Source organism: Novosphingobium sp. SG720, assembly GCF_012275365.1.
In the GTDB taxonomy this organism is placed as follows: Bacteria; Pseudomonadota; Alphaproteobacteria; order Sphingomonadales; family Sphingomonadaceae; genus Novosphingobium; species Novosphingobium rhizosphaerae.
On sequence record NZ_JAAZQN010000001.1, the window covers coordinates 1,702,420 to 1,817,762 of the forward strand.

General features: G+C 66.0%; 96 protein-coding genes (2 of these 96 only partly in view). 61 read left to right on the forward strand and 35 right to left on the reverse strand.

Annotated elements, in window-relative coordinates:
* Positions 1 to 10, forward strand: partial view of an N-carbamoylputrescine amidase gene (aguB, locus tag FHW94_RS07680; protein ID WP_168555063.1) — the final stretch only. 854 nt of this gene lie to the left of the window's left edge; only the last 10 of its 864 coding nucleotides appear in the window; its start codon lies off the left edge, out of view; the stop codon is at positions 8 to 10.
* On the opposite strand, the gene FHW94_RS07685 is transcribed toward aguB, so the two are convergent.
* A complete protein-coding gene (locus tag FHW94_RS07685; protein ID WP_168555064.1) occupies positions 7 to 477 on the reverse strand; it encodes an Lrp/AsnC family transcriptional regulator in 471 nt (156 codons plus the stop codon). The genes aguB and FHW94_RS07685 overlap by 4 nt on opposite strands.
* A 176-nt stretch (positions 478 to 653) precedes the next feature.
* On the opposite strand from FHW94_RS07685, the gene phhA reads away from it, so the two are divergent.
* The 5 genes from phhA (at position 654) to FHW94_RS07710 (ending at position 7,774) form a co-directional block, all read left to right on the forward strand.
* Complete coding sequence (gene phhA, locus FHW94_RS07690; protein WP_168555065.1) at positions 654 to 1,541, forward strand: phenylalanine 4-monooxygenase; 888 nt, start codon at positions 654 to 656, stop codon at positions 1,539 to 1,541.
* 9 nt (positions 1,542 to 1,550) lie between these two features.
* The gene (locus tag FHW94_RS07695; protein ID WP_168555066.1) at positions 1,551 to 1,853 is read left to right on the forward strand and encodes a 4a-hydroxytetrahydrobiopterin dehydratase; all 303 of its coding nucleotides are present in this window, start codon (positions 1,551 to 1,553) and stop codon (positions 1,851 to 1,853) included.
* Positions 1,854 to 2,130: 277 nt separating this feature from the next.
* Positions 2,131 to 5,151 carry a TonB-dependent receptor gene (locus FHW94_RS07700; protein WP_168555067.1) on the forward strand — a complete coding sequence of 1,007 codons (3,021 nt, stop codon included), beginning with the start codon at positions 2,131 to 2,133 and terminating at the stop codon, positions 5,149 to 5,151.
* A gap of 105 nt (positions 5,152 to 5,256) precedes the next feature.
* Entirely contained in the window at positions 5,257 to 6,807 is a 1,551-nt protein-coding gene (locus tag FHW94_RS07705; protein ID WP_246865921.1) for a tryptophan halogenase family protein, read from the forward strand.
* Between the two features lie 46 nt (positions 6,808 to 6,853).
* Entirely contained in the window at positions 6,854 to 7,774 is a 921-nt protein-coding gene (locus FHW94_RS07710) for an ROK family protein (RefSeq protein WP_168555068.1), read from the forward strand.
* A 32-nt stretch (positions 7,775 to 7,806) separates the two neighbouring features.
* Here the strand turns inward: FHW94_RS07710 and FHW94_RS07715 are convergent, their stop codons facing one another.
* Positions 7,807 to 8,997, reverse strand: a complete 1,191-nt coding sequence (locus tag FHW94_RS07715) for an ROK family transcriptional regulator (RefSeq protein WP_210425473.1) — start codon at positions 8,995 to 8,997, stop codon at positions 7,807 to 7,809.
* A 226-nt stretch (positions 8,998 to 9,223) separates the two neighbouring features.
* Between FHW94_RS07715 and FHW94_RS07720 the strand changes: the two genes are divergently transcribed.
* Positions 9,224 to 11,827, forward strand: coding sequence for a glycoside hydrolase family 3 protein (locus FHW94_RS07720; protein ID WP_246865922.1), 2,604 nt, complete (start codon positions 9,224 to 9,226; stop codon positions 11,825 to 11,827).
* Between the two features lie 46 nt (positions 11,828 to 11,873).
* On the opposite strand, the gene FHW94_RS07725 is transcribed toward FHW94_RS07720, so the two are convergent.
* On the reverse strand, positions 11,874 to 13,232 hold the full coding sequence (locus FHW94_RS07725) for a sugar porter family MFS transporter (RefSeq protein ID WP_349237457.1): 1,359 nt from the start codon (positions 13,230 to 13,232) through the stop codon (positions 11,874 to 11,876).
* 161 nt (positions 13,233 to 13,393) lie between these two features.
* Here FHW94_RS07725 and FHW94_RS07730 point away from each other — a divergent pair, with 161 nt between their 5' ends.
* From FHW94_RS07730 to FHW94_RS07740, 3 genes are read left to right on the forward strand one after another with little or no spacing between them, the layout of a single operon-like run.
* Positions 13,394 to 16,825, forward strand: coding sequence for a LamG-like jellyroll fold domain-containing protein (locus tag FHW94_RS07730; protein ID WP_168555070.1), 3,432 nt, complete (start codon positions 13,394 to 13,396; stop codon positions 16,823 to 16,825).
* Positions 16,822 to 18,285 carry a carboxylesterase family protein gene (locus FHW94_RS07735; protein ID WP_168555071.1) on the forward strand — a complete coding sequence of 488 codons (1,464 nt, stop codon included), beginning with the start codon at positions 16,822 to 16,824 and terminating at the stop codon, positions 18,283 to 18,285. The genes FHW94_RS07730 and FHW94_RS07735 overlap by 4 nt, the downstream gene beginning before the upstream one ends.
* Positions 18,282 to 19,043: a GDSL-type esterase/lipase family protein gene (locus FHW94_RS07740; RefSeq protein WP_349237458.1), complete on the forward strand. Its 762-nt coding sequence runs from the start codon at positions 18,282 to 18,284 to the stop codon at positions 19,041 to 19,043. Before FHW94_RS07735 ends, FHW94_RS07740 begins: the two co-directional genes overlap by 4 nt.
* Here the strand turns inward: FHW94_RS07740 and FHW94_RS07745 are convergent.
* Complete coding sequence (locus FHW94_RS07745; RefSeq protein ID WP_168555072.1) at positions 19,036 to 20,127, reverse strand: putative zinc-binding metallopeptidase; 1,092 nt, start codon at positions 20,125 to 20,127, stop codon at positions 19,036 to 19,038. The two genes, FHW94_RS07740 and FHW94_RS07745, sit on opposite strands and share 8 nt — an antisense overlap.
* Before the next feature lie 161 nt (positions 20,128 to 20,288).
* On the opposite strand from FHW94_RS07745, the gene FHW94_RS07750 reads away from it, so the two are divergent.
* The gene (locus tag FHW94_RS07750) at positions 20,289 to 20,549 is read left to right on the forward strand and encodes a hypothetical protein (RefSeq protein WP_168555073.1); all 261 of its coding nucleotides are present in this window, start codon (positions 20,289 to 20,291) and stop codon (positions 20,547 to 20,549) included.
* Between the two features lie 44 nt (positions 20,550 to 20,593).
* Here FHW94_RS07750 and FHW94_RS07755 read toward each other — a convergent pair whose 3' ends face one another.
* A complete protein-coding gene (locus FHW94_RS07755; protein WP_168555074.1) occupies positions 20,594 to 21,037 on the reverse strand; it encodes a hypothetical protein in 444 nt (147 codons plus the stop codon).
* A 283-nt stretch (positions 21,038 to 21,320) separates the two neighbouring features.
* Here FHW94_RS07755 and FHW94_RS07760 point away from each other — a divergent pair, with 283 nt between their 5' ends.
* The gene (locus tag FHW94_RS07760; RefSeq protein ID WP_210425474.1) at positions 21,321 to 22,193 is read left to right on the forward strand and encodes a hypothetical protein; all 873 of its coding nucleotides are present in this window, start codon (positions 21,321 to 21,323) and stop codon (positions 22,191 to 22,193) included.
* A 643-nt stretch (positions 22,194 to 22,836) separates the two neighbouring features.
* Here the strand turns inward: FHW94_RS07760 and FHW94_RS07765 are convergent.
* Genes FHW94_RS07765 through FHW94_RS07775 form a run of 3 tightly spaced genes read right to left on the reverse strand, consistent with a single transcriptional unit; the run spans position 22,837 to position 27,108 of the window.
* A complete protein-coding gene (locus tag FHW94_RS07765) occupies positions 22,837 to 25,095 on the reverse strand; it encodes a CHASE2 domain-containing protein (protein ID WP_349237459.1) in 2,259 nt (752 codons plus the stop codon).
* The gene (locus tag FHW94_RS07770) at positions 25,092 to 26,441 is read right to left on the reverse strand and encodes a FecR domain-containing protein (protein ID WP_246865923.1); all 1,350 of its coding nucleotides are present in this window, start codon (positions 26,439 to 26,441) and stop codon (positions 25,092 to 25,094) included. Before FHW94_RS07770 ends, FHW94_RS07765 begins: the two co-directional genes overlap by 4 nt.
* The gene (locus FHW94_RS07775) at positions 26,422 to 27,108 is read right to left on the reverse strand and encodes a response regulator transcription factor (RefSeq protein ID WP_168555076.1); all 687 of its coding nucleotides are present in this window, start codon (positions 27,106 to 27,108) and stop codon (positions 26,422 to 26,424) included. Before FHW94_RS07775 ends, FHW94_RS07770 begins: the two co-directional genes overlap by 20 nt.
* A 239-nt stretch (positions 27,109 to 27,347) precedes the next feature.
* On the opposite strand from FHW94_RS07775, the gene FHW94_RS07780 reads away from it, so the two are divergent.
* The gene (locus tag FHW94_RS07780) at positions 27,348 to 28,844 is read left to right on the forward strand and encodes a PAS domain-containing protein (RefSeq protein WP_168555077.1); all 1,497 of its coding nucleotides are present in this window, start codon (positions 27,348 to 27,350) and stop codon (positions 28,842 to 28,844) included.
* Between the two features lie 47 nt (positions 28,845 to 28,891).
* On the opposite strand, the gene FHW94_RS07785 is transcribed toward FHW94_RS07780, so the two are convergent.
* Positions 28,892 to 29,581 (reverse strand): TetR/AcrR family transcriptional regulator, encoded by a 690-nt coding sequence (locus FHW94_RS07785; RefSeq protein ID WP_248291630.1) that lies wholly within the window; start codon positions 29,579 to 29,581, stop codon positions 28,892 to 28,894.
* A 107-nt stretch (positions 29,582 to 29,688) separates the two neighbouring features.
* On the opposite strand from FHW94_RS07785, the gene FHW94_RS07790 reads away from it, so the two are divergent.
* The 6 genes from FHW94_RS07790 to FHW94_RS07815 all read left to right on the forward strand — a co-directional run bounded on the left by FHW94_RS07790 (position 29,689) and on the right by FHW94_RS07815 (position 37,741).
* Positions 29,689 to 30,867: an efflux RND transporter periplasmic adaptor subunit gene (locus FHW94_RS07790; protein ID WP_168555078.1), complete on the forward strand. Its 1,179-nt coding sequence runs from the start codon at positions 29,689 to 29,691 to the stop codon at positions 30,865 to 30,867.
* Positions 30,868 to 30,874: 7 nt separating this feature from the next.
* A complete protein-coding gene (locus tag FHW94_RS07795) occupies positions 30,875 to 34,045 on the forward strand; it encodes an efflux RND transporter permease subunit (RefSeq protein WP_168555079.1) in 3,171 nt (1,056 codons plus the stop codon).
* Positions 34,046 to 34,050: 5 nt separating this feature from the next.
* Complete coding sequence (locus tag FHW94_RS07800) at positions 34,051 to 35,484, forward strand: efflux transporter outer membrane subunit (protein ID WP_168555080.1); 1,434 nt, start codon at positions 34,051 to 34,053, stop codon at positions 35,482 to 35,484.
* Between the two features lie 68 nt (positions 35,485 to 35,552).
* Entirely contained in the window at positions 35,553 to 35,831 is a 279-nt protein-coding gene (locus FHW94_RS07805; protein WP_168555081.1) for a hypothetical protein, read from the forward strand.
* Positions 35,832 to 36,444: 613 nt separating this feature from the next.
* On the forward strand, positions 36,445 to 36,996 hold the full coding sequence (locus tag FHW94_RS07810; RefSeq protein ID WP_168555082.1) for a DUF2141 domain-containing protein: 552 nt from the start codon (positions 36,445 to 36,447) through the stop codon (positions 36,994 to 36,996).
* Between the two features lie 28 nt (positions 36,997 to 37,024).
* A complete protein-coding gene (locus FHW94_RS07815; protein ID WP_210425475.1) occupies positions 37,025 to 37,741 on the forward strand; it encodes a DUF3313 domain-containing protein in 717 nt (238 codons plus the stop codon).
* A 10-nt stretch (positions 37,742 to 37,751) separates the two neighbouring features.
* On the opposite strand, the gene FHW94_RS07820 is transcribed toward FHW94_RS07815, so the two are convergent.
* Positions 37,752 to 38,840, reverse strand: coding sequence for a Gfo/Idh/MocA family oxidoreductase (locus FHW94_RS07820; RefSeq protein WP_168555083.1), 1,089 nt, complete (start codon positions 38,838 to 38,840; stop codon positions 37,752 to 37,754).
* Positions 38,841 to 38,870: 30 nt separating this feature from the next.
* On the opposite strand from FHW94_RS07820, the gene FHW94_RS07825 reads away from it, so the two are divergent.
* The 4 genes from FHW94_RS07825 (at position 38,871) to FHW94_RS07840 (ending at position 44,512) form a co-directional block, all read left to right on the forward strand.
* On the forward strand, positions 38,871 to 39,779 hold the full coding sequence (locus FHW94_RS07825; protein ID WP_168555084.1) for an aldo/keto reductase: 909 nt from the start codon (positions 38,871 to 38,873) through the stop codon (positions 39,777 to 39,779).
* Entirely contained in the window at positions 39,776 to 40,837 is a 1,062-nt protein-coding gene (locus FHW94_RS07830) for an LLM class flavin-dependent oxidoreductase (protein WP_349237460.1), read from the forward strand. The genes FHW94_RS07825 and FHW94_RS07830 overlap by 4 nt, the downstream gene beginning before the upstream one ends.
* An 80-nt stretch (positions 40,838 to 40,917) precedes the next feature.
* Complete coding sequence (locus FHW94_RS07835) at positions 40,918 to 42,162, forward strand: MFS transporter (RefSeq protein WP_168555086.1); 1,245 nt, start codon at positions 40,918 to 40,920, stop codon at positions 42,160 to 42,162.
* A 64-nt stretch (positions 42,163 to 42,226) separates the two neighbouring features.
* Positions 42,227 to 44,512, forward strand: a complete 2,286-nt coding sequence (locus tag FHW94_RS07840) for a TonB-dependent receptor (protein WP_168555087.1) — start codon at positions 42,227 to 42,229, stop codon at positions 44,510 to 44,512.
* A 78-nt stretch (positions 44,513 to 44,590) separates the two neighbouring features.
* On the opposite strand, the gene FHW94_RS07845 is transcribed toward FHW94_RS07840, so the two are convergent.
* The 3 genes from FHW94_RS07845 to FHW94_RS07855 all read right to left on the reverse strand — a co-directional run bounded on the left by FHW94_RS07845 (position 44,591) and on the right by FHW94_RS07855 (position 46,169).
* A complete protein-coding gene (locus tag FHW94_RS07845) occupies positions 44,591 to 44,932 on the reverse strand; it encodes a DUF2322 family protein (protein ID WP_168555088.1) in 342 nt (113 codons plus the stop codon).
* A 71-nt stretch (positions 44,933 to 45,003) separates the two neighbouring features.
* Positions 45,004 to 45,708 carry an anti-sigma factor gene (locus tag FHW94_RS07850; RefSeq protein ID WP_168555089.1) on the reverse strand — a complete coding sequence of 235 codons (705 nt, stop codon included), beginning with the start codon at positions 45,706 to 45,708 and terminating at the stop codon, positions 45,004 to 45,006.
* Positions 45,705 to 46,169, reverse strand: a complete 465-nt coding sequence (locus FHW94_RS07855) for an RNA polymerase sigma factor (protein ID WP_168555090.1) — start codon at positions 46,167 to 46,169, stop codon at positions 45,705 to 45,707. The genes FHW94_RS07850 and FHW94_RS07855 overlap by 4 nt, the downstream gene beginning before the upstream one ends.
* Positions 46,170 to 46,275: 106 nt before the next feature.
* Here FHW94_RS07855 and FHW94_RS07860 point away from each other — a divergent pair, with 106 nt between their 5' ends.
* Together FHW94_RS07860 and FHW94_RS07865 are read left to right on the forward strand one after the other, a co-directional pair.
* Positions 46,276 to 47,526 carry a S8 family serine peptidase gene (locus tag FHW94_RS07860; RefSeq protein ID WP_246865924.1) on the forward strand — a complete coding sequence of 417 codons (1,251 nt, stop codon included), beginning with the start codon at positions 46,276 to 46,278 and terminating at the stop codon, positions 47,524 to 47,526.
* A 108-nt stretch (positions 47,527 to 47,634) separates the two neighbouring features.
* Positions 47,635 to 48,363: a hypothetical protein gene (locus FHW94_RS07865; RefSeq protein WP_168553770.1), complete on the forward strand. Its 729-nt coding sequence runs from the start codon at positions 47,635 to 47,637 to the stop codon at positions 48,361 to 48,363.
* Positions 48,364 to 48,435: 72 nt separating this feature from the next.
* Here the strand turns inward: FHW94_RS07865 and FHW94_RS07870 are convergent, their stop codons facing one another.
* Positions 48,436 to 49,341, reverse strand: a complete 906-nt coding sequence (locus FHW94_RS07870; RefSeq protein WP_168555558.1) for a LysR family transcriptional regulator — start codon at positions 49,339 to 49,341, stop codon at positions 48,436 to 48,438.
* Between the two features lie 140 nt (positions 49,342 to 49,481).
* On the opposite strand from FHW94_RS07870, the gene FHW94_RS07875 reads away from it, so the two are divergent.
* Positions 49,482 to 50,624, forward strand: a complete 1,143-nt coding sequence (locus FHW94_RS07875) for an MFS transporter (RefSeq protein ID WP_168555091.1) — start codon at positions 49,482 to 49,484, stop codon at positions 50,622 to 50,624.
* A 7-nt stretch (positions 50,625 to 50,631) separates the two neighbouring features.
* Here the strand turns inward: FHW94_RS07875 and chrA are convergent, their stop codons facing one another.
* Complete coding sequence (gene chrA / locus FHW94_RS07880) at positions 50,632 to 51,981, reverse strand: chromate efflux transporter (protein ID WP_168555092.1); 1,350 nt, start codon at positions 51,979 to 51,981, stop codon at positions 50,632 to 50,634.
* Positions 51,982 to 52,438: 457 nt separating this feature from the next.
* Between chrA and FHW94_RS07885 the strand changes: the two genes are divergently transcribed.
* Both FHW94_RS07885 and FHW94_RS07890 read left to right on the forward strand, forming a co-directional pair.
* A complete protein-coding gene (locus FHW94_RS07885) occupies positions 52,439 to 53,914 on the forward strand; it encodes an ATP-binding protein (protein ID WP_168555093.1) in 1,476 nt (491 codons plus the stop codon).
* Positions 53,914 to 54,831 (forward strand): response regulator, encoded by a 918-nt coding sequence (locus tag FHW94_RS07890; protein WP_168555094.1) that lies wholly within the window; start codon positions 53,914 to 53,916, stop codon positions 54,829 to 54,831. Before FHW94_RS07885 ends, FHW94_RS07890 begins: the two co-directional genes overlap by 1 nt.
* Positions 54,832 to 54,868: 37 nt before the next feature.
* Here FHW94_RS07890 and FHW94_RS07895 read toward each other — a convergent pair whose 3' ends face one another.
* Positions 54,869 to 55,393 (reverse strand): Rid family hydrolase, encoded by a 525-nt coding sequence (locus FHW94_RS07895; protein WP_168555095.1) that lies wholly within the window; start codon positions 55,391 to 55,393, stop codon positions 54,869 to 54,871.
* A gap of 271 nt (positions 55,394 to 55,664) precedes the next feature.
* Between FHW94_RS07895 and FHW94_RS07900 the strand changes: the two genes are divergently transcribed.
* The 4 genes from FHW94_RS07900 to FHW94_RS07915 all read left to right on the forward strand — a co-directional run bounded on the left by FHW94_RS07900 (position 55,665) and on the right by FHW94_RS07915 (position 62,445).
* Positions 55,665 to 58,196, forward strand: coding sequence for a TonB-dependent receptor (locus FHW94_RS07900; RefSeq protein ID WP_168555096.1), 2,532 nt, complete (start codon positions 55,665 to 55,667; stop codon positions 58,194 to 58,196).
* A 138-nt stretch (positions 58,197 to 58,334) separates the two neighbouring features.
* A complete protein-coding gene (locus tag FHW94_RS07905; protein WP_168555097.1) occupies positions 58,335 to 60,299 on the forward strand; it encodes a tetratricopeptide repeat-containing sulfotransferase family protein in 1,965 nt (654 codons plus the stop codon).
* Between the two features lie 47 nt (positions 60,300 to 60,346).
* Entirely contained in the window at positions 60,347 to 60,802 is a 456-nt protein-coding gene (locus tag FHW94_RS07910; RefSeq protein WP_168555098.1) for a cytochrome c, read from the forward strand.
* 53 nt (positions 60,803 to 60,855) lie between these two features.
* Entirely contained in the window at positions 60,856 to 62,445 is a 1,590-nt protein-coding gene (locus tag FHW94_RS07915) for a flavin monoamine oxidase family protein (protein ID WP_168555099.1), read from the forward strand.
* Between the two features lie 56 nt (positions 62,446 to 62,501).
* On the opposite strand, the gene FHW94_RS07920 is transcribed toward FHW94_RS07915, so the two are convergent.
* The 3 genes from FHW94_RS07920 to FHW94_RS07930 form a co-directional block, all read right to left on the reverse strand.
* Positions 62,502 to 63,059, reverse strand: a complete 558-nt coding sequence (locus FHW94_RS07920) for a GNAT family N-acetyltransferase (protein WP_168555100.1) — start codon at positions 63,057 to 63,059, stop codon at positions 62,502 to 62,504.
* Positions 63,060 to 63,152: 93 nt separating this feature from the next.
* Positions 63,153 to 65,684, reverse strand: a complete 2,532-nt coding sequence (ligD, locus tag FHW94_RS07925) for a DNA ligase D (protein ID WP_168555101.1) — start codon at positions 65,682 to 65,684, stop codon at positions 63,153 to 63,155.
* Between the two features lie 3 nt (positions 65,685 to 65,687).
* Positions 65,688 to 66,572: a Ku protein gene (locus tag FHW94_RS07930; protein ID WP_168555102.1), complete on the reverse strand. Its 885-nt coding sequence runs from the start codon at positions 66,570 to 66,572 to the stop codon at positions 65,688 to 65,690.
* A 198-nt stretch (positions 66,573 to 66,770) separates the two neighbouring features.
* On the opposite strand from FHW94_RS07930, the gene FHW94_RS07935 reads away from it, so the two are divergent.
* The gene (locus FHW94_RS07935) at positions 66,771 to 67,247 is read left to right on the forward strand and encodes a TlpA disulfide reductase family protein (protein ID WP_168555559.1); all 477 of its coding nucleotides are present in this window, start codon (positions 66,771 to 66,773) and stop codon (positions 67,245 to 67,247) included.
* Between the two features lie 30 nt (positions 67,248 to 67,277).
* Here FHW94_RS07935 and FHW94_RS07940 read toward each other — a convergent pair whose 3' ends face one another.
* Positions 67,278 to 68,609: a dicarboxylate/amino acid:cation symporter gene (locus tag FHW94_RS07940; protein ID WP_168555103.1), complete on the reverse strand. Its 1,332-nt coding sequence runs from the start codon at positions 68,607 to 68,609 to the stop codon at positions 67,278 to 67,280.
* 394 nt (positions 68,610 to 69,003) lie between these two features.
* On the opposite strand from FHW94_RS07940, the gene FHW94_RS07945 reads away from it, so the two are divergent.
* From FHW94_RS07945 to FHW94_RS07985, 9 genes are all read left to right on the forward strand, one after another.
* Complete coding sequence (locus FHW94_RS07945; RefSeq protein ID WP_168555104.1) at positions 69,004 to 70,239, forward strand: MFS transporter; 1,236 nt, start codon at positions 69,004 to 69,006, stop codon at positions 70,237 to 70,239.
* Positions 70,232 to 70,945 carry an SDR family oxidoreductase gene (locus FHW94_RS07950; RefSeq protein WP_168555105.1) on the forward strand — a complete coding sequence of 238 codons (714 nt, stop codon included), beginning with the start codon at positions 70,232 to 70,234 and terminating at the stop codon, positions 70,943 to 70,945. Before FHW94_RS07945 ends, FHW94_RS07950 begins: the two co-directional genes overlap by 8 nt.
* Positions 70,946 to 71,027: 82 nt before the next feature.
* Positions 71,028 to 71,441 carry an EF-hand domain-containing protein gene (locus tag FHW94_RS07955; protein WP_246866026.1) on the forward strand — a complete coding sequence of 138 codons (414 nt, stop codon included), beginning with the start codon at positions 71,028 to 71,030 and terminating at the stop codon, positions 71,439 to 71,441.
* Between the two features lie 36 nt (positions 71,442 to 71,477).
* Positions 71,478 to 72,041 carry an RNA polymerase sigma factor gene (locus FHW94_RS07960; RefSeq protein WP_168555107.1) on the forward strand — a complete coding sequence of 188 codons (564 nt, stop codon included), beginning with the start codon at positions 71,478 to 71,480 and terminating at the stop codon, positions 72,039 to 72,041.
* A complete protein-coding gene (locus FHW94_RS07965; RefSeq protein WP_168555108.1) occupies positions 72,034 to 72,435 on the forward strand; it encodes a hypothetical protein in 402 nt (133 codons plus the stop codon). The genes FHW94_RS07960 and FHW94_RS07965 overlap by 8 nt, the downstream gene beginning before the upstream one ends.
* Complete coding sequence (locus FHW94_RS07970) at positions 72,432 to 72,875, forward strand: periplasmic heavy metal sensor (protein ID WP_168555109.1); 444 nt, start codon at positions 72,432 to 72,434, stop codon at positions 72,873 to 72,875. Before FHW94_RS07965 ends, FHW94_RS07970 begins: the two co-directional genes overlap by 4 nt.
* Before the next feature lie 74 nt (positions 72,876 to 72,949).
* On the forward strand, positions 72,950 to 74,368 hold the full coding sequence (locus FHW94_RS07975) for a DUF1800 domain-containing protein (protein ID WP_168555110.1): 1,419 nt from the start codon (positions 72,950 to 72,952) through the stop codon (positions 74,366 to 74,368).
* 2 nt (positions 74,369 to 74,370) lie between these two features.
* Entirely contained in the window at positions 74,371 to 75,534 is a 1,164-nt protein-coding gene (locus tag FHW94_RS07980) for a DUF1501 domain-containing protein (protein ID WP_168555111.1), read from the forward strand.
* 305 nt (positions 75,535 to 75,839) lie between these two features.
* Entirely contained in the window at positions 75,840 to 76,106 is a 267-nt protein-coding gene (locus FHW94_RS07985) for a hypothetical protein (RefSeq protein ID WP_168555112.1), read from the forward strand.
* A gap of 46 nt (positions 76,107 to 76,152) precedes the next feature.
* Here FHW94_RS07985 and FHW94_RS07990 read toward each other — a convergent pair whose 3' ends face one another.
* Positions 76,153 to 76,530, reverse strand: a complete 378-nt coding sequence (locus FHW94_RS07990; protein ID WP_168555113.1) for a response regulator — start codon at positions 76,528 to 76,530, stop codon at positions 76,153 to 76,155.
* A 381-nt stretch (positions 76,531 to 76,911) separates the two neighbouring features.
* Between FHW94_RS07990 and FHW94_RS07995 the strand changes: the two genes are divergently transcribed.
* From FHW94_RS07995 to FHW94_RS08010, 4 genes are all read left to right on the forward strand, one after another.
* Positions 76,912 to 81,276, forward strand: coding sequence for a chemotaxis protein CheB (locus tag FHW94_RS07995; protein ID WP_168555114.1), 4,365 nt, complete (start codon positions 76,912 to 76,914; stop codon positions 81,274 to 81,276).
* 316 nt (positions 81,277 to 81,592) lie between these two features.
* Positions 81,593 to 82,117, forward strand: coding sequence for a lipid-binding SYLF domain-containing protein (locus FHW94_RS08000; protein WP_168555115.1), 525 nt, complete (start codon positions 81,593 to 81,595; stop codon positions 82,115 to 82,117).
* A gap of 76 nt (positions 82,118 to 82,193) precedes the next feature.
* Positions 82,194 to 83,312, forward strand: a complete 1,119-nt coding sequence (locus tag FHW94_RS08005; protein WP_168555116.1) for an OmpA family protein — start codon at positions 82,194 to 82,196, stop codon at positions 83,310 to 83,312.
* A gap of 92 nt (positions 83,313 to 83,404) precedes the next feature.
* A complete protein-coding gene (locus tag FHW94_RS08010; protein ID WP_168555117.1) occupies positions 83,405 to 84,217 on the forward strand; it encodes a transglutaminase family protein in 813 nt (270 codons plus the stop codon).
* A gap of 28 nt (positions 84,218 to 84,245) precedes the next feature.
* Here the strand turns inward: FHW94_RS08010 and FHW94_RS08015 are convergent, their stop codons facing one another.
* Positions 84,246 to 85,169, reverse strand: coding sequence for a PHB depolymerase family esterase (locus tag FHW94_RS08015; protein WP_210425476.1), 924 nt, complete (start codon positions 85,167 to 85,169; stop codon positions 84,246 to 84,248).
* On the opposite strand from FHW94_RS08015, the gene FHW94_RS23010 reads away from it, so the two are divergent.
* From FHW94_RS23010 to FHW94_RS08040, 6 genes are all read left to right on the forward strand, one after another.
* Positions 85,146 to 85,505 (forward strand): hypothetical protein, encoded by a 360-nt coding sequence (locus FHW94_RS23010; RefSeq protein WP_210425477.1) that lies wholly within the window; start codon positions 85,146 to 85,148, stop codon positions 85,503 to 85,505. The two genes, FHW94_RS08015 and FHW94_RS23010, sit on opposite strands and share 24 nt — an antisense overlap.
* A gap of 286 nt (positions 85,506 to 85,791) precedes the next feature.
* Positions 85,792 to 86,490: a VIT family protein gene (locus FHW94_RS08020; protein ID WP_168555119.1), complete on the forward strand. Its 699-nt coding sequence runs from the start codon at positions 85,792 to 85,794 to the stop codon at positions 86,488 to 86,490.
* 180 nt (positions 86,491 to 86,670) lie between these two features.
* Positions 86,671 to 87,258, forward strand: coding sequence for a TetR/AcrR family transcriptional regulator C-terminal domain-containing protein (locus FHW94_RS08025; RefSeq protein WP_168555120.1), 588 nt, complete (start codon positions 86,671 to 86,673; stop codon positions 87,256 to 87,258).
* A 57-nt stretch (positions 87,259 to 87,315) separates the two neighbouring features.
* On the forward strand, positions 87,316 to 88,341 hold the full coding sequence (locus tag FHW94_RS08030; protein ID WP_168555121.1) for an aromatic ring-hydroxylating dioxygenase subunit alpha: 1,026 nt from the start codon (positions 87,316 to 87,318) through the stop codon (positions 88,339 to 88,341).
* Positions 88,342 to 88,407: 66 nt separating this feature from the next.
* Positions 88,408 to 89,355, forward strand: coding sequence for a bifunctional helix-turn-helix transcriptional regulator/GNAT family N-acetyltransferase (locus FHW94_RS08035; RefSeq protein ID WP_168555122.1), 948 nt, complete (start codon positions 88,408 to 88,410; stop codon positions 89,353 to 89,355).
* Between the two features lie 5 nt (positions 89,356 to 89,360).
* Complete coding sequence (locus FHW94_RS08040) at positions 89,361 to 89,810, forward strand: GFA family protein (RefSeq protein WP_210425478.1); 450 nt, start codon at positions 89,361 to 89,363, stop codon at positions 89,808 to 89,810.
* A gap of 73 nt (positions 89,811 to 89,883) precedes the next feature.
* Here the strand turns inward: FHW94_RS08040 and FHW94_RS08045 are convergent, their stop codons facing one another.
* The 4 genes from FHW94_RS08045 to FHW94_RS08060 all read right to left on the reverse strand — a co-directional run bounded on the left by FHW94_RS08045 (position 89,884) and on the right by FHW94_RS08060 (position 96,473).
* Positions 89,884 to 92,286 (reverse strand): arylsulfatase, encoded by a 2,403-nt coding sequence (locus FHW94_RS08045; protein ID WP_168555123.1) that lies wholly within the window; start codon positions 92,284 to 92,286, stop codon positions 89,884 to 89,886.
* A 107-nt stretch (positions 92,287 to 92,393) separates the two neighbouring features.
* Complete coding sequence (locus tag FHW94_RS08050; RefSeq protein WP_210425479.1) at positions 92,394 to 93,641, reverse strand: anaerobic sulfatase maturase; 1,248 nt, start codon at positions 93,639 to 93,641, stop codon at positions 92,394 to 92,396.
* A gap of 53 nt (positions 93,642 to 93,694) precedes the next feature.
* Positions 93,695 to 95,179 carry a hypothetical protein gene (locus FHW94_RS08055; protein WP_168555124.1) on the reverse strand — a complete coding sequence of 495 codons (1,485 nt, stop codon included), beginning with the start codon at positions 95,177 to 95,179 and terminating at the stop codon, positions 93,695 to 93,697.
* Between the two features lie 31 nt (positions 95,180 to 95,210).
* Positions 95,211 to 96,473 carry an outer membrane protein transport protein gene (locus FHW94_RS08060; protein WP_168555125.1) on the reverse strand — a complete coding sequence of 421 codons (1,263 nt, stop codon included), beginning with the start codon at positions 96,471 to 96,473 and terminating at the stop codon, positions 95,211 to 95,213.
* Positions 96,474 to 96,719: 246 nt separating this feature from the next.
* Between FHW94_RS08060 and FHW94_RS08065 the strand changes: the two genes are divergently transcribed.
* From FHW94_RS08065 to FHW94_RS08080, 4 genes are all read left to right on the forward strand, one after another.
* On the forward strand, positions 96,720 to 98,045 hold the full coding sequence (locus FHW94_RS08065) for an LLM class flavin-dependent oxidoreductase (RefSeq protein ID WP_168555126.1): 1,326 nt from the start codon (positions 96,720 to 96,722) through the stop codon (positions 98,043 to 98,045).
* A gap of 17 nt (positions 98,046 to 98,062) precedes the next feature.
* Positions 98,063 to 98,485, forward strand: a complete 423-nt coding sequence (locus FHW94_RS08070; protein ID WP_210425480.1) for a YeeE/YedE thiosulfate transporter family protein — start codon at positions 98,063 to 98,065, stop codon at positions 98,483 to 98,485.
* The gene (locus FHW94_RS08075; RefSeq protein ID WP_168555127.1) at positions 98,482 to 98,913 is read left to right on the forward strand and encodes a DUF6691 family protein; all 432 of its coding nucleotides are present in this window, start codon (positions 98,482 to 98,484) and stop codon (positions 98,911 to 98,913) included. Before FHW94_RS08070 ends, FHW94_RS08075 begins: the two co-directional genes overlap by 4 nt.
* Before the next feature lie 94 nt (positions 98,914 to 99,007).
* Positions 99,008 to 99,199, forward strand: a complete 192-nt coding sequence (locus tag FHW94_RS08080) for a hypothetical protein (RefSeq protein WP_168553771.1) — start codon at positions 99,008 to 99,010, stop codon at positions 99,197 to 99,199.
* 10 nt (positions 99,200 to 99,209) lie between these two features.
* Here FHW94_RS08080 and FHW94_RS08085 read toward each other — a convergent pair whose 3' ends face one another.
* From FHW94_RS08085 to FHW94_RS08100, 4 genes are all read right to left on the reverse strand, one after another.
* Positions 99,210 to 100,424 (reverse strand): membrane dipeptidase, encoded by a 1,215-nt coding sequence (locus tag FHW94_RS08085; RefSeq protein ID WP_168555128.1) that lies wholly within the window; start codon positions 100,422 to 100,424, stop codon positions 99,210 to 99,212.
* Positions 100,425 to 100,556: 132 nt separating this feature from the next.
* The gene (locus tag FHW94_RS08090) at positions 100,557 to 100,949 is read right to left on the reverse strand and encodes a PRC-barrel domain-containing protein (protein ID WP_168555129.1); all 393 of its coding nucleotides are present in this window, start codon (positions 100,947 to 100,949) and stop codon (positions 100,557 to 100,559) included.
* Positions 100,950 to 101,018: 69 nt separating this feature from the next.
* A complete protein-coding gene (locus FHW94_RS08095; RefSeq protein WP_168555130.1) occupies positions 101,019 to 101,465 on the reverse strand; it encodes a PA2169 family four-helix-bundle protein in 447 nt (148 codons plus the stop codon).
* A 78-nt stretch (positions 101,466 to 101,543) separates the two neighbouring features.
* A complete protein-coding gene (locus tag FHW94_RS08100; protein WP_168555131.1) occupies positions 101,544 to 102,152 on the reverse strand; it encodes a DUF4142 domain-containing protein in 609 nt (202 codons plus the stop codon).
* 312 nt (positions 102,153 to 102,464) lie between these two features.
* Between FHW94_RS08100 and FHW94_RS08105 the strand changes: the two genes are divergently transcribed.
* The gene (locus FHW94_RS08105) at positions 102,465 to 102,722 is read left to right on the forward strand and encodes a GlsB/YeaQ/YmgE family stress response membrane protein (protein WP_168555563.1); all 258 of its coding nucleotides are present in this window, start codon (positions 102,465 to 102,467) and stop codon (positions 102,720 to 102,722) included.
* Positions 102,723 to 102,802: 80 nt separating this feature from the next.
* Here the strand turns inward: FHW94_RS08105 and FHW94_RS08110 are convergent, their stop codons facing one another.
* A complete protein-coding gene (locus FHW94_RS08110; RefSeq protein WP_168555132.1) occupies positions 102,803 to 104,908 on the reverse strand; it encodes a TonB-dependent siderophore receptor in 2,106 nt (701 codons plus the stop codon).
* Between the two features lie 132 nt (positions 104,909 to 105,040).
* Here FHW94_RS08110 and FHW94_RS08115 point away from each other — a divergent pair, with 132 nt between their 5' ends.
* Complete coding sequence (locus FHW94_RS08115; RefSeq protein WP_168555133.1) at positions 105,041 to 107,416, forward strand: sulfite reductase flavoprotein subunit alpha; 2,376 nt, start codon at positions 105,041 to 105,043, stop codon at positions 107,414 to 107,416.
* Between the two features lie 60 nt (positions 107,417 to 107,476).
* Here the strand turns inward: FHW94_RS08115 and FHW94_RS08120 are convergent, their stop codons facing one another.
* Both FHW94_RS08120 and glpD read right to left on the reverse strand, forming a co-directional pair.
* On the reverse strand, positions 107,477 to 108,244 hold the full coding sequence (locus tag FHW94_RS08120; protein WP_246865925.1) for a DeoR/GlpR family DNA-binding transcription regulator: 768 nt from the start codon (positions 108,242 to 108,244) through the stop codon (positions 107,477 to 107,479).
* A gap of 51 nt (positions 108,245 to 108,295) precedes the next feature.
* Entirely contained in the window at positions 108,296 to 109,828 is a 1,533-nt protein-coding gene (gene glpD / locus FHW94_RS08125) for a glycerol-3-phosphate dehydrogenase (protein WP_168555135.1), read from the reverse strand.
* 368 nt (positions 109,829 to 110,196) lie between these two features.
* Between glpD and FHW94_RS08130 the strand changes: the two genes are divergently transcribed.
* The 3 genes from FHW94_RS08130 (at position 110,197) to FHW94_RS08140 (ending at position 113,938) form a co-directional block, all read left to right on the forward strand.
* Positions 110,197 to 110,985 (forward strand): MIP/aquaporin family protein, encoded by a 789-nt coding sequence (locus FHW94_RS08130; RefSeq protein WP_168555136.1) that lies wholly within the window; start codon positions 110,197 to 110,199, stop codon positions 110,983 to 110,985.
* Positions 110,986 to 111,034: 49 nt separating this feature from the next.
* Positions 111,035 to 112,543, forward strand: a complete 1,509-nt coding sequence (gene glpK, locus FHW94_RS08135) for a glycerol kinase GlpK (RefSeq protein ID WP_168555137.1) — start codon at positions 111,035 to 111,037, stop codon at positions 112,541 to 112,543.
* Positions 112,544 to 112,741: 198 nt separating this feature from the next.
* Positions 112,742 to 113,938 (forward strand): MFS transporter, encoded by a 1,197-nt coding sequence (locus tag FHW94_RS08140; protein WP_168555138.1) that lies wholly within the window; start codon positions 112,742 to 112,744, stop codon positions 113,936 to 113,938.
* 48 nt (positions 113,939 to 113,986) lie between these two features.
* Here the strand turns inward: FHW94_RS08140 and FHW94_RS08145 are convergent, their stop codons facing one another.
* Complete coding sequence (locus FHW94_RS08145) at positions 113,987 to 114,520, reverse strand: nuclear transport factor 2 family protein (RefSeq protein ID WP_168555139.1); 534 nt, start codon at positions 114,518 to 114,520, stop codon at positions 113,987 to 113,989.
* 10 nt (positions 114,521 to 114,530) lie between these two features.
* On the reverse strand, positions 114,531 to 115,343 hold the 3' portion of the coding sequence (locus FHW94_RS08150; RefSeq protein ID WP_168555140.1) for an SDR family oxidoreductase. It continues 12 nt past the right edge of the window; only the last 813 of its 825 coding nucleotides appear in the window; its start codon lies beyond the right edge, outside the window; its stop codon occupies positions 114,531 to 114,533.

A 115,343-nucleotide genomic window follows, 5' to 3' on the forward strand; every position in this document is an offset into this window, starting at 1 on the left:
CGGCGGCTAGACTGGCAACTGCGTGGTGGCCTTGATCCGCTTGAGCGCGAAATGCGAGGCGGAGGTGGCCACCGCCGGATGGCGCAGCAGGGCGTGCATCAGGAAATGCTCGTATTGCGCCATGTCGTGCACCACGATGCGCAACTGGTAGTCCCACTCGCCCGACATCGAGAGGCATTCCAGCACCTCGTCCCGGTCCATCACGAACTGCTCGAAACTGCCGCGCGCCTGGGCATCATGGGATTTCATCCGCACCTGGCACACGGCGTCGAGCGACAGGCCCACGGCAGCAGGGTCGAGCAGCCGCACCGCCGGCCCGAGGACGCCTGCATCCTCCAGCGCCTTGATCCGTCGCCAGCAGGACGCCGGCGACGTGCCGACCACTTCGGCCAAAGCCGCGTGGCTGAGATCGGCCTGGCGTTGCAACGCCTGAAGCAGGCGGCGGTCGAGACTGTCGAGTGCGAGCGGGGCGGTCATGCCGGATCTTCAACATCATGTACGGGTCGAATCATGCGGCACATTTTGCACCGCAGCGAACTTTCCGATAGAAACCTATCATAAACACCAGCTTATCGAAATAGATGCTTCATTGCCTCGTAATCGCAGCGGGAATATGAAAGGACATTGCAGGCACGCTGCGTCACACTGCTGCGATGGCCAGCGATCTTCCCACCACGCCGCCGCCTGGCGCCGCCGCAGATTGGACCGTTCCGCAGGATTGGGCGAGCTACACCGCCGCCGACCATGCCACGTGGGACACCCTGTTTGCGCGGCAGGTGCAGATGTTGCACGATCGTGCCGCACCCGAATTCCTTGCCGGCGTGGACATGCTGCGGTTGTCGCGGCCCGGCATTCCCGATTTTGCCGAACTTTCCGACAGGCTTCATCGCGCCACCGGCTGGCAAGTGGTCGCCGTGCCCGGCCTGGTGCCCGATGCGGTGTTCTTCGATCACCTGGCCAACCGGCGGTTCGTGGCGGGGCGATTCATCCGGCGCCCCGACCAGTTGGACTATCTTTCCGAACCCGACGTGTTTCATGACGTGTTCGGCCATGTCCCGCTGCTCGCCGATCCGGTTTTTGCAGATTACATGCAGGCTTACGGCGAAGGCGGCCTGCGCGCGCAGGGGATGGACGCGCTCACCAACCTCGCGCGGCTGTACTGGTATACCGTGGAGTTCGGCCTGGTGCACACGCCCCAAGGCTTGCGCATCTATGGCGCGGGCATCGTATCGTCCCATGGCGAAAGCCTGTTCGCGCTGGACGATCCCTCGCCCAATCGCCTCGGCTTCGACCTGGCGCGCTTGCTGCGCACCGACTATCGCATCGATGCCTATCAGCAGAGCTATTTCGTGATCGACAGCTTTGCCCAATTGCTCGACCAGACGCGCAACACCGACTTCGCCCCGCTCTATGCCGCTGCGGCCGGTGCGCCGGTGCTTGCCCCCGAGACAGTGATCCCGCAGGATCGCGTGTGGCACCGTGGCACCCAAGCCTACGCCCGGCAAAACCGCACGACGGCCCAGCCGCAACCTGCCGTTTGAGGAATCTGCATGCCCCCCGCCCGAACCATCGCCGCGCTGACCGAGCCCGAACTGGCGCAGGCCCTGGCGCTCCTGCCGCAATGGCGGCATGACCCTGCGCGCGCCGCGCTGCATCGGCAGATCGTCCTTACTGATTTTCCGGCCGCCATGGCGTTCATGGTGCAAGCGGGCTTTGCCGCAGAGCGGATGGACCATCACCCTGAGTGGTCCAATGTGTACAACCGTATCGACATCTGGCTGACCACGCACGACGCTGGCGGCATCAGTTCGCGCGATGTGGCGCTGGCGCAGGTGATCGACAGCCTGGCCTGACAATCTGCCCCAGGACCAAAGACCGCGCCCTCCGGAGTGATCCGGAGGGCTTTTTTTTGCCTGTGCACGGATGCCTGCAACGAATCGAGATTTCGTTGATCGGCGTCGAACGCACCGCGTTATCGCGCCCTATACCTTTGATTCACAATATGAAATTTCGCTTCATTTCAGAAATGTTCAGAAAGCGTTTGACGCAAACCGCATGAGCGGGCAAATAGATAAAACAAAATTGTTTAATCGTAAGCAAAGCCTACGATCTTCAGGAGAGGAAACTTCGATGCGATCCTTTGCGTCTCGTTCCCGCGTGCTGTGTCACGCGGCATCGGTTATCGCGCTCGCCGCGCCAGCGCTGGCATCGGCACAGTCGACCGATACCGCTGCCACCGCTGACAGCGCTGCCGCCACGCCCGAGGAAGCGATCATCGTCACCGGCATTCGCGCCTCGATCGCCCGCGCGATCGACGTGAAGCGCAACAGCGCCAGCGTGGTGGACGCGATTTCCGCGCAGGACATCGGCAAGCTTCCCGACGTGACGATCTCGGACTCGCTGCAGCGCATTCCGGGCGTGCAGATCCGCCGCGACGCGGGCGAAGGTGCCGGCGTCAACGTGCGCGGCCTGCCCCAGGTCCAGACCCTGCTCAACGGCGAAGCCTATCTGGGCGCCAACTCGATCACCACCACCCAGCCCAATTTCACCGACATCCCCTCGCAGCTGTTTTCAGGCGCGAACGTGATCAAGTCGCCCACGGGCTCGCTGATCGCGTCGGGCATCAGCGGCACGATCGATCTGCTCACGCGCCGCCCGTTCGATTTCAAGCAAGGCCTTTCGGGCGCCGCTGCTGTCGAAGGCTCCTATGGCGACAAGGCCAAGAAGTGGAATCCCTCGGTCAACGGCCTGCTCGCCTGGCGCGGCGATGACGTCGGCTTCCTGGTTTCGGCATCGTACTCCAAGGTTGACCTCTCGAACTCCTATTCGGGCATCCAGCGCGACTACGGCGGCCGCCTCGCCAATGAATCGATCGGCGACGCCACGAGCTATGGCGGCTTCCGCTTCGACGATCCCACGCGCGGTACGTCGATCCTGTCGGGCGGCAACGTCACCGGCGTGGACGTGAACGGCGATGGCGACGCCAACGACACCTATTTCTCGCCCCAGGCGCACACGGGCTGGAACCGCATCACCTCGCGCGAACGCTTTGGCCTCAACGGTTCGTTCCAGGCACACCTGAACGACAAGCTCGACCTGGTCGCCGACGGGTTCTACACCAAGCAGACCCAGTACGATCGCACCGCCGGCTTCCAGTTCCAGGCGGTGAACTGGCAGGCGGCCGATTTCGTGCCGGGCCATTCGCGCGATACTGGCGTGAAGATCAATGGCTACAACTTCAACGTTGTAGACCAGTACAACTACACGCTGCAGAACTTCGACAGCTATTCCGAAACTGGCCGCACCAAGTCGGACTCGATCAACCTCAACCTGGAACTGCGCTATAACAGCGGGCCGTTCAAGGCGACGTTGCGCGGCCTTTACGGCAAGGCGCACAAGAACTTTGACGACAGCTATTTCCAGTTGAGCCTGTCGAACGGCAAGCAGTGGTTCAACGGCGTGGGCCACTATCCGGCGGCGCTGGGCGGTGATCGCACGTTCAACCCGCTGGGCTATACCTATAACACCCTGCCGGCCACGATCGACTATCGCGGCGACATGCCCAACTTCAACCTGCCGAGCGCGCTGGCGAGCAACCTGTCCAACCAGGCGGCCTATGGCTTCAAGACCACGTCTTCGGAAAACAACTACCGCTCCAATTCCGACCTCAAGGTCGCGCGCTTCGACGCCAGCTATGAGTTCTCGCCCGATATCTCGTTCGATTTCGGCGCGCGCTATGGCGAACGCGGGGCGGAAGCCTATTACTTCGATCGCGCGGCCCCGCTTTACGGCGGCCAGGGTGCGTCCGACGCGAACGGCTGCTATGTGAAGTGGAAGGCGTTCGACGTCCAGATGAACAACAGTGGCTGTTCGGCGGGCGATGCCAACGGGTTCTACACCGCTGGTCTGACGCGCCTGGGCAATGACGCGACGATTTCCAAGTACCTCAAGAAGTACAACGTGCCCGTGGGCGGCGTCGGCTCGTTCTACGCGCTCGATCCGCACGCGATGGACGATGCCCTCTCGTTCCAGAACAGCTTCTATCCCGGCAACAAGGAATTCGTCATTCCGGGCCGGTCGTACTCGATCAACCTGCACCAGAAGTCTGCCTATGGGCAGCTCAACTGGAACACCGAGATCGGTGGCATGGCGCTGCGCGGCAACGCCGGCCTGCGCGTGATCAACACCACGTTCAACGTGCGCCAGAACATCTCGGGCCCGGGCCAGCCCTATGGCCTCCCGGCCAGCGACGTGGGTGACATCTATACCCACCGCTCGTTCACCGACTGGCTGCCGGCGCTCAACGCCTCGCTCGACGTGACCGAAAAGTTCCGCGTGCGCGCCGCGTTCTCCAAGAACATGACCCTGCTCGATCTGGCGCAGTGGGGCGGTGGTCTCGACCTGAACTATGCGATCGACACCACGTTCAACCCGCCGATCTTCCGCGTTTCGGGTGGCAATTCCAACGGCAACCCCGCACTCGATCCGTGGCGGTCGACCAACTACGAACTCTCGTTCGAATATTACCTGAACCGCACCAGCCTGGTGAGCTTCGGGCTCTATCGCATGGACATCAAGAGCTTCGTCAAGACTGACACCGTGAAACGGACAGACCTGCCCGATCTCGATGGCGTGGTGCGCAGCACCGTGTTCATCAACTCGCAGGTCCAGGGCACCGGCGGCTATCTCCAGGGCCTGGAAGCGGGCGCCAAGATTGGCTTCGACTTCCTGCCCGGCGCGCTGAGCGGCTTTGGCGTGGACCTGAACTATACGCTGTCGGACTCCAACGCCGGCGGCACCGACCTGACCGGCAAGAAGCTGCCGTTCCAGGACAATTCCAAGCACCAGGTCAACGCCGCACTGTGGTTCGAAAAGTATGGTCTCCAGGCCCGCGTCGCCTGGAACTATCGATCGGCCCGCGTCGAACAGACCAACTTTGCCGGTGTCACCGGGCTTACGCTGATGCAGGCGCCGACCAACTATGTCGACGCATCGGTCTCGTATGACTTCAGCAAGCGCCTGACGATCTATGCGCAAGGGTCGAACCTGACCGGCGAACACGAGCGGTACTACCTCTCGTTCCCCGACCAGAAGGCCTTCAACAACATCTATGAACGCCGCTTCCTGATCGGGGCGCGGACCAAGTTCTAATCTGCTTGTCACACGAGGCTTCATAACCGAACCTCCCGACTGACCCGCCGTCCACTTCCTCCCCGGACGGCGGGTCTTTTCGCTTCAAGCCCGTAAGGTGTTGCCATGATCGACATGCCAGCCGCGCAACAAGCCCAGCCAATTCGCCAGATCGTGATCGCGGGCGGCGGCACGGCCGGGTGGATGGCGGCGTGCTATTTCGCCGGGCGTCTGGCGCGCCAGGGCGTGGGCATCACCGTGGTGGAATCGAGCGCGATCGGCACGGTGGGCGTGGGTGAAGCCACGGTGCCGGGCATACGCGACTATTTCCGCGCGATCGGCGTTTCGGAAATCGACGTGCTGCGCGCCACCGGTGGCACGGTCAAACTAGGCATCGAATTCCAGGATTGGGCGCACCCCGGCCACCGCTTCTTCCATCCGTTCGGCTTGTACGGCATGCCTTCGCGCGGTGTTCCGTTCCATCAATACTGGCTCAAGCTGCACCATGCCGGCCAGGGCCATGACCTTGGCGAATACAGCCTGTGCACCCAGATGGCGGCGCGCGGCGCGTTCATGCTGCCGCCCGAAAAGCCGGTCAACGATCTGGCGGTGTTCGACTGGGCGGTGCATTTCGATGCCAGCCGTTTTGCCGCGATGCTGCGCGCCCGCGCCGTGGCCCAAGGCGTTCGGCATATCGACGACGTGATCGTTGACGTGGCGCTCGACGGCGAGAGCGGCCATATCGCCCATCTGGTCACGCAGGATCATGGCACGATCGACGGCGACCTGTTCATCGATTGCACCGGCTTTCGCTCTTTGCTGCTGGGCAAGGCGCTGGGCGTTGAATGGAATGATTGGACGCACCTGCTGCCGTGCGACCGCGCCGTGGCCATTCCCTGTGCGGCCGATACATCGCGCGATTGGCCCTATACCGTCAGCACCGCGCGCGAGGCCGGCTGGCAATGGCGCATTCCGCTGCAGCACCGCGTGGGCAACGGCTATGTCTATTCCAGCGCCATGCTTTCCGACGACGAGGCAACCGCCAAGCTGCTGTCCCGCCTGGAGGGCGAGACGCTGGCCGAGCCCAACCTGATCCGCTTTGGCGCCGGGCACCGCGCGCGTTTCTGGGCGGGCAATTGCGTGGCGATGGGGCTGGCGGCGGGCTTTCTCGAGCCGCTGGAATCGACCAGCATCACCCTGATCCAGACCGCGATCGAGCGGCTGGCCGATTTCTTTCCCGATGCCCATTTCGATCCGGCGCTCGCCGACGAATTCAACCGTGCGACGCGGCTGGAATATGCCCGCATCCGCGATTTCCTGATCCTGCATTACCTGGGCAACCGGCGCCTGGGCGAACCGTTCTGGGACCGCCTGCGCGATGCCGAGGTGCCCGAAATGCTTGCCCACAAGCTGCGCCTGTTCCGCGCGCGCGGGCGGCTGGTGCGCTATGAATGGGAAAGCTTTCTCGATCCCAGTTGGCTGTCGATGTACGCCGGCTTCGATTGGCTGCCCGCCACGCACGATCCGATGGCCGATCACTTTACCGACGAAGAAATTGCGCAAGCGCTGCGCCGCATGCGCGAAACCGTGGCTTCGGCTGCGGCCAGCGCAAGGCCCCATCGCGATTTCATCGCACATATTGCCGCAGGAGAGCCTGTCAGCCCGATTGCGGCCTGACATGGCCCACCGGCGCCCTCCATCTTGTAAAAAGGACGTTTGAGACATGGTTGAAGTGCGCCTTGCCGGAATCGAATTGGGCGGCACCAAGTGCATCGCCAGCCTGGCCAGCGCCGATGGTACTATTCTCGAGCAAGAGACCCTGCCCACCCTGGCACCGGAACAGACCCTGCCACCGCTTGCCGCCCTGCTGGCCAAGTGGCGCAGCGCCGGGCCGCTGGCGGCAATCGGCGTGGCTTCGTTCGGGCCGGTCGAACTTGATCCCGCAGCGCCCAACCACGGGCATGTCACCAGCACGTCAAAACCGGGTTGGCGCGACACCGACGTGCTGGGCGCACTGCGCGCCGGGCACGATGGCCCCTGGGGTTTCGATACCGATGTAAACGCGGCCGCCGTGGCCGAAGGCCGCTGGGGCGCCGCGCAAGGGCTGGCCGACTATGCCTATGTCACCGTGGGCACCGGGGTGGGCGTGGGGCTGATCGTCAACGGCCTGCCCACGCGCGGCCTGGCGCATTGCGAACTGGGCCACATTCGCGTGGCACGGCGCAGCGGCGATGCCTGGCCGGGCGCATGCCCCTATCACGGCGATTGCGTGGAAGGGCTGGCATCGGGCCCGGCGATCAAGGCCCGGCTGGGCGAGCGCGCGATCCACGCCATCGCATCCGATGATCCGGTGTGGGACGAAGTGGCCCACCCCCTGGCGCAAATGTGCCACACGATGCTGTTGACCACGGCGCCGCGTCGCATCCTGTTCGGTGGTGGCGTGATCCAGGGACAGCCGCAATTGATCGGCATGATCCATGCGGCCCTGCGCGAAAGCGTGGCAGGATACATGACGGTGCCGGAAGCTGCAGATTTCTGCTGCGCACCGGGCCTGGGCGACAAGGCCGGGCCACTTGGCCCTGTGGCACTGGCGCTGGCAGCGCTCGACCATCATGCCCAGGCAGGAGCGCGGGTGGCAGCGTGACTCTGCCGGCAGGTATCGCCCGGGCCGGCGCGTCAATCCGCCGCGTCGGCCGTCCACAGCACCCGCGCGGCGGGCAGCAGGAAATGGCTGAACGGCAGGATCGCCGCGCCGACCGCCGGAGCATCTTCGGCCAGAAGCGCGCGTTGCACCGGAGACAGCACGGGAACATGCCGTCCGCGCTGTTGCAGCAAATGGTTGAGCCGATCGGCCAAGGCATCGACCCATCGCGCCGGCAGGCGGCCACCCACGAAAACCGCGGCCGGATTGATCAGGCAATTCACCGCGATCAGCGGATCGCACAGTTCTTCGGCGGCGCTTTCCACCCAGGCGGTCATCGGCACATCGAGCCGCGGATCGTCAGGATTGCCGCGCAGGTCGCTTACCGCAAGGCCGGCGGCATCAAGCGCCCGGCGGACGCCGGAAAGCGAGACGGTATCCTGCACCTGGTGCGGGGCCTGGCCTTCTGCCCGCGCCAGCAGGAAACCGATTTCACCGCTACGCCCGTTGGCACCGCGGAAATAGGCCCCATCCACGACCAGGCCACCGCCCAGGCCCGACGACACCAGGATGTAGAAGAAGCTGGAACAGGTTTGCCCATGGCCGAGTTGCTGTTCGCCCATGGCAGCGGCCGCCGCATCGTTTTCCACGAAGATCGGCAGATCGAACGGCCCCTGGAAAACCGCAGCGAGGTCAGTCGTTTCCCAGCAGGCGAAATCGGCGGGGCGGCCGGGCAGATCGACCAGGCCGAAATCGTCGGGCTTGGCCACGCCGACGCCCACCAGGCGCTTTGGATCGACGCCAGCCTCATCCAGCAAGCGGTGGATCGATCCACAATAGAGCGCGCGCACATCGGCGGGCATGGGAAAGGCGATATCCTGCGTCACGCCGGCAACCACGGCCCCGGTGAAATCCACCAGAACGAGCGTGATATGATCACGATCGATATTGACGCCGATGGCATAGCAAGCGGTGCGGTTGATAACCAGGCGCGTGGCCGGCTGTCCGCGACCGCCGCGCCGCTGGCCAGCGTCTTCGATCAGGCCGTCTGCCATCAGGCGCTTGGTGATGTTGGCGATGGCCGGGGGCGTCAGCCCGGTGATCCGCGCCAGATCGATGCGCGTGAGCGGGCCGTTGACGCGGATGGCGTGCAGCGTGACGCGCTGGTTGTGATCGGCAGCCCGTTCGAGATTGGTGCCGGACAAGCGGATTTGATCGCCCGCCATTACGCCCGGCCCTGCCGCAAGGCTGCCATCCGGGGCGGTTTCAACCTGATCATCGTGCCTCGATCCCATTTCCGTCTAATGCCACGCGCCGCCCGCGACACAACGTAGAAACGTACGCCCACGTGCCAAAATCGCGCCAGCTGGTCTTATTCTGGTCATTACTGGCATAGCCCGGCGCAGAAAACCAAAAAATTATTTCAACTTTCTTTAATTAAGGATGCCTAGAATGGTCCGTTCCCTGCTCCAACCCGGTCGGCACCTGCCCAACCGCCAGCGGCCGCTTCGCGCGAACCGTATCGGCACGCACACCGCCGTGGCCGCCCTCGCCCTGGCTCTCATGGTCGGCACCGGCACACCTGCCGCCGCGCAGGCGGCGCCTGCTGCCCCAACCGACGCGGCGGCCAAGGCGCATCCCGATCTCTGGCCGCGCGCGCAATGGCCCTGGCGCGCCGACCCAGCCATGGAACGCCGCATCGCTGCCCTGGTCAAGCGGATGACCTTGGAAGAAAAAGTCGGGCAGATCCTCCAGGCCGACCTTTCGACCGTCACGCCCGAAGACGTGCACCGTTATCATCTGGGCTCGGTGCTCAACGGCGGAAATGCCGGGCCGGGCGGCAACGATTATGCCCCGGCGCCGGAATGGCTCAAGCTGGCCGACGCATTCTACGATGCCTCGGTTGACAAGCGTGACGGCGGCGTGGCCATCCCCGTGATGTGGGGCACCGATGCCGTGCACGGGCACAGCAACATCGTGGGCGCCACGCTGTTTCCGCACAATTCCGCACTGGGTGCCACGCATGACCCGGCGCTGTTGCAGAAGATCGCCGCCGTGACGGCCGCCGAAGTGCGCGTGACGGGCATCGACTGGACCTTTGCCCCCACGATCACCGTGCCGCAGGATACCCGCTGGGGCCGCGCCTATGAAGGCTATTCCGAAGATCCGGCACTGGTGGCCAGCTATGCCCGGCCTTTCATCGAAGGGCTTCAGGGCAAGCCCAATTCCGGGCCAGTGCTGGCCGGGCCGCACGTGATTGCCACCGCCAAGCACTTCCTGGCCGATGGCGGCACGTTCGAGGGGCGCGACCAGGGCGATGCGGTGATCGACGAAGCCACGCTGATCAAGGTGCACGCCACGCCCTATGTCAGCGCGATCGATGCCGGTGTCCTGTCGGTCATGGCCAGCTTTTCAAGCTGGCACGGCGTGAAGATGACCGGCAACAAGAGCCTGCTGACCGATGTGCTGAAAAAGCGGATGGGCTTTGCCGGGCTGGTGGTGAGCGACTGGAACGCGCACGGCCAGGTGGCTGGTTGCAGCAACGCCTCTTGCCCGCAGGCGGTGAACGCCGGGATCGACCTGTTGATGGCGCCCGACAGTTGGAAGGCGCTGTATCACAGCCTGATCGCCCAGGTGCGGGACGGCATCGTGCCGACGGCTAGGCTGGACGAAGCGGTGGGTGCGGTGCTGCGCGTAAAAATGCGCGCCGGCCTGTTCGAGGCGGGGCGCCCCTCTTCCCGTCCGCTGGCCGGGCAGTTCGATCTACTGGGCAGCGCCGCCCACCGCGCGGTTGCGCGCCAGGCCGTGCAGGAATCGCTGGTCCTGCTCAAGAACCAGGGCGGCCTGCTGCCGCTTTCGCCCAAGTCCCGCATCTTGGTGGCCGGAGACGGCGCCGACGACATTGCCCGTCAATCGGGCGGATGGACGCTGTCCTGGCAAGGCACCGGGCTTGATCCCAAGCTGTTTCCCGGCGCCACCACGCTTTGGCAAGGAATCGATGCAGCGGTGCGCACGGCCGGTGGCACGGCCACGCTTTCGCCCGATGGCAGCTTTGCCGGGCCAAAGCCGGATGCGGCGATCGTGATCTTTGGCGAAACGCCCTATGCCGAATTCCAGGGCGACGTGCGCAGCCTGCAACTGAAGCCGGACCAGCGTGCCCCGTTGGAAACCATGCGCAAGTTGAAGGCGGCCGGCGTGCCGGTGGTGGCCGTGATGCTGACCGGGCGGCCGCTCTATGCCAATCCGTTCCTCAACACGGCCGATGCCTTTGTGGTGGCGTGGTTGCCCGGCTCGGAAGGCGCGGGCCTCGCCGATGGACTGCTGCGCAAGGCCGATGGCAGCGTGGCTCACGATTTCACGGGGCGCCTGCCGTTCCGCTGGCCGATGACGGCGGTGCCCGGCGGCCCCACGCTCTATCCCCTCGGCCATGGCCTTTCGCTCAAGACGCCGGTGGCAGCATGGGCGCCGCTGCCCGAACAATCGGGCGTGGACGACAGCGCGGGCAGCACCACCGAATATTTCCAGAAAGGCGTGCCGACGCCGGGCTGGTCGTTGGAAATCCAGAACCCGGCCAGCGGCGGGATCACCCGGATCACCAGCGTGCCGGCCAACGTGGCCGATAGCGGTGTGGCGATCACCGCCACCGATTACCAGGTGCAGGAAGGCGCGCGCACTTTTGCCTTTTCCGGCACCAAGGGTGAGGCCGCCCTGGCCTTGACCACCCACGCGCCGGCCGATCTTTCGCGCGAGACCAATGGCGAAATGATGCTGGTGGCCACGATCCGCGTGGACACCAAGCCGACCGCACCGGTGACCCTGGCCATGCGCAGCGGCGCACAGACCGCGCGCCTGCCACTGGGCACGCTGGACATGCTGCCGCACGGCAGCTGGACCACGCTGGGCGTGCCGCTGCAATGCTTGCGCAAGGCCGGCGCCAGCGTCGGCGCGGTGGATGCGCCGCTGATCCTGTCCACGCCCGGCGCCATGACGGTGAGCCTGGCGCGGGTGAAGCTGGGCATGGACGCGCAAGTGCGTCTGGATTGCGCCACGCATTGACGCCAATGGCGGGCGGGACCAGCCGAGGCCCCGCCCGCCCCATCAATCAGTGTGAGAGACGCGTGGCGAGCTCTTCCAAATCGACCCCGCGCGTTTCGGGGAAGAACCGCCAGACCACCACGGCCTGCACCGCCATCGCGACCGCGAAGACCACGAAGGGCAGGCTTTGCGTGAACTGGGCCACCACCGGAAAGGCAAAGCTGATCGCGGCGTTGAGCACCCAGTGCGTGGTGCTGCCAAGCGCCTGGCCGCGTGCCCGCACCGGGGTGGGAAAGATTTCCGACAGATAGACCCAGATGACCGCGCCTTGCGAAAAGGCAAAGGCCGCGATGAACAGCACCAGCAGCGGCAGAAGGAACTGCGCCCCGCTGCCCGTGGCATAGATCGCGGCAACGCCGGCCAGGGCCACCGTGGTGCCGACCGCGCCGGTGAGCAGCAACGGGCGGCGGCCGATGCGATCGATCACGGTCATGGCCACCATCGTGGCGATCAGGTTGGTCAACCCGATGGCAACCGCCTGAAGATCGGCGGAAACCCCGGTGAAGCCGGCAGCGGCGAAAATGTCGTTCAGGTAATAGAGGATGGCGTTGATGCCCGACAACTGGTTGAACGCAGCAATCGCCAAGGCCAGAAGGATCGGCCTGCGGTGGCGCCGCCATTCCAGGCGAGCGTGGCCCTGATCGGCCGAATCTAGCGCCAGCGCTTCAAGCCCCAACTCTTCAAGCCCAAGCCGCTTGGCTGCCGCTTGTGCGGCCTGCGCCCGGCCCTTGGTGGCCAGCCAGCGCGGGCTTTCGGGAATGCCCGGCATCATGGCCACGAAGAATAGCGCCGGAAGCGCGGCAATGCCCAGCTTGGCGCGCCAGGCCAGGTCGGCCGGAAGGGACAGCGCCAGCAGCCAGTTGCTGCAATAGGCGAGCAGGATGCCGGCGACGATATTGAACTGGAACATGGCGACCAGGCGCCCGCGCCGCGCCGCCGCGCTGACTTCGGAAATATAGACCGGCGCCAGCACCGATGATCCGCCGATGGCGAGGCCACCCAGGAAGCGGAACGCCACGAACACGCCCATGCCCCCTGCCAGGGCCGAACCGATCGCCGAGATCAGATAGGCGATGCCAATCCAGATCAGCACGCGGCGGCTGCCCAGGCTATCGCCCAACCGCCCCGCGACGCTGGCCCCCACCAGCGTGCCCCACAGCGCCGAGGAGACGGCGAAGCCCAAGCCCGTTGCCGAAAGTGCGAAATGGTGGCGCAAGGCCTCAGTCACCCCGGAGATCACCGCGGTATCGAAACCGAACAACAAACCGGCAAGGCTGGCGGCCACCGCCGCCTTGAGCGCGGCACCGCGCATGGGCTGGAGCGTCGCTCCCCCTGCGCCAGCACCGCCCTGGACATTTGCGTGCATTGCTCTCTCCCAATGAATAATTCAATTTGACTTATTAATTCGGTTTGCGTCAAAAAGGAACCGTCGATGATGGGATGGCAGGCCGCACGATGCCGCATGCCATACACCGGCGGGCACGCCCGGCCAAGCGGGCGGCTTGCGGATTTGGAGAGGGATTTTCGATGCGTTTTGCCACAAGCCTGCTTGCTGCCACCATCCTGGGCGGAGCAATGGCCCCCGCTGCCATGGCCGCGCCGGTTGCCAACGGCGGCCCGTGGAACGCCGCCGTGCTTCAGGGCGGCATCGGCATTGCCCGTGATGTGCCCGTCGATGCACCGCTGCTGGCCCCGCGCGCGCCGACCGGCTTTGCCGCCTGGGTGCGGCCGCAGGCGAGCCAAGCCGGCAGCGTGGTCTTGCTGGCGTTGGGCGATCCGGCGGGTGCGTGCCGCTGCTTGCTGCTGGTCGATGGCAAGCCGGCGCTGCGCGTTGGCGGCGCCGTGCTGAGCGCGCCGCGCGCGCTGGCGGCGGGCCGCTATGCCCATGTCGCGGCCAGTTGGAACGGCAGCGAGGCGGTGCTCTATGTCGATGGGCAGGAAGTGGCGCGTGGCGCGTTGGCCGATGCCGGCGTCCTGGCGCCCCGCCTGGCACTGGCGCCTGCCCTGCCCGGCAGCCCTCATTTCGGCGGCGATCTGGTCGACGCGCGGATCGAGGATGGCGTCCTGACGGCCCCTGCCGTGCAAGCACTGGTCGCGGCGCGCCCGGATTTCGATCTGGTGCAGATGTGGCATGTGGGCGTGGGTTGGGAATTCCAGAAGACCGCCAACACCGGCTATTGGCGCCAGCAAGACCCATGGACCCTGCCGCAGGGCAAGGGCGGCTTCTCCGCGCCCGTGGCCAAGCCGGCGCCCGCGCTACCTGCCGCGCAACCCGTGGCACCGGGCCTGTGGCGCATCAACGGCTGGCAACTGGCCGGCGCGCCCGATGTGCCGGGCGCCGATGGCGCTGCGCTGTCGCGCCCCGGCAGCCCCAAGGGCACCTGGCGCGCTGCCACCGTGCCGGGCACGGTGCTGACCACACTGGTCGATCGCGGGGTCTATCCCGATCCCTATTACGGCCTCAACAACATGCGCATTCCCGAAAGCCTGGCGCGGCAGGACTGGTGGTATCGCACCAGCTTCACCGTGCCGGCCGAGGCGGCGGGCAAGCGGCTGACGCTGAAATTCAACGGCATCAACTATGCCGCGCAGATCTGGGTGAATGGCCAGCAGGTGGGCCAGACCAAGGGCGCCTTTGCCCGTGGCGCGTTCACCCTGGTGCCGGTGGCCGGCGAAAACGTGATCGCGGTGCGCGTGTCACCGCCGCCGCACCCCGGCATTCCGCACGAACAGTCGATCAAGGCGGGCGTCGGCGAAAACGGCGGGCAACTGGCGATCGACGGCCCCACCTTCGTCGCCACCGAAGGTTGGGACTGGATTCCCGGCATCCGCGACCGCGACACCGGCCTGTGGCAGGACGTGCAGTTGGAAGCCCATGGCGATGTGCGCCTGCTCGACAGCCAGGTGGTGACCGACCTGCCGCTGCCGCGCACCGACAGCGCCGACGTGCTGATCACCGTGCCGCTGCGCAACGATGCCGATGCCCCGCGAACGGTGACGGTGCGCGCCGCGTTCGATGACGTGCGCGTGGAGCGCACCGTGACCCTGGCACCGGGCGAAGGCGAAGTGCGCTTCACCCCCGCCGATTTCCCGCAATTGCGGGTGAAGAACCCTAAGCTGTGGTGGCCCAACGGCTATGGCGAGCAAGCGCTGCACCCATTGCACATCACCGCCGCGGTGGATGGCGCCGTGTCTGACCGGGCGGAAACCCGCTTCGGCATTCGCGAAGTTTCCTACGATCTTTCGCTGATGGACCATGCCGGCGTGCTGCGCCGGGTGAACGTGCAGACCACCGACGGGCGTTTGGCCGGGCAGAAACTGATCGATGTGCGGCATGAGGCGATTCTGGAAACCCCGCGCGGCTGGGTGGAATCGCTGACCGCAGCGGGCGAGACGTCGCCCGCCGTGCAGGCGCTCGGCGCGGCCGATACCCTGCCCGAGCCGCACCTGACGATCCGCGTCAACGGCGTGAAGATCGCCGCGCGCGGCGGCAGCTGGGGCATGGACGATGCGATGAAGCGCGTCTCGCGCGAGCGGCTGGAACCCGCGTTCCGCCTGCACAAGGACGCCCATCTCAACATCGTCCGCAACTGGATGGGCAACAATTCCGAGCCGGAATTCTATGACCTGGCCGACGAATACGGCATGATGGTGCTCAACGATTTCTGGCAATCGACCCAGAATTTCCAGGTGGAACCGCAAGACCCGCAACTGTTCCTGGCCAATGCCGCTGACGTGGTGAAGCGCTATCGCAACCACCCCTCCATCATCATCTGGTTCGGTCGCAACGAAGGCGTGCCCTACCCCGCGCTCAACGAAGGGCTGGACGACCTGCTGTTCAAGCTGGACGGCACGCGCTGGTTCACCGGCAGTTCCAACACGGTGAACCTGCAAGGCTCCGGCCCCTACAACTATCGCCAGCCCGAAGGCTATTTCACCGACCTGGCCACCGGCTTCTCGGTGGAAACCGGCACGCCCAGCCTCGCCACGGCGGCGGCCATCGCGCAATATGTGCCTGAAGCCGATCGCTGGCCGCTGAGCGACACGCTGGCCTATCATGACTGGCATTTCTCGGGGAATGGCGACACCAAGACGTTCATGGAGAGCCTCAATCGCCGGTTCGGTGCCGCGACCAGCTTTACCGATTTCGAGCGCAAGGCGCAGATGATGAACCTGGAAACCCACCAGGCGATGATCGAAGGGTTCCTGGGCCATTTGTGGACCAAGAACAGCGGGCGCCTGTTCTGGATGACCCATCCGGCCTGGACGTCGAACGCCTGGCAGATCTACAGCTCTGACTTTGACACGCACGCCGCCTATTACGGCGCGCAGCGCGCCGCGCGGCCGCTGCATGCCCAGCTCAACCTGCCCGACAATGCGCTGGTGCTGGTCAACACCACGCGCGATGATGTGCGCGGGCTGACAGTCACCAGCACGGTGACCGACCTTGCCGGGAAGGTGCTGTTCTCTCGTCGTGACCGCGCCGATGCGCTGGCCAATCGCGATACCCCGCTCAAGGCCCTGCCGCTCGATGCGATCTTTGCCAAGGTGCCGATGGTCCTCGTCACCCTCAAGGTTGCCGACAAGGCGGGCAAGACGCTGACCGACACGGTCTATTGGCGCGGCAAGGATGAAGATGCCTATCGCGCGCTCAATGCCATGGCGCCTGCGCCGCTGGCGGTGAAAACCACGGCGGCACGCAGTGTGGGGGCTGAGCAGGAAGTGGCCGTGACGCTCACGAACAGCGGCACCACGCCGGCGCTCAACGCGCGCGCCACGCTGGTGGACGCGGCGGGCAAGCGCGTGCTGCCGGCCTATTACAGCGACAACTATGTGGCGGTGATGCCTGGCGAAAGCCGCACGATCACGGTGCGCTGGCCGGCAAGCGCGGGCACGCCCGCAGCGGTGACGCTGGAAGGCTGGAACGTGCCGGCTGCCAGCAGCGGCCTGGCGCAGTGAAGGGGCGGTGTTGGCTGGCAGCGCTGGCGCTGGCCGGCGCGCCGGCACTGGCGGCCCCGCCGCCGGTGGCGCAGAGCCAAAGCGGCCCGCTCGTCGGCACGGCCGATGCCGATGGCGTGCTGCGCTTTCGCGCCGTGCCCTATGCCGCGCCGCCGCTGGCAGCCTTGCGCTGGCAACCGCCGCAGCCCCCCGCCCGGTGGACAAGCCCACGCGACGCCACCCGAGAGGGCGCGTCTTGCCTACAGAACGACTATGGCTGGAACCACGCCGATTATGTGCGCGGCAGCGAGGATTGCCTGACGCTTGACATTGCCACGCCATCGCTGGCTGGAAAGCGCCCGGTGATGGTGTGGATCCACGGCGGCAGCAACCGCGCCGGATCGGCCGGCGGCACGGTCTTGAGCGATCCGCCGCACCAGGGCGCGGTACTGGTGGCGATCCAGTATCGTCTGGGTATCTTCGGTTTCCTGCCGCATCGCGCGCTGGCGGCGGAGCAAGGCGGCAAGGCGGGCAACTATGGCCTGATGGACCAGATTGCCGCGCTGCGCTGGATCAAGGCCAATGTGGCCCGCTTTGGCGGCGATCCCGACCGGATCATGATCTTTGGCGAAAGCGCCGGGGCCGAAGACGTCGGCTACCTGCTGGCCAGCCCGCAGACGCGGGGCCTGTTTGCCGCTGCCGCGCTGCAAAGCGGCACGCCCGGCTTCGGCCTGCCGCCGCGCCCGCTGGATGAAGCGCTGCGCCTGGGCGACCAGCTCGATGCCGTGCTGGGCACCGACGGTAGCGCAGCGCCGTTGCGCGCAGCATCGGCCCACGCCCTGCTCGAGGCGGACAAGGCGCTGCACGACGGCGTGCTGGAAAGCGACGATTTCCTCTGGCTGCGCACCACGATCGACGGCGTTGTGCTGCCCGCCGCGCCCGAAGCGCTGCTGGCCAAGGCATCGCCACGGCCAGTGATCGTGGGATCGAACCGCGCCGAATTCGGCCTGCTTGGCGGGCGACCGCACCGCGATGGCAACGTGGCCCTGGCGTTCGGGCCGAACGAAGCGCAGGCGCGTGCGTTCTATCGCCTGGATGAGGGCGATCCGCCGGAAGACCCGCGCCTGGGCAGCCGTGACTTGCGCATTGCCACCGATATCCTGTTCCGTTGTCCGTCGGGGCGCATGGCCGATCTGCTCGCCGCGCATGGCTGGCCGGTGTGGCGCTATGAGCTGGACCTGGCTCCGGGCGGCGCGCGCAGCTTCCACGGATCGGACATCGGCTATGTTCTGGGCAAGGCCCCCCTGCCCGATGGCAGTTCGTTGCAGGCGCACTGGCTGTCGCTGGCCGCCACGGGGGCGCCGCTGTCCACCTGGCCCGGCTATGCCCCCGCGCGCACCCATCTTGCGATCAGCCCGCAAGGCGTCACCACCGGCCAGGCGCTGGCCGACATTCCCTGCCGTTGGAGCCGCTACCTGTGACCACGCCTGCCAATCGCCGCCATGTTCTGGGCCTGATCGCAACCGCTCCGCTGGGCGTGGCGGCCGCATCGCAAACGGCCAAGGCGGCTGATCTTGCCGCAGCGCCCGCTGCCCTGAGCGATGAAGAACGCCGCCGCCTGACCGATTTTCCCTGGCTGGCGCGCTATGCCGCCGACAATGCCCGCGTGATCGCCTCGGGTACGCGCGTGAACCTGGTGTTCATGGGCGACAGCATCACCCAAGGGTGGCCCGACAAACGCCCGGCGTTCTTTGCGCAAGGGAGCCGCGTGGGGCGTGGCATCGGCGGGCAAACCACCCCGCAGATGGTACTGCGCATGATGGCCGACGTGATCGCCTTGCGCCCCCGTGCCGTCCACATCATGGCCGGCACCAACGACATCGCCGGCAACACAGGCCCGATGACCGCGCAACAGACGCATGACAACCTGGCGGCCATGGCCACGCTGGCTCAGGCCAACGGCATTGCCGTGCTGCTCGGCTCCGTGCCACCGGCCGCCAACTATCCCTGGCGGCCGGGGCTCGACACGGTGACGCCGATCGCGGCTGTCAACCAATGGCTTGCCGCCTATGCGGCGCAACACGGGCACACGTTCGTGGATTACCACACCGCGTTGCAGGATGGCACCGGCGGCATGCGGCCGGGCCTGGCCTACGACGGGGTGCACCCCACCGAAGCCGGCTATGCCACGATGGAGCAGGTGCTGGAGCCGATCCTGGCGGCCAAGGGCCTCAGTTGACGCGGCCTGGGTCGGTCCGCGCGGCCTGCACCGTTTCCTGAATGAAACCCAGCTTGGCCACGATCACCTCGGACAAGTGGAACGGGTAGAGATCGGACTGCCCCATCGCGCGGTTCAACGCGTTCATGGCAAAGGACACCGGTGCCATTTCCGTGGCGAGCGCGGCTGCATCGGCGCGATAGGGATCGAACTCCACCGCCACCTGGCCATCGCCGTCGTGCCCGCCAAAGGCCGTGAGCGACAGGTCGAAACCGCGCGCCGTGGCCAGCACGTCCACGATGTGGAGGTAGTGCGCGAAGGTTTCGGCAAAATCCTCCCACGGGTGGCTGGTGGCATAGACGCTGACGAAATCCTCGGTCCAGGGCTGCGCACCGCCGTTGTAATGCGCGGCCAGGGCGGCGGCATAATCGATGCGCTCGTCCCCGAACAGCGCGCGGAACCGCGCCAGACGGTCGGGATCGATCGCCACCAGGCGTGACCAGAAGTGATGGCCCACCTCGTGCCGGAAATGGCCCAGCAGCGTGCGATAGGGCTCACCCATGTCGAGCCGCACCCGCTCGCGATGGGCGTCGTCAGCTTCGGCCACGTCCAGCGTGATCAGGCCTTCGTCGTGCCCGGTGATGATCTTCTTTTCACCGCCCCCAACCGCGTCGGGATCGTACAGAAAATCGAACGCCAGGCCCTGGACGCTGTCGGTCTCCTCCGCCTTGGTTTCCAGCGGCAGACCCAGGCGGATCAAGGTGTGGAACAGGCGCCGCTTGGCTTCCTCCACCCGCGCCCAAAGCGGCGGCACCGCCGGATCGGCCAGATCGGGGATGGTGCGATTGTGGCGGCAGGCCCGGCACATCCCGTCGTCCACATCGGGCGTGGTCAGCCAGTTGCAGATGCCGAAATCGTTGTTGTTGGCGCAGACCACCAGGTCCGCAGCATCGCCATGGCGATCGCGCCAGGTGGTGCCATTGTCGGCAAGATAGCGAAACCGATCGATGGCCGGATCATAGCCCAGCGTTGCCGTGCAATCGGGGCAGACCCGAACTTCGAAATGATTGAGGCGCAGGCAATTGGGGCAGGCAAAGGGACGCATCGGGACGGCTCCGGCTGGGAAAGGCGGCAGGGTGGGCGGCCAAGGCAGTTGGCGTGGGTGACTACGCCGCGTGCGCTATCCTGTTCCTATCCAGATAGTACCATTGCCGGGGCGTTGCGCGGTTGCAGCACCGATCGCGATTGGGCACAAGCCCGTACGCCATGAAGAAAAAGCGCCGCTACCTTACCGCCACCATGCCCGATGGCTATGTCAAGACCATCGGGCCGACGACCGATACCTTTACCCATTACTGGCGCATCGTGGCCCAACTGGAAAACGGCAAGACCGAGGTGTTCTGGGGCCACACCCGCTCTTTGGCGGAGGCGCGGCGCAAGGAAGCCCCCGCGCGCGAGGCTGCGCGCATGCGCGGCTGGCAAAGCCACGTCTTTGAGATTGCCGAACTCGTCGAAACGCCGGGCTGAATGCATGCCAGGGGCAACAACCGCTGACCCTGGCATGCCAATTGTTACTTGAGGACGGCTTCTCGCAGGAGCGTGGTGGAGAGGATCGTGCGGATCGACGCGCGCGAGGCCTGGCCCTGGTTTGCCTGGGCGATCGAACCGAAGATTTTCTTTTGCAGGGCATAACCATCGGCCACGGAGCGATCGAAGGCCGCCATGTTGGCATATTCCACCGCCAGGATCACGTCGCCCTCGCCTTTGCGCGGCGCGCCGACCAGCAGGACCTTGTAGCTCTTGATCACCCCCGCTTTCTTGAGGGCTTCTTCCTGGGCTTTCCATTCGGTATCGAGCCACTGCAGGTAATCGTCGAAATGGCCATCGGTGGTGGCAATTTCGGAATATTCCCACACAGTTCCGTTTTCGAACACGGGCGCCTCGGGATCGGTGGCGGCAAGTGCAGGCGTGGTGGACAAGGCCAATCCGGCGGCGGCGACGAGAACAGTGCGCATCGAAAATCCCCCCATCAAAGCATGTGACAATATCCGCGCCGATCACAAGGCATGTTGCGATCAAGGCCATCGTCGACAACTGCGGACCTGCAGAAAATTGACCGAGGGATTGGCCGTTCACAACTGAAAAAATTTGATCTGCGCGCTGTGACAATGTAATCGTTTCACCTGGGGACGAAGGCCGGGCGACCGGCCAACGATCCGATCCCGATGCCGGCGCGCTCCACCGGCGCATGATTGGCATCGGGCATCGGTTGTGATGGGGGGACAGGCCATCGACACCATGAACTGGCCGCCGGCCTGGCGGGCCGTGCTGGCGCATCCGGCGTTCGACAGCGCCGGTCGGCAACTGGTTGGCAACATGCTGCTCGTTTGCGAGGAAGACGAGCGGATGGGCGCGGTGTGCAAGGACGCCGGCCGCTATCTTTGCGCGATGTATGCGATGCATCTCGATCCGCGCGGGGGCATCACGCAATCCGCGCTCAAGGCCATTTGCGCCGCATCGGGCTTTCTCAGCGCGGGGCGCGCACGGTCTTTGCTCGCGTTCCTGCAACATCTCGATTTCCTGCGCGCCGCCACGCCGGGCGCCCGGCCTATGCGCTATCACCCCACGCCGCGGTTCCTGGCTGCGTGGCGGCGCCATCTGGAACTGGCGCTGCGCGCGGCCGCCTTGCTGGCGCCGGAACTCGATGGCCTGGCAACCCAGTTGACCGACGACACGCTTTTCCGCCGTTTTCTCGACGTGCAGATCACCCGGCTGCACCAGGCCGCGCTCGGCCCAGATCCGGCGCCGTTGGTGCGCGGCTTGTTCCTGCATCCGTATGCCGGCTCGCAACTGCTGTGGGCGCTATCGGGGCATGGGCAGGGCGACGCCCCGTTTCCCCCGCGCGAGCCGGTGCCGATCGTCTTGAGCCACCTCGCCAAGCGCTTTGGCGTCACCCATGTTCACTTGCGCGGTCTTTTGCGCCAAGCCCATGCGCAGGGCATGATGGTCCGGATCGACCGTGGCCGGGTGGAGTGGTCCGCGCCGGGACGCGCCATGGTTCGCGCGCATTTCGCCGCGCAACTGGCCGAATTGATCGACGCGGGTCGCGCGGTTCTACCACCCGCGCCCGGCACCACCACCGCCAGTCATTTGCTGGAACCCACCGGCTAGGGCGACAACCAAGCCGCCAAGACCAATCGCAACCTGTTTGGATGTTGTTGTGGGGCGTTAGCTCCGAAATTGACATTCCTTTACAGGCCAAGGCGCGGGCGATGTGCGAAGGGGAAGCATATTCGCTTCGGGACTTGGCTCGTGACCACAAACGCCCACCATCAGCACTGGCAGCACCCGCATTGGCGCATGGCGCCTGACATGCCTCTCGGTCGTGACCGTGGCTATAAGATGGCGTTTATCGTGTGCATCAACAGCGCGCTGTGGGTCGCGATGCTCGCAACGGCCTGGTTCCTCACCCACGGTTGAAGCGCCAGCGCGGAAGCAGCGCCCCCCTCTGTGAGCTCACCCTAACTTTTGCGCCATCTTGTCGCGCATGCGCCGTGGGTGCGGGATTCAGCGCCCGTACAAGCGGCTGGCAGTGGCCGTTAGGCCTAACCCCTCCACCGGGGGATGCCTGATCGGGCGGGGTGCCTGATCGGCACGTGATCCACACCCTTGGACCGTCCGTGCATGCCCTTGGCCGAACACCCCAAGCGCAGACAAAGCATGGTACTTGCGTCCAGCGCCTGGGTCGCGGCGCATGGGCCCTCGTGCGATGCGCTCCTCACTGCGCTGCGCCAGAACCTGCAACGCTTGCGCTTCAACCCTTGATCGGCAACGCCAATGTGAATGTCGTGCCCCGCCCCGGCGCGGTTTCGCAGGCAATGGTGCCGTGATGGCGGACCATCACCGTGTGCACGAAACTGAGGCCCAGGCCCGCGCCGCTGGTCTTGGGGCCGAGCCCGACCGGGCCACGCAGGAAGCGCTCGAACATTCGCGCACGCAGGTCTTCATCCATGCCGCAGCCCTGGTCTGCGATCGAACATAGGGCCCAGTGGCCGCCATCGGCGCGATCCTCGCGCGTGAGGGTGCACGTGATGCGCGTGCCCTCCGGGCTGTATTTGATGGCATTGCCGATGACGTTGACCAGCGCGCGGGTGAGCAGTGACCGTTCGCCCAGCACCAGCATCGGCTCTTCACCCTGCGTGACGATCTCTATCGCCTTGGCATTGGACTGCGGCCAAAGATCGTCGATCGCGTCGATGAGCATGTCGCCCAGGTCAACCTCTTCCAGCGCGTATTCCAGGTATTCAGCGCGGGCCAGTTGGACGAAGCCATCCGCCAGGCGCAGGGTCCGCTCGGCATAATGGCGAATGGCACCCGCTTCCACCGGATTGATCCGGTCGGGCGCGGCCGTTTCGAGCACCGCCAGGATCGACGCCTGCGGCGAGCGCATGTCGTGCGTGAGCAATTGCACCACATCGTCGCGCTGGCGTTGGGCGGCCTTTGCCTCGCTGATATCGACAAAACGGATGATCCAGCCGGCGCGCTGGCCATCGGCCTGGGTCTGCGGAGCGATGCCCACCAGATAGAAATGCGCCTGGTCACGCTGTACTTCGTGCGTGGCTGGCGCGCTCGCTTCTGGTGGGAACGGCACCGCCACGCCGCTGCCAGCCAGGCGCACCGCCGCAAGCAGATCGCTTGCCTGGGTAACGCCCGCCTCGATCCTGCGGTCGAAGCTGGCAAACAGCCGATGTGCCGCGGCGTTGGCCAACACGATGCGGCCGGGCAGATCGGCCACCAGCGTGGCATCGGGCAACTGGTCCAGCCGGTCGGCCACGAAATGGCGCATCTCGCGGTTGCGGGCGATGGCGGCGTGAAGCAAGGCAATGGTATCGGCCATCCCGCGCCGTCCCGGCCGCGACAGCACCACGCGCGGCAACAGCGATGGCTCTTCATTCAGGCGCTGCAACTGCGCGCGCATGAACTGCTCGATCACCGCCAGTTGCCGCCAGCCCCACAGCGGATAGGCCACCGCCAACCCCGCGAGCGCCGCACCCGGTGGCAGCCATAGGCGCAGCACCAGCAAGCACAGCGCGGAAACCGCCACCACCGCTGCGCCGCTCAGCCCCACGACCACCAGCGCCGGTGCCCGGCCCAAGGGGCCCAGGCCGATCATCAAGGCCCACAGCGGGACAAGCCCCAGCGCAAGCAAGGCAATCGGCCCGGCCGGCCGGATCATCGCGCGATTGATCAGGCCCTGCAACAGGTGCGCCTCGATCTCCAAGCCCGACATCACCCGCCCGGTGGGCGTGGGATAGCGGCTGCCCAATCCGGTGGCGGTGGCGCCCACCACCACCACGCGATCGCGCAACAGTTCGGGCGGCACTTCACCAGCCAGGACGGCGGCGGCCGAAACTTCGGACCAACGCCCACCACCTGCACCAAACGGGATCAACCGCGCGCCCACAGGGATCTGCGCCGCCGCGTCCGGCTGCGCGCGGCGCAGCGCGGCCTGGGCCGCCAGCGCCATGAGATGTTGCGGCTGCCGTGTTCGCGACGCCACGGTGGCCGTGCGCACCACGCCATCGGCATCGGGATCGACCGAGGCATAGCCAATGCCCGTCGCCGCCTGGCGCACCGCCTCGATCGGCAGCACCGGTTCGGCCATGGTGCCGGCGGCACCATGGGGCGGCGGCAACATCGGCAGGAAGATCGGCCCGGCAGCAGCGATCGCCTCGCCCAACCGGGCATCCACGGCGGGATCGCCGGGCTCGGTAAACAGCACGTCATAGGCAATCGCGCGCGGATTTCCGGCCTTGATCCGATCGATCAGCGCGGCGTGGATCGTGCGGTTCCACGGCCAGCCCCCCATGCGCGCGATGCTCTCGTCATCGATTTCCACCAGCAGCACCGATTGGCCCGATGCGGGCCCGCCCAGCTGCAACAGGTGATCATAGATCGCATTGTCGAACCGCAGCATCGTGCGGTCGAGCGTGAGCACCAGCACCAGCACACTTGCCGCCACCAGGATCAGCCACCACTGCGTCCGCAGTTTCAGCTGATGGCCCAGGCTCACCAGGAAGCCTCGATCCGCACGTCCTGGTAATCGCTCCAATGCGACACCGTGGTGCCGCCCACCACTTCATCGATCCGCACCCGCCAGCGATAGCGCCCCGCGGGCAGCGCCAGGCCCACCAGCATATGGCTGGAAAGGCCGGGGCGATCGATTTCGGGGCGATCTTCGCGGCCGGGCTTGGCCAGCTGGAAGTGGAACGTTGCCTGGCTGTCGTAAGCCGGGTCCCAATGGAACACATATTGCCGCACCGGGCCGTTCCAGCTTTCTTCCACCGATAGGCGCAGGCTGTTTTCCAGGCGTCGGTCGAACTGCGCGATGGCAGGCTTGCCTTCCAGGCCGTGCTCGTCGATCGCGGTGGCGCGCACGAAATAATGGCCATCCGGCTGGGCGGCGAGCTGCGCCGTGGTTTCGGCCCCCACCGTCTCGTCCAGCACTTTGACGAACTCGGCATCGGCAGCCAACTGCACGTGGTAGCCCCGCGCGCCGGGCTGGGCTTGCCAGGCAAAGCGCAGCTGCGGGCCGGCCTGCGGGCTGCCGGCATCGATCCATTGCGGCGCGGGCAGCAGTGCCACCGGCTCGTCAAGATCGCTGGCAGATCCAAAGCCCGCTGGCAGCACCTGCGCCGCACGCCCGCTGGGATCGAAGCCCACTTTCCCTTCCAACACCTCGCTGGTGGCGCGGCGGCTTTGCGCGTCATAGCTCATGCGGAAGTGCGTGCCGCGCACTGACGTGACCGCGCCGGGTGTGGCGAACTGGAACGTGCTGGCCGGATCGGTCATCGGGGTGACGGCAGCGCTGGCGTGGCCACGCTCGATCGCGAAGAGGCGTTCGACATGCGCATCGAGCACCACTTTGCGCAAGCGGCGCACGCGCACGGCCGATTGCGACGGCAGGGCAATGCTGGTGGCATCGGGCAGCGTCACTGTCACGAAAGACTTCTGCCCGGTTTCCAACAGCATGCCTTCGGCCACCGGCATGCCGTTGGCCGCCGGGCGGCCATCGATGCGCACCGCGCCACGCCAGCTCAGCACCGTACCGCGCACCGTCTCATGCTTGAGCAGCACGCGCGGGATCAGCAAGGTCTTGCCGATCGGCAGCCGCAACGGATCGGCGACGTGATTGATCTGCTGCACCTGCCGATAGGTTTCGGGGCGAATCAGATAGTCGCTGGCCAAGCGGAACAGGTTGTCGCCGGGACGGACCAGATAGCGAACCATGTCATCGGGCGCCGGGGTAAACGCACTGGCCCCTTGGGGCGGGTTCGCGGCCAAGGCCGGCGCCGTGCCGACGGCAGTGAGCAACAGGCCCAGCACCAGGGCCGCGGCTTCAGGAAGCAAGCGCTTCAAGGCGATATCCGTAGGCATAGATCGGCACCAGTTTGAACCCGTTGCCCGGCCGCAGGTTTAGCTTGGTGCGGATGTTGGAAATATGGGCATCGAGCGTGCGCGTGGGAAGGTCGGGATTGCGGCCCCACAGGGCCTCGAAGATATAGGCCCGCGACAAGGCGCGGTGCATGTTGCGGAACAGCAGAAGCGCGAGTGCGAATTCCTTAGCGGTGAGCGCGATGCCCTGCCCGGCCAGTTCCACGGTGTCAGCACGTGTATCGAACTTGTAGGGACCGAATTGCTCGACCATCGGTGCCGTTGCCGGATAGGCACGGCGCACCAGCGCGTTGACCCGCGCTTTGAGCACGGCGGGGGTGACCGGCTTGATCACGTAATCGTCTGCCCCGGCCGACAGGCCCGCAACGATGTCTTCCTCGGCCGAGCGACTGGTCAGCATCAGCGCCGGTGGCGGCACTTCCAGGTTCCCGCGCGTCCATTCGATAATGGCCAGCCCGGTCATGCCGGGCACATTCCAATCGAGAATCAGCAGATCATACGTGGCACGATGCAGGGCACGCGTCAGCACCTGCCCGTCGCCGAACACCTCGCACGTGTGCCCCGCCTCGGCCAGGGTCATTTCCACCAACCCCGCCAAGGCCACGTCATCTTCCAAAATCGCTATGCGCACGTCGGCCCTTCTGCGCCCGCAATTCCGGGCGATCTCCCGCCTCCATAGCAATGCACGCGCGCATTGCGAGATAGCGCATAAACCCTTTGCAATGTTTTACAGCAGGGCAAAAAGAAACAAATCTACGCAACAGATACCAATTTGGTGCATTCCCGAACGCCGTAAAGTCTGGCATCAAGGTGTGCACAGTGGGCGAAGAGCCCAGGCGGAACGCTGTGCCGAACGCACGAGGGAACGGCATGGACCGCACGGATGAAGCCAAACGCCTGACGAACCTGGACTATGGCGATATCGCCATCGTCGATGGCTGTCTGGGCGGGCTGATTGGCGTGGCCCCCAATGCCTACGTACTGATCCGACCCGACCTGACGATTGCCGGCTGCAACGATGCCTATGTCGCCGCGGTCGGTCGCTCGCGCAACACCTTCGTGGGCATGGGCATGTTCGAAGCCTTTCCGAGCCCACCCGACAGCGAAAGCTACCGCCTGCTGCGCAATTCGCTCGAGCGCGTGATCCATACCCACAAGACCGACCATATCGCGTTCATCCCCTACGCGGTGGGAGATCCCGGGACCGTGCCGACCATGCGCTATTGGAGCGCGACGCACGTTCCGATCATGGCCGCGCCGGGACAGTTGCGCTATATCCTCCAGCATACCGCCGATATCACGGCCTTGCTGACCCAACCCGACGATGCCGGGCGCAGCGCGATCCTGGAAGCCGGCATCCTGATGCGAGCCAACCAGGTTCAAGCCGAAAGCGAGCGCCTGCGCGACCTGTTCGACCAGTCCCCCGGGTTCGTGGGCATTCTGCGCGGGCCTGATCACGTGTTCGAGATTGCCAACACCGCCTATCGCCGCCTGGTGGGTGACCGGCCCCTGCGTGGCCTTACCGTGCGCGAAGCCCTGCCCGAAGTCGTGGAGCAAGGTTTCATCGACCTGTTGGACAAAGTCTATCACACCGGGCAGCCCTATATCGGCCGGGGCGTGTCGATCATGCTGCAGCAGGCGCCGGGCTTGCCCCAGGAAGAGCGCTTCGTCGATTTCGCTTATCAGCCGCTGCGCGATTCCAGCGGCGCGATCCATGGCATTTTCGTGCAAGGCGTGGACGTTACCGAACAGCACCGCACCGAACTGCGCATGGCCACGATCATGCGCGAGAGCGTGCACCGCATCAAAAACACGCTTGCGATGGCCCAGGCGGTGGTTTCAGCCACCTTGCGCACGGCGCAAGACGTGCCCGCGGCCCGCCGTGATATCCTCGCCCGCCTCAGCGTGCTGGCCGTGACTCAGCCAGCGCTGATCGAAGGCCGCGTGGCGCCGTCCGACATTGCGCTGATCGTGGCAGCGGTGATGAAATTGCATGTCGATTTGTTCGGGCGGATCACCATGCAGGGCCCGAACGCGGACATCGAACCCGCTGCGGCGCAGGGCCTGGCACTGATTCTCCACGAACTGGCGACCAATGCCATCAAGTATGGCGCACTGTCGAACGACACCGGCACGGTGTCGATCAACTGGGCCGTGATCGAGCCGGAAAACCGCGTGGAACTGCTGTGGCAGGAACGTGGCGGCCCGGCCGTGCGCCAGCGCGAGACCAAGGGCTTTGGCACAACTCTCATCGAGCGCGCATTGCCCCGTTCGACCGGCAATCATGTGGACCTGACCTTCGCCCCGCTGGGGGTCGAGTGCCGTATCAGCGTGGCCTTGCGCCGGCCCGAAGCCGCGCGGAATTGAGCCAGGGCCGGTTGGCCTGGCAACGCGCCTTCAGGACGGCAGCAGCATCAGTCAAACGGCCCAAGACTGCCGCACAGCTCGCAAGGCCCCGCCGCTTCCTGCGCATTCTTGCCCGGCATCTGGCTGCGAAAGGCCAGAATTTGCGTGCGGATCGACGCAAAGGCAACATCGGCCAGCCGCCGTGCCTCGGTTTCGCCGCGGATAAGGTCGTGCTGCAAGAGGCCGAGGGATAGCATCAGCATCATGTCGGCCATGGTGCCCCGCGCCTCGGCCATGGCCGGCCCTGGCAACAGCACTTCCAGCGCCTGAAGCAGCGCGCCATGCACCTGCTGGTGGCACCCGTCGAAAATGCCGGCCACTTTCGGGTTGCGCGCCGCTTCGGCCACGATGTCGGCAATCAACACGTTGGTGCAATCGGGATCGGGATCGAGAAATTCGCGCAGCCACTGCCACACGGCCGCCTCGTCGCCATCGGCCACGCTGCGCACGATGTCGCTCCCGATCAGGAATTCGCTGCTGTCCTGGGCAACGATGGCGGCGATGATCGCCTCCTTCGAGGCGAAGTCGCGATAGAGCTGGCCCACGGCAACGCCCGATTCCTTGGCGATCTGGGCCACCCCCGTTGCGTGAAAACCGTTTTCGATAAACAGCTTGCGAGCCGCACTTATGATCTTGTCGCGCCTTTCAGCCGCCTTGCCGCCCGTCCTCAGGCATGTTGGCATGTAGTCAGTCACCATGTCTAATCTCTCTACCCGTATTTTACTTCTTGACCACTGCCCCCCCGGCGCAGTAGCGGAATTGTGAGTGATCGTTCACTCTCATACACTGATCGGCAGGATTTTGCATGACATTTTTGCGGCACGTGACACCGGCCCTGGCCTTGGCCCTTGCGGCATGTGGATCGCACACCCCTGGCGCGGGTGAACCTGGCGGTGCTGGTGGCAACGCGCCCCCGCCAGTTTCGGTGGTGGCCGTTCGCGAGGAGCCACTGTCGATCAGCGCCGAATTCCCCGGCCGCACGGTTGCCTATGAAACTTCGGACGTGCGCCCCCAGGTCAACGGCCTGATCCAGGCGCGCTTGTTCACCGAAGGCGAATTCGTGCGCGCCGGCCAGCCGCTCTATCGCATCGATCCCGCGCCCTATCAGGCCCAGGTTTCGAGCGCGCGTGCCGCCTTGACCAAGGCCCAGGCAACCATTGCCTCGACCGAGGCGCTTGCCCGCCGCTATGGCGAACTGGTCAAGATCAACGCGATCGCGCGCCAGGACTATGAAAACGCGGTTGCCAGCGCCGGCCAGGCCCGCGCCGATGTTGCCGCGCAGCAGGCTGCGCTGCGCACTGCGCAGATCGATCTGGGCCGCACCACCATCCGGGCACCGATCAGCGGGCGCATCGGGCGTTCGCTCACCACCACGGGCGGGCTGGTTTCGGCTTCGCAGACCACGGCGCTGACCACCATCCAGCGCATCGATCCGGTCTATGTCGACATTCCCCAATCGAGCGCCGACCTGCTCAAGCTGCGGCGCCAGATCATGGACGGCAAGCTGACCAAGGACGGCAAGGCCAAGGTGCAACTCATCCTGGAGGACGGCAGCACCTATCCGCTGGAAGGCGACCTGCTGTTCACCGACGTCACGGTCGACCAGGCCACCGGGTCGCAAGTCCTGCGTGCGGTGTTCCCCAATCCGCGCAGCCTGCTGCTGCCGGGCATGTTCGTAAGGGCAAAGCTGGTCCAGGGCACGGTACAAAACGCCATCGCCCTACCCCAGCAGGCTTTGACCCGCGATGAACACGGCAATGCCGTGGCCATGGTCGTGGGCGCACAGAACAAGGTGGAACAGCGCCAGATCCAGACCGGTGGCACGCAGGGCGACAAGTGGATCGTCACGGGCGGTCTGCGCAGCGGCGACAAGGTCATCGTCGAAGGCGGGATGATGCTGCAACCGGGCATGGCGGTAACCCCGCAGCCGTGGAACCCCAACGCGCCAGCGGCACAGCCCGCGGCTGCGGCCAAGGGAAAGTAAACCCGCCATGTCTCGTTTTTTCATCGACAGGCCCATCTTCGCATGGGTCATCGCGATCGTGCTCATGTTGGCGGGCGTCCTCGCTATCCGCTCGCTGCCGATTTCGCAGTTCCCCGCGATCGCCCCGCCGGCGGTTTCGATCACCGCCACCTATCCGGGCGCTGACGCAGAAACGCTGGAAAAGACCACCACCCAGATCATCGAACAGCAGATGAAGGGGCTGGACCACCTGCGTTACTTCTCGTCCTCGTCGTCCTCTGCGGGCACGGTGACGATCACGCTGACGTTCGAGCAGGGGACCAACCCCGACATCGCCCAGGTGCAGGTCCAGAACAAGCTGCAGGCAGCGACGCCGCTGCTTCCCCAGGAAGTGCAACAGCAAGGCCTGCAGGTGGCCAAGGCCACACAAAACTTCCTGCTGTTCGTCGGCATCTACTCGGAAAACGGCGCGCATTCCGGCGCCGACCTGGCCGATTACCTCGTTTCCAAGCTGCAGGATCCGCTCGCGCGCGTTTCGGGCGTGGGCGACACACAGATATTCGGGTCGCAATATGCCATGCGCGTCTGGCTCGATCCGCTCAAGCTGAACCAATACGGGCTGTCGGTCGCCGATGTCACCGCCGCGCTCCAGGCGCAGAATGCCCAGGTCTCGGCCGGGCAGATCGGCGCTCTGCCGGCACCCGGCACGCAGATGCTCAACGCCACCGTGGCGGTGCAATCGCGCCTCTCCACGCCCGACGAATTCGCCAAGATCCGTCTCAAGACCGGCAGCGACGGCGCCGTGGTGCGCTTGGGAGACGTTGCCCGCGTGGCGATCGGCGCGGAAAACTATGGCTTTGATTCCAAGTGGAACGACAAGCCCGCCGCCGGCCTTGGGATCAAGCTGGCGCCCGGCGCCAACGCGCTGAACACGGTCGACGCCATCAAAGCCCGCGTGGCCGAGCTTTCGGGTCAGTTTCCGCCCGATATCAAGGTCATCTATCCCTATGACTCCACGCCGTTCGTGCGGCTGTCGGTCGAGCAGGTGGTCCACACCTTGATCGAAGCCGTGGTGCTGGTCTTCCTCGTCATGTTCCTGTTCCTGCAGAACTGGCGCGCCACGCTGATCCCCACCATCGCCGTGCCCATCGTGCTGCTTGGCACCTTTGCGGTGATGGCGGTCGCCGGCTATTCGATCAACACGCTCACGCTGTTCGGGATGGTCCTGGCGATCGGCCTCTTGGTGGACGACGCGATCGTGGTGGTCGAAAACGTCGAGCGCCTGATCGTTACCGAGCACCTCAGTCCCATAGACGCCGCGCGCAAGTCGATCGACGAAATCTCCGGCGCGCTGATCGGTATCGCCATGGTCCTGGCGGCGGTGTTCCTGCCGATGGCCTTCTTCGGTGGATCGACCGGGGTGATCTATCGCCAGTTCTCGATCACCATCGTTTCCGCCATGGTGCTCTCTGTGCTGGTCGCCCTGGTGCTGACCCCCGCGCTTTGCGCCACGATCCTCAAGCCGCACACGCCCAAGGACCAGGAAAGCAATGGCCCGCTGGCCCGCTTCTTCCGCTGGTTCAATGATAAGTTCGATGCCGGCCAGCAGCGTTATGAAAAGGGCGTGCGTTCCACCGCGCGCAACTGGAAGCGCTCGATGGTGATCTACGCCCTGATCGTGGGTGGGCTGGCGCTGCTGTTCGTTCGGCTGCCAGGCGGCTTCCTCCCCGATGAGGACCAGGGCGCGGTGATCGCGCTGGTGCAAGGGCCGGCTGGTTCCACCGCCGCACGCACCGAAAAAGGCCTGTCCGCGATCCGCGAACATTTCATCAACAAGGAAAGCGGCAATGTTGTCGGCGTCTTCACCGTCAACGGCTTCAGCTTTGCCGGCTCGGGCCAGAACAGCGGCCTGGCGTTCATCCCGCTCAAACCGTGGAGCGAACGCTCGGGCAGCGCCAACAACGCCCAGTCGATCGCCGGGCGCGCGATGGCCAGTTTTGCCGCCTACCGCGACGGCTTGATCTTTGCGATCACGCCGCCGGCCGTGCAGGAACTAGGCAATGCCACAGGTTTCGACCTGCAACTGGTGGACCAGGCAGGTCTGGGCCATGCCGGCTTGCTCAAGATCCGCAACATGATGCTGGGCATGGCCATGCAGGACAAGAGCCTGGTGGGCGTGCGGCCAAACTCGCTCGACGATGCGCCCCAGCTCAAGGTGACGGTCGACCAGGACAAGGCCGGCGCGCTCGGCGTTGACCTTGCCACCATCAACAGCACCATCGCCACGGCCTGGGGCGGCAGCTACGTCAACGATTTCGTCGACCGCGGCCGTGTGAAGCGGGTCTATGTCCAGGCCGATGCCCCCTATCGCATGGCACCAGAGGACATGGACAAGCTGTTCGTGCGATCGAGCAACGGCAGCATGACCCCGTTCAGCGCCTTTGCCACGCTCTCGTGGGAAAAGGGACCGGTGCAGTTGACCCGTTATAACGGCTTGCCTTCTATGGAAATCCTGGGCGCCCCGGCACCAGGCGTGTCCACTGGCGATGCCATGAAGGCAATGGAAGCGATCCACGCCAAGCTGCCGCCAGGCACCGCGCTGGAATGGACGGGCCTTTCGTATGAAGAACGCCTTTCGGGCGGTCAGGCTCCGGCGCTTTATGGCCTTTCGCTGCTGATCGTCTTCCTGTGCCTTGCCGCGCTGTATGAAAGCTGGTCGGTGCCGCTGTCGGTGATCATGGTCGTGCCCTTGGGCGTGATCGGTGCACTGCTGGCTGCCACGCTGACGGGCCTCAACAACGACATCTACCTTCAGGTGGGCCTGATCACGACGATCGGCGTCTCGGCCAAGAACGCGATCCTGATCGTGGAATTTGCCGAAGAGCGCATGCGCGATGGCCTCGGCCCGTTCGAGGCGGCGGTCAGCGCGGCACGGCTGCGGCTGCGGCCGATCCTGATGACCAGCCTTGCCTTCGTGTTCGGCGTGCTGCCGCTTGCGGTGGCCACCGGCGCCGGTGCGGGCGGGCAGAACGCCATCGGCCGTGCGGTGGTGGGCGGCATGCTTTCGGCAACGGTGCTGGCGATCTTCCTCGTGCCGATGTTCTTCGTGGTGGTCTACAATCTCTTCGTCGCGCGCAAGCAGGCGAACCGCCCCCTTATCCAAGACGACGAGGGCGCGTCCGCGCCCCAGGGAGTCTGACAGTCGTGATCAAATCCCCCATCGCCCTTGCCGCCGTGCTGCCAGCGCTGCTGCTGTCAGGGTGCAACATGGCGCCGCGCTATGCCCGGCCGGCGCCCGCGGTGCCGCCTGCCCTGCCCCAAGGGCAGGGCGTCTATCCCGCCGCCGATACCGCGCAGGCACAGGACCTGGCGCGCATCGGCTGGCGCGAATTCTTTCGCGATGACCGCCTGCGCCAGGTGATCGAACTGGGCCTGGCGCATAACCAGGACCTGGCCCTGGCGGCGGCCAACGTGCTCCAGGCACGGGCGCAGTACCGGGTGCAGCGCGCCGACCTGTTCCCGGCGATCACCGCCAGCGGATCGGGCACGTATACCAACACCGCCTCGTTCGCGGCGAGCGCGGGCGGATCATCGACCTCGGGCGTGGCCGATATCCAGTACTTCACCGGAAACGTCGGCCTCTCTTCGTACGAGATCGACCTGTTCGGCCGGCTGCGCAACCTGAGCAAGGCAGCGCAGGAGCAGTACCTGGCAAGCGAGGAGGGCCGCCGCGCCACCCGCGTCACCCTCATCGGTGAAATCGCCTCGGCCTGGCTCACCCTGGCGGCGGACCGCGACCAGCTGGCCACGTCGCAAAAGACGCTCAAGGCCTACGAACAAAGCCTTGACCTAACCAAGGCGCAGTTCCGCATCGGCGTAACCTCTGCCCTGGAAATGCAGCAGGCCGACACCAGCTATCAATCGGCGCGCAACGACATTGCCGTGTTGCAGACCCAGGTGGCGCAAGACCTCAACGCGTTGCAACTCCTGACCGGCGCGCCGGTGCCCGAAACGCTGCAACCCCACAGCCTGGATGCGGCGCCGGCAACGATCGACGCGCTGCCCGGCAACCTGCCGTCCGATGTGCTGCTGCGCCGGCCAGACGTGTTGCAGGCCGAACACCAACTGATCGCGCAGAACGCCAACATCGGGGCGGCCCGCGCGGCCTTTTTCCCGACCATCTCGTTGACTGCCACAATCGGCACGATCAGCTCCACGCTGAGCAACCTGTTCTCGGCCGGGACCGGCACCTACACCGTGTCGCCATCGGCCAGCGTGCCCTTGTTCAACTTCGGGCAGAACAAGGCCAACCTGGATTATGCCAAGGCTTCGCGCGATGCGGCCGTGGCCACATACCAGAAGACGATCCAGACCGCGTTTCGCGAAGTGGCCGATGCCTTGGCACAGCGCGGCACGATCGACGAACAGGTGGCCGCCCAGACGGCGCGGGTCCAGGCCGCCAGCCAGGCCGCGATGCTGTCTGACGCGCGCTATCGGGCCGGCGTGGAATCCTTCCTCACCGCACTCGATTCGCAGCGCACCGCCTACTCCGCACAGCAGCAGTTGGTGACCACCCGGCTCAATCGCGCCAACAACTTGGTCACGCTGTATCGCACCCTGGGCGGTGGCCTCGATTGATTCGCTTGCCAAACCGCCAGACTAAAATAGGATGTGCCACATAACATATATGTGGAAGAGGTCTGGCGATGAGCGAAGGGATTCGTGAAGGCGTAACCGATGCAGGCGATGAAAGCCTCATCATCCTGGAATCGCTGCTGTGCCTGATGCGGGAAAAGAACCTGCTGACGCGCAGCGACATCGAACTGCTTTGTGAAAAGGTGGAACGCCGTGCCACGGGCACGAGCCGCAACCCCCTTCCCTGCAACAACGGCAGCGCCACCGAGGCGGTGGGCTATCTTCGCCGCCTCTCGGCCTATCTGGGCCAGCGCTATGGCGGCAAGCACATGCGGCGCGCCGCCAACTGATTGCGCATCGGCGGGGGTCGCCAGTCGCCTCCCGCCCTGCCCTGTCCGTGTTGCTTGCGCTGCCCAGGCGCTCTTCGCCAGCCTGATTTCCTGGATGGGCAGTTTTGCGCCTGGCGCCTGCCCGCCCGGCCCGCGTTGACACGATAGCCATCATCGCAAGGCAGCAAAGCCAAGGCAGCCCGGCACCTTTTCACGGCCCGCGCGCATCTCGATCATTTCTCGATCAAACCTGCAATGACCATGGATCGCCCTGCGCCATATCCCGGATGTCGCCCCGGCCATTGCGGCCGGCGTTGCATCGAAAGGTTTCGCGCAGATGGATCACACCACCCCGATCGCCGTTTTCCAGATCCTTCCGGGTCGCACGCCAGGATTGCCCGCAAGGTGCACCCTGGCCCGGTAAGGCCTGCCGGCCGGCGGCTGGCGCGCGATCCCGGTCGCCCCTGCGCGGCTCCCTCTCGGGCCAAGCGAGGATGCGCCACACCGCCGGCCGGCGCACTGTCGGGCCGGCGCCCCCTTGGCCAGGCGCCTCATACCCACCGCCTGGCCCATCATCACAACGCCGCGCCGGCCCGACTTCTTGGCCAGGCCCCAGCCATCCAGGATTTCCACCATGTCTTCAGGCGCCATGCGGGCACTTGCGGCCCTGGCTACTACCGTGCTTGCCCTCGGCCTGATATCCATCACCTGCGCCGCATCAGCGCCCACCCAGATCGATGCGCAGCACCCCGAAAGCTGTGCCATGCAAAACGGGCCGGGCTTTCTCGTCAAGGTGGATGGTCTCAAGGATCGCTCTGGCCGCCTCGTTGCCCAGCTATACCCCGCAGCGCCCGATGATTTCCTGAAGGGCGAGGATGACTTGCGGCGCGAAGGCAAGGTCTTTCGCCGCACCATCACGCTGCCCAATCCGCGCGGGCCCAGCGTGGTTTGCATCGATGCGCCCGGCCCCGGTCGCTTTGCCCTGGTGGTCATTCACGACCGCGACGGCAAGTTCAAGTTCGACATCTGGAGCGATGGCCTGGCGCTGATCGGCAACAGCAGGCTGGGTCGCCGCCGCCCTGCCGTTGCGGAAGCCACGGTCACGGCCACCGCCACGCGCCAGACGCTGGAAATGCACATGCAATACATGCGCGGATTATCAGGGTTCGGGCCGACGACCGGCTGACCCCGGCGCACAATCAAGGAAACCCACCATGAACGAACGCCCCATTTCCCCGTGGCTGGCGGCGATGGCCGCCGTGCTTGCGGCACTCTCGCTGGCCGGTTGCAGCGGCCCACGCCCGATTGCCTATTCACACCTGGGATCCACGCCCTATTTGCGCCCCACGCCTGACGACGCCAACGGACGCACACCCTATGTTTTTGCCGTTCCGGTCAACTGGCGCCAGTATCACCGCGTGATCATCGACCCTGTCGAGATTTACGACGGACCTGATGCGCAGTTCGGCAAGATTCCTTCGCAGGGACAAGCCTATCTCGCGCGGGTGATGCAGCAACGCTTCACCACCCGGCTCGCCCGCGATTTCACGATCGTGACGCAACCCGCCCCCGATACCCTGCGCATCCACCTGACGCTGACCGGCGCCAGTGCCACGCCGCCGGTGATCGGCACGCTCTCGCACTTCGATCTTGCCGGAGGGCCTTACAACGCCTTGCAAGGGCTGCGCGGCAAGCCAGGCATGGTTTTTGGCGCGGTGGTCTATGCCGTGGAAATTCGCGACGCCCGGTCGGGCCAGCTGCTGCGCGCCGAAGTGACCCGGCAATACCCCGCGGCCATGAACATCGGTGCCAGTTTCGGCCCGATGAAAGCGGCCGAGAAGGGCATCGAAAAGGGCGCGGAAGCGCTCGCCCGGCGCATCACCGGAAACGACGAGGCGATCGCCCCCACCTTCCGCGCTCCGCAGCCCTGAACCGCAGCCGTCAGCCCAGCACTTCGGCCATGTCGACCGCACGGTGTTCGCGGGCGCTGATTTCAGCAGCGGTGCCGATGGCAACGGCCATCAACCCATCGTGCGCGGTGACAAGAACCTCGCCCTCGCCGCGCACGGCGCGGGCAAAGGCCTGATGCTGGTAGAACGTCGACCCGTGGTGGGATCCAGCAGCCAACGCCGTTTCGTCCACGGCCACGTGACGGCGTTCCACCGCCTTGGGCCCCGGCCACGGCACGCGCGGCGACCACACCAGGTCCCCCGGCGGGATCAGCACGTCGAGACGACCCTTGTCGCCCGTGGCGCTCATTTCCTCCTGGTGCTCGGCCCCTTCGGCAAACATGCACAGGTCTAGGATGGCGCGCGTGCCATTGGCGAAGTCGACCGTGGTGAAGCTGTTGTCGATGATATCGGGGCGGGCGCCGTCATAGCGCTCGTCCACGTGGTTCACGTCCATCGCGCCCGAGCAATAGACACGCACCGGTTCGCTCTGCGTGATGAGGCGCATCAGGTCGAAGAAGTGGCAGCATTTTTCCACCATCGTGCCCCCGGTCTTGGCCGAAAAACGGTTCCAGTCGCGCACTTTGACAAGGAACGGAAAGCGATGCTCGCGGATCGAGAGCATGCGCAGGCCCCCCACCTGCCCGCCGTGGATCGCGTCGATGAAGGCGGCAGCGGGCGGCATGAAGCGGTATTCCATGCCGGTCCAGAACGGCGCGCTGCGGGCAGCGGCCCGCTCCACCACCCAGCGCGCATCGGCCATGGTGGTGCACAGCGGCTTTTCGCACAGAATCGCCGCTTTGCTGGCCAAAAGCGGCTCCAGCACGGCGCGGTGGGTGAAATTGGGCGAGGCGACGACGACCGCATCGAGCCCGCCTTCCGCAATCAGGCTGGCCGCATCGGCGTGAACGGCCACGCCATCGGCCTTCTCACCCAGCGCCTGGCGCGCCCAGTCGATCGAGGTTGCTTCCGGGTCGGCGATGGCCACGATTTCGGCGTCGGGCAACAGCTTGATATTGTGGATATGCTCCACCCCCATCATGCCGGTGCCGACCAGGCCGTAACGTAGTTTCTCTACCATCCGAAAGCTCCTTGTGCCATGGCGCCATCCATGACGAACCTCAGCCTAAAGACCGAACCCGTCGCGCTCGGCAAGAGCGGACTTGCTGTTTTTCCGATCGCCTGGGGCATGTGGCGGCTGGCCAGCCCCGATGGCCAGGATGATCTGGGCCTGATTGCCGAGCGTGTGGAAGCCGCGCTGGAAGCTGGCGTCACGCTGTTCGACACGGCCGACATCTATGGCTGCGATGCGCCTGTCGGGTTTGGCGGGGCAGAGGCCCTGTTCGGCAAGGCGCTGGCCGCCAACCCGCAGTGGCGCGCGCGCATGGTGATCGCCACCAAGGGCGGCATCTGGCTGGGCAAGCCTTATGATTCGACACGCGACTACCTGCGCAGCGCGATCGACGCCTCGCTGTCCCGGCTTGGCCTTCCCTATGTCGATCTCTACCAGATCCATCGCCGCGATTTCCTCACGCATCCGCGCGAAGTGGCCGAAGCGCTGGTGGAAATGGTCGAAGCGGGCAAAGTGCGCCACGTGGGCGTTTCCAACTACAGCCCGGCCGAAGTCGATGCACTCCAGGCGTTCCTGCCCTTCCCGCTGGTTTCCACCCAGCCGGAATATTCGGCGGCGCGCTTTGCCCCGCTTTATGACGGCACGCTGGACCAGGCGATGGCACGCGACATGGCCGTGCTGGCCTGGTCGCCGCTGGGCGGTGGGCGACTGACCGATGCGACGCACCCGGTGGGCAAGCTGCTGGCACAACAAGGCGCTGCCCATGGCACCGATGCCAGCGCGGCTGCCTTGAGCTGGATCATGGCGCATCCGGCGCGAATCGTGCCCATCGTCGGATCGCAGCAACCGCGCCGCATTGCGGCCCTGCGCGATGCGTTCAAGGTGAACTGGACGCGCGGGGAATGGTACGCGGTGCTGGCAGCCTCACGTGGGGAACCGATGCCGTGACACAAAATCCGTGCGAAATCAGCTGGTTTTCAGCGCTTTGCGATGACGATTACGAATACCTGGGCCAGAGCGACCCCATGCTGCAATCCAGCTGGGAGCATTGCCGCAACATCGTGATGGGTGCAGAGGAAGGCGGGTTCGACAACGTCCTGCTGCCCTCCGGCTATGCCCTGGGCATCGACACCACTGCCTTTGCCGCCGCGATCGCCACGCAAGTGCGCCGCATCAAGCTACTGATGGCGGTGCGCGTGGGCGAATTGTGGCCGGCGCAACTGGCGCGGCAGATTGCCACGATCGACCAGATCCTGGGCGGCCGGTTGACGGTGAACATCATTTCCAGCGACCTGCCGGGCGAAACGCTGGACGGTGCGGCCCGTTATGAACGCACGGACGAGGCCATCGCCATCCTGCGCACGCTGCTCTCGGGCCAGCCGCTCGATCACCAGGGACGGTTCTGGAACCTGAAGCTTGATGCACCGCGCATGCTGCAACAGGCGCCGCGCGTGCCCGCGCTCTATTTTGGCGGTCTGTCCGAGCCCGCGCGCGAAACGGCGGCCAAGGGCTGTGACGTCTATCTTATGTGGCCCGACCGGATGGACGCGGTGAAAGAGACGGTGGCCGACATCAAGGCCCGCGCCGCGCGCCATGGCCGCACCATCCGCTGCGGCTATCGCGTGCACGTGGTGGTGCGCGAGACCGAGAGCGAAGCCCGCGCAGCCGCCGACCGCCTGCTGAGCAAGCTGGACGCAGCGCAAGGCGCCGCGATCCGCGCCAAGTCGCTCGATTCGCAATCGGTGGGCGTGCAGGCGCAGGCCGCCCTGCGCGAGGCATCGGCCAGCGACGGCTATGTCGAAGACAACCTGTGGACCGGCATCGGCCGGGCACGGTCGGGCTGCGGCGCGGCCATCGTGGGCGATCCCGATCAGGTCCTGGCCAAGCTCAATGCCTATCGCGCGGCGGGAATCGAGGCTTTCGTGCTCTCGGGCTATCCCCATGCGCGCGAGGCGGACCTGTTTGCCCACCATGTGCTGCCGCATATCGACCATGCGCCGTTTTAATCTCTACTTCAAAAGTTGAACTTTCTGGCACTCCCTTGCCACAGCCCCTAACAGGCTTGGCAAAGGAGTGCCGCCCGCCAATGACTGCCCTGCTCAGCCCTCGCCGCCGCCAGTTGCTGTTCCTCCTGGCGCTGACGGCCGGCATTCTCAATCTGGTCGATCGCCAGATCATCGCGGTGTTGAAGCCCACGATCGCGGCCGACCTGCACTGGACCGACGACGATTACGGCACGCTGGCCGCGCTGTTTCAGGCCGGCGCCGCGTTTGGCTTTCTGGCGGCCGGCTGGCTGGTCGACCGGCTGGGGGTGCGGCGGGCCAATGCCTTTGGCGTGGCGGCGTGGTCGCTTGCGGCGATGGCTCACGGGTGGGCGCGCAGCTTTGCCGGGTTCATGGCCTGTCGCATCGGCCTGGGCATGACCGAGGCGATGGGCACGCCGGCCGGGATCAAGACGATGGCCGCGATCTTTCCGCCCGAGCAACGCTCTACCGGCATCGGCCTGTCCAACGCGGTAAACTCCATCGGCGCGATCCTGGCGCCGCTGGCAATCCCGCTGGTCGCCGCGCTGTGGGGCTGGCGCGCAGCCTTCGTGGTGGCGGGCGCCCTGGGCCTGGTCTGGGCGCTGGCCTGGTGGCTGGCAACGCGTGGGGTCGATTTCGACGATGCACCGCGCATCGTGGCCGGCGATCCTGATCCCGTGCCCGTGTGGCGCGAGGCGCGCACCTGGACGATTGCTGGGGCCAAGGTGTTGTCCGACGCCACATGGTTCCTGATGCTGTTCTGGATGCCCGACTATTTTCACCGCGCCTTTGGGCTGGCCGGCACCGAACTGGGTCCGCCGCTGGCGCTCGCCTATGCCGGGGCGGCATTGGGTTCGGTATTGGCGGGCACGGTTTCCAGCCGCTGGATCGGCGCGGGCAAGCCGATCGACAAAGTGCGCAAGCAGATGATGCTGGTTTCCGCGCTCGTGGTTGTGCCCGTGCCGCTCGCCTTGCTGATGCCGGGCGCCTGGGGCGCGGCAGCCGTCCTGGCCCTGGCGCTGGCCGGGCACCAGGGCTTTTCCACCAGCCTGTTTGGCCTGATCGCCGATGTGACACCGCGGGCACGCGTCGGCCGCGTGACCGGCTTTTCCGCATTTTGCGGCAATCTAGGCGGCACCGCGATCACCAAGATCGCCGGCCTCACCTTGGCTGCGGGGCTGGGATATGGCCCGCTTTTCGCCTTTGCCGCCGTCTCTTACCTGCTCGCGCTGGGCTGGATCAGCCTGACCATGCCGCGCATCGTGCCGGTGGAGAACGGCGAAGCGGGCATTGCGTTGGGGCACTAAAGAAAAAGTTTCTTCTCTACCTATTCAGTTGAATATAGCGCGGCGGCGTTCAAGGGAGAAATCAATGCCCCAGTTTTCCGTGTCGCACCGCCGCGCCCTTTTGCTGGCCGGCGCACTGGTCGTGCCTTCCGCCGCCGCCTTTGCCCAGGATGCCGCCCCGGCACCAGCACCGGCAGAAGCCAACGCCCCGGCGCCTGGCGAGATCGTGGTCACCGCACGTTTCCGCAATGAAAGCCTGCAACAGGTTCCTATCGCGATCAGCGCGGTCAGCGGGCAATCACTGAACGATCGCGGCATCCACAACCTGCAGGATCTTTCGGCCAGCGTGCCGACCGTGGATTTCCGTAGCGGCGCCTCGAACAAGGACCGCACCGTGTTCATTCGCGGCGTGGGCACGATCACCACCTCGCCGGGCGTCGAATCCTCGGTTTCCACCGTGCTTGATGGCGTGGTGCTCAACCGCCCGGGCCAGGCTACGCTGGACGTGGGCGAAGTGGAGCGGATCGAAGTGCTGCGCGGGCCCCAGGGCACGCTGTTCGGCAAGAACGCCTCGGCCGGCGTGATCAACATCGTCACCGCCGCGCCCAGCCAGCAGTTCCACGCCTATGTCGAAGGCGGCGCCACCACCGACGCGGAATACCGCGTCAAGGCGGGCGTGACCGGCGGGCTGACCGACACGGTCTCGGCGCGCATCGACGGGCTCTATGCCAACTACAAGGGCAACGTGTGGAACGCCGTCACCAAGGACAAGGTCAACGGCTATGAGCGCTATGGCCTGCGCGGCAAGATCGAGGCGCGCCCGAGCGACGCCTTGACGCTGACGCTCGCCGGGGACTGGCTGCACAGCTACGACACCACGTCAAACGGCGTCTATGCCAACACCAGCCAGATCGCCTATCCCACCAACGCGGTCACCCCTTCGCCCACGCTGGTCGGCATCCTCAATGGCTATGGCATCACCGCCGGCCCGGCCAATCGCACCGCCGCAACCAGCTTCAACACCGACGTGCGCGACGAGAATTTCGGCGCTTCGCTTACCGCGGATCTTTCGCGGGGCGATTACAAGCTGACCTCGATCACGGCCTGGCGTGGATGGAAGAACCACCAGCACCAGGACCTCGACGCCACGCAGGCCAGCCCCGCCGTGCAGGCCCAGAGCGAGGACCATGGCGACGTCAACACCAACCAGTACTCGCAGGAACTGCGCCTCACGTCGCCCAAGGGCAAGCTGATCGACTATGTCGTTGGCGCTTATGTTCTGCGCGCGGAAACCGACGAGCGCTATCAGCGTGACCTGACGCGCACCTCGGGCGTGACGACGGGCGTGGCCAACTATGGCATCCGCGCCAACAACTACGCGCTGTTCGGGGAAGCCAACCTCAACTTCACCAGCAGCTTCCGCGCGATTGCCGGCTATCGTTCCACCTGGGACAAGCTATCGTACTACCACGTTCGCACGTCGACCAACGATCCGAACAACACCGGCAACAGCGCGCTGGCCGTGTCGGGCATCCGTGCTTATCACAACAGCAACGGCTCCACCTCCACGCGGGGCGATTCCTGGCGCCTGGGCCTGCAGTGGGACGTGAGCCCCCATGCGCAGGTCTATGGCACCTGGTCGCGCGGGTACAAGGGCCCGGCCTACAACGCCTTCTTCAACATGCAGGCGACCGACGAAATCGCGCTCGCGCCCGAAACCTCGGACTCGTTCGAAGTGGGCATCAAGGGCAGCACGGCCGACCGTTCGGTCCGCTATGCGATCGCCGCCTATACCACCACGTTCAAGAACTATCAGGCGAACGTGGCGGACCTGGTCAACGGCACGTCGGTGACGCGCCTGATCAATGCCGGCAAAGTGCGCTCGCAAGGCATCGAGGCCGACGTGACGCTGGTCCCGACCAAGGGCTTCACCGTCGATCTGTCGGCCGCCTATGACGATGCCAAGGTGGTGAACTTCAACTGCCCGGCTGGCCTGCCCGCCAGCTGTGACATCAATGGCAAGCCGCTGCCCTTCGCGCCCAAGGTCAAGCTGTTCGCCAATGCGGCCTATCGCTTTGCCCTGACGCAGGCGGTGGATCTGGAACTGCAGAGCGACATCGCTTTCAAGAGCGAAACGCAGTACCAGCTCACGCAGACGCCCGGCACGATCCAGCCGGCCTATGCGATCTGGAACGGCAGCGTGGCCCTGCTGGGCAGCGACGATGGCTGGCAGGTGCGCGCCTATGTCAAGAACATCACCAAAACCCACTATGCCAGCTACCTGGTCAATGGCGGGGTGGCCGGCATCGTCCGCTACGTGCCGCGCGACGACGTGCGCTATGGCGGGGTGACGCTGCGCAAGACGTTCTGATCGCAGCCATCCTGGCGAAATGCCCGCCTCGCGCCATGTGCGCGGGGCGGGCTCTTGAATGAAAATCCCGTGCCGCGGTCAGGCGGCAGGGATGGCGACGATGCCAAGCGGCGCGCCACCGGCGGCAATCGCCAGCAGACGATCGACATTGGGATGCGCGCCGGGATTTTGCCGGGCATCGCTGGTGTGTTCGGCAAACAGCGCCAGGCCATGGGCCGCGGCCGCCTGATCCAAGCCGCCGAACACTTGCCCAAGATAGTGATAGATGGCGAGCGAGCCTTGCTTGCCGGGCAGGTTGGGGATGCTGTCCACCACCGCGCCGGCGGCGTCGATCAGGTCGACCCGGTTCACTCCGGTGATCGGCGGCAGCAGGGCGAGGTTATCCTTGAACGTGGTGGCCGGTTCGATCGGGCGGGGCATGGCGCTTGGTCCTTGTTGCATCGCGGCCCCCATAACGCGCTTTGCCGGGGCGGCAACCCACCGGGCCCGCGTCAGCGTTGCTGCCACCCTTTGGCCCGCGCCGCCTGCTCGGCTTGCGCATCGAGCGCCGGGCCCTGTGCCATGTCTTGGGCCAGGGCCATCAGGGCCGCGTCGGCGCTGCCCGCCTGGCGATAGGCGGCATCGCCCGCGTCCGCACCGCTTGGAGCGCCGCCTACCTCCCGCGTCACTTTCCATCCGCGCGTATCGTGGCAGGCAATCCCGCTGCCCTGCCCACCGGCGTAGCCACGACACAAGGCGCCGCTGGCATCGGCAAAGCTGATGACCACCCGAAACCGCGCGCCGGCCGGGGCCTGGCCTGATAGCTGGGTGTCCAGGGCGCTGGCCAGCGGGCCATCGGCATAGCCGGGTAACGCACCATCCGCACCGCCGCGCGGCAAGACCACCGCCAGGGTTAGCGAGGCAGCAAGCGCCAGGCCGGCACCCCAGCCCAGCCACCGATTGCGCCGGGCGCGCGCGGCGGCAAGGTCTGCCACGGGTGCCGGGCTTTGCGCCAAGGCCGTGAGCAAGGCATCGGGCAGCGGCGCTGCCATCACCGGGGCATAGTGTGCGGCCAGCCGGTCCTTGAGCGCGCGGTGCCGCTCCACCTGGCGGGCCAGATCGGGATCGGCCAAGATGGCGCGTTCCACGTCTGCCCGTTCGGCGCCCTGCAACTGATCGTCGGCATAGGCCGCCAGCGTTTCGGGCGAGACGCTCATTGCCCGTCGTCCAGCATCGCCAGCAAGGCGTCGCGCCCGCGCACCAATCGCGAATTGAGCGTGCCGACCGGGCAGCCGACGATCTCGGCCGCTTCCTTGTACGACCAGCCTTCGACCATCACCAGCAGCACCGCCTCGCGCTGTTCGTCGGGCAGGCGAGCCATGGCGCGGTCAATGTCGGAAAGCACGGCGCGCGCTTCCTGGCCGCCGTCCGCGCCCACGGCCAGGCCGGCATCCTCGTCTACGAAGGTCTGCCCTCGGCGCGTTTCGGCGCGGGCCTCGTCAATCCACAGATTGCGCATGATCCGATACATCCAACTGTCCATGCGGCTGCCCGGCTGCCATTGCTGGCGGCTGCGCAGCGCGCGTTCCACGGTCATCTGGCAAAGATCATCGGCCCGCGCCGCGTCGCGCGCCAGGCCTGTGGCAAACCGGCGCAGCCGGGGCAACAGGGCCAGCATGTCGGTTTCAAAGCGGTCGGCCAGCGTTCTTGCCTTTTTCCATGGATAGAACGAACGATGTCGCTCGTTTCATCCATAGGCACTTCCGCCCAGTTGGGAAACTCTCTTGCGCCCGATCGCCCCTGCCCTGTTCTGCGCACTCGCCCTGTCGGCGCCGCTGGCAACCTCTGCGCCGGCCCAGGTGGCACTGCCTGGCATCGGCAACACGCTCGATCCGCTAACCGATAGCGCGCGCCGGGGGCTGGAGCGCGTGCCCGGCGCGCTGGACGGTACGCTCGACGATGTCGGCGCGTCCGTTGCCCAGACTGTTACCACGCTGGCCCAGGCCAGGCTCGATCGGGTTGCCCGCCTGCTGCGGCAAAACCCCACGACCGTAGAACGCGATCTGGACGGCAACCCGGCGCGCAAGGGTGAGTTGCTGGTCATGGCGCCCGATCCCGCGATGCTGGAAACGGCGCGTGGCCTGGGCTTTGGGATGCTGGGGCAGGAACGTCTGGGCGCGCTGGACCTGGACGTGACGCGGCTGGCCGTGCCCACCGGAATGCCGTTGGCGCGCGCACAGGCGATGTTGAGCAAGGCACTGCCCGGCGCCAGCATCGCCAGCGATGTGCTTCATTTTCCTGCCGCATCGTCTGCGCCCGCGCGCGCCGGGAGCGGGGCGCCGGCATTGCCGCCCTTGCAGACCACGGTGGGCATGATCGATGGCGCCCCCGCCCAACCGGTGGACGCACTGCAGGGCTTTGCCCCCGGCGCACCGGCGCCATCCGATCACGGCAGCGCGGTCGCCGGGCTGCTGGCCCGCGCGGGCGTGCGCCATGTGGCGGCCGCCGACGTCTATGGCCGTGGCCCGGCGGGCGGCAATGCGCTGGCCATTGCCCGGGCCATCGATTGGCTGATCGGTCGGCAGGTGCGCGTAGTGACGATCAGCCTGGTGGGACCGGCCAATCCCGTGCTCGGCCGGGCCGTTGCCGCCGCGCTGCGCCAAGGGGCGGTGATCGTGGCGGCAGTGGGCAACGACGGACCCGCCGCGCCACCCGCCTATCCGGCAAGCTATCCCGGCGTTTTGGCCGTGACCGCCGTTGACGCGCGCAATCGCCCGCTGATCGAGGCAGGCCGCGCGCTGCACCTGGACTACGCCGCCCCCGGTGCCGGCATGCGCGCGCCCGACGCGCGTGGCCGATGGGTGCCGGTGCGCGGCACGTCGTTTGCAGCGCCACTGGTGGCCGCACGCGTGGCTGCGGCGCGCGATGCCCGTGCGGCTTTGCCCCAGGCGCTGGATCGCGAAGCGATCGACCTGGGCCCGCGTGGCCCGGACGCCCAATATGGCCGGGGCCTGTTGTGCACGATTTGTAGGTAATGCGAAAAATTTTGCAGGCGATGGATTAAATCCAATCGGGGGTCCGTTTTCAGGACAAAGGGATCGCACGGAGCACCAGCGATCTCGCAGTCAGGAAAGGATCTCACCATGCGCAAGATTTTTGCCACTTCGCTTATCGCTTGCACGCTCGTGGCCATGCCGGCCCATGCCCAGTTGCTGGGTGGCGGGGGCGGCCTTGGCGGTGGCCTGGGCGGAACCGTCGGCGGCGTGATGGGCGGCACCATTGGCGGCGGCATGCTGGGCAATACGCTGGACGGCGCGTCCACGCTCGACAGCGTCCGCTCCACCACCACCGGCAGCGGCAATGCCACGGGCAGCACCAATGGCCATGCCAAGGTGAACCGCCACAATGGCCAGGTTCATGCCGATCGCACCGCCAGCGGCAGCGCCAACGGTTCGGCAAGCCAAAACCTGACCGCCCCCGCCGGCTCGGTTGCCGGGTCACTGACCGGCAGTGCCAGTGGCACGCTGGGCGGCAGCGCCGACGCGCAGGCGATCGGCACCGACCAGGTGAGCAGCGCGGCCCGCACCGCAACCACGCGCGCCCAAAGTGCCGCGAGCACGACCGCCAGCCGCGCCACCGACACCGCCACTGCTGCGCGTGACACGGCGACCCAGCGTGTGGCGCAGGCCCGCACCACCGCCGGCAATGCCGCTGCCACCGGTGCCAGCAAGGCAAAGGGCGCGGCCAGCACCGCTTCGAGCACGGCGCGCAACACCGCGAACCAGGCGACCTCGGCCGCCTCGCAAGTGGGCGGCTCGGCCAGTGGTAGCGCCAGCGGGTCGCTCACCGGCTCTGCTTCGGCCAACCGCTAAGCGAACCGGCCTTAACCACCGGGCTAACAATCCCGGCGTGCTCCTGCACGCCGGGATTTCGCGCGTCTGCTTTCATCGCGGAGAGCGCAGGCTTTCCACCAGGTAATCGACAAACACCCGCACCCGCGCCGGCGTGGCCCCGCCGCCCACGAAAATCGCGTGGATCTGCTCCTCGTCGCCGGGATTGAAGTCTTCCAGGATCGGCACCAGCCGCCCTTCGGCCAGAGCCTGCGCCACGCTGAACGTGCCGACGCGGGCAATGCCGATGCCGGCCTGCGCCAGATCGCCCAGCGTCTCGCCATTGTTGGCCACGATCGTGCCGTGCACTTCAAGCGCGAAATCGTGCGCCATGCCATCCGCCATGATCCGGCGGAATGGCCAGGTCGGTTCTGCCCGGCGGAAGTTGAAATTGAGGCAGTTGTGGGCCAGCAGGTCTTCGGGCACCTGCGGCGTGCCTTGCCGCGCGAGGTAATCGGGGGAAGCGACGATCACGCGGCCATTCGCCCCCAGCTTGCGCGCGGTCAGCGTGCTGTCGGCCAGCGGGCCAAAGCGAATGGCCACGTCGGCCTCTCCGGCGGCGACGTCAACCAGCGTATCTGTCAGCGCAATGTCCACCAGCACATCGGGATAGCGGCGCACGAAGCCGCCCAGCACCGGCACGACGCACAGGCGCCCGTGCGACAGCGCCGCACTCACCCGCAAGCGACCGCGCGGCGTGCCGCGATCGGCGATCTGCTGCTCGGCCTCGTCCAGATCCGCGAGAATGCGACGCGCCGCGCGCAGATAGGCCAGGCCTTCGGCGGTCATCGTCAGGGCGCGGGTGGAGCGCAGCACCAGCCGCACGCCCAGCCGCGCCTCGATCCGGTCCACCGCCCGGCTGACCGCCGATGGGCTGAGCCCAAGCGCCCTGCCCGCACCCGAAAAGCTGCCATGATCGTGCACGGCGGCAAACAGCGCCATCTCGCGCGCCCGGTCCATTCCAGCACCGGCCTCGATCTTTGCGTTCAATGCACAAATCCTTCGCGTGGGCACGCTCTAAACAGAGCCGCTACTCTGGTCCATCTGTGCATCTGTTGGCAAGGCGCCCGCGCGCCGCAAAAAAGATCAGGATCACCGCGATGAAATGGAATGCCGGGCTGATGGCCCTGGCCCTGGGTGCGTTTGGCATCGGGGTCACCGAATTTGCCCCCATGGGCCTGCTACCCGCCATTGCCACGGGGCTTGGCGTATCGATCCCTGCCGCTGGCCTGCTGATCAGCGCCTATGCCATGGGCGTGGTGGTGGGTGCGCCTATCATGACGCTCTCTACCGGCCGCGTGTCGCGCCGCACGCTGCTGGTTGGCCTGGCGGGCATCTTCACCCTGGGCAACCTGCTGGCCGCGCTGTCCACCAGCTATACCATGATGCTGGTGGCGCGGCTGGTCACCTCTTTCAACCACGGGGCATTCTTTGGCGTGGGATCGGTGGTCGCGGCCAGCCTCGTGCCGCCGCAGCGCCAGGCCGGTGCCGTCGCCACGATGTTCATGGGATTGACCATCGCCAACGTCGTGGGCGTCCCGCTCGCCACCTGGGCGGGTGAAAACGTGGGCTGGCACACGCCGTTCTGGGCGATCGCCGCACTCGGCCTGGCGATGATGGCCGCGCTGCGCTTCACCCTGCCGCCCCTGCCGGCCGAGACCGACGGCAACGCCATGGCCGAACTGCGCGTGCTGATGCGTGGCAAAGTGCTGGGCGCGCTGGCGCTGACGGTCGTGGGATCGAGCGCGATGTTCACCGTGTTCACCTATATCAGCCCGATCCTGCGCAACGCCACCCACGCCTCGCTGGGCTTCATCACTGCCATGCTCGTCACCTATGGCGTGGGTCTTACCGTGGGGAACTGGCTGGGCGGCAAGTTTGCCGATCGCTCGGTCGATCGCACGCTGATCGTCACGCTGGCGGCGTTGACCGCCGTGTTGATCGCCTTTGCCCTGCTGATGCCCTTTGCCTGGCCCACGGCGGTGATCGTGTTCCTGTGGGGCGTGGCCAGCTTTGCCCTGGTGCCGCCTTTGCAAGTGCGAGTGATGAGCGCAGCGGCCGATGCGCCGCACCTGGCCTCGTCGGTCAACATCGGCGCCTTCAACCTGGGCAATGCCCTGGGCGCGGCGCTGGGTGGCGGGGTCATCGCGCTGGATCTGGGCTATCCGGTGATCGCGCTGGCCGGCGCGGCGACCTCGGCGCTTGGGCTGGTGGCGATCCTCTTCACCAGCCGCAAGCGCTGACGCCCGATCAGGGCAGCATGCCCAAGGCAAGGCCACCCGCCGCGCAGGCCAGCAGGACCGTCATCACGCTCCAACGCCGGCGGAACAGCAGGTAGGCCGCCAGGGTCCCCAGGGCGGCGGCGCGCCAATCCAGGCTGGCAAGATCGGGCAACGCGACCGACACCGTGCCCAGCCGCGCCGCCGTGCCTCTGGAAAACAGCACGTGCAGCCCGAACCACAGCGCCAGATTGGCGATCACGCCCACGATCGCGGCCGTGATCGCCGCCAGCGCGCCCTTCAACCGGCGGGCATGCTCCAGCCGTTCAAGCCATGGCGCCACGGCGAAGATCCACAGGAAGCACGGCACGAACGTGACCCAGGTGGTAAGCAGCGCGCCCAGGATACCAGCCATGACCGGGCCGAACGGGGCCGGCGCCCGGAACGCGGCGAGGTATCCCACGAACTGCGTGACCATGATCAGCGGACCCGGCGTGGTTTCCGCCAGCCCCAGGCCATCGGCCATTTCCCCGGCGGAAAGCCAGCCATGGCCGGTGACCGCCTGCTGCGCCATATAGGCCAGCACCGCATAGGCACCCCCGAACGTGACCACCGCGAGCCGGGAAAAGAAGGCGCCGATCTGCCACAACACATGCCCCCGGCCCAGCGTTGCCAGGATCAGCAGCATCGGTGCGGCCCATGCCGCGGCGCCCACCGCAGCCGCCGTCACGCTGGCCCGCCACGGCATCGGCGTGTGCGCCATCGGTGGCGATGCCGGCTTGATCGCCAAGAGCGCCGGTCGCCATGCCGCAACGATCGCGCCTAGAAGCGCCGCCATAGCCACCACCACCGGGAAAGGCGCATTGCCGAGGGCCAGAGCCAGGAACGCGGTGAACGCGATACCCCGCTTCAACCCGGTATCGAGCGCACGCGCCGCCACGCGCCACAGCGCCTGGACCACGATCGCCAGAACCGCAGACTTGATCCCCAGGAACAGCGCGGCAAACCACGGCACGCGCGCGGCAAAGCCATAGACCATCGACAAAGCAAGAATAACCAGCGCGCCGGGGATCACGAACAGCAACCCGGCCGCCAGCCCGCCGCGGACGCCGTGCAGCTTCCACCCGATCCAGATCGCCAGTTGCTGTGCCTCAGGACCAGGCAGCAAATGGCACACGTTCAGCGCATGGAGGAATTGGGCCTCGTCGATCCAGCCCCGCTCGTCCACCAGTTCGCGGTGCATCAGGGCGATCTGCCCGGCTGGCCCGCCAAAGCTGAGGCAGCCGATGCGCGCGGCCACCCGCACGAGTTCGCCGAACGTGGGTGTACCCGGCAAAGCGGCCTCCTCGCGCGCAGCCACCCCGTCATGCCGTATCGTCATCGCTTTCCCCAAACGCCATCGCGCCCGCCAGCGGCAGGCAAATAATGGGCAACGCTTGGGCTAGCGCCTGTCCGGGAGGCCCGCCCCAGTCCCGGTATGCCGATTTAACCGCGTAATCGGCGGCATGACAAGCCGGGATGCAACCGCTTCAGCGACACTGTGACGCGCGCGCCTATCACGGCAATGCCCTTGCCCGCCAAGTACTTCGCCGCAGACTTGCTGCACTGCGTCGAAAACCATCCGTTCCGACCTACGATCGGCCTTGATAGCGGATATCTTCCAGTGCAGACTTGGCGGAGCGGCGCAATCGAACACGAAGCGTGCTGGGGGTCGTAAACACAATGTCGAACTGGCTTTCGCCTGAACCGGTTTCTCCGGCGCGCCTTTGCTGCGCTGCGGGTGGCAAACGATTGTACCCGAACGGGACGCAAGGCCCGCAGCGATCGGCAACGCCTTGATGGCACAAACCGCCCGTCATCTGCGCAAGCCGCCGACCGCCGCCCCGCAAGACACCCGCAGCCATGCCGAGTTGGTGGCCAACCTGGAGCGCGACTGTGACGCGGCCCGCGCGGCCGACGCGGCCAAGAGCCGCTATCTCGCCAACGTCAGCCACGAAATTCGCGCGCCCCTCAACATCATCTATGGCTATGCGCAACTGATCGAGCGCCGATCCGGCGTCGATCCGCGCGAGGCGGCCAAGGTGATCCTGCGCAGCACCGAACACCTGATCGATCTGGTGGAAGGGCTGCTCGACATCTCCCTGGTGGAAAACGGGGTGACCCGCGTGGCCCGCGATGTGGTGCGCCTGCCGGCCTTCCTCGACCAGCTGGTCCGCATGTTCGAGCCCGACGCCAGAGCCAAGGGTCTGGCGTTCCATTACGAAGCGCCGCAGGGCCTGCCGGAATTCGTCCGCACCGACCAGAAACGGCTGCGCCAGGTGCTGATCAACCTGCTGGGCAATGCCATCAAGTTTACCGACCGTGGCCGGGTGGTGCTGCGTGTCGTGCATTCGGGCGAGGTCGCGCGTTTCGAAGTGGAAGACAGCGGCCCCGGGATTTCCGCCGAAGAGCGCGAGCGGATCTTTTCGCCGTTCGAACGCGGTGTGGCCCAGGCCGGATCAACCAATGGCTTTGGCCTGGGCCTGCCGATCACGCGCGCAATCGTCCATATCCTGGGCGGTGATCTCGACCTTGTCAGCACGCCGGGCGCAGGCAGTTGCTTTCGCGTGAGGATGATGTTGCCCAAGGTGTGGGTGCCTGGCGACACGGGGCCGCGTCCGGGGCGCATCACCGGTTATACCGGGCGCCGCCGCACCATCCTGGTGGTCGATGACGATCTGCAACAGCTGGCTTTCGTGCGCCAGGCGCTGAACGACGTGGGCTTTGAAGTGGCGGTGGCCCCCGGCGGCGAAACCGCGCTGGCGCTCTGCAACGGCCAGCGCTTCGATCTCGTGCTGCTGGACGTGCAGATGCCGGGTTGCTCGGGCTGGGAAACCGCGGCACGGCTGCGTGACCGCTTTGCCGATGCCGTTCGGATCGTCATGCTTTCGGCCAACGCCCACGAACGGCATGGCCCGGATGGACAGGCCGCCAGCGATGCGGCCGCCCCGCATGACCTTTTCCTCGTCAAGCCGGTGGAAATCGGGCGGTTGATCGACGCCATCGGCCAGGAACTGGGCCTGGAATGGGAACGCGAGGATATCGCACCCACCCTGCAGCGCCGTGCGCCCGCCACTGCTTTGCCGCCGGCAGCCCAGCCCCACGTCGAACGCCTGCGCGAATTCCTGCGTATCGGCCATGCCCGCGCCATTGCCGGAGAGATCGCCGCGCTGGAACGGGCAGCGCCCGAAGCCGGAGACCTCATTGCCAGGCTCTATGCCCGGCTCGACCGGTTCGACATGGCAGGCCTTGCCCGCATGCTGGACGAATACTGATGGAGCACCAGCAAGTCCGCCGCGACACCGTGCTGGTGGTCGATGACGAGCCGGCCGCCCTGCACCTGTTGACCGACACGCTGGAAGCCGGCGGCATCCAGGTGCTGGTCGCCACCGCAGGCCAGACCGCGCTCGACCTATTGCAGCACATCACGCCTGATCTGGTGCTGATGGATGCAATCATGCCGGGCATCGATGGTTTCGAAACCACCGCGCGGATCAAGGCCAATCCGCAAACCGCGCACGTGCCGGTGATTTTCATGACCGGGCTAACCGAAAGCGAGCACGTCATCGAAGGGTTCGAGGTGGGCGGCGTGGATTATGTGCGCAAGCCCATCAACGTGCACGAACTGCTGGCGCGCGTGCGCGTGCACCTGGGTCATGCCCGCGCGGTGCAGGCCAGCACGGCCAGTCTGGATGCCACCGGGCGCCTGATGATGGCCACCGATACCAGCGGCTTCCTGCTGTGGTGCACGCCGCTGGCGGAACAGGCGATCAACCGCATCGCGCCGGGATGGCGCCGCGATCAGCCGGAATTGCCCGACGAACTGCGCCAGAGCGTCGGACGCCTGCTGGCCAAGACCGAAACCGGCAGCAGCCTGCGCATCGAGCAGGGCGAAGGCGCGCTCGAACTGGTGCTCATCGCGCACTATCGCGAAAACGAAGTGCTGATCCGCCTCAACGAACTCAATCCCCAGGTCGATGCGCGCCAGTTGCAGACCCGGCTGGGCCTGACCGAGCGAGAAGCCGAAGTCCTGCTGTGGATCAGCTATGGCAAGTCGAATGCCGATATCAGCCAGGTTCTGGTGATCAGCCCGCGCACCGTGCAAAAGCACTTGGAGCGCATCTATGAAAAGCTGGGTGTCGAAACGCGCGCGGCGGCCGCGGCGATCGCGATCAAGGCCCTCACGCCCTGATCGCGAACCAAGCGCCGGCACGCCGCGCCGCGTGCGCTTATTTCTTGCGCGCAGCGATCCCCTCGATCTCGATCAGGAAATAGGGGCCGGCCAGCGCCGCCACCTGAAACGTGGATCGCGCCACGGTGGTGGGATTGTCCGCCGTCTTGAAGAACTGCTTGAAGCCTTCGTTGGCGCCGGCAAAATCCATGTGTCCGGTCTTGGGATCGGCTGCCACGAACAGCGTCAGCTTGATCAGGTCCGACATCTTGTAGCCCCGGCTTTCCAGCAGGGCCTTGATCTTGGTGAGGACGCTGATCGTCTGCGTCTTGGTATCGCCCAGATCGTCGACGGATTTGACATCGGCAAAGGTCTTCTTGGGATCGACCGGCGCGGCCAATTGCCCCGACAGGAAGAACAGGTCGGTCCCGGCGGCAACCTCTGCGCCATCGAGAATCAGTGCCTTGGGGTCGGCCTGGAGCTTGGTGACCTGCGCGTGGGCCGGGGCCATGGGGGCCAGCACCGCGGCGGCAAACCCAAGGGCGGCAAGGGCGCGCGTGCGAAAGCCGGGGGAAAATGACATGGCATATCCTTGCAAGAAGTGATGGCGTGCCGGGGGCGGCTGCCCCCTACCGGGCGCCATCCTAATGCCTGCCCGGCAACGCGTGATACGACAATCAGCGTATGGGCAATCCCGCTGATTTGCCTTCCATTGCCGCGATCAAGCCCGGCAGCTGCAAAAAGCGGCGCCGGCAAGCGAGGGCAGCACGACCGGACACAACCCGGATCAATCCGTGCGCCCCGCCCCTGGGAGGGGGTGCGGGAGGAGGGCTCGTTTCCATGGGGGCAAAGATATGTCAGCCTATTCCCGAATTGCATTCGCATCGCTACTTGCATCCACCGCACTGCCGTCCATCGCCATGGCGCAGGATGCACCGGCCGCCGAACCGCCGGTTGGCGAAGATATCATCGTGACCGGCACGCGCGTCACCGGCATGCGGGCGGCCGACAGCGCCGCGCCGGTGCAGGTGGTCGGCACCCAGGCGTTCCAGTCGGTGGGGCAGCAAGACCTCACGCAGGTGCTGGCACAAACGCTGCCGTCGCTCAATTTCCAATCGTTCGGCGGCGATACCGCCAACCTGACGTTGACGGCCGCGCTGCGCGGGCTTTCGCCCAACGACACCCTGGTGCTGGTGAACGGCAAGCGCCGCCACTTCACCGCCAACCTCGCCGTGCTGGGCGGCAGCCCCTATTCGGGCGCGGCCACCACCGATCTCAGCTTCATTCCGACCAACGCCATCAGCCGCATCGAAATCCTGCAGGATGGCGCCGCCGCACAGTACGGGTCCGATGCGATCGCCGGCGTCGTCAACATCATCCTGAAAGACCAGTCTTCGGGCGGTCTGTTCACCACCACCGGTGGCCAATACTACGAAGGTGACGGCAAGACGTTTTCCACCGCGCTCAACTTCGGCGCCAAGCTGGGCGACAACGGCTTCATCAATGTGACCGGCGAATACAAGTTTCACGATTACACGCAGCGTGGTGGCTGCGACCGCCGCTATTTCACCCAAAACTGCACGGTGCGCACCGATATCAGCGCGGTGGACCAGGCCGGCGTGAAGGCCAACCCTTATTACCCGCGGGTCAACAACATCAACGGCGACGCGCGCTATTCGCTGTACAACATCATGGTCAACGCTGGCTATGACATCACCGACAGCATCCAGGCCTATGCCTTTGGCAGCTATGGCAACCGCGTGGCCAAGGCGTTCGAAAACTATCGTCGCGCCAGCCGCGTTTCGGGCACCACCAGCACCGGCACCACGGTCTATCCGCTGCCCGCCGGCTTCAACCCGCAGGAAAGCCTGCGCGAGGAAGATTTCTCGGGCACGTTCGGCTTCAAGGGCGACATTTCGGGCTGGGCCTGGGATCTTTCGGCCACCTACGGTCGCGACGCCGTGGCGCTCTACACGCTCAACTCGGCCAACCCCACTGTCTATGCGATGCAGCAATCGCAAAGCGCCACCGCCATCGGCCTGCAACGCAACTTCTACGATGGCACCCTGGTCAACAGCGAATGGTCGGCAGACCTGGGCGTGACCAAGGACTTCGAAGTGGGCATGGCCAAGCCGCTCACTTTGGCCTTCGGCGGTCAGTGGCGCCGCGATGGCTATGCAATCCAGTCGGGTGAATTCGCCTCTTACTATGGCGGCGGCGCCCAGTCCTATCCCGGCTTTGCCCCAACCGACGCGGGCTCCTACAGCCGCCGTGCCGTGGCCGCCTATATCGATGCGGCCGTCGATCCCGTTACCGGCCTGCACCTAGATCTTGCCGGGCGCTATGAACACTATTCCGATTTCGGCAACGTGTGGAATGGCAAGGTCACCGCGCGCTATGATTTCAGCCCGGCTCTGGGCATTCGTGGCACCGTCTCGAACGGATTCCGCGCCCCGACCCTGGCCGAATCCTACTATTCCTCGGTCAACGTGGGCCCGGGCACCACGTTCGGCCAGTTGCCGCCCAACTCGTCGGCGGCCAAGGTCCTGGGCTTCGGCAACCTCAAGCCCGAAAAGTCCACGTCGTTCTCGGCGGGCTTCGTGGCCCATCCGGGCGGCGGCGTGCAGCTCACGGTCGATGCCTATCAGATCAAGCTGAAGAACCGCATCGTGCCTTCGGCGGCGATCTTTGGTTCGCAGGGCACGTCGGTGGTGTCTCAGGCCGTGCTCGACGCCCTTACCGCACGCGGCGTCAGCCTTGCCGATGCCACGTCCTATGCGGGGATCAACATCTTTACCAACGGTGCCGACACCCGCACCCGCGGCGTGGAAGCGACCGCAGACTATACCAGCGATTTCGGCGGCGGCGCCAAGGTCGCGTGGACGCTCGGCTTCAACTACAACCAGACCAAGCTGCTCAAGGTCTATGCCTTGCCCTCCCAGGTGGTGAACACCGCTTTCAGCCAGACCTCGCTGCTGGACCCCAACTCGATCGACGGGCTGACCACGGCCACGCCGCGTGTGAAGGTCATTGCCAACGCCCTGTTCACGCTGGGTTCGTTCTCGTTCAACTTGCGCGAAACGATCTATGGCTCGGCGCACCAGCGCACCAGCTATTCGGGCAGCGGCTATGCCAACGCCGATGGCTACACCGTCTTGCGCACCGGAACCACGGGGATCACCGATCTCAACGTCGGCTACAAGGTGACGCCGGCGTTCCGCCTCGATGTTGGCGCCAACAACCTGTTCGACAAGAAAGCACCCACAGTGCCCAATGTCGGCGGGCGCCCGGCCAACGGCAGCAACAACTACGATACGCCCATCACCTTTGCGCCATGGGGCATCAACGGCGGATATTACTACGCCCGTGCCACCGTCACGTTCTGACGCAATGGCTGCCGCCGTTTCCGGGTTTGATCGCCACGATCAGGCCCGGGGCGCGGTGGATCGACTGGGACGGGGGGCTGCCCACGCGGCGGCTCCCGTCCTCCCTGCCCAGCACCGGAACAGGCCGGCCACACCAAGATGCTGCACGTGACCACCGATCCCTTGGCCGAAGCGGCCGCAGCCCTGGCCGCCAACCCGGCCAAGGCCGAACGGCTGGCCCGCACCCTGTCGAGCCGCGATCCGGCCGATCCCCGCCCTCGCCTGATCCTGGCATCGGCGCTGCGGCGCCTGGGCCGTCCGGCCCATGCCCTGCCGATCCTGCTCGACCTGGCCCGCGCCTGGCCCAAGGCGGCGCGCACCCGCTATGAACTCGGGCTCGCCCTGTGCGGCGTTGGCCGAGGCCAGGAGGGCGACCAGCAGCTCGATACCGCAGTGGCTATCGACCCTCGCCATGCGGAGGCATGGCGCGCGATCGCCGACCGCGCCTTTGCCTGCGGTGCCGTGCAACGCGAGCGCCGGGCGCTGGCCGCGCTGGCCCGCCTCGATGCCGATCATCCCGATCTGGGCCGCGCAGCCGAACTCGTGGCGCTCGACTGCCATGACGAAGCCGATCCCATTCTGCGCAGCTTTTGCCGCGCCCATCCCCATCACGCCGAAGGGGCGCGTCTGCTTGCCGCCTGCCACATCGCGCATCGCACCGTGCACGCGGCCGAAACGCTGCTGCGCCATGCCTTGTCGCTCGATCCGCAGTCCAAGCGCATCCGCTTCGACCTGGCCCACGCCCTGTTCGCCGCTCGCCTGGCGCAGCAGGCCCTGACCGAACTGGCACCGCTGCTGGCCGCAGAGCCCGACAATCCGGCCTATCTCAATCTCCAGGCTGCTTGCCTCGGCCTGCTTGGCGACGACAAAGCGGCAGAAGCGATCAATGCCCGCCTGGCAGAAGCGTTTCCCGCCAACCCCGGCGTGGCGGTCAACCATGGCCACGCCGCACGGACGGCCGGCCTGCGCGACACCGCGATCCGCGCCTATCGCCGCGCCACGATCCTGGCCCCGCACATGGGCGAGGCCTGGTGGGGCTTGGCCAATCTCAAGATCGGGGCGCTGAGCGACGCCGACGAGGCGCAGATGCGCGGGTTGCTGGGCGGATCGCTGCCAGCCGATGACCGCATGCGCCTGTCCTATGCCCTGGGCCGCCGCCTGGAGGATGCCGGCGATGCCGCTGGCGCCTTTGCCCTCTATGCCCAGGGCGCCGCGCTGGCACGGGTGAAGTTCGGCGGCGCCGATCAGGACTATGCCGCCCAGGCGCACGACGTGTGCCAGCTCTACACGCCCGAATTCCTGGCCGCGCGATCGGGCCAGGGATCACCCGACGCGGCGCCCATCTTCATCGTCGGCCTGCCGCGCTCCGGCTCCACCCTGGTGGAACAGATCCTGGCAAGCCACCCGGCAATCGAAGGCACGATGGAACTGCCCTATATCGGCAGCCTGGTCGGCCGGATCGAGCGCGAAGGTGGCGCCACGCGGATCGCATCGGCCAGCCCTGCCCAGTTGCGCGATTGGGGCGAGGAATACCTGGCCCTGGCCCGTGTGCACTGCCGCCTCGGCCGCACCCATTTCATCGACAAGATGCCCAACAATTTCCGCCACATCGGGCTGATCCGCCTGATCGTGCCAGAAGCGCGGATCATCGACGTGCGGCGCAATCCGATGGCCGCCTGCTTTTCGGGTTTCAAGCAGCTCTTTGCCGAGGGCCAAGAGTTTTCCTACGACCTGGAAGACCTTGCGGCCTATTATCGCCACTACCTGGCGATCGTGCGCCACTTCCACGCCGTGGCGCCGGGCGCGGTTCACACCCTGGTCTATGAAGACTTGGTGGACGATACCGAAGGCCAGGTGCGCTCGCTGCTGGCGGCGCTGGGCTTGCCATTCGACCCGGCCTGCCTGCGCTTCTTCGAAAACGACCGCGCCGTGCGCACGGTCAGTTCCGAACAAGTGCGCCAGCCGATCTATCGCTCCGGGCTCGATCAATGGCGCAAGTTCGAACCGTTCCTGGCGCCGCTGGCCCAGGGACTGGGCGATGACTGCACTGGCTGGCGCGCATGACCCCGGCCTTGCCTCCCCCCGATCCCGTTGAACCCAAAGAGTATGCCATGACCCGAAAACCGCACTTCGCCGCCCTCGCCCTTGCCGGAATGGCGCTGGTTACCTGCGCCACGCAAGCGACGCCCGGCTTTGCCCAGGACCGTCCGGGACCGGGCGGCAGCACGGTGGAAGTGTCGAACCAGGGGCAGGAAGTCTACGAGCAGATCTGCCAGGCCTGCCACATGGCCGATGCCAAGGGCGGCGGCGAACCGGGCGCCATGATCCCCGCGCTGGCCGGCAACAAGAACCTGGCCGACAAGGACTATCCGATCATCGTGGTGATGAAGGGACGCGGCGGCATGCCCTGGTTCAACGGCGTGCTGACCAAGGAACAGATCGCCGCGGTGATCACCTATGTTCGCGGCCACTTCAACGCCTATCCCGATCCGGTGACCGTGGCCGATATCGACCGCGTCGTGGCTGCCGATCCGCCCGTCCCCGAATGCAACACCTGCGGCCATTGAGCAGCACTTCCCCCCCAAGAACCATATCCCGATTCGACCACGAAGGGTTTGCCATGTCAGACGTTTTCACCCCACCCACGCGCCGTGCCCTGCTGACCATGATCGGCAAGGCCGGCGGTGCCGCCGCGCTGTACCAGGCAATGACCGTGCTGGCGCATGCGGCCGACAGCCAGTTCACCGGCCCGCCGCGCCTTTCGGGCGCGCGGCCGGGATCGACGGTGCTGGTGCTGGGCGCGGGCCTGGCCGGAATGCTGGCCGCCTATGAACTGACCAAAGCGGGCTACAAAGTGCAGATCCTGGAATTCCAGGGCCGCGCCGGCGGGCGCAACTACACCGTGCGCGGTGGCGACACCATCACCGAGATCGGCTCCAAGCAGCAGGTGACTTTTGCGCCGGGCAATTACCTCAACCCGGGACCCTGGCGCATTCCCTATCACCATCGCACCGTGCTGCACTATTGCAAGGAACTGGGGGTTCAGCTCGAACCGTTCTTGCAAATCAATCACAATGCGCTGATTCACAATAGAAAGGCCTTTGGCGGCAAGCCGCAACCCTATCGTGAACTGATGGTCGATTGGAAGGGTCACGTTTCCGAACTGCTGGGCAAGTCGCTCAACGCCGGCGCCCTCGATACGGCGGTCACGGCCGAGGACAAGGCCCGCCTGCTCGAAGCGATGCGCGAGTGGGGCGTGCTCGACAAGAACATGCAATACACCAAGAGCTTCAAGCTGGGCGAGCAGCGCGGCTGGGAGCGGGCGCCGGGCGGCGGCGTCAACGGCGCGCCGATCCCCAACGATCCTTTCAGCTTGACCGAGACGATCAACAGTGGCGTGTGGCAGACGCTGGGCTTCTTTGCCGAACACGTGATGCAAACGACGATGTTCCAACCCAAGGGCGGCATGGACCACATCGGCAAGGCATTCCAGGCGCGCGTGGCCAAGATGATCCGCTTCAACACCCGCGTGACCAAGATCGCACAGGACGACAAGGGGGTCACTGCAGCCTGGACCGACACCAAGACCGGCGCCACGGGCGAAACCCACGCCGATTGGATGGTCTGCACGATCCCGGCCCCGGTACTCAACCAGATCGATTTCCAGGCTTCTGCGCAAAAGAAGGCCGCCATCCGCGCGCTGCCCTATGGCAACTCGGTCAAGATCGGGTTGGAAATGAAGCGCCGCTTCTGGGAAACCGACCATGCCATCTATGGCGGCATCTCGTTCACCGACCAGGCCATTTCGCTGATTTCCTATCCCAGCGCCGGGTGCTTTACCGATGGCCCGGCGGTGCTGCTGGGCGCCTATCCGTTTGGCGCGGGCGCCTACATGCTGGCGGGGATGACCCCGGAAAAGCGCATCCAGGCTGCGCTCGACCAAGGTTCCGTCTTCCACCCGGCCGAATACAAGGCTGAATTCCTGTCCGGCGCCTCGGTGGCGTGGAACCGGATGCCGTGGATCCTGGGCTGCTGCGCCAACTGGACGGAGGAAAGCCGCGCGGCCCACTACCAGAACCTCGTCGCCATGGAAGGGCGTATCGTGCTCGCCGGTGAGCATTGCTCTTATTACGGCTGCTGGCAGGAAGGTGCGCTGCTCTCTTCGATCGATGCCATCACGCGCCTGCACCAGCGCGCCATGGCTGCCTGACGAAGACACCGGTTGCCCTGCCCGCCGCACTTGCGGCGGGTGGGATAGCCGCACCTTCAGGTTTGCAGGATCAATGTCTTGCCCATACGCACCATTGGCACGGGCACGCCAGCGGCGATCACCTCGACCGGCTCGATCGGCTGGTAACCGGCGGCCTGGTAAAGCGGCAGCCCGCTCATCGTGGCCATCAGTTCGGCCCTGGCGAAGCCGCTGCGCGCGGCTGCCTGTTCGCAGCCTTGCAGGATACGGCGCCCCACGCCCTGGCGCACGAAGGCCGGGTGGGTATACATCGCGCGAATGCGTGCCGGATCAAGGGTGGGATCAAGCAGGCGCGGATTGCGCAAGTCTGCACTGTGGTCTCCGCCATAGAGCGTCGCCCGCCTGCTCCATCCACCACATCCGGCGATCTGTCCGTCGCGCTCGGCCAGCAGATACGTGCCGTCGGCGATCAACTGGGTATCGAGCCCCATGACAGCGTGGCTGGCGGCAACTTGTGCTGACGTCAGAACATCGGCCTGCAAGGTGTTGATTGCCAGGCGAATGAGCTCGCCCAAAGCTGCGCTGTCGGCCTCGTTTGCCCAGCGCATCGCAAAGTCTTCCTGCCCCCCCGTCATTCCACGCGTCTCCTCGGTCATGCCCCGGCGGGCCGATACCGTGGTTGCGAAAAACCGGGCCGCGTTTCAAGCGGATTTGCCAGTGGGTGCCGGTTAAAGCGCGGGCAGGCTCTGTTGTGAAAAGCCCCAGCCCGCCAGCGCGCCCTTGCCCGCGCGCTCGATCAGCGTCGCAGCATCGCCGATGCTGTAGGGGTGCGCATTGTCGAACCCGCCAAGCTCGTCCCACGCGATCGGCAATGCCACCGGCGCGCCATCTCGTGCGCGGGCGCTGTATGGCACGATCGCGGTAGAGCCGCGCTGGTTGCGCAGCCAATCAATGAAGATCCTGCCCTTGCGCTTGGCCTTGCTCATCGTCGCCACAAACCGTTCGGGCTCGGCCATTGCCATCGCTTCGGCAAAGCGGCGGGCGAAGTCCTTGTGCGTCTCCCAATCGTGGCCGGGTGCCAGCGGAACGATCACATGCACGCCCTTGCCGCCAGAAAGCATGGCAAAGCTCACCAGCCCAAGGTCGGCCAGCCGATCACGAATATCGCGCGCCGCGCGTTTGACGGCGTCGAAGTCCAGCCCCTCGTCAGGATCGAGATCGAAGATCAGGCGATCGGGCTGCTCCACCGCGTCGGCGCGTGCTTCCCAGGCGTGAAACTCGATCGTTCCCATCTGCACGCACTGCAACAGGCCCGCAGCGTCGCTGACGAACAGGTAATCCTCGCTGCCACCATCCTTTTCACGGATCGGCACATGGTGGACGGCGTCGCCAAAGCCACCGGCGTCATGCTTCTGGAAAAAGCAATGCCGGGCGCGTCCCTGCGGGCAACGCACCAGGCTGATCGGCCGGTTTCCGGCAAAGGGCAGCAGCAAGGCCGCCATCGCAGCATAGTAGTCGGCCAGGTCGCCTTTGGTTTGTCCCGTGCCGGGAAAGATCACCCGCTCGCGGTGGCTGATCTCCACGGCGGGCATTGTCACGGGAGCCGCAACGCGCACTTCGGGGGTCACCTCCTTGGCGGGCTTGTCCGCACGCAGGCCAAGGAAGCTGCCATGGCGCACCCGGCCATCGGCAGTGATTTCGGCAAAGGCCACTTCGCCCACCAATTCCGGCTTGATCCAGTTCGCGCCCCGCGCCTCGACGCGTGGCACATCCACGGGCGCGGTCTTGCGCACGAGTGACTTCATCCGCGCGGCAAGGTCTTCAAAGCTATCGGCGTCAAAACCCGTACCGACTTTGCCCTTGTAGACCAACCCGCCGCCCTCATGCTGGGCGAGCAGCAACGAGGCAAAGGGCCTGGTCCGCGATGTTGACTTGGTCCAGCCCACGATCACGAATTCCTGGCGGTTGATGCATTTCACCTTGACCCACGCCTTCGTCCGCTTACCGCTATAGGCCGCATCAATGCGCTTGCTGATGATGCCTTCCTGGCCAGAAGAGCACATGGCCTTGAACAGCTTTTCGCCCGCGCCGATCACGTGGTCGGCAAAGCGCACCGGTGGCGGCGCGCCATGCAGCAAGGCTTCCAACCGTTCCTTGCGCTCGATGTTCGAAAGATCGGTCAGATCCTCGCCATCCAGTTCGAGCAGGTCGAACGCGTGCAGTTCCAGCCGATCGTCTGGCCCTTGTGCGCCATGGCCGCGTTTCAGCACGGCTTGAAGCGCCGAAAAGCCAGGATTGCCGTCGGCAGCGTAGCCCACGATTTCCCCGTCGATCAGGCAGGCGGGCAGGTCGAGCGCGGCAATCGCTTCGACCAGGGGGGCGAACTTGTCGGTCCAATCGTGGCCATTGCGGGTGTAGATTTTCACATCGCTGCCGCAGGCGGCCACCAGCGCGCGATAGCCATCGAACTTGATCTCGTGCAGCCAGTCGTTGCCGGCGGGGACCGCGTCGACCAGCGTGGCCAGTTGCGGCGGGCGAAAAGCGGGCAAGCGCGCGGGTTTGCCGGTCTTGGCCGCCCGGCGCGGCTTGGCCTTGGGCACTTGCGCGTTGTGCTTTGCGGCCTTGGCCATCTGGGTGGTGAACGCCTTGTCCTTGCGTCCGGCCAGGGAAAAGGTGCCAGCCTTGTCAGCGGCGATTTCTGCCATCGTGCGACCGGTCAAGACGCTGACAAGCTCGCGCTCCACCAGCCCGTCGCCTGCCTGGGCGAATACGTCGCCCACCTTGCGCAACAGCCAGTTCTCGCGCTTTTCGCCCGGACGCGGCTTCATGCGGACGAGAAGCCATTCGCCTTTCATCCGCTCCCCATCGAGCGTGAAATGGAGATGGCCATCATCGATGTCTTTGGCCGATTTGCCCGGCACCAGCGCCCAGGTGCCCCGGTCCCACAACATGACCGTCCCCCCGCCATACTCGCCAGCCGGAATCACGCCTTCGAACTGGGCATAGGCCAGGGGATGATCTTCGGTGCGCACCGCCAGGCGCTTGGCATCGGGATCGAGGCTGGGCCCCTTGGTCACCGCCCACGATTTCAGCACGCCATCCACTTCCAGGCGAAAGTCGAAATGGAGCCGCGTGGCATCGTGCTTTTGCACGATGAAGCCATTGCCATCGCCCGGCGCCCCGGTCGCGCCGGAAGGTTCGGCGGTCTTGGCAAAATCACGCCGGCGCTTGTATTCGGCGAGAGGATCGCGGCGGGCCATGGCTCAGGCCGACTTCCGCGGACGCGCGGCGGCGGCGCGCTTGCGTGGTTTTGCCGCGGTCTTGCTTTTGGCCTTGGGTTTGGTCTTGGCGCCCGCGGCACCATCGCTACCGATCGATTTCTTGAGCGCGGCCATAAGGTCGATCACGTTGGACCCGGATTTTTCGGGTTCTTCCACGTCCTCCAGGATCTTGCGGCCCTTCGCCTTGGCCTTGCGCGCGACCAGCGCCTGCAACGCCTCGACATAGCGATCCTCGAACGCGGCAGCGTCGAACGGCGCAGATTTGCGCTCGATCAGCGCCGTGGCCAGTTCCAGCAGTTCGGTGTCCGGCTTCTGGTCGGGAATATCCTTGAAATAGGACTGTGCCTTCTGCACCTCGTCGGCATAGCGCATGGTTTCCAGGATCAAGCCCTTGCCGCACGGCTTGAGGCTGGCGAGCATTTCGCGCCCCCGCACGGAAAGCTGCCCCAGGCCGACCTTGCGCGCCTGGCGCAGGGCTTCGCGCAGCACGATGAACGCCTCGTCGGCAAGGTCGTCGGCCGGAATCACGTAATAGGGCTTTTCGAAATAGAACACGTCGATCTCGTCCTGATCGACGAACTGGACCAGTTCGAAAGTCTTGCGGCTTTCGATCTTCACCGCCTCGATCTCGTCATCCTCAAGCAGGACATAATTGCCCTTGGAAACCTCATAGCCCTTCACGATGTCATCGTGATCGACCGGGCCGATGCCCTGCACGATCTTTTCATAGGAAATGGGCTTGCCCGAAGGCTCGTGAATCTGGCGGAAACTGATCGAGGCGCCAGACTTGGTCGCCGGATAGATTTCCACGGGGATAGACACCAGGGCAAGGCGGATTTGGCCCTGCCAATATGCGCGTGCAGCCATCGCTCGGTCACCCTTTCGCTGGATAGACCCGCCAGGCCCGCTTCAGTTCCGCGCCGAGCGCGTGCGCGGTTTCTCCATCATGGATGAAACGGTGCGCCGGCCTGCTGGCGTGCCCGCGCCGATTGTGTCAAATCGTGTGCAAATCCAACCGCAAGGATCAGAATGCCGATGTTGCCCCGCCTGCCTCGTGCCCTGGCCATGGTGTTCGGCACGTGGCTGACCATCGTGGCCATGCCTGCGCTCGCCAAGGCACCCGTGATCGGGCAGCCTGCCCCGCCATTTGAACTGCGCCTGATCGATGGCACGAAAGTGTCGCTGGCCGATCTCAAGGGGCAGGTCGTGGTGCTGAATTTCTGGGCGACATGGTGCGGCCCGTGCAAGCAGGAACTGCCGCTGCTCGACCAGTACTATGACCTGCAAAAGCAGCACGGGCTCAAGGTATTTGCCATCACCACGCAGGATTCGTTGCCCAACTCCGCGCTCAAGCAGCTGTTTGCCGCCATGCACATTCCCGCGGTCCGCACGCTCAAGGAGCCGTACAGCCCGTTGGAAGGCGTGCCGACCAACTACGTGATCGATCGCGCCGGCGTGGTGCGTTATGCCAAGGCGGCGGCGTTCGATCTCGATGACCTCAACGGCTTGCTCGTGCCCCTGCTGCGCGAACCCGCCCGCTGACCGGAAGACGAACCGCGCACCTGGCAGGCATCAGGGCGCCAGGCTCAGGTCCCCCTGGCTCGGCGCGTTGTACAGCGCCTGGTCCAGCAGGCCTTCACGGCGTGCCACGATCAGCGGCACCAGCATTTGGCCCGTCACGTTCACGGCCGTGCGGCCCATGTCCAGGATGGGGTCGATCGCCAGCAACAGGCCCACGCCCTCAAGCGGCAAGCCCAGGGTGGATAGGGTGAGCGTCAACATCACCGTGGCACCCGTTACCCCCGCCGTGGCGGCGGAGCCCAGCACCGAAACCAGCACGATCAGCAGATAGTCGGTCGGCACCAGCGCGATGTGATAGAACTGCGCGATGAAGATGGCCGAAAGCGCCGGATAGACCGCCGCGCAGCCGTCCATCTTGGTCGTGGCCGCCACCGGCACGGCAAAGGCCGCATAGGCCGGCGGCACGCCCAGTCGCTCCACCGTCACCGCCTCTGCCACCGGCAGCGCCGCGATCGAGGAGCGGGACACGAAAGCGAGTTCGATCGCCGGCCAGGCCTTGGCGAAAAAGCGCAGCGGCGCCAGGCCATGGGCACGCAGCAGCAGCGGGTAGACCCCAAAAACCACCAGGCCGAGGCCGATATAGAGCGCCACCGCGAACTGGCCGATGCCCAGCAGCGTGCCCCAGCCATAGTTGACCACCGCGTTGCCGATCAGGCCGGCGCTGCCCAAAGGCGCCAGGCGCACGACCCAGCCGAGCAGGCGCCGCACCACGGCCAGGACCACGCCCGCCCCGCGCAGGACGGCGTCACCAGCTTCGCCACTGCGCAGCGCGGCAAAGCCCAGCGCCAGGCCGATCACCACCAGTTGCAGGATATTGAACCCGATGGTGGTCTTGGCCGTGCCATTGTCCACTTCGGTCGAGGCAACGATGCCCAGGAAATTGGCCGGGATCAGCCCCTTGATGAAATCCAGCCAGCTACCCACGGTGTGCGGCGCAGCCGCCTGCGCCAGGGAAGCGCCGGTGTTGGCACCCGGCCGCAGGACCAGGCCCAGGGCAATGCCGATCGAAACCGCCAACAGTGCGGTGATGGCAAACCACAGGAGCGTTTGCCCGGCGAGGCGCGCGGCATTGTTGAGATCGCGCAGCCGGCCGATGCTGGCGATGATTGCGGCCAGGACCAGCGGCGGCACCAGCGCCTTGAGCAATTGGACGAAACTGGAACCTACCAGCGACAAGGCCAGTGCCAGCCCGTTGGGCTCACCCGATGCGGCCGGGCCCAGCGAACGCGCGGCCAGGCCCAGTGCCAAGCCCACGGCCATGCCAATCACCACCTGCAGTCCAAACCGGTTGCCCGATCCGCGCGCCGTGCCTGCGCTGGCCATATGCAATTCTCCGTGCTGTCGCGCAGTCTCTGCGGCACATTGTCTATCGGAAACGTAGATAAAAAGGGCAAGTGCGCGATAGACAAGCCCTGCCAAGAAAATTCTTGCCCGTGCCAACCTGGCCTAACGACGCCGTCGATAGGCGATACGCGCGATGATCCCGTTTTCCCGATAGCTGCCCATGGCCAAATTCGATTTGCCTGCCGGGCGGGATCGGGCGCAAGAAAGAGGCGATAAAGCAGGGAGAGAAGAAGCGGCCCATGGTCCGCGTCACCAGGCAGGATCGATCGCCAAGCCGCCGCGGCGCGGCTGCGTTACCCTGTCACCCGATGCCTTCGTTCGTGATGCGGCCGGTCCAACTGGCGCATGATCCGCCCCGTGACCAGGAGCACCGATGAACCACGATGACCAGCCGGGCGCGATGACCGGCATTGCCCTGCTCTTGCCGATCACCCTTTCGACAATGGCGATCGTCTTGCTGGCACCCGTTCTACCCCGGATGATCCAGGAATTTTCGGGGGTTTCCGGGCACGATTACTGGGTCCCGATGATCCTGACGATCCCGGCCCTGTGCATTGCCCTGCTCTCGCCGCTGGCCGGTGTGCTGGGGGATTACTTTGGCCGCCGGCGCCTGTTGCTGGCCGCCTTTGCGTTTTATGCGCTAGTTGGCGTGGCGCCGGTATTCCTGCACGATCTGTCGACCATCCTGATCAGCCGCGTGGGCGTGGGCATTGCCGAGGCGATGATCATGGTGCTTTCCACCACCATGATCGGCGACTATTTCCACGGCGCCGCGCGCGACAAGTGGCTGGCGGCACAAACCGCGTTCGCCTCGATGTCGGCGCTGCTGTTCTTCAACATCGGCGGCCAGTTGGGCAGCTTTGGCTGGCGCACACCGTTCTGGGTCTATCTTTCGGCACTGGCAATGTTGGTGCTGGTGCAGTTGTTTACCTGGGAACCCAAGGGCGATGCCGCCGCGCCGGCGCAAGGCGAAGAACCCCGCGCCGGGCCACACAGCACCAGTTGGGCCGGTTTTCCCTGGTCACGCATGGCCGTGATCCTGGGCATCACCATCTACGGCGCAATCTTCTTCTACACCGTGCAGATCCAGGCGCCGGTCGGCCTGGCCGTGCTGGGCGTGGCCGATCCGGCACGCGCGGGCTTCCTCACCTCGGTGGCGAGCGTGGGCGTGCCGCTTGGCACCTTCGTCTATTCGCGGATCGGACGCTGGCCGGTGCAGCGCCTGCTGGTCATCGAATTTGCCCTGCTGGCGATCGGCTTCCTGCTGATGGGCCGCGCCGACCAGCCCAGCGGGTTCGTGCTGGGTTGTTTCGTCAACCAGCTCGGGGCCGGGCTTCTTCTGCCCACCTTGCTGGTTTGGGCAATGAGCCTGCTGACTTTCGAAGTGCGCGGACGGGGCGCGGGCATGTGGCAAAGCGCATTTGCCCTGGGGCAATTCCTCAGTCCCGTGGTCGTCACGTTTGCCGCCAGCCTGGCGGGCGGATTGCAGAATGCCTTTGCCGTGCTTTCAGGCGGCGCGGCGCTGGGACTTGTCGCGCTGCTGCTTTGCGCCGGCCGGATCAAGCGGGCGCCCGATGCCGCCTTGGTGAAAGTGAGCCTTCATGGTTGATCGCCTTGCCGGCAAGCTGGCAGTGGTGACGGGCGCGGCCACCGGCATCGGTGCGGGCGTGGCCGAAGCGTTTCGCGAGGCGGGCGCGCAGGTTGTCGGGATAGACCTTGCTGGCGCCGATCATGACTGCAACCTCACCGACGAAGCCGCTGTCGCGGCGCTGTTCGAGCAGATCGGCAAGGCGCATGGCCGGATCGACATCCTGGTGAACGCGGCGGCCTTTGCCGTTTTTGCGTGGATCGAGGACATGTCCTACGCCGATTGGAAGCGCACGCTCGCCAGCGAGCTCGACATAGTGTTCCTGCCCACCCGCGCGGCCTGGCCGCATCTCAGGGCCAGCGGCGCGGCCAGCGTGATCAACTTTGCCAGCGCCAATGCCTATCACGCCTTGCCCGGTTCGGCGGCGCTGGCCCATTGTGCCGGCAAGGGCGGCGTTCTGGCGATGACCCGGCAACTCGCCATGGAAGGCGCGCCGCACGCGATCCGCGCCAATACCATTTCGCCCGGCTTCATTCGCACTGCCGCCACCGATCGCCACCTGGCCGCCGATCCGACGCTGGCAGCAAAGATCATCGCCAAGAACATGCTGCCGATCCTGGGCGAGCCGCGCGACATCGCCATGGCAGCCCTATGGCTGGCCAGCGACGAGGCGCGCTATGTCACCGGTGCCGACATCTCCATCGACGGTGGCGCCACGGCCTGGTGAAATTTGCGCGAAGGCGGCGACGGAAAGCGCTGCCTCATGCGTTTCAGAGGCGTATCTCGTGGAGGATAGGATGCGCACCTTGATGATCTTGCTGGCTGCCGTGGCGATGCCGGCCGCTGCCCTGGCCCAGGACGCGGGCCCAGGAATGGGCGCCGCGCGCCAGTCTGCCGGCACTCTTACGCGCGACGCATTCATGGCGCGCCAGACGGCGCGGATCATGGCCGCCGATGCCGATGGCGATGGTCGGATCAGCCGCGCCGAGATGGCCGCCGCGGCGCAGGGCAAGCGCGATCCGGGCCCGCTGTTCGATCGCATGGACACGAACAAGGACGGTTATCTCGACAAGGATGAGATCCAGCATGCGCTTGCCGCCCGCTTCGATCGCATGGACCGCAACGGCGATGGCGTGCTCACGCCCGAAGAGCGCATGCACGGCCGGGCCAGCGGCGGTGACGGCGCCAACGCCGATGCAGGCGGCCAGGCGCCTTCGCAATAGGCGCGGCCCCGTTGCGATCCGGCGCGGAACGTCCGCTTGACCGAACACGATCCCGGCGATCCGGACGCCCCTCTCGTGGCGCGCGTCGGTCGTGGCGAAGAAAGTGCCGTGCGCCAACTGGTTGGGGCAAAGCTGCCCCGGCTGCTGGCCTTGGCGGCCCGCCTGCTGCACGATCGACAGGAGGCAGAAGACGTGGCGCAGGAAGTGTTCCTGCGCGCCTGGCGCCAGGCGCCACGCTGGCGAACCGGGCAGGCGCGCTTCGACACCTGGCTGCACATGGTCACGCTCAACCTGTGCCGCGACCGCTTGCGCCGCCGCAAGCGCGGCACTCTGGGCGATCCGCCCGATCTGCCGGACCCGGCGCCGCTGGCAGATGCCGCACTGGAAGCAGATGCTCGCAGCCAGGCCGTGGCCCGGGCCGTGGCATCCCTGCCCGAGCGGCAGCGCGACGCGATCCTGCTGGTCCACTACCAGGAACTGGGCAATGTCGCAGCGGCCCAGGCGCTGGGCGTCAGCGTCGAGGCACTGGAAAGCCTTCTGGCGCGCGGACGTCGCACCCTGCGCCAGCACTTCGCGCGATTGGAGGGCAACGATGACTGATCCCATGACCCCCGAACGCTTTGCCCTGCTGGCCGACGCCTATGGCGGCATCGAGCGTTGGCCCGACCATCTGCAGGCGCAAGGTTGGCAAATGGAGCATGATCCCGCGTGCGCCGCGCATCTGGCCGCAGCGCGCGCGCTGGATGTGCGGCTGGCGCAATGGCAGGCGCCGGTGCCATCGCCCGACTTGCGCCGCACGGTTGCTGCGTCATACCGCCGCCACTGGACCTTGCGCGCGCGGGTCTGGTGGTCGGCGCTCGGTATCGGCACGGCGCTGGCTGGGGCGACCGCCGGCTCCGCACTCGCCTTTGCGTTGGAAACCGGCGCCCCGCCCGCCGGTTTCGAAGCGACCGCATTTGGCGAGATGGGGCAGGTGGGGGAGACGGGCCGATGACGCCGCGCACGCTCAAGTTGGTCTGCGCGGTTTCGGTGCTGCTCAACCTCTTCCTGCTGGCGGCCATCGCCTCGGCTTCACTATGGCTCAAGTTGCCGCAGGCGCGGATCAACGCCGGCAGCATTCGCATCGCCGGGTCGGAATTGCCTGCAGACGAACGCAAGGCGTTCCGCCACATGCTGCATCAGGCGCGGCACGACATGCGGCCACAGATCCTGGCCGGCCGCGCCGCGCGCCACGAGGCGGCGATCTTGCTGCGGGCCCCCGTGGTCGATCAGCCCGCGCTGCTGGCGGCCCTGCAAAAAGTGCGGGACAGCGACGTTGCCGTGCGTACCCATGTGGAAGCCAAAGCCGTGCCCTTCGTGGCTGCCCTGCCCCTGGCCGATCGCGCGAAGCTGGCCGACGGGCTTGAGCCCAAGGGGCAGACACCGGGAAAATAGGCGCGACGGAAACCGTCTCAGGCGGCGTTCAACGAGGGATAACAACGCGATGCCTTGCAACCGGATGTGTCCCGATGCCCCTATCCACCGAACTTTCCCCTGCGGCGATCGCTCTCAATCGCTTTGGCCTGGGCGCCACACCGGCCCCGCTGCCGGGCGATCCGCGCCAATGGCTTACCGCCCAGTTCGATCGCTTTGAAACCACGCCGCCGGCTTTTGCCGCCCTGCCCGATGCCCGCGCCATGCTCACCGCCTATCAAGAGCAGCAGCGTGCATTGCGCAAGCAAGCGCCGCCCCCCGCACCGGGCGGCCCGATGCCGCCGGGCAAGACACCCGAGCAGAAGCTGGCGCGACGCGATTTCGGCCAGGATGTGCGCGCACTCTATGGCCAGGCGGTGCAGGCCCGCACGCAAAGCGCGCTGACCACACCCGCGCCTTTCGTGGAGCGCATGGTGCATTTCTGGTCCAACCATTTCTGCGTCTCGGCTGACGACATCCCCGTCACGGCCTTTGCCGGCGCGTTCGAACGCGATGCGATCCGCCCCCATGTGCTGGGCCGGTTCGAAGACATGGTGCTCGCGGTGGAACGCCATCCGGCCATGTTGATGTATCTCAACCAGAACCAGTCGATCGGGCCCAACAGCCCCGCTGCGCTGCGCGCGCAGCAACGCGGCGGCAATCCCCGCAAGCAGGGGCTCAACGAAAACCTGGCACGCGAAATCATGGAACTGCACACGCTGGGCGTGCGCTCGGGCTATACCCAGGCAGACGTGACCGAGTTTGCGCGTGCGATGACCGGATGGACCATCGGCGGCCCCAACGATGATGCGCCCGGCGATTTCGCCTTCCATCCCCAGCAGCACGAGCCGGGCACGCGCATGGTGCTGGGCAAGGCCTATGCCCAGCAAGGCATGGATCAGGCCCGCGCGGTGATGGCCGACTTTGCCCATGCCCCGGCCACGGCCACCCATGTGGCGACCAAGCTGGCGCGCCATTTTGCCGGCGACAACCCGCCGCCGTCGATGGTGACCCGCTTGGCCAATGTTTTCCAGACAACACGCGGCGATCTGCCCAGTCTTTACAAGGCCTTGATCGAAAGCCCCGAGGCATGGCAGCCACAACCGCTCAAGGCCAAGACGCCGTGGGAATGGACCGTTTCCGCGCTGCGCGCCCTGGGCCGCAATGAACCCGGTGCCTTGCAGATGGCCGCGATCCAGCAACAACTGGGGCAGCCGGTTTGGAAGCCGGGATCGCCCGCCGGATGGGATGATACCGCAGCCAGCTGGATCGCGCCCGATGCCCTGATGCGCCGGGTGGAATTTGCGCAGCGCCTGGTGGCACCGCTCGCCACGCAGATCGATGCGCGCCGGTTGGCCCCGCAAGTGCTTCCCGGCGCGCTCACGCCGGCCACGCAGGAGCAGATCACCCACGCCGAAACGCCGGCCAGCGCCCTTGCGCTGATGCTGGTCTCCCCTGATTTCCTGCGGAGGTAATCATGTTGCACCGTCGCCACTTCCTCAGCTTTGCCGGCATCGGGGCCGGAACCCTGCTGGTCGCGCCACACATGGCGCTCGCCGCCGTGGAAACGGAACGCCGTTTCGTCTTCATCATCCAGCGCGGCGCGGCCGATGGGCTCAATATCGTCGTGCCCTATGCCGATCCGGCCTATGCTTCGTTGCGCGGCGCGCTGGCAATCGATCCTGCCGCCGCCATCCGGCTCGACGGCACGTTCGCGTTGCACCCCGCGCTCAAGGAAACCGCCGGCATGTTTGCGCAAAAGCAGGCGATGTTCGTGCATGCCATTGCCTCCCCCTATCGCGATCGGTCCCATTTCGATGGGCAGAACGTGCTCGAAACCGGCGGCACCCAGGCTTACCAGGTCAAGGACGGGTGGCTCAACCGCTTGGTGACCATGTTGCCCAAGGCGCGCGACACGGCGATTGCGATTGCCCCCACGGTACCGGCGGCGCTGCGCGGGCCGATGCAGGTCACGTCCTATGCGCCATCCGGCCTGCCCACGCCGTCCGACGATCTCATGCTGCGCGTCGGCCAGCTCTATGCACAAGACAGCCAGCTGCATCCGGCGTGGGCCGCTGCGCTCGATGCGCGGCAACTGGCCGATGGCAGCGGCGCCAAGCAGGATCCGGCCAGCCTGGGCCGGTTGACCGCCAGCTTCCTCACCAAGCCGCACGGCCCCCGCATCGCCATGCTGGAAACCGGTGGATGGGACACGCATAGCGGGCAGGAAGGCCGCCTTGCCAACCAGCTCAAGGCGCTCGACAGCCTGCTTGCCGCACTGCGCGACGGGCTTGGCCCGGTGTGGAACCAGACAACCGTGCTGGTCGCTACCGAATTCGGCCGCACTGCCGCTGCCAACGGCACCGGTGGCACCGATCACGGCACTGGCTCGGTGGCGTGGGTGCTGGGCGGGGCGGTCAAGGGCGGCCGCGTGATCGCCGATTGGCCCGGCCTTGCCAACAATCAGCTGTACGAAAATCGTGACCTGCGGCCCACTGCCGCGCTCGACGCCCTGATCGCGGGGCTTGCGGCCGAAAGCCTGGGCCTCGATCCCGATCGGGTGACGCGGCGGCTGTTTCCCTCGGCCGGGTCTCCCCGTCCCCTCACCGGGCTGGTCGGGGCGTTGCCTGGCGTGGCCTGACGCGAACGGCACGGTTTGAGAATAATCGTGCCGGGTCAGCGCCTGCCCCATGGTAATTCGCGTTCGAACCACCATATAGGATTTATCGCGCTTTCTATGCCTTCGAGCATGAGCGTGGCTGAGAGATGGTTCGTGCTCCCGCTCTTTGGTGGAGACGAACAATGTCCTCTGGTTCCAGCACCTTCATACCGCGCCACGCGATGACCCGGCGCCAAGGCACCAACACAGCCATCGGCTTTACGCCAAGCTGCTGAATTTCTGCCGTGGCGATCCCGCCAGCGGCGACCACCACGAAGGATGCCCCAATGGAACTCACATCCACTTTCTGCCGGGGGCAGGAAACCATTCAGCGCGATCGCGCTGCCAATGCCATGCTGCAGAATGTTCGCATCGTGGCCGGCCAGGCGGCCGAGGCATGGCGGATGGTGGCATCTGCCGCCGAAAAACGCGAAGCCTCGCGCGCCAGGGCCCGCACGCTATCCGAAATCGCTGCCTTGCAGAACGCGCCGCGATCGGATGACGCCGACCAAGTGTTCAGCGAAAACCCGGATCGTGGCATGGCAAGCGCCTGACGACGCGCCACCTGCCGCCGTTCAACCGTTGCCGCAAGGCCCCGCTTCAGGGCAGAACATGGGGCCGGGTCGGAACCGCTTGCGCGATCGCCTGCTCCAGTTCTTCCATGTTGAATGGCTTGCACACGATGATCGCCCGCTCCACGCTTTGGGCAATGGCCAGGGTGTTGCCCGTCACATAGACGTGCGGCACAAAGCCTTGCGCGGCCTGGATGCGGCGCATGGCCGAAACGCCACTGCCGCCGTGCAGGCTGCCGTCCACGATCATCAAATCCGGGCGACACAGGCCGGCGGCCTTGACGGTTTCGTTCTCGCTGTGCGCGATGGCGCAAACATCGTGCCCCATCGCGATCAGCAATTCTTCAAGATACATGGCGATCAGCGCGTCGTCTTCGGCGACGACGATCCGCAAGGGCGTGCTCATGTCGCGTCCTCGCCCGCGCCGCCTTCGTTGACCCAGACCGCGATGGAGGCGCCCTGGCCCTCGCGCCGGCGGAGGGATCGGGCGGTCGCTGGCAGCCGTGGCTTGGGCTTGGCAACGAACGTTGCAGCAGCGGCTGGCAAGGCCGGTAACGGTGGCAGGGTCGGCATGACTGAGGTCTCCACACTGCGTGGGTGGCAAGGCAGCGCATTCCTGGGTTGAATCCGACAGCCACCAGGGTGGCTTTCGCTGCCTGCCTAAGCGCGCAAGCGCAGGTCAGGCAGGATCGGAAACTACCCAGCGGGCGCCGCTGGAGCGGTAAAGCCATTATCAATGCGAGGTTTAGGGTGCGCCATGGTAGAAGATGGCCACAAGGGGGCGACAATGACACGACCTGCGCGCGGCAATGCCCCTTTGAGGCCAGGCGGCGGCTCGCCTGGGCCTGGACCAGACCTGGTTTCCACGGGATCGACCGGGACTATTCCGATCATCGCCATCGGCGCCTCCGCCGGCGGGCTCGACGCGCTGTCACGGCTGTTCGATGGACTGCCCGCTGATAGCGGCGCGGCCTATGTGCTGGTGCAGCATCTCGATCCAAGCCACAAAAGCCTGCTTCCAGACCTGCTCTCCGACCGCACCACGATGCCCGTTGCCGAAGCGAGGGAGGGTGAGACGCTTGGCCCCGATCGTGTCTATGTCATTCCGCCCGGCCGCTACCTGTCGGTGCGCGGCGGCGCCTTGAGCCTGTCTCCGGTCGATGCGCAACACGGCGCGCGCCTGCCGTTCGATTTCCTGCTCAAGTCGCTGGCAACCAGTTGTGGGCCACAAACAGTCGCCGTGATTCTGTCTGGCCATGGTGCCGACGGCAGCGGCGGCCTGGCCGCGCTGAAGGCTGCCGGCGGCAAGGCCGTGGCGCAGGATCCCGCAGAAGCGGAATATCCCGGCATGCCGCAAGAGGCGGTTGCCACCGGGCTGGTCGGTGAAGTGGCATCGCTCGCCGGCATGCCGGCGATCCTGGCCCAGCTGGCCAATGCCGCACGGCAACGCGGCGCTGGCGATGCTGCCCCGGCAAGCGGCAGCCCCGGCGCGATCCTCGCCTTTCTCAAAGCGCAGACGGGCCATGATTTCGAGCATTACAAGCCCGGCACCATGGCGCGCCGCATTGCCCGGCGGATGGGGCTGCTCGCCCTGCCGACCGGCGATCTTGATGCCTACCTGGCGTATCTCAAAGCCGACGCGACCGAATGCGATCTGCTGGTCGGCGACTTGCTGATCAACGTCACCAGCTTCTTTCGCGATCCCCAGGTATTCGAAGCGCTGGAAGCCTTGGTGATCCCCGAACTCATCCAGCGCCTGGCACCAGGCTCCCCGCTGCGGGTGTGGGTGGCGGGGTGCAGCACCGGCGAGGAAGCCTATTCCATCGCCATGGCATGCAGCGATGCCATTGCCGCGGCCGGGCGCACCATCAAGCTGCAGATCTTCGCTTCTGATCTCGATCCGGTTGCCGTGGCCATTGCCCGCGAGGGATTTTACGCGGCTGACATTGCCGATACCATGTCGGCCGAACGACTTGCCCGCTATTTCATCCACGAGGAAGCGGGATACCGGGTGGCGCCCAATCTGCGCGCGCCGGTGGTCTTTTCGGTGCAGGACGTGCTGGTCGATCCGCCGTTTTCACGCATCGACCTGATCGCGTGCCGCAACCTGCTGATTTACCTGAACGTCGCGGCACAGGCAAAAGTGATCGCGCTGTTTCATTTCGCCCTGCGCGAAGGGGGCGTGCTGCTGCTCGGCACGTCGGAAACGATCGCCCGCGCCGAAGGCCGGTTCGAGCCGGTGGCCAAGGCGGAATGCTGCTTTCGCCATGTTGCGCAAAGCCGGCCGGGGGAAGCCGGCTTTCCGTTCAGCGTGAGCGAGCGTTTGCCCCTGCTGGCCACCAGTGGGCCCGCGCCCACGGCCCGCCAGGTGAGCCTTGCGGATCTGTCCCGGCGCGCAGTGCTTGCCGCCTATGCGCCGGCCGCCGTACTGGTCAACCGCCGGCACGAATGCCTGTTCACGCTCGGCCCGATCCATCGCTACCTGCGGCTTTCCACCGGCTATGCCACGCTCGACCTGCTGGCCATGGCCGCGCCGGCACTCCGGGGCAAATTGCGCCTGGCTATCGCCCGCGCCGGCAAGGCAGTGCCGAAGGTGGACGGCGGCCGCGCCCGGGCGATGGTCGATGGGGCGGCGGTGTGGTTCCGCATCGAAGTACAGTGCCTGGCCGAGACCGACGAGGAACTGCTGCTGGTCTGCTTCCTCGAAGAACCGATCACCGAGGCCGGTTCGTCAGCCACGCTGCGCCCGGCAGACACCGCCCGCATTGCGGAACTGGAACAGGAGTTGGTGGCAGCCCAGGCGGAATTGCACACCGCGCTGCACGAGCGCGCCGTGGCCGACCAGGAGCAGAAGGCGATCAACGAGGAAGCCCTTTCGGTCAACGAGGAATTCCAGTCCACCAACGAGGAACTGCTCACGTCGAAAGAGGAACTGCAGTCCCTCAACGAGGAACTCACCGCGCTCAACAGCCAGTTGCAGGAAACGCTGGATCGGCAGCGCATGGCCTCGGACGACCTGCAGAACGTGCTCAACAGCACCAACGTGGGCACCATGATCCTCGACGCCGGGCTCAACATCCGCTTTTTCACCCCGGCAATCAGCCCGCTGTTCAACGTGATTGCCAGTGACATCGGCCGCCCCCTGGGCGATCTGCGGCCGATGGCCGACGATCCGGACCTGCTGGTCGATGCCGCGCGTGTTCTTGCCGCCGAAACGGTGATCGAACGCGAAGTGATCACCCAGGACAAGGCCTGGTATCTACGCCGCATCTTTCCCTATCGCGCGCATGACAGCCGCATCGAAGGCGTGGTGATCACCTTTGCCGACATAACCGAGCGCAAGCACAACACCAGCGCGCTCGAAGCCGCCAAGCTGGAAGCGGAGCGCGCCAACGCGGCCAAATCGCGTTTCCTTGCGGCCGCCAGCCACGATCTGCGCCAGCCGATGCAAGCCCTGACCCTGCTCAAGGATTTGCTGAGCCGGTCCACCCAGACCGAGCGCGGGGCCACGCTGCTGGTGCGCTTCGACCAGACGCTGCGCGCGCTTTCGGGCATGCTCGACGTCCTGCTCAACATCAACCAGATCGAAGCGGGCCTCATTCACCCCAAGCGGGCGGTCTTTCCCGTGGCCGACCTGCTCAATCGCCTGCGCAACGAGATGACTGCCCTCGCCCAGGCGCGCAAACTGACGCTGACGATCCTGCCGTGCTCGGCCATGGTCGAAAGCGATCCGCAACTGCTTGAACAGATGGTGCGCAATCTTTTGGGCAACGCCATCAAATATACCCACCAAGGCAAGATCCTGCTGGGGTGCCGGCGTCGCGGCGGGCAATTGCGCATAGAAGTGTGGGATACCGGCATCGGCATCGAGCCCGACCAGTTGCACGCGATCTTCGAAGAGTTTCACCAGGTCGACAACCCCGCGCGCATGCGCAGCCAGGGATTGGGCCTGGGCCTGGCGATCGTCCAGCGGCTGGGCGCTTTGCTGGAGCACGAGGTCGATGTGAAATCGCGGCCGAAAAAGGGCTCGGTCTTTGCCATCAGCGTGCCGCGCGAGGCGCGCGAGGCGCCCGTCGAGCCGCGATCAGCGCCGTCATTGCCCGCCCCCGTGGCCCTCCTGCCCGACGCGGCCTATCACCCGCGCGCGCAAGTCATGATCGTGGAAGACGATACCGATCTGCGTGAGCTGCTCGCCGAAATGCTGCGCTCCGACGGCTTTCTGGTGACCAGCGCAGCCAATGCGGTTGAAGCGCTCGACCTCATCGTAACCGCGGCCGTGCGGCCCGATGTCGTGCTGACCGATTACAATCTGCCCGATGGCGGCAACGGCATCGAACTGCTCGCTGCCCTGCGTGCGCGGCTGGGGGCAGACCTGCCCGCGATCGTGCTGACGGGCGACATATCGGCCAAGGCCATGGCGGACATCGCGGATGCGCATTGCCAGCACCTGAGCAAGCCGGTCGATGCCAAGCAACTGGTGCAACGCATTGCCCGTCTTTGTGCCGGCGCGGCATCGGCCGCACCAGCCATCACGAAGCAGGACGCCAGCTTGGCCGGCGTGACCTATGTGGTGGACGATGATCCACACGTGCGCACCGCGATCCGCGATCTGTTGGCCGGGCATGGCTTGGCCGTGCAGGATTTCGACAGTGCAGAAGCGTTTCTGGCCGCCTACAAGCCGGGCGGTACAGGATGCCTGCTGGTGGACGCGCACCTTCCCGGCATGAGCGGGGTTGCCCTGCTTGCCCAGTTGCGCACCGGCGGAGACCACTTTCCCGTGATCTTCCTGACCGGCGACGGCGATGTGGGCCTTGCTGTGCAAGCCATGCGCGCGGGCGCCTGCGAATTCATCGAAAAGCCGGTCGGCCAGGCCGATCTTCTCGCCAGCATTGCCCGCGCAACCGACCAGTCGCACGACAGCCGCGTGGTCGATGCCGCCCATGCCGACGCGCTCGCCCGCATCGCCAACCTGACGACGCGGCAGAAACTGGTCATGGACATGGTGCTGGCCGGCCATCCAAGCAAGAACATCGCCGCCGACCTTGGCATCAGCCAGCGCACGGTCGAAAATCATCGCGCGGAAATCATGCTGCGCATGAGCGCCAAATCGATTCCTGAATTGGCCCGGATCGTGCTGCTGGCACAGGATTAACACCCAAGTGTTGGCAACGATGGAAAGATTGCCATTGCTGTCTGGGTATATTCCGAGGCTGTGCCCAACCTGAACCAGCACGTAGACATCGGACCGATGCTTGCCATTCGGCACGCTGGTCCTGGGCTGCCCGGTCTTTTTGGGCAGGGCTCGCATCCGGACCGGCTGCCTATCGGCAAACAGCCGATGCCCAACGGGTGGCAGTGACTGCACAAAACAAGCCGTGCCGTCGCCACCAAAGGCCGATCGAGCCGGTGGGCATCTTCAGGAGGATACACCAATGACGCCCTTATCCCGAACATGCGTTGCAAGCGCCGTGGCCCTGGCCACGATCGGCACGCTATCGGCCCCTGTCGCCCAGGCGCGCAGCGCGGCCCAGATCGCCGCGCAGGGCCGGCTAACCCTGGCCCAACTCGAACAGAGCGAGCCCAGGGCGCGGCGCCTTGCGGCACAGGCGCGGGGCATTCTCGTCTTTCCTGCGATCTACAAGGCCGGATTGCTGATCGGCGGGGAAAGCGGCAATGGCGTCTTGTTCGTCAAAGGCCGGCCCACGCGGTACTACAACCTGTCCGGCGGAACCTGGGGCCTGCAGGCGGGTGCCCAGCAATTCAGCTATGTCCTGCTGTTCATGAATGAGTCCGCGCTGCGCTATCTGCACAAGAGCGATGGCTGGGCCGTGGGCACAGGGCCCAGCGTCGTCGTCGTCGACAAGGGCGGCAGCGCCGAAGCCAACAGCACCACCCTGGCCAAGGACGTTTATGCCTTTCCGTTCAACGGCAAGGGCTTGATGGCCGATCTTACCCTTCAGGGCACGAAGATCAGCCCGATCCACCCACGCTGATCGCTGCCGTCGGCACGATCATCCCGCGGTTGCCGCAAGCCGCCTCCTGCCTCCTTATCCCAAGATCGGAAACGTCATGAAAACGCTCCTCATCGCGACAGCGCTGGCGACAAGCGCGCTTGCCACCACAGTCCACGCCCAGGATACCGGCCCCTACGTCACCGTGGAAGGCGGCGCGGTCAAACAGGAACGTGCCAATGTCCAGGGCCCGGCCGGATACGAACACACCGACCGCTTCAAGACGGGCTGGGAAGCCGGTGGTGCGCTCGGCTACGATTTCGGGCATTTCCGCCTGGAGGCCGAAGGTTTCTACAACCGCTCCACGCTGCGCGAGCAGGACCGCCCGACCGGCACGCCGCTGCCCAACGGCACGTATACCAGCGATGATGGCCTGAACGGCCGCACCACCACCGTCGCCGTGATGGGCAACGCCCTGATCGGGCTGGGCCATTGGGGCGGGATCAAGGCTTACGTCGGCGGCGGCGCAGGCTATGCCCGCACTCGGCTGTATGAAGCGCTGCCCAGCGCCGGCCACATCGACGATCACGATCGCGGCTTTGCCTGGCAGGCGCTGGCGGGGCTGACCGTGCCACTGGGGCGCAATGTCGATCTGGGCGTGCGGTACCGCTATTTCCGCCCGGATGGCGCGGATCACTTCACCCACTCCGACGGGACCGACCGCAAGGTGTCGCTGCGCTCGCACGCGCTGCTCGCCACCTTGACGTTCAACCTGGGCGGACGCGCCGCGGCGCCGGAAGAAGCACCTCCCCCGCCCCCGCCCCCGCCACCGCCCCCTGCACCGTTGCCGCCGCCACCGCCGCCTCCGCCGCCCGTGGCCGCCACTTGCAACCACGGCCCGTACATCGTGTTCTTCGATTGGGCCAAGGCCGACATTACGGCCGAAGCGGCCAGCATTCTCGACAATGCCGTGCAGGCCTATGGCAATTGCGGCGGCGTGGCGATCACGCTGGCAGGCTACACCGACAGTTCGGGCTCGGCCCGTTTCAACCTTGGCCTCTCCGAGCGCCGGGCCGAAGCGATCCGCCGCTACCTGTCCAGCCACGCCATTGCCGATAGCGTGATCACCAGCCATGCTTATGGTGAAGCCAACCAGCGGGTGCCCACCGCCGATGGCGTTCGCGAACTGCAAAATCGCCGGGTTGAAATCACGTACGGCCCCGGCGCCGGATACTGATCCTTGGCGCAAAGACATGCGATCGGGCCCCCGCCCGATCGCATGTCTTTGCATCCCGCCCCCGCGCGCTACTCCTTATTCTGCGAGGCACCATGCTTATCCGCGCCGGCTATGATATCGGCTTCCGCTGCGAACAGCCCGTCCCGATGCTGGCGAACCTGAGTGTTCATGCGTCGCGCAACAAGGACTTGCGCAGCGTGCAACGCATCTTCACCACACCTGAAGTGCCGCTCTATGATTATGCCGACGGCTTCGGCAACATCTGCACCCGGCTGACTATGCCGGCCGGCGGGGCAACTTTGTCGTGCGGCTTCGTCATCGAAGACCCTTTCGAGCCCGATCCGGTGGACATTCACGCACAGCAAGCCGCGCTGGTCGACCTGCCCGACGACGTGCTGCTCTATTTGCGCGGCAGCCGCTATTGCGAAACCGATCAGCTGCTGGAAACGGCTTGGCGCCTGTTCGGTCAGTGCCGCCAGGGATGGCCCCTGGTCCAGGCGATCGTCGATCATGTCCACGCCTCCATCCGGTTCGACTATGCGACGGCGCGCCCCACCAAGACGGCATGGGAAGTGTTCCATGAAGGCAGCGGCGTCTGCCGCGATTATGCCCACCTTGCCGTGGCCCTGTGCCGGTGCATGAACATCCCCGCCCGCTATTGCACGGGTTACCTGGGAGACATGGATCTGGCCGAACCTGGCGGGCCGATGGACTTTTCGGCCTGGTTCGAGGTGTGGCTGGGCGGACGCTGGTTCGTGTTCGATGCCCGCCACAACTATCCGCGGCGCGGGCGCGTGCTCATGGCGCGCGGGCGCGACGCTGCCGATGCGGCGCTCACCACCACATTCGGCCCGGTCGAACTGGTCCGGTTCGAAGTCTACACCGACAAGGACATGCTTTCCTGATCGGTGCCCGGGCGCACGGCAGGACGCCCTAGCGCACCAGGCCGGTGGCGCGCAGCGCGCCTTCGACAATCCGTGACAGGCGACGCAGCGGACGCGGTATCACCGGAGCATTCGCGCCGCTGTCCGCCCGTGCTGCTACGGCAGTATCAACCGCGACACTGTCGAGCAGGCCCCAGAAACGGCAGATGTGGCGCGTGGACGAAATCGCCGCCTCCAGCATGTACGGGCCCGGTTCACCGCGTCCCTGCGGCCCCAGCGTTGCCAGCGGCGTGCCATGCCCCATGCCCGTGATGGTATAGGCCTCGATCACCACGCGTCCTGCGCCGTCGCGCCAGCGTTGGCAGGGGTAGCCATCGACCGCCTCGATGGTGCCGCTGGCCAGGTCGATACCATGCAGCGGCGCCCACTGCGCCACGATGGCATCGGCGTTGGACGGGTTCACCGTGGCATCGGCGCTCCCTTGCCAGACGGACACGATCGGCCAAGGGCCACCGTAGTCCGACGCTTCCCGCACCATGGCCGAAAGCGTGTGGGCATCCGGTCCGCCGTGGCCGCGCATGCGCATGATCGCCTGCGACATGGTATCGGCACAGCCGAACGGCAGGCCGGCGATGATCGCGCCGCCGGCAAAGACATCGGGATAGGCCGCCAGCATGGCGCATGCCATGGCGCCCCCGGCCGACAGCCCGGTCACATAGATGCGCGCCGGATCGAGCCCGTGCTGTTCCACCATGGCCGCAATCATCTGTCGGATCGAAAGCGCCTCCCCCGCGTCGCGGCGGCTGTCATCGGGGCGAAACCAGTTGAAGCAGAGGTTGGCATTGTTGAGCCGGCGCTGTTCCGGATAGAGCACGGCAAAGCCCAGTTCTTCGGCGATTTGCGCCCAGGCCGCGCCGCGATCATAGGCACGGGCCGTCTGCTTGCATCCATGCAGCACCACCACAAGCGGCATGCTCCCACCCCGGCGCTGCGGTACGTAACAACGCCCGCCCAGGTTGCCGGGATTGCTGCCAAAGACGCGAAGCGCCGAAAGGGTGGGCCCTGGTTCGGCATCGGTCAAAGCGCGAAGCGTCACCTTGCCGAACGCAGCGCCAAGCTGCGAATGCGGAACATTCAAAACGGCGAACCCTGGCGGGGTAGCACGAAAACGCCCATGATCGATCTCCTGGAAAACGACCTGAACCCGTTCAGATTGCTAAAATCCCTGCAATTCGAACGACTGAGTTATTGCCATGTTCCTCAATTGGATCGGCAAATCCTTGTGAAAAATACCTATTATCTGCATTAAGCCGGTTTATTGCCGGCGCATTCACTTGCCAAATCATCGCCCGCACCATGCCATTTCGGCAGGATCGCGCGCCAGCATTCTCATAAATGCATCGGCGCGCGTTGGCCCGTGCCTGACACCGCCGTTATCCATGCAATCTGACAGCGCCAAGTCAAGGCGCGGACCGAACCTGGCAAGTCGCAGCCGGATTGCATCACGCGGCGTGGTTCGCGCATAGGTGATTTCCGAACCTGCGGCTGGCACAGGTGGATGGCTATCGCCATTGCGGAACGAGGGTCCCTGCCCGATGACACGCCCACGCAACGCAGAACGCCATCTTATTGCCAGGGTCGGTTGGCTGCGCGCGGCGGTGCTCGGTGCCAACGACGGCATATTGTCGACCTCCAGCCTGATCCTTGGCGTCGCCTCGGCCGGGGGCACCCGTGCGAGCACCCTGGTGGCCGCAGCCGCGGCGCTGGTCGCCGGCGCGATGTCGATGGCCGCCGGCGAATATGTCTCGGTCAGTTCCCAGCATGATACCGAGCAGGCCGATCTGGCGCGCGAGCGGCGGGAACTCAAGACGGACATCGTGGGCGAGCAGGAGGAACTGGCGCAGATCTATCGTGCGCGCGGCCTCGACGCGGCGACCGCGCAGATCGTCGCGCGCGAACTGATGGCCAAGGACGCCCTGGACGCGCACGCCCGCGATGAACTGGGGATCACGCCCGCCACCATCGCCCGGCCGATCCAGGCCGCCTTCACATCGGCGGCAACGTTTTCCTTCGGCGCGTCGCTGCCGGTCCTGATCGCCGTGCTGTCCCCAACGGCTATGCTGATCGCGGCGGAAACGATCGGCGCGCTCCTGTTCCTTGCGGTGCTCGGCGCGATCGGCGGCACAGCGGGGGGCGCCAACGTCTGGCGCGCAACGGCTCGCGTCACGTTCTGGGGCGCCGCCGCGCTTGTCGTGACGGCGGCGATAGGGCGCCTGGTGGGAACGGTTGTGTGATGGGCCTGCCATCATAGCCACGGTCAGACCGGGCGATGCGTGCGTGGTGAAACTGCCTGCGCCCTTGCCCCGCCGCTGGCTTGGCGGCTAGCTGTGCCGATGCCAGACCTTGCCCCGGCCGCCACTCCTGCTCCAACCGCATCGGCGAAACAGCGTGCCGCCCGCGCCCGCTGCGATGCGATGATCCACCACGCTCGCGCGCAGATCATGGCGGTGGGCGTCGATCGCTTCAGCGTCAACGAGGTCCTGCGCCTGTCGGGCGGATCGAAAGCCACGCTGGTCAAGTACTTCGGCGATCGCACCGGCCTGATCGCGGCGGCGATCCGCGCCGAGGCCGAAACCACGCTGGCCGCACTGGCACTGGAAAACGCGGAAAGCCGCACGTTGCCGCTGGCCGCCGCGTTGCACCGAATGCTGCTGGGTGTGCTGCGCTTCTACCTGACACCGGGCGCCTTGGCGCTGTACCGGGCGGTGGTCAGCGCAGCTGCGGACAACCCCGCCGGGGCCATCGCATTTTACGAGCAAGGCCACCGCATTATCGCAGGCGCTCTGGCGGCGTTGCTGCACGCGCGGCAGCCCGACGAAGTGCGGCCCGATGTCGACTGCGCCCGTGCGGCCGACATAGCGCTGCATGCGATCCGCGCCGGGCTTTACGAACAAGTCCTCATCGGGCTGGACGTGGCACAAGACGATGCCGCAGTGACCGGCCAGGTCGAGGCCACGGTGGCGCTGTTGCTCCCCGGTCTGGCTGCTGCAAAAAGCGCTTGAAGGCGCCTTCCCTCCATAATATGTACCACCGGTACACATAATTATGGAGAGGGCATCATGCAATTCCTGCGCAAGGCGTGGTACATGGCCGGCTGGGCGGACGAGATCGGCGAAGCGGGCCTCGCGCGGCGTGTCGCCGGTCGGCCGACTTTCCTCTATCGCCTGGCCGACGGCAGCATCGCGGCCCTGCTCGATCGTTGCCCGCATCGCTTCGCGCCGCTGTCCAAAGGCACTCGCGATGGCGACAGGGTGGTCTGCGGCTATCACGGCCTGGCCTTTACGCCCGATGGGCATTGCGCCCACAATCCGTTCGCCGCGCGGATTCCCGCCGGCTCCGATATCCCGGCCTTCGCCGTGGCCGAACGCGACGGCATCGCGTGGGTCTGGGGCGACGAGCCTTCGACGTCCGATCCGGCCCTGATCCCCGATTTCGGCTTCATTCCCGATACTGCCCACAGCCGCACCGTGCGCGGCTACACGCTGATGCAGGCGAACTACGAATACGGCACCGACAACCTGCTCGACCTTTCGCATATCGAGTTCGTCCACAAGGGCACGTTCGCGGGCCAGGGCGTGATCTTCGCCGGCCAGCACAGCGTTACGGTGGAAGCCGATACGCTGCACTCCAACTGGTGGATGCCCGACATCGCCCCACCCTCAGTGGCCTATGGCATTTTCCCGCCCGACGCCAAGGTCGATCATTGGCTGGACATGCGCTGGAACGCCCCGGCTTCCATGCGCCTGCATGTTGGCGTCGCGCCCCACGGTGCCCCGCGCGAGGCGGGGTTCGAAGTTCCCCAGGCCCACATCCTAACCCCCGCCGACGAGCATTCGACGCATTACTTCTGGTCAACCACGCGCTTCAACGATCTCGATGATGCTGGCGTGGATGCCATGCTCAAGGCCCTGTTCGGCGAGGCTTTCGACCTGGAGGACAAGCCGATGATCGAAGCGGCATACGACAACGTTCGGGGCCGCGATTTCTGGCAGGAAAAACCGCTGTCGCTGGGGATCGACCAAGGCGGCACGCGCGCGCGGCGGATCTTGGAAAAGATGCGCGCGCAGGAACGCGCGACTGGTTGAGCCTGCAGGCTTGACCTGTAATGGCATACTCCATATCACGTTATATAACATGATATGGAGTATGCCATGGCCGACGTGATTGCCGATATGGGCCCCGCGTTTCTGGGAAGCCGGCTGAAGCGCCTGGCCGAACGCATGCAGGCCGGCGCGATGAGCGTCATTGCCGAAGCCGACCTGCCGCTCCAGCCCGGGCACATGGCCGTGCTCGCGGCGCTGCGGGGTGGGCCGATGACGGTGGGGCAATTGGCCGATGCCATCGGGATCAGCCAACCCGGCATCACCCGCAGCGTTGGCCAATTGGCCCGGCTGGGCATTCTTCGTGATGCCCATGCGGCCGATCAGCGCACGCGATTGGTGGAATTGACGGAGAATGGGCGGGCCGCTGCAGACCAGGCCGCCGCCGATCTGTGGCCTCGGATCGGCATGGCCGCCGAAGAACTGCTGGCCGGCCTTTCCGGCCCGTTCCTGGCCCAGATCGCCGCGATCGAACGCGCCCTCGACCAGGCATCGATCGCCGATCGCGCGGCGCGCGCGCAGCCTGGCGGCCTGACAATTCGCGAGTTCGACGACAGTCTTGCCCGCGACTTCCACGATATCAACGCCCAGTGGATTTCCGCCATGTTCGCGCTGGAAGCGACGGATATCGACGTGCTGGAAAACCCGCGTGCGCGGATCATCGAACCGGGCGGCACGATCTTGTTCGTCGAGGCGCCGGGCCTGGGCGTGGTCGGCACATGCGCCCTGCAGAAGACCGGGGCGACAAGCTTCGAACTGACCAAGATGGGCGTGCGCGAAAGTGCCCGCGGCCTCAAGGCCGGGGAATTCCTGCTGGCCGCAATGATTGCGCGTGCCCGCGCGATGGGCGCAGACCCGCTCTACCTGCTCACCAACCGCAAGTGCGCCGCTGCCATCCATCTCTACGAAAAGCTTGGCTTTGCCCACGATGAGGCAATCATGGCGCAATATGGCGCGCGCTATCAGCGGTGCGATGTCGCCATGCGCTACGCCGGCTGATAGTCTTGGCGTGGATCATCGCGGCAATGCTTGAGGAGGCAGAACACGTGAAAGCAACGGACAGGCAGCTACGCGGTTCGTGCCTGTGCGGCGAGGTGTCGTACCAGGTCCTCGATGCGTTCGAATATTCGCTCTACTGCCACTGCTCCAACTGTCGCCGGACCACCGGGGCGGCTTCGAAACCCTTTGCGGGCATCGGGTCGGAACATCTCACCATCGTGCATGGCGAAGCGCATATCCGCCGCTATGGCCAAGCACGCACCCACAACGCGCTATGCCAGCGTTGCGGGTCCTTGCTCTACTCCCTGGTACGCGACGGTCGCTATGTGCACGTCACGCTGGGAACCTTGATCGATACGCCATCCATCGCGCCCACCGCGCATATATTCGTCGGCTCCAAGGCCGCGTGGGATATCATCAACGACGGCCTGCCCCAATTCGCGGAATTCCCTTGAGGATTGCCGATCAGGTCCAGATCCTGGCGCACCCCCCGATGCACCAGGACCTGGGTCTGGTTACAGGCCAGGGTCAGGGAAACGTAAGCGTCACCTGATCCAGCGTGCCTGAATAGGGTTGCCGCGCCGCCGGCTCCTTGCTGACTTGCGAATTGCGATCCACCCCGAAATCGAGCGTTTCGGAAAAGGCCGCGGCGTGGGTCGGGTAATAGGCAACATTGCCTTGGGCAACGACCTGGCCATTGACGAGCAGCCGGATCGTACCGCCGCCCACCTTGGGCAGCAGCGCGCCCAGCCCTCCTGCGCCCCCGGCAACCGGCGCGGGTTCGAAGGCAAAGCCAACTTTCACCGGGCCAGCCGGCAAGGGCGAAGGCGCCACGATCACCTCGTGGGTCTGGTTGTAGGCATTGTTCTCGAACGCGAGCCGCCCGTCACGCTCATAGAGGACATAGCCGCCCAGACGCCCACCTTGCGCGATCAGCACGCCCGTGCCAGCCGCAGCATTGCTGCTGATCGCCACTTCGAAACGATGCGCCCGCGCCACCAGTTGCGGTTGCGCCGACGGCGGCAGCCCGCCGGTTCCGGCCCGCCAGGTAAAGGCCTTTTGCCGCGGATCGACCAGCGTGGGCGCGCCCAGCGGCAGCGGGATCAGCGGGAACACCCCGTTGCGCGTGCCTTCCTTGACGAATTCGGCCTTCAGTTCCGCCAGCTTGGCCGGATTCTTGGCCGCAAGATCGTCGCTTTCGGAAAAGTCCTTGGCCACGTTGTACAATTCCCAGCGATCCTGGTCGGTGGTGTCGGCATAGATCTTGCCAACGTCCTTGAGCAGATCCCACGGATTGTACGGGCGCTTGGCCGCCGCCACCCAGCCATCCTTGTAAATAGCGCGATTGCCGAAGATCTCGAAATACTGTTCGGTGTGCGCGTCGGGAGCGGCAGGATTGGTGAAGGTGGGCACCAGGCTCTTGCCCTCGAACGGCAGCTGCGGCACGCCATCGACTTGCGCCGGAAGGGTGATCCCGGCAGCGTCAAGCACCGTCGGGGCAATGTCGTTGACGTGGCCGAACTGGCTGCGCACCACGCCGCTTTGCGCGGTGTGGCCCGGCCAATCGATGATCAGCGGGTTGCGCGTGCCGCCAAAATGGCTGGCAACCTGCTTCATCCACTGGAACGGCGTGGTCGTCGCCCAGGCCCAGCCCGCGGCATAGTGGTTGGCCAGTTCGGGGCCACCCAACTGGTCGATGTGCGCCAGCTCGGTCGCCACATCGTTGGGCGCGCCGGCGCCCTTGGCGGCTTCGTTGGTGATCGTCCCTTCGAGGTCGCCTTCGGCGCTGCCGCCATTGTCGCCCACGATGTAGACGACCATCAGGTTGTCGCCACCCGGCCGCTGGCGCAACTGGTCCACCAACCGGCCCACTTCCGCGTCGGTCTGTTCCAGGAACGCGGCATAGACTTCCATCTGGTGGGCGTAGAGCTTCTTCTCGTCGGCCGAGAGGCTATTCCAAGCCGGCAGCCCAGCCGGCCGGGGGGTGAGCTTGGCATCGGCAGGAATGATGCCCAGCTTCTTCTGCCGGGCAAACGCCTGCTCGCGATAGGCATCCCAGCCAGCGTCAAAGCGGCCCTTGTTGCGCGCAATCCATTCCTGCGGAACGTGATGCGGCATGTGCACCGCCCCTGGCGCAAGGTAGAGGAACCACGGCTTGCCGGGCACGACGGCGTTGTGGTTATCGACCCAGCCCAGCGCCTTGTTCACCAGGTCGGTGGTGAAATGATAGCCGGTTTCGGGCGTGCCGGGCAGCGGCACGGGCGTGGTGTCGTTATAGAGCGAAGGCTCCCACTGGTTATCATCGCCGGCCATGAAGCCATAGAAGTGGTCGAAGCCCAGGCCGGTGGGCCAATGGTTGAACGGACCGGCCGCGCTCACTTCCCAACGCGGCGTGTTGTGCCACTTGCCGAATGCGGCGGTGGAATAGCCGTTGAGCTGGAGAATACGCGGCAGGCTGGCGGTTTCCTGCTTCCAGATCGAATTGTATGCGGGGAAGCCGGCGGCGATGTCCGCCAGGTTGCCAAAGCCCACCTGGTGATGGTTGCGCCCGGTCAGCAGCGCGGCGCGCGTGGGCGAGCAGATGCCCGTGGTGTGGAAGCGGTTGTAGCGCACCCCTTCGGATGCCAGGCGATCGAGATTGGGCGTCGGCGCACCGCCGCCAAAGGTGGAAGACGCGGCAAAGCCGGCGTCGTCGATCAGCACGAGCAGCACGTTGGGCGCCGCCTTGGGGGCCTGCGCCTGATGCGGGAACGCCGGTTGCGAGGTGGCGCGCGTGGCGCCGATCTTGCCGGTAAAATCCTCACCCGCCGGCACACGCTGCGCCATGGCAGAGGCGGGCAAGGCCGTGCCGGCCAGCAGCAGGGCTGCCTGGGCCAGTGCGCGGCGCAGGGCCGGCTGGGCAGGGTTCAGGGGATGGCGTATGGTCGTCATGGGTCCGTTTCTCGGGCTGGGCGGCGCTGGCTGGCGCGGCCCGGTGACAGGGAAACGGCCCTGACGTGGTCGCCTCGGGCCGGGTTTGGTAAAAGGATCAGTGCCGATCAGGCCGGCAAAGGTTGCTCCAGGCGGGCGATCGCCGCCGGATCGCGGCCTTGCCGCACCAGCGTGGCAAGCGTTGCCATCCACGGCGAAACCGCGCTGAAATAGTGGGTATAGCCCTCGCAGAGGTAGTTCAGCCCCGCCTCGCCATCCACGCTCGTGGCAAAGCGATGCTTGGGGCAGCCGCCCCAGCACGCCGCCAGATGCGGGCAGCGGCGGCATTGGGCCGGCAGCGTTTCGTGCTTGGCCCGGCCGAATGCCTGCGCGGCCGAGGAATCGACCATCGCCGCAAGGCTGTCCTGGCGCAGATCGCCCAGGCGATATTCCGGATAGGCGAAGTGATCGCAATTGTAGACGGCGCCATCGTGCTCCACGATCAGCGCACGGCCGCATTCGCGCTGGTGATGGCAAACGCCGCCAGGCACGCCCATGTGATCGGCCAGGGTCCATTCGAAATTCATCACGAAGACCTCGCCCACGTCGTGGCGGCGCCATTCTTCGAACACCGTTGCCAGGAAGCGGCCCCAGGCCTGCGGCCGCACCGAGAAATCGGCCACCGGCGCATCGCCGGCCTCGCCCGGACCGTTGAGATCGAACCCGCGCGCCTTGTCGGCCGCGCCGGCCAGTCGCTCCACCACCGGGGTGAACTGGATGAAGCGGGCGCCGATCCCGCGCAGATAGCGATAGACCTCCAGCGGCTGGTCACCGCTATGAGAATCCACGCAGGCGAGGATATTGACCTCTGCCCCTGCCGCCGCGAGCAGGCGCCAGGCGGCCATGACCTTGTCATGGCTGGGCTGGCCATTGGCGTAACGCCGGGTGCGATCGTGGATGTGCGCCGGACCATCGAGGCTCAGCCCCACAAGGAAGCGGTGCTCCGCCAGGAACTGCGCCCACTGTGCATCGATCAGCGTGCCGTTGGTCTGGAAGCTGTTCTCGATCGCCCGGCCGGCGCCATAGCGCGCCTGAAGCGCCACCGCCTGGCGATAGAAATCAAGGCCGAGCAACGTCGGCTCACCCCCCTGCCAGGTGAACTGCACCGCATGGCCGGGCGGGGTTGCGGCGATCGTCTGCCGCACATAGGCGTCGAGCACCTGGCCCGACATGCGCCGCGTGCCCTTGCGATCGAACAGGGCCTCCTTGTCGAGATAGAAGCAATATGTGCAATCGAGATTGCACGCCGGGCCACTCGGCTTGGCCATGAGGTGGAACCCATCGGCCGCCGCGCCCAAACGCTCTGCGCTGTTCATGCTGCCCCCATCGTTCGCCCCATGATCTCTACCTATTCAGTCGAGATTACAGGTCAAGACAGGCGATCCACGTGCGGCACAAGCAAATCTTTGGCCTCGCTTGCCGCCAAGGGCCGTGCTGGGCCACCAGCGATGCCTTGCAGGCGGCGCAGGAAATCGCGGCGGCTGGGCGCGTCGAGATAGAACATATGCCCAGCGCCGTAGCGGAGGATGGTTATCTGGCCCGGTGGCAGCGCCAGGCGCGCCGCCAGTGCGCGATCGGCGCCATAGCCGCCGACGCTATCGAACACACCGCTGGCCAGCAGCAGGCGCGCGCCCGATTGGCGCAACACGGTGCGCAGGCGATCGGCCAGGGCAAAGCCGCGCCCGGCCAATGCCGCATCGCGCTGCCAGGTGCGGCGGACCGCCGGATCATAGAGCACATAGGCGCTGCCATCGACGGGAGAGCGCGCCAGCCCGAGGAGGCGGGCGTTGTACCGCGCCATGGCATCCCCCAGTGCGGCAAGGTAGGGCACAAGCGACGGATCGCGCCAGCCGCGTGGATCGTCGAGCCGCGCCGCGCGGCGGCTGTCATAGAGGCCCAAGGCCATGCCCTGCGCGTGCAGCATGGCCAGGCGGGCCTGCTGCCGGTCCACCGCCATGCCGCCGGTGGCGAGCGTCGTGCGATCCAGGCCGGTCACGGCGGCCAGATCGGCAGCGAGGCGTTCGGTGGAACGCGCGGCCGCCCGGTCGCCGTGGCGCAGATGGACCAGATAGGCGCCCTCGCCCAGCCGCGCGGCCGCGTCGGCACAAGCCAGCGGATCGCGCGCCGTGCCGCGCGCCCGGCCGTAATGGCAGGCGGTTGCCGCCACCGTCGGCAGGCCCATGGCCATGGCCAGCGCCGGATCGGTAGCGCGCAGATCGGTTTCATTGAGCACGGTTTGCGACAGCATGGCGATGCCGGCCAGCCGTACGCCAGTCGCCTGGCGCTGCCAGGCCTCGGCCACGGCAACCGCCCGCTCCGCCCCGAAACTTTCGCCCATCAACACCACCGGCGCGCCCAGGCGGCCATGGCGCGCCAGCCAAATCGCCACGGCGCGCGCCAGATAGTCGCCATCGGCCTGCCAGCCCCGCACGCGCGAAGGTTGCACGCCGGGCGCACGCCGGCTGAAGCCTGTATCGAGTGGATCGACGAACAACACGTCGGCATGGGCCGCAAGGCTTTCGACCGGCGCCGCCAACATGGGGGCGCGCGGCACGGCCGCATCGGCCCGCGTGGGCAGCACCACCTGCAGCGGGCCAAGCAGGCCCAGTTGCAGCCATCCCGACGAAGCACCCGGCCCGCCATTGAACACGACCAGGACCGGGCGAGAGTGACCCGGTGGCGAGGGGGCCATCAGCGCCGAAACCACCAGCGTGCCCAGCGGCCGGCCACGATCGTCGCGCGCCGGAATGGTTTCCCAGGCCAGGCGCACGCCTGCCACCGGATGTTCAAGGCCCGGCAGGCTGCCCCCCAGCAGCGTGAGCAATGCGATCAGCAGCGGCAGGCGGCCCAGCACCCTGGCCGGCCTAGTACCGCTGCGTGCCCCGTCAGAGCGGGAAACCGAACGAAAGGCCAACCGACGTTTCCCCCAGCCTGACATCGGCCTCACCCCCGCCAAAGTTGGCCGGGATCGAATTGACGCCGCGCACCGTCTGCGATGGCGCATGCATCGCAAAGACAGTGATTTCCGGCCCTGACGCAGGCGCCCAGGTGGCGCCCAGCGTGAAATGATCGCGCACCACGCCGGGCGCGAGGATGTTGAGCAGCGTTTCCGACGCGGGCACGGGATTGCCCGAGCGTCCATAGCCGGCCCGCCAGGCCAAATGCGGGCTGCTGCGATAGGTCAGCCCCAGTTTGACCACCGAAATGCTGCGCCAGCCAAAGCCGGGGCCATCGGTGCTGCCAAACGGCTGGCCGGCAAACAGGCGCGCCAGCGGATTGCCGACCGAGGCCACCCCGCCATATTCGATCCGCTTGAAATCGGCCGCCAGCGTGAACGCGGGCACGGGTTCCACCGCCAGGCCAAATCCCCAGGAGGCCGGCACAGCAAAGCCGCCCTGCCCGGCAAACAGGCCGGCATATTTGTCGAAACGGCCGGGCACGATCTTGGACTGGTAAAAGGCACCGGCGCGCACCGCGTGTCCGAAATGGCCCAGCCAGCCAACCCGCACGCCAAGACCGGCCGCCCAATCGGTGCCCCGATCGGTGAAATGACCCGGATCGGCCGAGGCGGTGGCAAAAGGCTGGATACCCGTGGCGCGAAACGTCTGGATCACGATGACCGGGGAAACCCCCAGCGATTGCCCGGCTCCCACCCTGACCGCCAGCGTGGGCGAAACGAAGATCTGCTTGAGATCCACCCCGGCAGACCCGCTTGCGCCAAAGGCAGCGAAGGGATTGCGCTTGTACGTGGTGTTCATCCCGCCATTGCCGTTGATCGCCAGGGCCAGCGACACCGTGCCCGAAAGCGGGCGCACATAGCCCAGTTCGGGCAACACAAAGGGATTGGCGCCATTGCCGCTGTAGGTGCCGTCAAGCCCTGCGCCATTGCCATGGATCCTAGCGCCCCGATCGGGCACGAACAGTTCCACCCCGGCATCGGCCCTTGCACCGATCGCGGTGGCCGAAGCGGGATTGGCCGCAATCGCCAGGCTGTCTTGCGGATCGGCGATTTCCGCCCCACCGGCGCCCTTGGCCTTGGCACCCACGCCGTTGAGAAAATAGCCATCGGTGGCATGGGCCATGCCGCCCACGGCAAAACCCGCTGCACAGCCGGCAACCGTCAAAACCCTGTGAATCCTGAAACGCATGAGCCCCCCTGCCCGATTTGCAAGTCACGTGATGGGCAACGCATCCAGCGCAGGGTAGCGGAACCGGCATGAACCCATGCCTGCATTGTCTATCTTAAAAGTAGATAAAGCGCGCAAGAGCGGGCTGGGCCATGCGCGCCAAGAAAATCCATGGGGTGGTCAAGCACGAGTTGCCGCGCGACCGTTGAAAAACTCTCATGACGCACATGGTTGAAATGGGGCGCCTGCCAGCACACTTTGCCGGGCATGACAGCAAGCCGGCAGCTTCACCTTGGCGCGTTCATGCGCCCGATCTCCATCCACACGGGCGCCTGGCGCTATCCCGGCGCAGCGCCGGATGCCAATTTCAACTTGGGGCTTCAGGTGGAACTGGTACGCCGCCTTGAGGCTGCCAAGTTCGACGCGTTCTTCATGGCCGATCACCTGGCCGTGCTCAACATGCCGATCGATGCGCTCAAGCGCAGCCACACGGCCACGTCGTTCGAGCCATTTACCCTGCTTTCGGCCCTGGCCATGGCGACGCAGCGCATCGGCCTGGTTGCCACCGCGTCGACCACGTATGACGAACCGTTCCATGTCGCCCGGCGCTTTGCCTCGCTCGATCACATTTCGGGCGGCCGCGCCGGCTGGAACATCGTGACTACCGGCAATCCGGAAACCGCGGCAAATTTCGGGCAGGACGATCACCTGGAACACGCCACGCGCTATGCCCGCGCGCGCGAGTTCCACCAGGTGGTCACCGGCTTGTGGGACAGTTGGGCCGACGATGCCTTTTTGCGCGACGTGGAGAGCGGGGTGTTCTTCGATCCGGCAAAGGTCCACACCCTGGACCACGCGGGCGAGTTCCTGCGCGTAAAGGGCCCGCTCAACATTGCGCGCCCGGTCCAGGGCTGGCCGGTCATCGTCCAGGCGGGCGCTTCGGAAGCGGGCCGTCAACTGGCCGCCGAAACCGCCGAAGTGATTTTTGGCGCGGCCGACAGCCTGGCCAACGGCCAAGCGTTCTATGCCGACGTGAAGGGCCGCATGGCCACGCTCGGCCGCGATCCCGACAGCCTCAAGATCCTGCCGGCCGCTTTCGTGGTCGTGGGCGAAAGCGAAGCCGAAGCGCAGGACAAGCGCGCCCTGCTCGACAGCCTGGTGCATTACGACAGCGGCATCCGCTCGCTGTCGATCATGCTGGGGCACGATGTTTCCGGTTTCGATCCCGATGGTCCGCTGCCCGACATTCCCGAAACCAACGCCAGCAAATCCGGGCGCGAGCGCACCATTGCGCTGGCCCGCCGCGAAAACCTCACGATCCGCCAGCTTGCCGCGCGCGCGGGCAGCTATGCCGGGCTGGCCTTTGTCGGCACACCGCGTACAATCGCCGATGAAATGCAACAATGGCTGGAAGAGCGCGGCTCGGACGGCTTCAACGTGATGTTCCCGTTCGTGCCCCAGGGCCTGTTCGACTTCACCGACAAGGTCGTGCCCGAATTGCAGCGCCGCGGCGTGTTTCGCCACGACTATACCGGCACAACCTTGCGCGATCACCTGGGCCTGGCGCGGCCCGCCAACCGCTTTTTCGCCTAATCCAGGAAGGGTTCCGCTTGAGCATCATCACCCCCGCCATTGGCCCGGCGCTGGCCGGCGGCGCCCTGATCGGGCTGGTCTGCGGCACGATGTGGCTGGTCCATGGCCGCATTTCCGGCATTGCCGGCATAGCGCGGCTGGCGCTGCAGGGCCCCGATCGGGTCTGGCGCTTGTGGTTCCTGGCCGGGCTGTTTGCCGCCGGCCTGATCGCGCGGCTGGCCTGGCCGCATGACCTTGCCCCCGGATATGCCAGCCTTGGCTGGTTGCAACTGATCGTGGCCGGCGCGCTGGTGGGCACCGGCACGGCCCTTGCCAATGGCTGCACCAGCGGCCACGGCATCTGCGGCCTGTCGCGGCTGTCCTCACGATCGTTGGCGGCGGTCGTCACGTTCATGGCCGTAGCCGCGATCACCGCATCGATCGTGGCGGCCCTGGCATGAAGCCGGCCAACGCGCTGTTCGCCGGCCTGGTCTTCGGCCTCGGCCTGCTGATTTCGGGCATGGCCGATCCGGCCCGAGTCCTGGGTTTCCTGACGCCGTTGCAGGGGTGGAACCCCACGCTCGCCTTCGTGATGGGCGGCGCGCTGGCCGTCGCTGCGCCGCTGTTCGCGCTCGCGCGCCGGCGCGGCAAGGCGCTGGATGGCGGGATACTGCCCGATCTGCCCCGGCGCGGCGTGGATCGCGCGCTGATCGGTGGCTCCGTCCTGTTCGGACTGGGCTGGGGCCTGGCCGGAATTTGCCCCGGACCGGGCATCGTCGGCCTGGCGCTCCATCCGCTTCAGGCGTTGGCCTTCCTCGTGCCCATGGCTCTGGGCCTGGTGCTGGGCCAGCCGCGCAAGGATGGCGCATCGGGCAAGAAAACCCGCTGACAACGCAAGGTTCCATGCATCTGGCCCGGTTCGTCACCGCCGATGGCATTCACCACGGCGGTAGGCGCCATTCCGCCGCCAACCGACGCCATCCATGGCGGAGACTTTCGCCACACGCTGCGCGATCGCGCAAGGCTGGCCACTGAGCGAGTTGGGCAGCTGGGCGCCGCGCTTTTTCGCCGATGTCGTCCCCATCCTGCAACGGCGCGGGCTGGTCTGCAGCGCCTATGTCGGCGCAACCTTGCGCGATCATCTCGGCCTGGCGGTGCCGTCCCCGGCGCGATAGGTGGCCGCGATCAGCGGGGCGTGGTGCGCCTCGCCTCTGCCGCCTGCCACACGCGCAGGAAATTGCCGCTCCACAACTTGGCGATCGCGGTAGGCTTGTACCCGCGCCGCACCAGTTCGGCCGTGACGGCCTGGGCCTGGCTTTCATCCTCCCAGCCGACGATGCCGCCGCCATGGTTGAAATCGCTCGACAGGGCGACATGGTCGATGCCGATGCGCCGCACCGCGTGATCGACTGCATCGACCAGATCCTTGACACTGGCACGCGGCTCTTCGGCGCGCAGCGCGTGATAGCGCCGGTCGTATTCGGCGGCCTTTTCGGGCGGCAGCGTGGCCTTACCATCGGCAATGCCGAATTCCTGCTGCAAGGCCACGATGCGCTGGGCAAAGGCCGGATCGCGCGGGCGCAGATAGGCGCTGAAGGCATTGATCGCGATGACCCCGCCCTTGGCCTTGAGCGCGTCGAGCTGCGCATCGGTAAGATTGCGGGTGTTGTCCACCAGGCTGCGCAAGTCGGAATGGGTGGCGACCACCGGCGCGGTGCTGAGCGCCAGCACATCGGCAAAGGCTGCGTCGCTCAGTTGCGAGACATCGACGAGCACGCCAAGCTGGTTGAGCCGCGCCAGCACCCGCTTGCCCGCAGGCGACAGCCCACCCCAGCGTGATACCCCTTCCCCACGCACCAGTGCGGGGCGCGAGCTGTCAGCCAGGGCATTGTGCCCGGCGTGCACGAAGCCGAACACGCGCACCCCGCGCCGCACCCAGGGATCGACGTCGTCCGCATCGCGCACAAAGGCGCCGCCGTTGACCACGCTTTCGATCACCGCAAGCCGGCCGCTTTTGGCAATGCGGCGGAAATCTGTCGGGGTGAGCGCCCGCGCGGCGCGATCGGGATAGGAACTGGCCAAGGCATCGATGATCGTATGCTTGCGCAACGCACCGGCTGTGGCAGCGGCCTGGGCCGCCGGGCTATCGTCTCCTTGCGGCACGAAGACCGCGATCACCGCGCCTTTCAACCCGCCCTGCCGCGCCTGGGCCAGGCTGAACTGCCCCTGCCCCGACGCATCGGCGCGGCCAGGATCGAACGTATCGGGCAGATCGAGGTGCGCGTCGATGGGCAAGGCGCCGGCATGGACGCGGGCGACCGCAACCGGCGACGCATGGACTGGCGCCAGTATCGCCATGGCCAAAAGGCTACCAAGAGCGGCGCGAATGGGCTTGGGCATGATCGAGTTCCCCTGTCTATCTTGCGCCTTGCCTGCGCCCAACCGCTCGCCTTGGCCAACGAGCATTGCTGATAGACTTATTGCCCCTTGCGCAGCGACGCCGCCTGCCACGGCCGTCCAGGCACCGACCGCTTAGAACGCGACGATATCGGCCGGCGGCGCGCGATAATAGTCGGTCACGCGTCGGCCATAGGCGTCGTCGAACAGCGGGGCGGAATCGGGGCGAAAGCTGGGTGCCCCCTCCAGTAGCCGCTTGTCGATCGCAGTCACATAGCCGCTTTGGCCGTCGTCGTACTGGAAGGCAGACCACGGAACGGCGTGATAGCTTTGGCCAAGGCCAAGGAAGCCACCGGTGGAAAGGATGATATAGGCGATCTGCCCGCTGCGTTCGTCCAAGACCAGCTTGGCGATGGTGCCCAGCTTGTCGCCGTCGCGGCCGTGCACGGTCTTGCCGCGCAAATCATCGGCAGAAATCAGGGCAATCGCGCCGGCAGGTGCGGCAAGAGGTTGTGCATCCAAAGCCATGGCCTTGATCCTTTCGATGAAAGCGGGCGGCTGGCAGCGTGAATCCGCCAGCCGCCGCGCCTGGCCCGTTCATTCGCGTCCGTGCTTGAGCGCGCTGGCCTGGTCATGCCCGGCCTGAACGGAGAGGAACGCTTCGCGAACGGCGTCGCGCGTGCCCGATTGCAATTCGGTATCGTCCAGCGCGTATTCGAACTTGGCCTTGATATGATCCTCGCCACGCTCGACTTCCTCGATGATCGCCTGGTCGTTGCGACCGAGCAGCGCCTGCTTGAGATCCATGAAGCCGCGATGGGCTGCCCCCAGCAAGGTGGCGCCATCTTCAGGATCGCCACCCAGCACGCGGACCTGCGCTTGAAGCGCCTGGGCCACCTGGGTGCGTTCTTGCGCAAACTTGGCGAAAATCGCCGCATAGCGCGTGCTATCGGCATGTTCGGCGGCATCGTCGAAGCCCTTGAGGCTGTCGAAAGTCGTCGCGATCAGCCCGTTGAGGACCGAAATATCGTGTTGGTTATCCATGTCTGTCTTCTCGCTTGGCATGAGGGCAGATCGCGCGCCAGGCCCTCTGGGGATCAAGCCGGGCGGCTAAAAGGCCGGTCAGTGTGCGGCGAGCGCCGATGGCAGCAGCGCGTCGCCCTGCGTCAGTTGCTGCTCGATGATCGGCACGCCGTTGCCGGCAACCTGCTTGAGCGACTGGTCTGCGCCGTCGGCAGCATAACCCTTGTAGACAGCCCAGTTGCCCTGCTGGACCTTGGCCGACTGCATCAGGTACATATTGTCGAAGCCGCTGCGCGGGGTCTTGCGCAGCATCTTGAGCATTGCGGCGCGATTGGCTGACAAGCGGGTGGTCGGCTTGGCGATCTTGCGCTGATCGTTGTTGAGCGAAGCGAGCAGCGTGTCTTGCGACGTGCCCGCCTCGGCAATGATGCGCCGGGCATAGGCCTGGACATCGCTGCGTTGCGAACGGGTCAGGCTGAGGCGGCTGGCTGCGATCTGGAACAGGTTTGCGTCAGAAGCCGCAGCGGAAAATGCCGGCCCATCCAGGCCCCGGACCGGCGAAACACCCACCTGCAGGCTGGAATAACTACCACTGGTGGCCGGCGTGGTGATCGAGGGGGAAATCTGGGCCGCAATCTGGGCGTGGGCGAGCACGGGAACGCCGAGCATGGCCGTCGAAAGTACGACGGAGACGATTGCACGTTTCATGGTGTTGTTCCTCGCAAACCCGCACCGACCGGTCATGCCGGCGAACGTCTGCACATTGGCTGCAAACGCCCTGACCAGGTTGGGCAAGTGTCGCTTGGAGCAACCAGACAACGATCCCATGATTTTATCGTTGCATCAGCACGGATTTATATTTTCTGTGCAGTAAATACTCTCCGAAATATCGCCGCGTTTTATTTATTTCTGCAAGGCGATTTAAAACAGGAACATCGCAACCTGCCTGGGGTTCATCTTGGCTACCATCGTGATCAGGCAAAATGGCCCGATCGCCTGGAAAAGCGCAGGAGAACGATTATGGGAATTATCATGTGGCTCGTCGTCGGCGGCGTCATCGGCTGGCTGGCAAGCGTGATCATGCGCACCGATGGGCAGCAGGGCATCGTCCTCAACATCGTGGTGGGCATCGTCGGCTCATTCCTTGGCGGCCTGATCCTGGCGCGCGGCGACATCAACGATGCGCCGCTTACCGTGACCACGTTCCTGGTGTCGCTGGCCGGCGCAGTGGTGCTGCTCGCCATCGTCAACCTTTTCCGCCGCGGTTCGATACGATGATCGGATCGACCGTGTGAACGGGCCGATCCTGTCGCGGCGCCAAACCGGCGCCGCAACGGATCGGCCGCCACGCGGCTGGATCAGAAGTCCATGCTCGCCGAAAAGCGAACCTGCCGGGCAAGGCCCACGTAGAAGACCGAGCCACCGGTTGCCCAATAACGGGTATTGGTGATGTTATCGCCGTTGACCCGCAGTGTCAGCGCCCGGCCCTGGGGCAAGCGCAGCTTGTAATCGGCGCCCAGGCTATAGGTGGTATAGGCCGGCATCACATACAGGTTCTGGGCATCGGCATAGCGCTTTCCGGTGTAAAACAGACCTGCACTCACGCCCAGCGCGGGCAAGGCGGCCGGGCGATATTCGACAAACGCCGAGCCAGACCAGCGCGGTGTGTTGTCCACCCATTTGCCATCCTGCGCTGCACTGCCGGTTTCACGCTGGACCGCGCGCAGATATTGCCCCGCCAGCGATACCGAGACGGTGCGCGTCAACCGCCCCTGCACCGATGCTTCCACCCCCTGGTGCACGGCGCGCCCATTGGTGACGTATGTGCCCGGCGATCCGCTGGAAAGGTCGGTGTAGGACAGCCCGCGATCGATGTGGAACCAGGCCAGGCTGGCAAGGGCGCCAAGCACCTCGACGCGCACGCCCGCTTCATACTGGCGGCTGATCACCGGCGGCATGATTTCGCCCTGGTTCGTCGTGCCATCGGGTGCGGTGCCGGCGCTTTCCAGCCCTTCGATATAGGTGAAATAGAGGCTCGACCGCGGCGTCGGCTTGAACACCACGCCACCGGTCGGGGTCCACGCCGTCATCCGATAACGGCCGCTGCCGTCCAGATTTTCAGTGTCGTAGAGCACGCGCCGCACGCCGCCGATCAGCAGCAACCGCTCGCCCACGTGCGCGGTATCGAGCACATAGAAACCGGTGTCGATGTTGACGCTCCCGGCCGCAAGCCGCGTGGTCGTGAACGTCAGCGTGTCAAAGCTATACGACGGCGCGACATAGAAATTTTGTGCTGTGCTGGTATAGCTTTGCTGGTGCTGGTCATCCTGCACCTGGCGATTGCGCGCCGCTCCCAGCAGCAATTCATGACGGATGCCCAGCGTTTCAACCGAACCGGCCACTTCGCCGCGCAAATACTCGTTGCGATAGCTTTGGTCCGGGGTGTAGTTGCCCGCGATCCGCCCAGCCCCGCTGGCCACCGTTGCCGCACTGGTAAAGCTGAAATCCGCGCGTGCGCGCTGCCGGCGCGATGTGGCAAGGCCGCTTTCAACCCGCACCGACCAATCCCCGGCAATCGCATAGTCCGCGCGCCCCAGCACATTGGTGGACCAGGTGCGGTACGGCGCGTTCACCGGCGCATACCGGGCATGAGGATCGGGAATAGTCTTGAGCAGCTGGAACGCGGCCAGCGAAATGCCGCCCGGCTCGTCGGTTGCACGACGATAGTGTTCCACGTCGAGCTTGAGCGCGAGCCGGTCGCTCACTTGCCAATCGAATGCCCCGCTGGCGAGATAGCGATAGCCGTTGACGCCATTGATCGGGGTTTCGATGTGGCTGCCGTACGCGTTGAGCCGCACGCCGAATTGTCCCTCGGCACCGATCTTGCGGCCGAAATCGACGCCTGCGCCAACGCTGCCTTCGGCATCGCCGTTGATGGTCAGCGTGTTGACCGGCTGCGTTCCGGCGCGCTTGGTTACAACGTTGACGATGCCCGAAGGCGTGGAAATGCCATAATAGAGCGCCGAAACGCCCTTGAGCAGTTCAACCCGCTGCTTGTTCTCGATCGGCACCGGGCTGAGGTTGATGACCTGCAACCCGCCGTTGAGGCGGTAATTGGTGCGCGCATTCATCAGCACACCGCGCGAAACGAAATTGTTGCTGGTGGTGGGGCTGGTCGCCTGCTGCGTGACGCCCGGGGTGTTACGCAGCGCCTCTTCCAGCCCGATCGCACCCTGCGCATCGAGCAGCGCGCGCGGGATGACGGCCACTGTCGCCGGCGTGTCGAGCACGGACTGGTTGCGAAACGCGCCAACCTGCACGACCTCGGTCTTGAATGAGGGGCGTTGCCCGGTGACGACGATGTCTTCGTCCAGTTGGCGCTCGCCGCGCTGGTCGCCAGGGGCAGCCTCGGCGCCGCCGGCGGCCATGGTGGCAGCCGATGCCGCGATCAACCAGATGCTCATGTATGTCCCCGATGCTGTGACGTGTCGCCGGCCCGATACTAATAATGATAATCGGTTGCAATTGCATTTTTGCCGAGCCTTGCTAGAGCGGCGCCATCGGCGCGCATCGGGCGTGCCCTGACCGGGGTTGTCGTGACCAAGCGCATCGTGTTTCAAATCCACTGGCTGCTGGGGATTACGGCCGGGTTGGTCCTGGCGCTGATGGGCGTGACCGGCGCGATGATGAGTTTCGAGGACGAGATTCGCGAAGCGGTCGATCCGGCTTTGTTTGCTCCGGGCGTTCCTGCCGCCCCCGATCTTTCGCCCGACCAGCTCATCGCACGGATCGAAGCGGCCAAGCCCGGCTATCGCGTGACCCGGTTGGACTGGCAAATGCCGCGCACCCGGTCGCACAGCATCCGCCTCAATGCCGCGAGCGGCCAGGGCCGCCTGGAAGGCCAGGTCGATCGCGCCACCGGGCGCTGGCTGGGGCCGGGGCGTGCGGATGCCGTGTTCGAAACGATCGATCATCTGCACCGCTGGCTGGCCCTGCCCGGCGGTGGCAAAGGGCCGGGCCGGCAAATCACCGGATTCAGCGCGCTTGCCTTGATCTTCTTCGCGCTGTCGGGCCTCTATCTGCGCTGGCCGCGGCAGGCGTCAGACTGGCGGGCCTGGCTGGTGCTCGACCGCCGCAAGACCGGCCGCAATCTGTGGCGTGCGCTGCATGCGGTGATCGGCACGTGGATGCTCGCGTTCTATCTGCTCAGCGCGCTCACCGGCCTGTGGTGGAGCTATGACTGGTATCGCCAGGGCGTGACGCAGGTGATGACCGGCAAAGCAGGGGCCGACGACGAGCCGGCCGGCAAGCGGGCGCCAGGATTGGCACCGCGTCCGCCGGTCGACCTCGCCTGGGCACAGTTCCGCGCAGCGACCGGCGATGACTATGCCTGGGTGCGCATTGCCCGCCCACCGGCCGATCGCCCGATGAAGAACATCCGCTTCGAAGCGCGCCGCGCCGATGCCCGGCATCTGCGCCAGACGGATATCTTCACCTACGATCCGGCCGCGAGCACGCTGGTGAAGCGCGATCTTTATGCCCGGCGCCCGCTTGGTACGGTCATCACGCAAAGCATGTTCGAATTGCACCGGGGCGCGTTCTTCGGCCTGCCCGGGCGGATCGTGATGCTGGTCACCAGCCTGGCCATGCCGCTGTTCGCGGTTACCGGACTGTTGCTTTATCTTTCGCGGCGCCGGCAGAGCCGCGCGGCCAAGGCCCTCGCCCGTGTCGCGCCCGAGGCCAATGGTGGTCCGGACGCGATCCTCATCGCCTATGCCAGCCAGACCGGCTTTGCCGCCGCGCAGGCCCATGCCGCCGCCCATGCGCTGGCGCAGGGCGGCGTGGGCGCCAAAGTGGTATCCATGGGCCGGCTCACCGCAGCGGACCTGGCGCAGGCAAGCCGCGCACTGCTGGTGGTAAGCACATATGGCGATGGTGAAGCGCCCGATGCGGCGCGCGGCTTTGCCCGCCAAGTCATGCGGGGGCCGCGGCCCGATCTTGGCGATCTGCGCTATGGCGTCCTGGCGATCGGAGACAGCGAATACGGCGCGTTTTGCGCGTTCGGCCGCGAGGTGGATGCCTGGCTGTCGGGGTGCGCGGCACGGCCGCTGTTTCACCTGGTTGCACTCGACCGCCGCGCTGGCGATGGCGCGCAAGGCTGGCAGGAAGCGCTCAAATCCCTCGGCGCGGTGGACATCGCAAGCGGCGAAGCGCCCGCCTTTGCCGAGTGGCGACTGGTCGATCGCACGGTGCTCAATCCGGCGAGCACGGCGGCCCCGGTCTTTCATCTGCGCTTCCAGCCGCCGCGTGGTCATTCCGCCGATTGGCAGGCCGGAGATATCGTGGAAGTGCAGGCAGCCGCACCCGGTGCACCCGTCCGCAGTTATTCTGCCGCGTCGATCGGCGCGGACGGCACGCTCGATCTGGTCGTGCGCCAGGTCATCAAACCCGATGGAACGCTGGGCGTGGGATCCGGGTGGCTGACGGCAACGCTGCCGCTGGGCTCGACCACGTCGGCCCGCTTGCGCCGCAATCCGTCATTTCATGCCGCCAGCGACGGGCAGCCACTGATCCTGATCGGCAACGGCACCGGCATCGCCGGCTTGCGCGCCCATCTGCGCGCCCAGGCCCTGGCAGGCTGCAAGGGTCACTGGCTGCTTTATGGCGAGCGCACGCAAGCGCACGAGGCGTTTTTTGCCGAGGAACTGGCGGGATGGCTGGACGATGGCACCCTTACCCGGCTGGATCGCGTGTTTTCGCGCGATCCCGATTGCGGCCGCTATGTCCAGCATCGTGTCAGCGAAGCGGCCGATGCGATCAGCGCCTTTGTCGCAGCGGGAGCCACTATCCTGGTCTGCGGCAGCCTGGAGGGCATGGCCAGCGGGGTGGACGCGGCGCTCCAGGCGATCCTGGGGGAAGAGCAGTTGCAGGCGCTGGCAGAAGCCGGGCGTTACAAACGCGACGTCTATTGACCTGGCGCCCAGGCGACACGCGTTTGCCAGCCGCCGCCAGGGCCTAGCCTAGCGCCCGCATCACGATGCCAGAACGATTTCCACATTGTGGCGCTGGACCAAGCCGGCGCGCTGCTCGGGCGGCATGCTGTCGGTGACGAAAAGGTCGATGTCGGAAAGCGAACCGATCCGTGCCGGGGCAAGCCGCTCGAACTTGGTGGCGTCGGCCACCAGCATGACTTTGCGGGCTTGGGCAATGATCGTCTGGCTAACCGTGACTTCGTTGATGTCGAAATCCAGCAGATCGCCATCGGCGTCGAGCGCACTGGTCCCGATGACCGCGTAATCGACCTTGAAACCCTTGATGAAATCGACCGTCAGGCTGCCGATGACGGCCCGGTCGTTGGCGCGCAGCCGCCCGCCTGCCACGATCACCTCGATGCGGCTGTTCTGGGCCAGGATATCGGCGACGTTGAGGTTGTTGGTCACCACCAGCAGATGCTCGTGATCCAGCAGGTTGCGTGCCACGGCTTCGGTGGTGGTGCCGATGTTCAGAAACAGCGAGGCATTGTTGGGCAGGAGTTCGGCCGCCTTGCGTCCGATCGCATCCTTGGCATGGGCGGCAATGGCGCGGCGGGTGGAATAGCCGATGTTGTCGAGCCGGGATTCCAGCATGGCGCCGCCCCGCACCCGCGTGAGCAGATGGCGGCTGGCGAGCAGATCGAGGTCCTTGCGGATGGTCTGCTGGGTGACGCCCAGCACGCCGGCCAATTCCTCAACCCCGGCAAACCGCGCACCCTGCAGGTATTCGATAAGGCTCCTGTGCCTGATCGCAGCAAGATCGGCCAAAATCGCAACTCCAAGCCTTGGCCGCACCATGCGGCCGGATCGAACGTGGTCTTACCCTTGGCGCGCTTCCCGCCATTGGGCAAGCCAGGCATCGATCCGGGGCCACGCCTCGGGCGCAAGGCGCAGCAGCAACTTGCTGCGCCGCGCCACCACGTCTTCGGCAGTCACGGCCCATTCGTGTTGCGCCAGATAGGCCAGTTCGGCGGCATGAAGCCCGCCGCCGAAATCCTCGCCAAGATCGGCAATGCTGTGTGCCTGGGCGAAAAGCTGCGGCGCATTCGTGCCGTATGCGCGCGCCCAGCGGGTAAGCAAGGCACGCGGCAGGCCCGGCCGCTCGCGGCAGAACGCGTCCACCAGTTCGCCGAAACCCTCGGCGGGGAAGTCGCCTCCGGGCAGAGTGGCGCCGCCCGTCCATGCCGGGCCGGCCTGGGGAAATGCCGCTTCCAGCTTTTCCAGCGCATGCTCGGCCAGCTTGCGGTAGGTGGTGATCTTGCCGCCAAAGACACTGAGCAAAGGCGCCTGGCCCTCGCGCTGGTCCAGATCCAGCACGTAGTCGCGCGTCACCGCCGAAGCGTTGCTGGCCTTGTCGTCATAGAGCGGGCGGATGCCCGAATAGGTCCAGACGATATCGGCCTCGCCCACCGGGCGGGTGAAATGGCGGCGCACCACATCGAGCAGATAGTCGCGCTCCTTGGTGCTGATCGTGGCGCGGCCCGGCGCCTGGTCCCACACTTCGTCGGTGGTGCCGATCAGGGTGAAATCCTGCTCATAAGGAATGGCAAAAACCACGCGTCGATCATTGTTTTGCAACAGAAATGCGTGATCCCCGTCATAAAGGCGGGGCAAGACGATATGGCTGCCCTGAACCAGGCGCATGGCGCGATCCTGCGGCGCGCCGGCAATCCGGCCAAGCACTTCGGCCACCCAAGGACCAGCGGCATTGACCAGGCCCCGCGCCTGCACCTGGCGCTGCTGCCCGTCGCTGTCACGGATCGCGGCAAGCCAATGGCCATCCTCGCGATTGGCCGCGAGAAGGCGGGTGCGCGTCAGCACGGTGGCACCGCGTGCGCGCGCATCCATGGCGTTAAGCACCACCAGGCGGCTGTCTTCAACCCAGCAATCGGAATAGACGAAAGCGCGGCCCTTGACCGCGTCGACCAGTCCCTGCCCCAGCGGGCCGCGCGCAAGATCGACCGAGCGGGTTGCGGGAAGACGCTTGCGCCCGCCCAGATGATCGTAAAGCCACAAGCCCAGCCGCACCATCCAGGCCGGGCGCAGGGCCCCGCGCTGGGGCAGGACGAACGAAAGCGGCCAGATGATGTGCGGCGCCATGGCCCACAGCCGCTCGCGCTCCATCAAGGCCTCGCGCACCAGACGGAATTCGCCGTATTCCAGATAGCGTAGGCCGCCATGCACCAGCTTGGTGCTGGCCGACGAGGTGTGGGCCGCGAGATCGTCCTGCTCCACGAGCAAGACCGAAAGGCCGCGCCCGGCAGCGTCGCGCGCAATGCCGGCGCCGTTGATACCGCCGCCAACGATCAGCAGGTCATACGAGTTCAGGGGCGGATCGCGCGTCATGGTCATGCCTTTGCTGCCTGCCACGCAGGCCGTCGGTGGCAGGCTAATAACCGATTCCGGCGCGAAGATCGAGCACTTTCGCGCCTTTTCGCACTTTTTCGAAATTCTACTGCGCGCATTAGCGCACAAAGCCTCGCCAAACCCACAATAGGTAATGCCTCGAAAATCCATTTTAAATTACTGTTTTTATTGAATTATAGATGCGTTCTCATAAATTCCACCACCTCAGCACCACGGTATAGATCGCGCCTCTACCCAGGAAATGCGCGAAAACGAACTTTTCGTTTGACGCGCCGGTCAAAGCGATTACCACCTTGGATCGGTAACGATGGGCCTTGCAAAAACGGCCCGCTCAACCCGCACAGAGGATCGCCATGAGCCCGCGCAAACGCCTGGTCGGAGAGTTGCTGTCCGAATTCATTGCGGTGATGATCATCATCACGCTGGGCGATTCAGCAGCAGCAATGATCACGCTCTATGACCCAAGCCCTTATGCCACCGCCTATTGGGGCGTGTGCATCGCCTGGGGCCTCGCCGTTACGCTGGCGATCTATGTCACGGGTGCCGTTTCGGGCACGCATGCCAACCCGGCGGTCACCCTGGCGCTCGTGCTGTTCCGCGGGTTCGAGGCACGCAAGGCCCCGCTCTATATCGCGGCCCAGATCGCCGGCGGCTTTGCCGGCGCGGTGCTGGTCTACCAGTTGTTCCAGCCGGTGATCGACCATTACAACGCCGTCCACGGGCTGACCCGCAGCGCGGGCGGCGCGGCCGGCGTGTTCTTTACCCACCCCGGCCAATTCATTACGCCGTTTCACGCCTTCTGGGATGAAGTCATCCTGACCGCGATCCTGCTGCTCGGGATTTTTGCCATCACCGACCAGGCAAATACCCAGGCGCCCATGGCCAATTCCGGGGCGCTGGCGATCGGCTTGCTGGTGGCGTGCATCGGCGCCTGCGGCGGCTTCCTTGAAGCCTGGCCGCTCAACCCGGCACGTGACCTGGGGCCACGCCTGTTCTGCTTCGTCGCCGGCTGGGGGCCGGCCGCCTTCCCCGCGCCCGACAACTATTGGTGGATACCGATCGCGGCGCCCACGTTGGGCGGGATCATCGGTGCCGGGCTCTATCAGGCCGCGATCCGCCCATTCCTGCCAGCCTCGGCCTGACCCTTCCCCGCTTTTCGTGCCGATCGCGGCGCCTCACAGGACAAGACCCATGACCCAACCCCACCATATCCTTGCGATCGACCAAGGCACCACGTCCACCCGCTGCATCGTGTTCGATGCCGATGCCCGCGCCTGCGCGACCAGCCAGCGCGAATTTCCCCAGCATTACCCGCAGGCCGGCTGGGTCGAGCATGATCCCGAGGACATCTGGCGCGATACGGTGGAAACCGCGCGCGAAGCGATTGCGCAAAGCGGGCTGAAAGCGGCCGATATTGCCGGCATCGGCATCGCCAACCAGCGCGAAACCGTGGTGATCTGGAACCGCGAGACGGGCCGTCCGGTCTACAACGCGGTGGTCTGGCAGGATCGCCGCACGGCCGCGGCCTGCCAGGCGCTCAAGGACCAGGGGCTGGAAGACATGGTGCGCAGCCGCACCGGCCTGCTGCTCGACCCCTATTTTTCGGGCACCAAGGCGGCCTGGATTCTCGACAACGTGCCCGGCGCGCGCGCCGATGCCGAGGCCGGCCGCCTGGCGATGGGCACGATCGACTGTTTCCTGCTGTGGCGGCTAACCGGCGGCGCCGTGCACGCCACCGATATCACCAACGCCTCGCGCACGCTGCTGTTCGACATCCACCGCCAGCAGTGGGACGAAGAACTGTGCCAGCTGCTGCGCGTGCCGATGGCGATCCTGCCGCAAGTGACCGACAACAGCGGCATCTTTGGCCATACCGCGCCCGATCTGTTCGACACGTCCATTCCGATCGCGGGGTTGGTGGGCGATCAGCAGGCGGCGCTGTTCGGCCAGGCCTGCTTCGAGCGGGGCATGGCCAAATCCACCTATGGCACGGGCTGCTTCATGCTGCTCAACACCGGTGAAACCGCGCCGGTATCGCAAAACCGCCTGCTGACCACGCCGGCCTATCGGCTGGGCGGCAAGACGACCTATGCGCTCGAAGGGTCGATCTTCGTGGCCGGCGCGGCGATCAAGTGGCTGCGCGATGGGCTTGGCATCATCACCCATGCCCGCGAAACCAACGACATGGCCACCCGCGTGCCCGACAGCCATGGCATCTACATGGTGCCAGCGTTTGTCGGCCTGGGTGCGCCGCATTGGGACCCTGACGCGCGCGGCGCAATCCATGGGCTGACGCTGGATGCCACGCCCGCCCATCTTGCGCGCGCCGCGCTCGAAGCGGTCGCCTATCAATCGTGGGACCTGCTTGAAGCGATGGCGCGCGACAGCGGCGCAGTGCCGGCCGCCATGCGCGTGGACGGCGGGATGACGGCCAACGACTGGCTGTGCCAGTTTCTGGCAGACATGCTGCAAGTGCCGGTGGAACGCCCCCACAACCTGGAAACCACGGCGCTGGGCGCCGCGTTCCACGCCGGCCTGGCGACCGGGGTTTGGAGCGGGCTTGCCGATCTTTCCCGCACCTGGACCGGGCGCGACGTGCAGCGCCCGGCCATGCCCGCAGCGCACCGCCAGCCCTTGATCGATGGCTGGCGCAACGCCCTGCGCCGCACGTTGACCCGTCCGGCCGACGTTCCGGCCTGATCGCCGGGCAAGAATCAAGCCCACGATGCGCCCGGGATGCAGTGCTGCCGGGGCGCATCGTGGGCTTATCCGCAATCTGTACACCTAACTCGGCACCCGTCCCGGCTCTAGAGTCTGGCGATCGACTGTCTGCATGCCGCCTCGCGGCTGCGACGGCCCGCGCATCGTATCCAGATTTCGCAAGGGGAGCCAAAACCAATGACCGTCGCTGGACGCCAAGCCGGCACGCTGCAGGGCATCTTGCTCCTGCTGCCCATCACCATGGCGGTGATGGGCCTGATCGTGCTCGTCCCGGTGCTGCCGCAGATCATGGCGCACTATCACGCGGTACCCGGGGTCGAATACCTGGTCCCGCTCATGCTCACGCTGCCGGCGCTTTGCGTGGCGCTGCTGTCGCCCGTGGCGGGAGTCGTCGTCGACTTCTTCGGCCGGCGCAAGACCTGCATCGGCGCGCTCGTCGTCTATTCCGTGGTAGGGATGGTGCCGATCTTCGTCGACAGCCTGATGACGATCATCGCCAGCCGCGTGGTGCTCGGCGCGATGGAAGCGCTGATCGTGATTTCCAGCACCACGCTGATCGGCGACTATTTCCACGGGCGCGAGCGCGAGAAATGGCTGGCCAACCAGACTGCGGTTGCCTCGGTCGCGTCGATCGTGCTGGCGCTGCTTGGCGGGGCATTGGGTAGCTTTGGCTGGCGCGGTGCGTTCGCCGCCTATGGCGTCTCGATCGTCTTCGCCATCGCCCTGGTGATCTGGACCTGGGAACCGAGCCGCAACGACGAGCCGGCTGCAGAAGCCGCGGCGCCGGGCGTGCGCTTTCCCTGGAAAGCGATCGTGCCGATCTCGCTGCTGGCGATCTTTGGCGGGACGATGTTCTTCACCATGCAGATCCAGGTGAGCGCGATGCTCAGCGAATACCACGGGGTGACGTCGGCTAGCGCGCTCGGCTTGTTCAGCGGGTTGGCCGGGCTGTCCGTGGCCGCCGGAACGCTGCTTTATCGCCGTTTCACCGCGCGGCTTGCGCCGGCAACACAATTGCTGACCGCCTTTGGCCTGCTCGGCGTGTCCTACGTGCTGATGAACCATGCCCCGGCCACCGGCGCGTTCACGCTGTGGCTGGTCGTCAACCAGGTCGGCTCGGGCATGTTGCTGCCGGCGCTGGTGGTGCTGGCGATGGGCAGCCTGCCGTTCGAAGTGCGCGGCCGCGGCACGGGCCTGTTCATGAGCGGGTGGTGGATCGGCCAGCCGCTGAGCACCCAGGCCATTGCCTTCATGCGCGGGTATCACGATGGAAGCCTGCCGGCCGCGCTGCAAACGCTCGGCCTGCTTTGCCTTGGCGCCGCAGCGCTGGCACTGGTGAGCCAGTTGCGCAGCCGCGCGCGCGCGACAGCCTGATCCCGCAGTTCGAACTTGGGGCCGGCCAAACCCGGCCGGCCCCACGTTTCAGCCAGCGGAATGCCAGGGTTCCAGGATTTCCGGCGGGGGACCGTCCACTGCGGTAATCTGCCCGGCGGCATTGAGGGAATAGAGCAGGCACCCGCGGATCACCTGGCGCTCCCCCGCGCGCAACGCGCGGCCGAACAGGCCATGATCGTCACAATCGCGAATGCAGCGGATTTCGCTGCGCACTTGCGCAGCCGCACCGTGGGTGTCTGCACAGAAGAACAGCACGTCGAGCCGTTCGCGCACGAAAGGCTGCTGCCGCTGATAGAATGCGCGAACGTCCGCCCTGCCACGGATCCCCATGACGAAGCGGACGTCGTCGGCATAGTAATCGACGAAGCGCAGGTCGCCCGCGTTCATCAGCGCGATATAGCGGGCGTAGGCGGCACGATCGAAGCGGCCCCGGGACGGCCGGCCGGGTGATTGAGAGGACTCACCCGCAGCCACCCCGGGGCCTGCCCCAAGGGCCACGCCCAATCCCGCCGCGAGCACGGTGCGGCGGTTCGGCGCAGGCCCCCGGAGCCGGTCTTTCATTGGCGCCCCTTCAACCCTGTCCGGTAAGATGCAGGGCGATCTTTTCGAGCGGGGCAAGCGCTTCGAGGATCGGTGGCAGGATCGGCACGACTTCTGCCCCCGCAAGGTAGCGCAGGCGCGGGTCGGGATCGGTGGCCGCAGCGATCGCAGCCTGGACCACCGGGGTCAGGTCTTCGGGTGCCTTGGCTTCCAGCGCGTCGAAATTGGCGTTGAAGCGCGCGCCGGTCTCGGCATAAGGCGCGCTCGGTTCCCGATCGAGCGACTTGGCGGGCAGCGCGGTCTTGAACGGCCCCGGCATCACGCTGACCACGCGCACGCCAAAGCTGCGCGCCTCTGCATTGAGCGCCGCCGTGGCGGTATCGAACGCGTGCTTGCTGGCGCAATAGGCCGCCATGAACGGCGTTTTCATGATTGCCGCAACCGACGTGACGTTGACGATGCGCCCGCTGCGCTGCGCGCGCATGATCGGCAGCACCTGGCGGACCAGTTCGAGCGGCCCGAACAGGTTGGTGTCGAACATTGCGCGCCATTGGCTGTCAGGCGTGTCTTCCACCGCCCCCCGCGCGCCAACGCCCGCGTTGTTCACCAGAAGGTCGATGCGCCCGAACCGCGACAGCGCGAGTTGGACGACCTCCTGGCGCTGGCGTGCATCGGTCACGTCGAGCGGCGCCAGCACGATATCGGCCGGCCGTTGCACGGCAAGTTCCAGCAGGCGCGCGGGCGCCGCTTCGGGCCGTCGCATGGTGGCCACGACCTGGTAGCCCTGTTCGGCGAATGCCAGGGCCATGGCCTCGCCAAAGCCCGAACTGCACCCGGTGATCAG

Excerpts from the sequence above, each read along its gene's own strand:
- FHW94_RS08145 (WP_168555139.1), bottom strand. The coding sequence starts at position 114,520 with ATGAAAGACCGGCTCCGGGGGCCTGCGCCGAACCGCCGCACCGTGCTC.
- FHW94_RS08075 (WP_168555127.1), top strand. The coding sequence starts at position 98,482 with ATGAAGCCGGCCAACGCGCTGTTCGCCGGCCTGGTCTTCGGCCTCGGC.
- FHW94_RS08080 (WP_168553771.1), top strand. The coding sequence starts at position 99,008 with ATGGCGGAGACTTTCGCCACACGCTGCGCGATCGCGCAAGGCTGGCCA.
- FHW94_RS07900 (WP_168555096.1), top strand. The coding sequence starts at position 55,665 with ATGTCAGCCTATTCCCGAATTGCATTCGCATCGCTACTTGCATCCACC.
- FHW94_RS08030 (WP_168555121.1), top strand. The coding sequence starts at position 87,316 with ATGCAATTCCTGCGCAAGGCGTGGTACATGGCCGGCTGGGCGGACGAG.
- FHW94_RS07950 (WP_168555105.1), top strand. The coding sequence starts at position 70,232 with ATGGTTGATCGCCTTGCCGGCAAGCTGGCAGTGGTGACGGGCGCGGCC.
- FHW94_RS07720 (WP_246865922.1), top strand. The coding sequence starts at position 9,224 with ATGGTCCGTTCCCTGCTCCAACCCGGTCGGCACCTGCCCAACCGCCAG.
- FHW94_RS07910 (WP_168555098.1), top strand. The coding sequence starts at position 60,347 with ATGACCCGAAAACCGCACTTCGCCGCCCTCGCCCTTGCCGGAATGGCG.
- FHW94_RS07930 (WP_168555102.1), bottom strand. The coding sequence starts at position 66,572 with ATGGCTGCACGCGCATATTGGCAGGGCCAAATCCGCCTTGCCCTGGTG.
- FHW94_RS07890 (WP_168555094.1), top strand. The coding sequence starts at position 53,914 with ATGGAGCACCAGCAAGTCCGCCGCGACACCGTGCTGGTGGTCGATGAC.
- FHW94_RS08105 (WP_168555563.1), top strand. The coding sequence starts at position 102,465 with ATGGGAATTATCATGTGGCTCGTCGTCGGCGGCGTCATCGGCTGGCTG.
- FHW94_RS08090 (WP_168555129.1), bottom strand. The coding sequence starts at position 100,949 with ATGGCTTTGGATGCACAACCTCTTGCCGCACCTGCCGGCGCGATTGCC.
- FHW94_RS23010 (WP_210425477.1), top strand. The coding sequence starts at position 85,146 with ATGCAGCACCACCACAAGCGGCATGCTCCCACCCCGGCGCTGCGGTAC.
- FHW94_RS07940 (WP_168555103.1), bottom strand. The coding sequence starts at position 68,609 with ATGGCCAGCGCAGGCACGGCGCGCGGATCGGGCAACCGGTTTGGACTG.
- FHW94_RS07850 (WP_168555089.1), bottom strand. The coding sequence starts at position 45,708 with ATGAGCGTCTCGCCCGAAACGCTGGCGGCCTATGCCGACGATCAGTTG.
- FHW94_RS07715 (WP_210425473.1), bottom strand. The coding sequence starts at position 8,997 with ATGGCGGGCGATCAAATCCGCTTGTCCGGCACCAATCTCGAACGGGCT.
- FHW94_RS07855 (WP_168555090.1), bottom strand. The coding sequence starts at position 46,169 with ATGCTGGCCCTGTTGCCCCGGCTGCGCCGGTTTGCCACAGGCCTGGCG.
- FHW94_RS08035 (WP_168555122.1), top strand. The coding sequence starts at position 88,408 with ATGGCCGACGTGATTGCCGATATGGGCCCCGCGTTTCTGGGAAGCCGG.
- FHW94_RS07785 (WP_248291630.1), bottom strand. The coding sequence starts at position 29,581 with ATGGTGACTGACTACATGCCAACATGCCTGAGGACGGGCGGCAAGGCG.
- FHW94_RS07695 (WP_168555066.1), top strand. The coding sequence starts at position 1,551 with ATGCCCCCCGCCCGAACCATCGCCGCGCTGACCGAGCCCGAACTGGCG.
- FHW94_RS07935 (WP_168555559.1), top strand. The coding sequence starts at position 66,771 with ATGGTGTTCGGCACGTGGCTGACCATCGTGGCCATGCCTGCGCTCGCC.
- FHW94_RS07685 (WP_168555064.1), bottom strand. The coding sequence starts at position 477 with ATGACCGCCCCGCTCGCACTCGACAGTCTCGACCGCCGCCTGCTTCAG.
- FHW94_RS07980 (WP_168555111.1), top strand. The coding sequence starts at position 74,371 with ATGTTGCACCGTCGCCACTTCCTCAGCTTTGCCGGCATCGGGGCCGGA.
- FHW94_RS07840 (WP_168555087.1), top strand. The coding sequence starts at position 42,227 with ATGCCCCAGTTTTCCGTGTCGCACCGCCGCGCCCTTTTGCTGGCCGGC.
- FHW94_RS08020 (WP_168555119.1), top strand. The coding sequence starts at position 85,792 with ATGACACGCCCACGCAACGCAGAACGCCATCTTATTGCCAGGGTCGGT.
- FHW94_RS07790 (WP_168555078.1), top strand. The coding sequence starts at position 29,689 with ATGACATTTTTGCGGCACGTGACACCGGCCCTGGCCTTGGCCCTTGCG.
- FHW94_RS07920 (WP_168555100.1), bottom strand. The coding sequence starts at position 63,059 with ATGACGGGGGGGCAGGAAGACTTTGCGATGCGCTGGGCAAACGAGGCC.
- FHW94_RS07745 (WP_168555072.1), bottom strand. The coding sequence starts at position 20,127 with ATGCGTCCCTTTGCCTGCCCCAATTGCCTGCGCCTCAATCATTTCGAA.
- FHW94_RS07810 (WP_168555082.1), top strand. The coding sequence starts at position 36,445 with ATGTCTTCAGGCGCCATGCGGGCACTTGCGGCCCTGGCTACTACCGTG.
- FHW94_RS07820 (WP_168555083.1), bottom strand. The coding sequence starts at position 38,840 with ATGGTAGAGAAACTACGTTACGGCCTGGTCGGCACCGGCATGATGGGG.
- FHW94_RS07725 (WP_349237457.1), bottom strand. The coding sequence starts at position 13,232 with ATGCACGCAAATGTCCAGGGCGGTGCTGGCGCAGGGGGAGCGACGCTC.
- FHW94_RS07835 (WP_168555086.1), top strand. The coding sequence starts at position 40,918 with ATGACTGCCCTGCTCAGCCCTCGCCGCCGCCAGTTGCTGTTCCTCCTG.
- FHW94_RS08045 (WP_168555123.1), bottom strand. The coding sequence starts at position 92,286 with ATGACGACCATACGCCATCCCCTGAACCCTGCCCAGCCGGCCCTGCGC.
- FHW94_RS08100 (WP_168555131.1), bottom strand. The coding sequence starts at position 102,152 with ATGAAACGTGCAATCGTCTCCGTCGTACTTTCGACGGCCATGCTCGGC.
- FHW94_RS08065 (WP_168555126.1), top strand. The coding sequence starts at position 96,720 with ATGACAGCAAGCCGGCAGCTTCACCTTGGCGCGTTCATGCGCCCGATC.
- FHW94_RS07985 (WP_168555112.1), top strand. The coding sequence starts at position 75,840 with ATGGAACTCACATCCACTTTCTGCCGGGGGCAGGAAACCATTCAGCGC.
- FHW94_RS07705 (WP_246865921.1), top strand. The coding sequence starts at position 5,257 with ATGATCGACATGCCAGCCGCGCAACAAGCCCAGCCAATTCGCCAGATC.
- FHW94_RS07795 (WP_168555079.1), top strand. The coding sequence starts at position 30,875 with ATGTCTCGTTTTTTCATCGACAGGCCCATCTTCGCATGGGTCATCGCG.
- FHW94_RS07915 (WP_168555099.1), top strand. The coding sequence starts at position 60,856 with ATGTCAGACGTTTTCACCCCACCCACGCGCCGTGCCCTGCTGACCATG.
- FHW94_RS08050 (WP_210425479.1), bottom strand. The coding sequence starts at position 93,641 with ATGAACAGCGCAGAGCGTTTGGGCGCGGCGGCCGATGGGTTCCACCTC.
- FHW94_RS07700 (WP_168555067.1), top strand. The coding sequence starts at position 2,131 with ATGCGATCCTTTGCGTCTCGTTCCCGCGTGCTGTGTCACGCGGCATCG.
- FHW94_RS07870 (WP_168555558.1), bottom strand. The coding sequence starts at position 49,341 with ATGGACCGGGCGCGCGAGATGGCGCTGTTTGCCGCCGTGCACGATCAT.
- FHW94_RS08140 (WP_168555138.1), top strand. The coding sequence starts at position 112,742 with ATGACCGTCGCTGGACGCCAAGCCGGCACGCTGCAGGGCATCTTGCTC.
- FHW94_RS07755 (WP_168555074.1), bottom strand. The coding sequence starts at position 21,037 with ATGCGCACTGTTCTCGTCGCCGCCGCCGGATTGGCCTTGTCCACCACG.
- FHW94_RS07970 (WP_168555109.1), top strand. The coding sequence starts at position 72,432 with ATGACGCCGCGCACGCTCAAGTTGGTCTGCGCGGTTTCGGTGCTGCTC.
- FHW94_RS07750 (WP_168555073.1), top strand. The coding sequence starts at position 20,289 with ATGAAGAAAAAGCGCCGCTACCTTACCGCCACCATGCCCGATGGCTAT.
- FHW94_RS08110 (WP_168555132.1), bottom strand. The coding sequence starts at position 104,908 with ATGAGCATCTGGTTGATCGCGGCATCGGCTGCCACCATGGCCGCCGGC.
- FHW94_RS08130 (WP_168555136.1), top strand. The coding sequence starts at position 110,197 with ATGAGCCCGCGCAAACGCCTGGTCGGAGAGTTGCTGTCCGAATTCATT.
- FHW94_RS07710 (WP_168555068.1), top strand. The coding sequence starts at position 6,854 with ATGGTTGAAGTGCGCCTTGCCGGAATCGAATTGGGCGGCACCAAGTGC.
- FHW94_RS07815 (WP_210425475.1), top strand. The coding sequence starts at position 37,025 with ATGAACGAACGCCCCATTTCCCCGTGGCTGGCGGCGATGGCCGCCGTG.
- FHW94_RS07805 (WP_168555081.1), top strand. The coding sequence starts at position 35,553 with ATGAGCGAAGGGATTCGTGAAGGCGTAACCGATGCAGGCGATGAAAGC.
- FHW94_RS08095 (WP_168555130.1), bottom strand. The coding sequence starts at position 101,465 with ATGGATAACCAACACGATATTTCGGTCCTCAACGGGCTGATCGCGACG.
- FHW94_RS08085 (WP_168555128.1), bottom strand. The coding sequence starts at position 100,424 with ATGCCCAAGCCCATTCGCGCCGCTCTTGGTAGCCTTTTGGCCATGGCG.
- FHW94_RS08060 (WP_168555125.1), bottom strand. The coding sequence starts at position 96,473 with ATGCGTTTCAGGATTCACAGGGTTTTGACGGTTGCCGGCTGTGCAGCG.
- FHW94_RS07730 (WP_168555070.1), top strand. The coding sequence starts at position 13,394 with ATGCGTTTTGCCACAAGCCTGCTTGCTGCCACCATCCTGGGCGGAGCA.
- FHW94_RS07885 (WP_168555093.1), top strand. The coding sequence starts at position 52,439 with ATGGCACAAACCGCCCGTCATCTGCGCAAGCCGCCGACCGCCGCCCCG.
- FHW94_RS07990 (WP_168555113.1), bottom strand. The coding sequence starts at position 76,530 with ATGAGCACGCCCTTGCGGATCGTCGTCGCCGAAGACGACGCGCTGATC.
- ligD (WP_168555101.1), bottom strand. The coding sequence starts at position 65,684 with ATGGCCCGCCGCGATCCTCTCGCCGAATACAAGCGCCGGCGTGATTTT.
- FHW94_RS07875 (WP_168555091.1), top strand. The coding sequence starts at position 49,482 with ATGAAATGGAATGCCGGGCTGATGGCCCTGGCCCTGGGTGCGTTTGGC.
- phhA (WP_168555065.1), top strand. The coding sequence starts at position 654 with ATGGCCAGCGATCTTCCCACCACGCCGCCGCCTGGCGCCGCCGCAGAT.
- FHW94_RS07845 (WP_168555088.1), bottom strand. The coding sequence starts at position 44,932 with ATGCCCCGCCCGATCGAACCGGCCACCACGTTCAAGGATAACCTCGCC.
- FHW94_RS07975 (WP_168555110.1), top strand. The coding sequence starts at position 72,950 with ATGCCCCTATCCACCGAACTTTCCCCTGCGGCGATCGCTCTCAATCGC.
- chrA (WP_168555092.1), bottom strand. The coding sequence starts at position 51,981 with ATGACGATACGGCATGACGGGGTGGCTGCGCGCGAGGAGGCCGCTTTG.
- glpD (WP_168555135.1), bottom strand. The coding sequence starts at position 109,828 with ATGACCATGACGCGCGATCCGCCCCTGAACTCGTATGACCTGCTGATC.
- FHW94_RS07955 (WP_246866026.1), top strand. The coding sequence starts at position 71,028 with ATGATCTTGCTGGCTGCCGTGGCGATGCCGGCCGCTGCCCTGGCCCAG.
- FHW94_RS07905 (WP_168555097.1), top strand. The coding sequence starts at position 58,335 with ATGCTGCACGTGACCACCGATCCCTTGGCCGAAGCGGCCGCAGCCCTG.
- glpK (WP_168555137.1), top strand. The coding sequence starts at position 111,035 with ATGACCCAACCCCACCATATCCTTGCGATCGACCAAGGCACCACGTCC.
- FHW94_RS07895 (WP_168555095.1), bottom strand. The coding sequence starts at position 55,393 with ATGTCATTTTCCCCCGGCTTTCGCACGCGCGCCCTTGCCGCCCTTGGG.
- FHW94_RS07780 (WP_168555077.1), top strand. The coding sequence starts at position 27,348 with ATGGACCGCACGGATGAAGCCAAACGCCTGACGAACCTGGACTATGGC.
- FHW94_RS08025 (WP_168555120.1), top strand. The coding sequence starts at position 86,671 with ATGATCCACCACGCTCGCGCGCAGATCATGGCGGTGGGCGTCGATCGC.
- FHW94_RS08005 (WP_168555116.1), top strand. The coding sequence starts at position 82,194 with ATGAAAACGCTCCTCATCGCGACAGCGCTGGCGACAAGCGCGCTTGCC.
- FHW94_RS07865 (WP_168553770.1), top strand. The coding sequence starts at position 47,635 with ATGCGCAAGATTTTTGCCACTTCGCTTATCGCTTGCACGCTCGTGGCC.
- FHW94_RS07965 (WP_168555108.1), top strand. The coding sequence starts at position 72,034 with ATGACTGATCCCATGACCCCCGAACGCTTTGCCCTGCTGGCCGACGCC.
- FHW94_RS08015 (WP_210425476.1), bottom strand. The coding sequence starts at position 85,169 with ATGCCGCTTGTGGTGGTGCTGCATGGATGCAAGCAGACGGCCCGTGCC.
- FHW94_RS07760 (WP_210425474.1), top strand. The coding sequence starts at position 21,321 with ATGAACTGGCCGCCGGCCTGGCGGGCCGTGCTGGCGCATCCGGCGTTC.
- FHW94_RS08010 (WP_168555117.1), top strand. The coding sequence starts at position 83,405 with ATGCTTATCCGCGCCGGCTATGATATCGGCTTCCGCTGCGAACAGCCC.
- FHW94_RS07945 (WP_168555104.1), top strand. The coding sequence starts at position 69,004 with ATGAACCACGATGACCAGCCGGGCGCGATGACCGGCATTGCCCTGCTC.
- FHW94_RS07995 (WP_168555114.1), top strand. The coding sequence starts at position 76,912 with ATGACACGACCTGCGCGCGGCAATGCCCCTTTGAGGCCAGGCGGCGGC.
- FHW94_RS07825 (WP_168555084.1), top strand. The coding sequence starts at position 38,871 with ATGACGAACCTCAGCCTAAAGACCGAACCCGTCGCGCTCGGCAAGAGC.